The sequence below is a fragment of the Pseudomonas sp. NPDC089408 genome (genome assembly GCF_044749445.1).
Lineage (GTDB): Bacteria > Pseudomonadota > Gammaproteobacteria > Pseudomonadales > Pseudomonadaceae > Aquipseudomonas.
This window is the reverse complement of the sequence record NZ_JBIVHY010000003.1, coordinates 169,200-283,563: the sequence shown is the minus strand read 5'-3', so window position 1 is coordinate 283,563 and position 114,364 is coordinate 169,200. Positions and strand designations below refer to the sequence as shown.

The 114,364-nt window shown below is 61.3% G+C and carries 105 protein-coding genes, 1 other RNA gene and 2 pseudogenes (2 of these 108 only partly in view); 32 read left to right on the top strand and 76 right to left on the bottom strand.

Annotated features, from left to right (window positions below):
- The 3 genes from ACIP02_RS07125 to ACIP02_RS07115 all read right to left on the bottom strand — a co-directional run.
- A protein-coding gene (locus ACIP02_RS07125) for an ATPase (RefSeq protein WP_400614616.1) crosses the window boundary here: on the bottom strand, positions 1-629 show its 5' portion. It extends 196 nt beyond the left edge of the window; only the first 629 of its 825 coding nucleotides appear in the window; it begins with the start codon at positions 627-629; its stop codon lies beyond the left edge, outside the window.
- An 87-nt stretch (positions 630-716) separates the two neighbouring features.
- Positions 717-1,712 (bottom strand): NAD-dependent epimerase/dehydratase family protein, encoded by a 996-nt coding sequence (locus tag ACIP02_RS07120; RefSeq protein WP_400614613.1) that lies wholly within the window; start codon positions 1,710-1,712, stop codon positions 717-719.
- Positions 1,713-1,761: 49 nt separating this feature from the next.
- The gene (locus tag ACIP02_RS07115) at positions 1,762-2,652 is read right to left on the bottom strand and encodes a LysR family transcriptional regulator ArgP (RefSeq protein ID WP_400614610.1); all 891 of its coding nucleotides are present in this window, start codon (positions 2,650-2,652) and stop codon (positions 1,762-1,764) included.
- A 101-nt stretch (positions 2,653-2,753) separates the two neighbouring features.
- On the opposite strand from ACIP02_RS07115, the gene ACIP02_RS07110 reads away from it, so the two are divergent.
- The 10 genes from ACIP02_RS07110 to ACIP02_RS07065 all read left to right on the top strand — a co-directional run bounded on the left by ACIP02_RS07110 (position 2,754) and on the right by ACIP02_RS07065 (position 18,731).
- On the top strand, positions 2,754-3,353 hold the full coding sequence (locus ACIP02_RS07110) for a LysE/ArgO family amino acid transporter (protein ID WP_400614608.1): 600 nt from the start codon (positions 2,754-2,756) through the stop codon (positions 3,351-3,353).
- Between the two features lie 503 nt (positions 3,354-3,856).
- Positions 3,857-4,453, top strand: coding sequence for a superoxide dismutase (locus tag ACIP02_RS07105; protein WP_201202652.1), 597 nt, complete (start codon positions 3,857-3,859; stop codon positions 4,451-4,453).
- Positions 4,454-4,712: 259 nt separating this feature from the next.
- Positions 4,713-6,764, top strand: a complete 2,052-nt coding sequence (locus ACIP02_RS07100) for a putative bifunctional diguanylate cyclase/phosphodiesterase (RefSeq protein WP_400614605.1) — start codon at positions 4,713-4,715, stop codon at positions 6,762-6,764.
- Between the two features lie 157 nt (positions 6,765-6,921).
- Positions 6,922-8,259, top strand: a complete 1,338-nt coding sequence (locus ACIP02_RS07095; RefSeq protein ID WP_400614603.1) for an imelysin family protein — start codon at positions 6,922-6,924, stop codon at positions 8,257-8,259.
- 278 nt (positions 8,260-8,537) lie between these two features.
- A complete protein-coding gene (locus tag ACIP02_RS07090) occupies positions 8,538-9,965 on the top strand; it encodes a di-heme oxidoredictase family protein (RefSeq protein WP_400614600.1) in 1,428 nt (475 codons plus the stop codon).
- Positions 9,966-9,985: 20 nt separating this feature from the next.
- Positions 9,986-11,050 (top strand): imelysin family protein, encoded by a 1,065-nt coding sequence (locus tag ACIP02_RS07085; RefSeq protein ID WP_400614598.1) that lies wholly within the window; start codon positions 9,986-9,988, stop codon positions 11,048-11,050.
- Between the two features lie 2 nt (positions 11,051-11,052).
- Positions 11,053-12,150, top strand: a complete 1,098-nt coding sequence (locus ACIP02_RS07080) for a DUF1513 domain-containing protein (protein WP_400614595.1) — start codon at positions 11,053-11,055, stop codon at positions 12,148-12,150.
- A 232-nt stretch (positions 12,151-12,382) separates the two neighbouring features.
- On the top strand, positions 12,383-13,531 hold the full coding sequence (locus ACIP02_RS07075; protein WP_400614592.1) for an efflux RND transporter periplasmic adaptor subunit: 1,149 nt from the start codon (positions 12,383-12,385) through the stop codon (positions 13,529-13,531).
- 12 nt (positions 13,532-13,543) lie between these two features.
- Complete coding sequence (locus ACIP02_RS07070; RefSeq protein ID WP_400614590.1) at positions 13,544-16,588, top strand: multidrug efflux RND transporter permease subunit; 3,045 nt, start codon at positions 13,544-13,546, stop codon at positions 16,586-16,588.
- A gap of 955 nt (positions 16,589-17,543) precedes the next feature.
- Positions 17,544-18,731: a Bcr/CflA family efflux MFS transporter gene (locus tag ACIP02_RS07065; RefSeq protein ID WP_400615054.1), complete on the top strand. Its 1,188-nt coding sequence runs from the start codon at positions 17,544-17,546 to the stop codon at positions 18,729-18,731.
- 87 nt (positions 18,732-18,818) lie between these two features.
- Here ACIP02_RS07065 and ACIP02_RS07060 read toward each other — a convergent pair whose 3' ends face one another.
- The 5 genes from ACIP02_RS07060 to colR form a co-directional block, all read right to left on the bottom strand.
- The gene (locus ACIP02_RS07060; RefSeq protein WP_400614588.1) at positions 18,819-19,052 is read right to left on the bottom strand and encodes a hypothetical protein; all 234 of its coding nucleotides are present in this window, start codon (positions 19,050-19,052) and stop codon (positions 18,819-18,821) included.
- Positions 19,052-19,750, bottom strand: a complete 699-nt coding sequence (locus ACIP02_RS07055; RefSeq protein WP_400614585.1) for a lipopolysaccharide kinase InaA family protein — start codon at positions 19,748-19,750, stop codon at positions 19,052-19,054. Before ACIP02_RS07055 ends, ACIP02_RS07060 begins: the two co-directional genes overlap by 1 nt.
- Before the next feature lie 6 nt (positions 19,751-19,756).
- On the bottom strand, positions 19,757-20,437 hold the full coding sequence (locus ACIP02_RS07050; RefSeq protein ID WP_400614583.1) for a class I SAM-dependent methyltransferase: 681 nt from the start codon (positions 20,435-20,437) through the stop codon (positions 19,757-19,759).
- Between the two features lie 107 nt (positions 20,438-20,544).
- On the bottom strand, positions 20,545-21,855 hold the full coding sequence (locus ACIP02_RS07045) for a sensor histidine kinase (protein WP_400614581.1): 1,311 nt from the start codon (positions 21,853-21,855) through the stop codon (positions 20,545-20,547).
- Positions 21,845-22,528: a two-component system response regulator ColR gene (colR, locus tag ACIP02_RS07040; RefSeq protein WP_003255215.1), complete on the bottom strand. Its 684-nt coding sequence runs from the start codon at positions 22,526-22,528 to the stop codon at positions 21,845-21,847. Before colR ends, ACIP02_RS07045 begins: the two co-directional genes overlap by 11 nt.
- Before the next feature lie 183 nt (positions 22,529-22,711).
- Here colR and ACIP02_RS07035 point away from each other — a divergent pair, with 183 nt between their 5' ends.
- Positions 22,712-23,440 carry a phosphatase PAP2 family protein gene (locus ACIP02_RS07035; protein ID WP_400614578.1) on the top strand — a complete coding sequence of 243 codons (729 nt, stop codon included), beginning with the start codon at positions 22,712-22,714 and terminating at the stop codon, positions 23,438-23,440.
- Positions 23,441-23,624: 184 nt separating this feature from the next.
- Here ACIP02_RS07035 and groL read toward each other — a convergent pair whose 3' ends face one another.
- The 5 genes from groL to ACIP02_RS07010 form a co-directional block, all read right to left on the bottom strand.
- Complete coding sequence (gene groL, locus ACIP02_RS07030; RefSeq protein WP_400614575.1) at positions 23,625-25,268, bottom strand: chaperonin GroEL; 1,644 nt, start codon at positions 25,266-25,268, stop codon at positions 23,625-23,627.
- Between the two features lie 48 nt (positions 25,269-25,316).
- Complete coding sequence (locus tag ACIP02_RS07025) at positions 25,317-25,610, bottom strand: co-chaperone GroES (protein ID WP_009684394.1); 294 nt, start codon at positions 25,608-25,610, stop codon at positions 25,317-25,319.
- Positions 25,611-25,862: 252 nt separating this feature from the next.
- A complete protein-coding gene (locus tag ACIP02_RS07020; protein WP_400614572.1) occupies positions 25,863-26,324 on the bottom strand; it encodes an FxsA family protein in 462 nt (153 codons plus the stop codon).
- Between the two features lie 67 nt (positions 26,325-26,391).
- On the bottom strand, positions 26,392-27,123 hold the full coding sequence (locus ACIP02_RS07015) for a HugZ family protein (protein ID WP_400614569.1): 732 nt from the start codon (positions 27,121-27,123) through the stop codon (positions 26,392-26,394).
- 177 nt (positions 27,124-27,300) lie between these two features.
- Entirely contained in the window at positions 27,301-28,311 is a 1,011-nt protein-coding gene (locus ACIP02_RS07010) for a DUF481 domain-containing protein (protein WP_400614566.1), read from the bottom strand.
- Positions 28,312-28,462: 151 nt separating this feature from the next.
- Between ACIP02_RS07010 and ACIP02_RS07005 the strand changes: the two genes are divergently transcribed.
- Both ACIP02_RS07005 and ACIP02_RS07000 read left to right on the top strand, forming a co-directional pair.
- On the top strand, positions 28,463-28,816 hold the full coding sequence (locus ACIP02_RS07005) for an MGMT family protein (RefSeq protein ID WP_400614564.1): 354 nt from the start codon (positions 28,463-28,465) through the stop codon (positions 28,814-28,816).
- Positions 28,817-28,859: 43 nt separating this feature from the next.
- A complete protein-coding gene (locus tag ACIP02_RS07000) occupies positions 28,860-30,407 on the top strand; it encodes an AmpG family muropeptide MFS transporter (RefSeq protein ID WP_400614562.1) in 1,548 nt (515 codons plus the stop codon).
- Positions 30,408-30,523: 116 nt separating this feature from the next.
- Here ACIP02_RS07000 and ACIP02_RS06995 read toward each other — a convergent pair whose 3' ends face one another.
- From ACIP02_RS06995 to ACIP02_RS06985, 3 genes are all read right to left on the bottom strand, one after another.
- Complete coding sequence (locus ACIP02_RS06995) at positions 30,524-31,768, bottom strand: MFS transporter (protein WP_400614560.1); 1,245 nt, start codon at positions 31,766-31,768, stop codon at positions 30,524-30,526.
- A 196-nt stretch (positions 31,769-31,964) separates the two neighbouring features.
- Positions 31,965-32,807 carry a mechanosensitive ion channel family protein gene (locus tag ACIP02_RS06990; RefSeq protein ID WP_400614557.1) on the bottom strand — a complete coding sequence of 281 codons (843 nt, stop codon included), beginning with the start codon at positions 32,805-32,807 and terminating at the stop codon, positions 31,965-31,967.
- Between the two features lie 109 nt (positions 32,808-32,916).
- Positions 32,917-33,402: a YajQ family cyclic di-GMP-binding protein gene (locus tag ACIP02_RS06985; protein WP_016488946.1), complete on the bottom strand. Its 486-nt coding sequence runs from the start codon at positions 33,400-33,402 to the stop codon at positions 32,917-32,919.
- A 100-nt stretch (positions 33,403-33,502) separates the two neighbouring features.
- Here ACIP02_RS06985 and ACIP02_RS06980 point away from each other — a divergent pair, with 100 nt between their 5' ends.
- From ACIP02_RS06980 to ACIP02_RS06970, 3 genes are read left to right on the top strand one after another with little or no spacing between them, the layout of a single operon-like run.
- Positions 33,503-34,420 (top strand): putative 2-dehydropantoate 2-reductase, encoded by a 918-nt coding sequence (locus ACIP02_RS06980; RefSeq protein WP_400614554.1) that lies wholly within the window; start codon positions 33,503-33,505, stop codon positions 34,418-34,420.
- A 38-nt stretch (positions 34,421-34,458) separates the two neighbouring features.
- Positions 34,459-36,489: an ATP-binding protein gene (locus ACIP02_RS06975; protein ID WP_400614552.1), complete on the top strand. Its 2,031-nt coding sequence runs from the start codon at positions 34,459-34,461 to the stop codon at positions 36,487-36,489.
- A gap of 1 nt (position 36,490) precedes the next feature.
- Entirely contained in the window at positions 36,491-37,057 is a 567-nt protein-coding gene (locus ACIP02_RS06970; protein WP_400614550.1) for a cob(I)yrinic acid a,c-diamide adenosyltransferase, read from the top strand.
- Between the two features lie 140 nt (positions 37,058-37,197).
- Here ACIP02_RS06970 and ACIP02_RS06965 read toward each other — a convergent pair whose 3' ends face one another.
- The 4 genes from ACIP02_RS06965 to secA form a co-directional block, all read right to left on the bottom strand.
- Entirely contained in the window at positions 37,198-38,142 is a 945-nt protein-coding gene (locus tag ACIP02_RS06965; protein ID WP_400614547.1) for a Nudix family hydrolase, read from the bottom strand.
- On the bottom strand, positions 38,139-38,771 hold the full coding sequence (locus ACIP02_RS06960) for a glutathione S-transferase family protein (protein ID WP_400614545.1): 633 nt from the start codon (positions 38,769-38,771) through the stop codon (positions 38,139-38,141). The genes ACIP02_RS06965 and ACIP02_RS06960 overlap by 4 nt, the downstream gene beginning before the upstream one ends.
- 140 nt (positions 38,772-38,911) lie before the next feature.
- Positions 38,912-40,129, bottom strand: coding sequence for a bifunctional glutamate N-acetyltransferase/amino-acid acetyltransferase ArgJ (argJ, locus tag ACIP02_RS06955; protein ID WP_400614542.1), 1,218 nt, complete (start codon positions 40,127-40,129; stop codon positions 38,912-38,914).
- Positions 40,130-40,301: 172 nt separating this feature from the next.
- The gene (gene secA / locus ACIP02_RS06950; protein WP_400614540.1) at positions 40,302-43,037 is read right to left on the bottom strand and encodes a preprotein translocase subunit SecA; all 2,736 of its coding nucleotides are present in this window, start codon (positions 43,035-43,037) and stop codon (positions 40,302-40,304) included.
- 390 nt (positions 43,038-43,427) lie between these two features.
- On the opposite strand from secA, the gene ACIP02_RS06945 reads away from it, so the two are divergent.
- Positions 43,428-43,889, top strand: a complete 462-nt coding sequence (locus ACIP02_RS06945) for a DUF721 domain-containing protein (protein ID WP_400614538.1) — start codon at positions 43,428-43,430, stop codon at positions 43,887-43,889.
- A 452-nt stretch (positions 43,890-44,341) separates the two neighbouring features.
- On the opposite strand, the gene lpxC is transcribed toward ACIP02_RS06945, so the two are convergent.
- From lpxC to rsmI, 18 genes are all read right to left on the bottom strand, one after another.
- Positions 44,342-45,253, bottom strand: a complete 912-nt coding sequence (lpxC, locus tag ACIP02_RS06940) for a UDP-3-O-acyl-N-acetylglucosamine deacetylase (protein ID WP_201202068.1) — start codon at positions 45,251-45,253, stop codon at positions 44,342-44,344.
- A 112-nt stretch (positions 45,254-45,365) separates the two neighbouring features.
- Entirely contained in the window at positions 45,366-46,562 is a 1,197-nt protein-coding gene (ftsZ, locus tag ACIP02_RS06935; protein WP_003260772.1) for a cell division protein FtsZ, read from the bottom strand.
- 55 nt (positions 46,563-46,617) lie between these two features.
- Entirely contained in the window at positions 46,618-47,880 is a 1,263-nt protein-coding gene (ftsA, locus tag ACIP02_RS06930; RefSeq protein ID WP_103449232.1) for a cell division protein FtsA, read from the bottom strand.
- A gap of 14 nt (positions 47,881-47,894) precedes the next feature.
- Entirely contained in the window at positions 47,895-48,764 is an 870-nt protein-coding gene (locus tag ACIP02_RS06925) for a cell division protein FtsQ/DivIB (RefSeq protein ID WP_012274056.1), read from the bottom strand.
- Between the two features lie 5 nt (positions 48,765-48,769).
- Positions 48,770-49,726: a D-alanine--D-alanine ligase gene (locus ACIP02_RS06920; protein WP_400614534.1), complete on the bottom strand. Its 957-nt coding sequence runs from the start codon at positions 49,724-49,726 to the stop codon at positions 48,770-48,772.
- A complete protein-coding gene (murC, locus tag ACIP02_RS06915) occupies positions 49,723-51,171 on the bottom strand; it encodes a UDP-N-acetylmuramate--L-alanine ligase (protein ID WP_010952455.1) in 1,449 nt (482 codons plus the stop codon). Before murC ends, ACIP02_RS06920 begins: the two co-directional genes overlap by 4 nt.
- Positions 51,164-52,243: an undecaprenyldiphospho-muramoylpentapeptide beta-N-acetylglucosaminyltransferase gene (murG, locus tag ACIP02_RS06910; protein WP_400614531.1), complete on the bottom strand. Its 1,080-nt coding sequence runs from the start codon at positions 52,241-52,243 to the stop codon at positions 51,164-51,166. Before murG ends, murC begins: the two co-directional genes overlap by 8 nt.
- Positions 52,233-53,447 (bottom strand): putative lipid II flippase FtsW, encoded by a 1,215-nt coding sequence (gene ftsW / locus ACIP02_RS06905; protein ID WP_400614529.1) that lies wholly within the window; start codon positions 53,445-53,447, stop codon positions 52,233-52,235. Before ftsW ends, murG begins: the two co-directional genes overlap by 11 nt.
- Positions 53,444-54,790: a UDP-N-acetylmuramoyl-L-alanine--D-glutamate ligase gene (murD, locus tag ACIP02_RS06900; protein ID WP_400614527.1), complete on the bottom strand. Its 1,347-nt coding sequence runs from the start codon at positions 54,788-54,790 to the stop codon at positions 53,444-53,446. The genes ftsW and murD overlap by 4 nt, the downstream gene beginning before the upstream one ends.
- Before the next feature lie 6 nt (positions 54,791-54,796).
- A complete protein-coding gene (gene mraY / locus ACIP02_RS06895; RefSeq protein ID WP_016498046.1) occupies positions 54,797-55,879 on the bottom strand; it encodes a phospho-N-acetylmuramoyl-pentapeptide-transferase in 1,083 nt (360 codons plus the stop codon).
- Complete coding sequence (gene murF, locus ACIP02_RS06890) at positions 55,879-57,246, bottom strand: UDP-N-acetylmuramoyl-tripeptide--D-alanyl-D-alanine ligase (RefSeq protein WP_400614524.1); 1,368 nt, start codon at positions 57,244-57,246, stop codon at positions 55,879-55,881. Before murF ends, mraY begins: the two co-directional genes overlap by 1 nt.
- Positions 57,239-58,726, bottom strand: a complete 1,488-nt coding sequence (locus ACIP02_RS06885; protein WP_400614522.1) for a UDP-N-acetylmuramoyl-L-alanyl-D-glutamate--2,6-diaminopimelate ligase — start codon at positions 58,724-58,726, stop codon at positions 57,239-57,241. Before ACIP02_RS06885 ends, murF begins: the two co-directional genes overlap by 8 nt.
- Positions 58,726-60,474, bottom strand: coding sequence for a peptidoglycan D,D-transpeptidase FtsI family protein (locus ACIP02_RS06880; protein WP_400615051.1), 1,749 nt, complete (start codon positions 60,472-60,474; stop codon positions 58,726-58,728). The genes ACIP02_RS06885 and ACIP02_RS06880 overlap by 1 nt, the downstream gene beginning before the upstream one ends.
- Entirely contained in the window at positions 60,474-60,767 is a 294-nt protein-coding gene (gene ftsL / locus ACIP02_RS06875) for a cell division protein FtsL (protein ID WP_400614520.1), read from the bottom strand. The genes ACIP02_RS06880 and ftsL overlap by 1 nt, the downstream gene beginning before the upstream one ends.
- The gene (gene rsmH / locus ACIP02_RS06870) at positions 60,764-61,711 is read right to left on the bottom strand and encodes a 16S rRNA (cytosine(1402)-N(4))-methyltransferase RsmH (RefSeq protein ID WP_400614517.1); all 948 of its coding nucleotides are present in this window, start codon (positions 61,709-61,711) and stop codon (positions 60,764-60,766) included. The genes ftsL and rsmH overlap by 4 nt, the downstream gene beginning before the upstream one ends.
- The gene (gene mraZ, locus ACIP02_RS06865; RefSeq protein WP_004575120.1) at positions 61,708-62,163 is read right to left on the bottom strand and encodes a division/cell wall cluster transcriptional repressor MraZ; all 456 of its coding nucleotides are present in this window, start codon (positions 62,161-62,163) and stop codon (positions 61,708-61,710) included. The genes rsmH and mraZ overlap by 4 nt, the downstream gene beginning before the upstream one ends.
- Positions 62,164-62,471: 308 nt before the next feature.
- An RNA gene (rnpB, locus tag ACIP02_RS06860) (RNase P RNA component class A) lies at positions 62,472-62,844 on the bottom strand.
- Positions 62,845-62,911: 67 nt separating this feature from the next.
- A complete protein-coding gene (gene rsmI, locus ACIP02_RS06855; protein WP_400614514.1) occupies positions 62,912-63,787 on the bottom strand; it encodes a 16S rRNA (cytidine(1402)-2'-O)-methyltransferase in 876 nt (291 codons plus the stop codon).
- 186 nt (positions 63,788-63,973) lie between these two features.
- On the opposite strand from rsmI, the gene ACIP02_RS06850 reads away from it, so the two are divergent.
- From ACIP02_RS06850 to ACIP02_RS06830, 5 genes are all read left to right on the top strand, one after another.
- Positions 63,974-65,791, top strand: a complete 1,818-nt coding sequence (locus ACIP02_RS06850; protein WP_400614512.1) for a penicillin-binding protein activator — start codon at positions 63,974-63,976, stop codon at positions 65,789-65,791.
- Positions 65,791-66,162 carry a YraN family protein gene (locus ACIP02_RS06845; RefSeq protein ID WP_400614510.1) on the top strand — a complete coding sequence of 124 codons (372 nt, stop codon included), beginning with the start codon at positions 65,791-65,793 and terminating at the stop codon, positions 66,160-66,162. The genes ACIP02_RS06850 and ACIP02_RS06845 overlap by 1 nt, the downstream gene beginning before the upstream one ends.
- Positions 66,163-66,248: 86 nt before the next feature.
- Positions 66,249-66,842: a phosphoheptose isomerase gene (locus ACIP02_RS06840; RefSeq protein ID WP_136913061.1), complete on the top strand. Its 594-nt coding sequence runs from the start codon at positions 66,249-66,251 to the stop codon at positions 66,840-66,842.
- Entirely contained in the window at positions 66,839-67,417 is a 579-nt protein-coding gene (locus ACIP02_RS06835) for a BON domain-containing protein (RefSeq protein WP_201202042.1), read from the top strand. The genes ACIP02_RS06840 and ACIP02_RS06835 overlap by 4 nt, the downstream gene beginning before the upstream one ends.
- Before the next feature lie 96 nt (positions 67,418-67,513).
- Positions 67,514-67,732, top strand: a complete 219-nt coding sequence (locus ACIP02_RS06830) for a YgdI/YgdR family lipoprotein (protein ID WP_400614507.1) — start codon at positions 67,514-67,516, stop codon at positions 67,730-67,732.
- A 52-nt stretch (positions 67,733-67,784) separates the two neighbouring features.
- Here the strand turns inward: ACIP02_RS06830 and ACIP02_RS06825 are convergent, their stop codons facing one another.
- The 7 genes from ACIP02_RS06825 to rplM all read right to left on the bottom strand — a co-directional run bounded on the left by ACIP02_RS06825 (position 67,785) and on the right by rplM (position 72,646).
- The gene (locus tag ACIP02_RS06825) at positions 67,785-68,213 is read right to left on the bottom strand and encodes a ClpXP protease specificity-enhancing factor (protein WP_400614505.1); all 429 of its coding nucleotides are present in this window, start codon (positions 68,211-68,213) and stop codon (positions 67,785-67,787) included.
- 10 nt (positions 68,214-68,223) lie between these two features.
- The gene (locus tag ACIP02_RS06820) at positions 68,224-68,847 is read right to left on the bottom strand and encodes a glutathione S-transferase N-terminal domain-containing protein (protein WP_400614503.1); all 624 of its coding nucleotides are present in this window, start codon (positions 68,845-68,847) and stop codon (positions 68,224-68,226) included.
- A gap of 117 nt (positions 68,848-68,964) precedes the next feature.
- A complete protein-coding gene (locus tag ACIP02_RS06815) occupies positions 68,965-69,744 on the bottom strand; it encodes a cytochrome c1 (RefSeq protein ID WP_400614500.1) in 780 nt (259 codons plus the stop codon).
- The gene (locus ACIP02_RS06810; RefSeq protein ID WP_400615048.1) at positions 69,744-70,955 is read right to left on the bottom strand and encodes a cytochrome bc complex cytochrome b subunit; all 1,212 of its coding nucleotides are present in this window, start codon (positions 70,953-70,955) and stop codon (positions 69,744-69,746) included. The genes ACIP02_RS06815 and ACIP02_RS06810 overlap by 1 nt, the downstream gene beginning before the upstream one ends.
- Positions 70,955-71,548: a ubiquinol-cytochrome c reductase iron-sulfur subunit gene (gene petA / locus ACIP02_RS06805; RefSeq protein WP_201202028.1), complete on the bottom strand. Its 594-nt coding sequence runs from the start codon at positions 71,546-71,548 to the stop codon at positions 70,955-70,957. Before petA ends, ACIP02_RS06810 begins: the two co-directional genes overlap by 1 nt.
- A 262-nt stretch (positions 71,549-71,810) precedes the next feature.
- Positions 71,811-72,203 carry a 30S ribosomal protein S9 gene (gene rpsI / locus ACIP02_RS06800; RefSeq protein ID WP_003260797.1) on the bottom strand — a complete coding sequence of 131 codons (393 nt, stop codon included), beginning with the start codon at positions 72,201-72,203 and terminating at the stop codon, positions 71,811-71,813.
- Between the two features lie 14 nt (positions 72,204-72,217).
- Complete coding sequence (gene rplM / locus ACIP02_RS06795; protein ID WP_003251819.1) at positions 72,218-72,646, bottom strand: 50S ribosomal protein L13; 429 nt, start codon at positions 72,644-72,646, stop codon at positions 72,218-72,220.
- Positions 72,647-72,904: 258 nt separating this feature from the next.
- Here rplM and ACIP02_RS06790 point away from each other — a divergent pair, with 258 nt between their 5' ends.
- On the top strand, positions 72,905-73,945 hold the full coding sequence (locus tag ACIP02_RS06790; protein WP_400614496.1) for an NADP(H)-dependent aldo-keto reductase: 1,041 nt from the start codon (positions 72,905-72,907) through the stop codon (positions 73,943-73,945).
- Between the two features lie 236 nt (positions 73,946-74,181).
- Positions 74,182-75,102 carry a GlxA family transcriptional regulator gene (locus ACIP02_RS06785; RefSeq protein WP_201202078.1) on the top strand — a complete coding sequence of 307 codons (921 nt, stop codon included), beginning with the start codon at positions 74,182-74,184 and terminating at the stop codon, positions 75,100-75,102.
- Positions 75,103-75,209: 107 nt separating this feature from the next.
- Here ACIP02_RS06785 and zapE read toward each other — a convergent pair whose 3' ends face one another.
- From zapE to ACIP02_RS06770, 3 genes are all read right to left on the bottom strand, one after another.
- On the bottom strand, positions 75,210-76,304 hold the full coding sequence (gene zapE / locus ACIP02_RS06780; RefSeq protein ID WP_400614493.1) for a cell division protein ZapE: 1,095 nt from the start codon (positions 76,302-76,304) through the stop codon (positions 75,210-75,212).
- Positions 76,305-76,389: 85 nt separating this feature from the next.
- On the bottom strand, positions 76,390-77,739 hold the full coding sequence (locus tag ACIP02_RS06775; protein ID WP_400614491.1) for a tryptophan--tRNA ligase: 1,350 nt from the start codon (positions 77,737-77,739) through the stop codon (positions 76,390-76,392).
- A 25-nt stretch (positions 77,740-77,764) separates the two neighbouring features.
- Positions 77,765-78,400: an alpha/beta hydrolase gene (locus ACIP02_RS06770; protein WP_400614489.1), complete on the bottom strand. Its 636-nt coding sequence runs from the start codon at positions 78,398-78,400 to the stop codon at positions 77,765-77,767.
- Positions 78,401-78,535: 135 nt separating this feature from the next.
- Here ACIP02_RS06770 and ACIP02_RS06765 point away from each other — a divergent pair, with 135 nt between their 5' ends.
- Positions 78,536-78,973 (top strand): ZapG family protein, encoded by a 438-nt coding sequence (locus ACIP02_RS06765; protein ID WP_391127640.1) that lies wholly within the window; start codon positions 78,536-78,538, stop codon positions 78,971-78,973.
- Positions 78,974-79,157: 184 nt separating this feature from the next.
- Here the strand turns inward: ACIP02_RS06765 and ACIP02_RS06760 are convergent, their stop codons facing one another.
- Complete coding sequence (locus ACIP02_RS06760) at positions 79,158-80,351, bottom strand: methionine gamma-lyase (protein WP_400614486.1); 1,194 nt, start codon at positions 80,349-80,351, stop codon at positions 79,158-79,160.
- A gap of 127 nt (positions 80,352-80,478) precedes the next feature.
- Here ACIP02_RS06760 and ACIP02_RS06755 point away from each other — a divergent pair, with 127 nt between their 5' ends.
- On the top strand, positions 80,479-80,958 hold the full coding sequence (locus ACIP02_RS06755) for an Lrp/AsnC family transcriptional regulator (RefSeq protein WP_400614483.1): 480 nt from the start codon (positions 80,479-80,481) through the stop codon (positions 80,956-80,958).
- 52 nt (positions 80,959-81,010) lie between these two features.
- Here the strand turns inward: ACIP02_RS06755 and ACIP02_RS06750 are convergent, their stop codons facing one another.
- The 12 genes from ACIP02_RS06750 to ACIP02_RS06695 form a co-directional block, all read right to left on the bottom strand.
- Positions 81,011-82,315 (bottom strand): FAD-dependent oxidoreductase, encoded by a 1,305-nt coding sequence (locus ACIP02_RS06750; protein ID WP_400614481.1) that lies wholly within the window; start codon positions 82,313-82,315, stop codon positions 81,011-81,013.
- The gene (locus ACIP02_RS06745) at positions 82,306-82,650 is read right to left on the bottom strand and encodes a c-type cytochrome (RefSeq protein WP_400614478.1); all 345 of its coding nucleotides are present in this window, start codon (positions 82,648-82,650) and stop codon (positions 82,306-82,308) included. Before ACIP02_RS06745 ends, ACIP02_RS06750 begins: the two co-directional genes overlap by 10 nt.
- 65 nt (positions 82,651-82,715) lie before the next feature.
- Entirely contained in the window at positions 82,716-83,174 is a 459-nt protein-coding gene (locus ACIP02_RS06740) for a hypothetical protein (protein ID WP_400614475.1), read from the bottom strand.
- A gap of 79 nt (positions 83,175-83,253) precedes the next feature.
- Positions 83,254-83,619, bottom strand: a complete 366-nt coding sequence (locus ACIP02_RS06735; RefSeq protein WP_400614473.1) for a hypothetical protein — start codon at positions 83,617-83,619, stop codon at positions 83,254-83,256.
- Positions 83,619-83,867 (bottom strand): hypothetical protein, encoded by a 249-nt coding sequence (locus ACIP02_RS06730; RefSeq protein WP_400614471.1) that lies wholly within the window; start codon positions 83,865-83,867, stop codon positions 83,619-83,621. Before ACIP02_RS06730 ends, ACIP02_RS06735 begins: the two co-directional genes overlap by 1 nt.
- Positions 83,868-83,928: 61 nt before the next feature.
- The gene (locus tag ACIP02_RS06725; RefSeq protein WP_400614469.1) at positions 83,929-84,489 is read right to left on the bottom strand and encodes a hypothetical protein; all 561 of its coding nucleotides are present in this window, start codon (positions 84,487-84,489) and stop codon (positions 83,929-83,931) included.
- Positions 84,486-85,280: a hypothetical protein gene (locus ACIP02_RS06720; RefSeq protein ID WP_400614467.1), complete on the bottom strand. Its 795-nt coding sequence runs from the start codon at positions 85,278-85,280 to the stop codon at positions 84,486-84,488. The genes ACIP02_RS06725 and ACIP02_RS06720 overlap by 4 nt, the downstream gene beginning before the upstream one ends.
- The gene (locus ACIP02_RS06715; RefSeq protein WP_400614465.1) at positions 85,273-88,110 is read right to left on the bottom strand and encodes a hypothetical protein; all 2,838 of its coding nucleotides are present in this window, start codon (positions 88,108-88,110) and stop codon (positions 85,273-85,275) included. The genes ACIP02_RS06720 and ACIP02_RS06715 overlap by 8 nt, the downstream gene beginning before the upstream one ends.
- Entirely contained in the window at positions 88,107-88,892 is a 786-nt protein-coding gene (locus tag ACIP02_RS06710) for a hypothetical protein (RefSeq protein WP_400614462.1), read from the bottom strand. Before ACIP02_RS06710 ends, ACIP02_RS06715 begins: the two co-directional genes overlap by 4 nt.
- On the bottom strand, positions 88,889-90,280 hold the full coding sequence (locus ACIP02_RS06705; RefSeq protein WP_400614460.1) for an MBL fold metallo-hydrolase: 1,392 nt from the start codon (positions 90,278-90,280) through the stop codon (positions 88,889-88,891). Before ACIP02_RS06705 ends, ACIP02_RS06710 begins: the two co-directional genes overlap by 4 nt.
- Entirely contained in the window at positions 90,277-91,749 is a 1,473-nt protein-coding gene (locus tag ACIP02_RS06700; protein ID WP_400614457.1) for an MBL fold metallo-hydrolase, read from the bottom strand. Before ACIP02_RS06700 ends, ACIP02_RS06705 begins: the two co-directional genes overlap by 4 nt.
- Before the next feature lie 85 nt (positions 91,750-91,834).
- A complete protein-coding gene (locus ACIP02_RS06695) occupies positions 91,835-91,996 on the bottom strand; it encodes a hypothetical protein (protein ID WP_400614455.1) in 162 nt (53 codons plus the stop codon).
- Positions 91,997-92,204: 208 nt separating this feature from the next.
- Between ACIP02_RS06695 and ACIP02_RS06690 the strand changes: the two are divergent.
- Positions 92,205-92,435, top strand: a pseudogene (locus ACIP02_RS06690) (Lrp/AsnC ligand binding domain-containing protein); the annotation flags it as partial.
- A 528-nt stretch (positions 92,436-92,963) separates the two neighbouring features.
- Here ACIP02_RS06690 and ACIP02_RS06685 read toward each other — a convergent pair.
- The 4 genes from ACIP02_RS06685 to ACIP02_RS06670 form a co-directional block, all read right to left on the bottom strand.
- Positions 92,964-93,341: a tail fiber domain-containing protein gene (locus ACIP02_RS06685; RefSeq protein ID WP_400614453.1), complete on the bottom strand. Its 378-nt coding sequence runs from the start codon at positions 93,339-93,341 to the stop codon at positions 92,964-92,966.
- A gap of 206 nt (positions 93,342-93,547) precedes the next feature.
- Positions 93,548-95,449, bottom strand: a complete 1,902-nt coding sequence (gene cysN, locus ACIP02_RS06680) for a sulfate adenylyltransferase subunit CysN (RefSeq protein ID WP_400614451.1) — start codon at positions 95,447-95,449, stop codon at positions 93,548-93,550.
- Between the two features lie 16 nt (positions 95,450-95,465).
- Complete coding sequence (cysD, locus tag ACIP02_RS06675) at positions 95,466-96,383, bottom strand: sulfate adenylyltransferase subunit CysD (protein ID WP_003251799.1); 918 nt, start codon at positions 96,381-96,383, stop codon at positions 95,466-95,468.
- Between the two features lie 246 nt (positions 96,384-96,629).
- A complete protein-coding gene (locus ACIP02_RS06670) occupies positions 96,630-97,388 on the bottom strand; it encodes a Nif3-like dinuclear metal center hexameric protein (RefSeq protein WP_400614449.1) in 759 nt (252 codons plus the stop codon).
- 168 nt (positions 97,389-97,556) lie between these two features.
- On the opposite strand from ACIP02_RS06670, the gene algW reads away from it, so the two are divergent.
- Complete coding sequence (algW, locus tag ACIP02_RS06665; protein ID WP_400614447.1) at positions 97,557-98,717, top strand: Do family serine endopeptidase AlgW; 1,161 nt, start codon at positions 97,557-97,559, stop codon at positions 98,715-98,717.
- Positions 98,718-98,877: 160 nt separating this feature from the next.
- On the opposite strand, the gene ACIP02_RS06660 is transcribed toward algW, so the two are convergent.
- The 4 genes from ACIP02_RS06660 to ACIP02_RS06645 all read right to left on the bottom strand — a co-directional run bounded on the left by ACIP02_RS06660 (position 98,878) and on the right by ACIP02_RS06645 (position 103,035).
- On the bottom strand, positions 98,878-99,642 hold the full coding sequence (locus ACIP02_RS06660) for an amino acid ABC transporter ATP-binding protein (RefSeq protein WP_016498022.1): 765 nt from the start codon (positions 99,640-99,642) through the stop codon (positions 98,878-98,880).
- Between the two features lie 10 nt (positions 99,643-99,652).
- Complete coding sequence (locus tag ACIP02_RS06655; protein ID WP_400614444.1) at positions 99,653-100,750, bottom strand: amino acid ABC transporter permease; 1,098 nt, start codon at positions 100,748-100,750, stop codon at positions 99,653-99,655.
- Positions 100,751-100,760: 10 nt separating this feature from the next.
- The gene (locus tag ACIP02_RS06650) at positions 100,761-101,939 is read right to left on the bottom strand and encodes an amino acid ABC transporter permease (RefSeq protein ID WP_400614441.1); all 1,179 of its coding nucleotides are present in this window, start codon (positions 101,937-101,939) and stop codon (positions 100,761-100,763) included.
- Positions 101,940-102,006: 67 nt separating this feature from the next.
- A complete protein-coding gene (locus tag ACIP02_RS06645) occupies positions 102,007-103,035 on the bottom strand; it encodes an amino acid ABC transporter substrate-binding protein (protein WP_201201991.1) in 1,029 nt (342 codons plus the stop codon).
- Between the two features lie 332 nt (positions 103,036-103,367).
- Between ACIP02_RS06645 and ACIP02_RS06640 the strand changes: the two genes are divergently transcribed.
- Together ACIP02_RS06640 and rhlB are read left to right on the top strand one after the other, a co-directional pair.
- A complete protein-coding gene (locus tag ACIP02_RS06640; protein WP_400614438.1) occupies positions 103,368-104,024 on the top strand; it encodes an alpha/beta hydrolase in 657 nt (218 codons plus the stop codon).
- Positions 104,025-104,125: 101 nt separating this feature from the next.
- Entirely contained in the window at positions 104,126-105,589 is a 1,464-nt protein-coding gene (gene rhlB / locus ACIP02_RS06635) for an ATP-dependent RNA helicase RhlB (protein ID WP_400614436.1), read from the top strand.
- A 174-nt stretch (positions 105,590-105,763) separates the two neighbouring features.
- Here the strand turns inward: rhlB and moaE are convergent, their stop codons facing one another.
- The 3 genes from moaE to moaC are packed head-to-tail and all read right to left on the bottom strand — an operon-like array spanning position 105,764 to position 106,928.
- Positions 105,764-106,210 carry a molybdopterin synthase catalytic subunit MoaE gene (gene moaE, locus ACIP02_RS06630; RefSeq protein WP_400614434.1) on the bottom strand — a complete coding sequence of 149 codons (447 nt, stop codon included), beginning with the start codon at positions 106,208-106,210 and terminating at the stop codon, positions 105,764-105,766.
- A 2-nt stretch (positions 106,211-106,212) separates the two neighbouring features.
- Positions 106,213-106,458, bottom strand: a complete 246-nt coding sequence (gene moaD, locus ACIP02_RS06625) for a molybdopterin converting factor subunit 1 (protein WP_400614432.1) — start codon at positions 106,456-106,458, stop codon at positions 106,213-106,215.
- Positions 106,458-106,928: a cyclic pyranopterin monophosphate synthase MoaC gene (gene moaC, locus ACIP02_RS06620; protein ID WP_400614430.1), complete on the bottom strand. Its 471-nt coding sequence runs from the start codon at positions 106,926-106,928 to the stop codon at positions 106,458-106,460. The genes moaD and moaC overlap by 1 nt, the downstream gene beginning before the upstream one ends.
- Before the next feature lie 608 nt (positions 106,929-107,536).
- Here moaC and ACIP02_RS06615 point away from each other — a divergent pair.
- Positions 107,537-108,741, top strand: a pseudogene (locus tag ACIP02_RS06615) (MFS transporter).
- A 47-nt stretch (positions 108,742-108,788) separates the two neighbouring features.
- Here ACIP02_RS06615 and ACIP02_RS06610 read toward each other — a convergent pair.
- Positions 108,789-110,183, bottom strand: a complete 1,395-nt coding sequence (locus ACIP02_RS06610; RefSeq protein ID WP_012274097.1) for a PhoH family protein — start codon at positions 110,181-110,183, stop codon at positions 108,789-108,791.
- A gap of 281 nt (positions 110,184-110,464) precedes the next feature.
- Complete coding sequence (locus tag ACIP02_RS06605; RefSeq protein WP_400614428.1) at positions 110,465-111,592, bottom strand: polysaccharide deacetylase family protein; 1,128 nt, start codon at positions 111,590-111,592, stop codon at positions 110,465-110,467.
- Between the two features lie 137 nt (positions 111,593-111,729).
- Between ACIP02_RS06605 and yaaA the strand changes: the two genes are divergently transcribed.
- The gene (yaaA, locus tag ACIP02_RS06600; protein WP_400614426.1) at positions 111,730-112,509 is read left to right on the top strand and encodes a peroxide stress protein YaaA; all 780 of its coding nucleotides are present in this window, start codon (positions 111,730-111,732) and stop codon (positions 112,507-112,509) included.
- A 130-nt stretch (positions 112,510-112,639) separates the two neighbouring features.
- Here the strand turns inward: yaaA and ACIP02_RS06595 are convergent, their stop codons facing one another.
- The gene (locus ACIP02_RS06595) at positions 112,640-113,731 is read right to left on the bottom strand and encodes an efflux RND transporter periplasmic adaptor subunit (protein WP_400614423.1); all 1,092 of its coding nucleotides are present in this window, start codon (positions 113,729-113,731) and stop codon (positions 112,640-112,642) included.
- A gap of 124 nt (positions 113,732-113,855) precedes the next feature.
- A protein-coding gene (locus ACIP02_RS06590) for a TolC family protein (protein ID WP_400614421.1) crosses the window boundary here: on the bottom strand, positions 113,856-114,364 show its 3' end. Its footprint extends 835 nt past the window's final position; the window shows 509 of its 1,344 coding nt (coding positions 836-1,344); its start codon lies beyond the right edge, outside the window; its stop codon occupies positions 113,856-113,858.

Below are 114,364 nucleotides of genomic sequence, written 5' to 3'. Positions count from 1 at the left end.
CCACCCTCCTTCTTCAATGCGGCCACCTCGTCACTCAAGTTCTTGAGCTGCCCGTCAAGCTTGCCGCCGTCCACCTGGCCCGACTTCAACGCCGCCAGCTCGGCATTCACGGCCTTCAACTGCGCCTGCAACTGGTCCTGCAGTTCGGTCACGGCCTTCTGCTGCTCACGCGTATCGGCCAGCACCTGCTCCAGGCGCTTGCCCAGGTCGCCCGCCTGGCCGGCGACGCCTTGCTGCAGCTTGCCCTGCTCGGCCAGGCTGGCCTGCAACTGGCGGATCTGCAGCTTGAGCGCTTCGCTGCCGGTGTTGACCGACGACTCGCTGGCCGCAACCTTGCCACTGATAGCCTGCAAGCGCCCGGCCGCGTCCTCGCTGATGCGGGCAAAGCTTTCCTGGGTCGCCACCAGTTGCTGCTCCATCAGCGAAATCTGCTGGAAGCTCCACCAGCCCAACCCTGCCAAGGCAATGAACGAAGCCCCCAGCAGTACCCACAATGCCCCGGTGCTGGCAGGCCTGGCGGCCTTTTGGCGGCTGCGAGACACATGCGCCGGCAACAGCTCGTCATCATCAGGGGTACCGGCCCGCAAGGCAGGCACATCATCGAAATCGTCGTGAGCATCGTTGCGCATGGGTAAGTTCAACCGCGGTAGTAGCAAAGAGACAGGAGTATAAACCGCTCGCGCGGCGCACTGATGACCATCATCGGCGCGCCAGGTTCACTGCCCCAGCGGTTGATGTTTCCACCAGGCGCAGAATTCATCCAGCGCCGTCCACAGGTTGACCTTGGGTTGATAGTCCAGGTACTGCCGGGCACGGCTGATATCCAGGGTGAAATCACGGCTCATGACCTGCATGCCCAAACGTGACAAGGTCGGTTGCGGGCGCCCCGGCCACACCATGCAGGCCGCTTCGTTCAACGCCGCCAGGCTGTAGGCCAGGCCGTAGGAACGGTAGCGGGTCACCTGAGGCAGCTGCATCTGGCGCATCACGTAGTTGACCACGTCCCACAATGGCAGCGGCTGGCCGTTGCTGATGTTGTAGGCCTGGCCCAGCGCCCGCTCATCGGCGAACAGCGCACTGAGCAAAGCCTCGTTGAGGTTGTGCACACTGGTAAAATCGACCTTGTTCAGGCCATTGCCGATGATTGCCACGCGGCCCTTGCGCTGCATCTGCATCAGCCGCGGGAAAATGCTGGCATCACCAGCGCCGGTGACAAAGCGCGGGCGCAGCGCCAGCACTTCAAGGCCGAACTCCTGGGCACCGAACACTTTCTGCTCGGCCAAGTGCTTGGTTTGCCCGTAGTGGTCATGGAAGCGGCGCGGCACCTGGTCTTCGCGGATGTCCAGGCGCGAACGGCCATTGAAGTAGATCGACGGCGACGACAGGTGCACCAGCCGCCGCACGTGCTCTTTCAGGCAGCCCTCGACCACGTTCTCGGTGACCACGACATTGCCTTGGTAGAAATCCTGATAACGCCCCCAGTTACCCACCGCGCCAGCGCAATGCACCACCGCCTCGACGCCTTGGCACAGGCGCCGGGCCAGCTCGGCATCACCGAGGTCGCCGGGGATGAACTGGGCGCCGCGCTTGACCAGGTGCTCGACGCCTTCGGCACGGCGGCCGCTGACCCGCACGTCCAGCCCCTGCTCCAGGGCAACGCGCGCAAAGCGCCCGCCAATGAAGCCACTCGCGCCGGTGACCAGAATTCGCATGTAACACTCCGTCTTGCCAAATTTCAGATGCAACTGACGCCAGCCGTGGCTACAAGGGCACCAGCCATTGCCGTGCGGCGTAGCGCAGGTGGTCGGTCAGTTGCGCGAGCAAGTGCCCGCCATTGCGCCAATGATGCCAGTACAGCGGCACATCGATGGGGGTATCGCTGCAAATTTCCACCAATTGCCCGCCAGCCAGTTGTTCACGGGCCTGCAGTTCGGGCACCAGGCCCCAGCCCAGGCCGGCCTCGGTCATACGCAGAAAGCCTTCCGACGATGGGCACAGGTGATGCAGGAAACCGTCCTCGATGCCCAGCGAAGCCAGATAGCGGTGCTGCAGGAAGTCGTCCGGGCCGTACACGATCGCCGGGGTACGGGCCAGGCGGCTGGCGACAAAGCCCTGGGGAAAATGCCGGGCCATGAACCCTGGGCTGGCCAGCGCCCGGTAGCGCATGGCCCCCAAGGGCAGGCTGCGGGCCCCGGCCACCGGTCGCTCGCTGCCACACAGGCAGGCAGCCACCTCACCGGCGCGCATCCGTTTCAAGCCCACGTCCTGGTCTTCTACGACCAGGTCAGTCAATACATTCTGCTGCGCACAGAAGTCCCCCACTGCGCCCGCCCACCACGTGGCCAGGCTGTCGGCGTTGAGGGCGATGCGCAGGCGTTCCGGCATGCCCTCTTCGTCCAGCGCCGGTACCTGGCGCTGCAGGTCGCGTTCAAGCAAGCGCACCTGCTGTACATGGTTGAGCAACTGCCGGCCGACGTCAGTCGGGCTGGGCGGCGTAGCGCGCACCAGCACCGGCTGGCCGACCCGCGCTTCGAGCAGCTTGATGCGCTGGGAAATAGCCGATTGCGACAAGCCCAGCACTTGCGCGGCACGCTCGAAACCACCCTGTTTGATCACTGCCGCGAGGGCGGCCAGCAGCTTGTAGTCGAACATCGATTTTCCTAATGAGGGATCAGCTTTATTTGTTTTTCTTATACAGCCCCGAACAGCACAATAGCCAGCATCTTTTGTGACCTTTTTCGGAGAGCGTGGCCATGTGGCAAAGCTATCTCAACGGCATGTTGGTGGCCTTCGGCCTGATCATGGCCATCGGCGCCCAGAACGCCTTCGTCCTCGCCCAGAGCCTGCGCCGCGAGCACCATCTGCCGGTGGCGGCACTGTGCATTGTCTGCGACGCCCTGCTGGTGGCCGCCGGGGTATTCGGCCTGGCGACCGTGCTGGCGCACAACCCGACCTTGCTGGCGATCGCCCGCTGGGGCGGCGCGGTGTTCCTCATCTGGTACGGCGCCAAGGCCTTGCGCAGCGCCTGTTCCAAGCAAAGCCTGCAGCACCAGCAAGGCCAAGGCACCCGTTCACGCCGCGCGGTACTGCTCAGTGCCTTGGCGGTGACGTTGCTGAACCCGCATGTATACCTCGACACGGTGTTGCTGATCGGTTCGCTGGGCGCCCAGCAGACCGAGCCTGGGGCTTATGTGGCCGGGGCAGCCAGTGCTTCACTGCTGTGGTTCTCGACCCTTGCGATCGGCGCGGCCTGGCTGGCCCCGTGGCTGGCGCGACCAGCGACCTGGCGCATGCTCGACCTGATGGTGGCGGTGATGATGTTTGCGGTGGCGGCGCAGTTGGTTTTTAGCTGATCTGGGTTCGGCATGGCTTTTTTATCGCCTGTGAGACCGAGCGCCGCCCGCGCGGCGCTTCGCGGGGCAAGCCCGCTCCCACATCTGTTTCGGGCCAGTCACTCCTGTGAGGTCACCGCTGTCCGCCTTGTTTGTTCCCCTCAATATTGAAGGTGTCGCTTGTGCTTTTCTGCAATCTGCAGCCATGCAACCAGGGTGCGAGTGCGGAGGAAGCAGGAATAACTGGCCCGAAACAGATGTGGGAGCGCCTTGTGCCGCGAAGCGCCGCGCGGGCGGCGCTCGATCTCATAGGCGCTGACAATTTTGTGGCAGGCACCACTGGTCGGCACCCGCCACCCGCTCTGGAACCTCTATTCCCTATGTTTGTTGCGTGGTTATGCGCCGGGCCCGGTGCTATGATCCAGCCCTTGCGTCGCAAAGAGTACAAACTCGCCGACGCTTATCGGGCCGCCCGTGATCGGCCTTGCGCAAACCGCAAACAGACCTGAATCAGGAGATCCACCATGGCTTTTGAATTGCCGCCGCTGCCGTACGCCCACGATGCCCTGCAGCCGCACATCTCCAAGGAAACCCTGGAGTATCACCACGACAAGCACCACAACACCTATGTCGTGAACCTGAACAACCTGGTCCCAGGCACCGAATTCGAAGGCAAGACCCTCGAAGAAATCGTCAAGGCCTCTTCGGGCGGCATCTTCAACAACGCCGCTCAAGTCTGGAACCACTCCTTCTACTGGAACTGCCTGGCGCCAAACGCCGGTGGCCAGCCAACCGGTGCCCTGGCTGACGCCATCAACGCCGCTTTCGGTTCCTTCGACAAGTTCAAGGAAGAGTTCACCAAGACTTCGGTTGGCACCTTCGGTTCCGGCTGGGGCTGGCTGGTGAAGAAAGCTGACGGTTCCCTGGCCCTGGCCAGCACCATCGGCGCCGGCTGCCCGCTGACCAGCGGCGACACCCCGCTGCTGACCTGCGATGTCTGGGAACACGCCTACTACATCGACTACCGCAACGTGCGTCCGAAGTACGTCGAGGCGTTCTGGAACCTGGTCAACTGGGCCTTCGTTGCCGAGCAGTTCGAAGGCAAGACCTTCAAGGCCTGAGTGATTCAGCCTTGAACAGAAAACCCGGCCATGTGCCGGGTTTTTTTATGCCTGTGGGTGCGGGCATGCCCGCGAAAAGGCCCGCACGGTTTTGCTTGCTCACCCCGCATTGCACGCTAACATCAAAGCTCTGGAAGATTGATACAGCGCACTCAAGTTGCGGGGTCAGGCAACCGATACACTGCTCATGGTAGGCCGGTAGTGTATCGTCATCGTTGATGGCAAAATGATGCCATGCGCATGGATTAAGGAAACCCCATTGAAGCTGGAATTGCGGAACAGCTTGTCGGTCAAGTTGCTCAGGGTCGTGCTGCTGTCGGCGCTAGCGGTCGGCGTTGTGCTCAGCTGTGCGCAAATCGTTTACGACACCTACAAGACCCGCCAGGCCGTGAACAACGATGCCCAGCGCATCCTCGACATGTTCCGCGACCCGTCCACCCAGGCGGTATACAGCCTCGATCGCGAAATGGGCATGCAGGTGATGGAAGGCCTGTTCCAGGATGAATCAGTGCGCATGGCCTCCATCGGCCACCCTAACGAAACCATGCTGGCGGAAAAATCGCGCCCGCTGCAAGACATGTCGATGCGCTGGCTCACCGACCTGATCCTTGGCCAGGAACGCACCTACACCACCCAGCTGGTCGGCCGTGGCCCCTACAGTGAATACTACGGCGACCTCAGCATCACCCTCGACACCTCGTCCTACGGTGAAGATTTCCTGATCAACGCGGTGATCATCTTCATCTCCGGCGTGCTGCGCGCGTTGGCCATGGGCCTGGTACTGTACCTGGTCTACCACTGGCTGCTGACCAAGCCGCTGTCGAAGATCATCGAACACCTCACCCAGATCAACCCCGACCGCCCCAGCCAGCATCAACTGCCATTGCTCAAGGGCCACGAAAAGAACGAACTGGGCCTGTGGGTCAACACCGCCAACCAGTTGCTGGCCTCGATCGAGCGCAATACCCACCTGCGCCACGAGGCAGAAAACAGCCTGCAACGCATGGCCCAGTACGACTTCCTCACCGGCCTGCCCAACCGCCAGCAGTTGCAGCAGCAGCTGGACAAGATCCTCGTCGACGGCGGCCGCCTGCAACACCGGGTAGCAGTACTGTGCGTGGGCCTGGACGACTTCAAGGGCATCAATGAGCAGTTCAGCTACCAGGTCGGTGACCAGCTACTGCTGGCCCTCGCCGACCGCCTGCGCGCCCACAGCGGCCGCCTGGGCGCGCTGGCACGGCTGGGTGGCGACCAGTTCGCCCTGGTGCAGGCCAATATCGAGCAGCCTTACGAGGCCGCCGAACTGGCGCAAAGCATCCTTGACGACCTGGAAGTACCGTTCGACCTCGACCACCAGCAGATCCGCCTGCGCGCCACCATCGGCATCACCCTGTTCCCCGAAGACGGCGACAGCACCGAGAAGCTGCTGCAGAAAGCCGAACAGACCATGACCCTGGCCAAGGCCCGTTCGCGCAACCGCTACCAGTTCTACATCGCCAGCGTCGACAGCGAAATGCGCCGCCGCCGCGAGCTGGAAAAGGACCTGCGCGAAGCCCTGCCGCGCAACCAGCTGTACTTGGTGTACCAGCCACAGATCAGCTACCGCGACCACCGCGTGGTGGGCGTCGAGGCGTTGTTGCGCTGGCAGCACCCGGAACTGGGCATGGTGCCGCCCGACCAGTTCATCCCACTGGCCGAACAGAACGGCAGCATCATCAGCATTGGCGAATGGGTGCTCGACCAGGCCTGCCGGCAATTGCGCGAATGGCACGACCTGGGCTTCAGCGACCTGCGCATGGCCGTCAACCTGTCTACCGTACAGCTGCACCACAGCGAACTGCCGCGGGTGGTCAACAACCTGTTGCAGGCCTACCGCCTGCCGCCACGCAGCCTGGAACTGGAAGTCACCGAGACCGGCCTGATGGAAGACATCAGCACCGCTGCCCAGCATCTACTGAGCCTGCGCCGCTCCGGGGCGCTGATCGCCATCGACGACTTCGGCACCGGCTACTCCTCGCTCAGCTACCTGAAGTCGCTGCCGCTGGACAAGATCAAGATCGACAAAAGCTTCGTCCAGGACCTGCTCGACGACGATGACGACGCCACCATCGTTCGCGCCATCATCCAGCTGGGCAAGAGCCTGGGCATGCAGGTAATCGCCGAGGGCGTGGAAACCGCCGAGCAGGAAACCTACATCGTTGCCCAAGGCTGCCACGAGGGCCAGGGCTACCACTACAGCAAGCCGCTGTCGGCCCGCGAGCTGACCCACTATCTCAAGCAGGCACAGCGCAATCAGGTTTCGATGTTCTGACCCACCTGCCCGGTTACAGGCCGTGACCTGGATTTACATGAATTGCACGCCCGCCCCTTTACAGCAAATGCAAATCTTTCGCATGATGTTGCGGTTTCGCGTGCCCCGGCGCACGGTCCACCCCTTGGTCCAACCACACGACGCAGGAAAACCAATAATGATTCGAATGCCTCTGGCCTCCGCCAGTCTGCTGGCCATTGCCATCGCCCTCGCCGGTTGCGGTGAAGGCAAGGACGAAAAAGCCGCCGCGCCGCAAGCCCAGGCACCTGCTGCCGCCAGCACCAGCGCTGCGGCGCCAGGGGCTGTCGACGAAGCCGCTGGCAAGGCTGTGGTCAAGCATTACACCGATATGGTCTACGCCGTGTACAGCGACTCGCTGAGCACCGCCAAATCCCTGCAGGCCGCAGTTGACGCGTTTCTCGCCAAGCCCAGCGAAGAAACCCTGAAAGCCGCCAAGGAAGCCTGGTTCGCCGCGCGCGTACCTTACCTGCAGAGCGAAGCCTTCCGCTTCGGCAACACCATCATCGACGATTGGGAAGGCCAGGTGAACGCCTGGCCGCTGGACGAAGGCCTGATCGACTACGTCGACAAGAGCTACGAGCACGCCCTGGGCAACCCGGCGGCCAGCGCCAACATCATCGCCAACACCGAGATCCAGGTCGGCGAAGAGAAGGTCGACGTCAAGGACATCACCCCAGAGAAGCTGGCCAGCCTGAACGAACTGGCAGGTTCCGAAGCCAACGTCGCCACTGGCTACCACGCCATCGAATTCCTGCTCTGGGGCCAGGACTTGAACGGCACCGGCCCAGGCGCTGGCGCCCGTCCGGTTTCCGACTACCTGGAAGGCCAGGGCGCCACTGGCGGCCACAACGACCGCCGCCGCGCCTACCTGAAAGCGGTCACCGACCTGCTGGTCAGCGACCTCGAAGAAATGGTCGGCAACTGGGCACCGAACGTCGCCGACAACTATCGCGCCAAGCTGGAAGCGGAGCCGGTCAACGACGGCCTGCGCAAGATGCTGTTCGGCATGGGCAGCCTGTCGCTGGGTGAACTGGCGGGTGAGCGCATGAAGGTTTCGCTGGAAGCCAACTCGCCGGAAGACGAGCAGGATTGCTTCAGCGACAACACCCACTACTCGCACTTCTACGACGCCAAGGGCATCCGCAACGTCTACCTGGGCGAGTATACCCGTGTCGATGGCACCAAAATGACCGGCCCAAGCCTGTCCTCGCTGGTGGCCAAGGCCGACCCGGCTGCCGACGCCACCCTCAAGGCCGACCTGGAAGCCACCGAAGCCAAGATTCAGGTGATGGTCGACCACGCCCTGAAAGGCGAGCACTACGACCAGCTGATCGCCGCCGACAACGCTGCCGGCAACCAGATCGTGCGTGACGCCATTGCCTCGCTGGTCAAGCAGACCGGCTCGATCGAGCAGGCAGCAGGCAAGCTGGGCATTGCCAACCTGAACCCGGACACCGCAGATCACGAATTCTGATCCTGCTGTAGCGGTTGTTTTGAAAGAGGCGGCCTTCGGGTCGCCTTTTTTGCTTCTGGCCTCTTCGCGGGTGAACCCGCTCCCACAGGGACCACACAAGGTCGGAACCAGTGGAGATCCTGTGGGAGCGGGTTCATCCGCGAAGAGGCCGGCACTGCACATGAAAATACTGGCCTTTCACAACCTTTTCACCCAGGCAATTGCAAATTGCTCTTATTCAAACAGGACTGGCCTGCTAAGCTTGCACGCCGGTTTTTCGTCCACGCCCAGGATTTTGCATGTCCTCGTCGCTGTCCCGACTTCCCCTTCTGCTGCTGACCCTGGCCCTTGCCGCCTGTGATGACGCCCCGCGTTTCACCCAGGCCGAGCCTGGCGAAGCGTTGTCGGCCGGCAAGGCGACCGTGCAGCGCAGCGACCGCAGCGCCTATTCCCTGCCCTCGGCCAACCTCTCGCCCGAGCGGCGCCTGGACTTTGCCGTAGGCAACAGCTTTTTCCGCAACCCTTGGGTAATCGCCCCCTCTACCACCACTGCACGTGACGGTCTGGGGCCGCTGTTCAACACCAATGCCTGCCAGAACTGCCACGTACGCGATGGCCGCGGTCACCCGCCAGCGCCGGGTGACAGCAACGCCGTAGGCATGCTGGTACGCCTGTCGATCCCCGACCAGCCCTACCTGGCCAAGGTCATCGAACGCCTTGGCGTGGTGCCGGAGCCGGTGTACGGCACCCAACTGCAAGACATGGCCATCCCCGGCGTGGCCCCGGAAGGCAAGGTGCGGGTGAGCTACAGCAGCGAAACGGTCACCTTCAAGGACGGCCACCAGGTCGAGCTGCGCAAGCCAAGCCTGCAGATTACTCAGCTCGGCTACGGCGTGATGCACCCCGACACACGCTTTTCGGCACGCATTGCACCGCCGATGATCGGCCTGGGCCTGCTCGAAGCCATCCCCGACGCCGACCTGCTGGCCAACGAAGACCCGGACGACCGCAACCGCAACGGCATCCGCGGGCGGGCCAACCGGGTGTGGGACGACGCCCAGGGCAAGACCGTGATCGGCCGCTTCGGCTGGAAAGCCGGGCAACCCAACGTCAACCAGCAGAACGTGCACGCCTTTGCCGGCGACATGGGCCTGACCAGCACCCTGCTGCCCAACGACGACTGCACCCCGGCGCAAACCGATTGCCTGGCTGCACCCAATGGCGACGGTGCCGATGGCGAAAAGGAAGTCAGCGACAACATCCTGCGCCTGGTGACCTTCTACACGCGTAACCTGGGCGTGCCGGCACGCCGCGATGTCGGTTCGCCGCAGGTACTGGCCGGCAAGAACCTGTTCTACCAGGCCGGCTGCCAGGGTTGCCACACACCGCAGTTCACCACCGCCGCCGATGCTAACGAACCCGAACTGGCCAATCAGGTCATTCGCCCCTACAGCGACTTGCTGTTGCACGACATGGGCCCGGGCCTGGCCGACGAGCGCACCGAATTTGCCGCCAACGGCCAGGACTGGCGAACCGCACCACTGTGGGGCATCGGCCTGAGCGAAACGGTCAGCGGCCACAGCCAGTTCCTGCACGACGGCCGCGCCCGCAACCTGCTTGAAGCCGTGCTCTGGCATGGTGGCGAGGCCGAGGCGGCACGCAATTTCGTACTCACATTCAATGCCGAGCAGCGCACCGCGCTACTGGCGTTCCTGAACTCACTTTAAAACGCGCTAAGGAGCCGGGCATGTTCCGACCCAAACTGTTGTTCACCAGCCTCGCCGCACTCGCCCTCGGTGCCTGCTCGCCGCAGGACCCGCAAGCCGTGACCTCTGCCGCCATTGCCAAGCAGGTGATCCTGCCCACCTATAGCCGCTGGGTCGAAGCCGACCGCACCCTGGCCGCCAGCGCCCTGGCCTACTGCGAAGGCAAGGAAGACCTGGAAAAGGCCCGCGCCGACTTCCTCAACGCGCAAAAAGCCTGGGCCGAGCTGCAACCGCTGCTGGTCGGTCCGCTGGCCGAAGGCAACCGCGCCTGGCAGGTGCAGTTCTGGCCCGACAAGAAAAACCTGGTCGGTCGCCAGGTCGAACAACTGGTCAACGGCGACAAGCCGGTCGATGCCGCCGCCCTGGGCAAGTCCAGCGTCGTGGTACGTGGCCTGTCGGCCTACGAATACATCCTGTTCGACAGCAAGCCGGACATCGCCACAGCCGAGCAGAAAGCCCGTTACTGCCCACTGCTGGTCGCCATTGGTGAGCATCAGAAGGTCCTCGCCGAGGACATCCTCAAGAGCTGGAACAGCACTGACGGCATGCTGTCGCAGATGACCAAGTTCCCCAACCAGCGCTACGCCGATTCCCATGAGGCCATCGCCGACCTGCTGCGTTCCCAGGTCACCGCCCTGGATACACTGAAGAAGAAGCTGGGTGCGCCCATGGGCCGCCAGAGCAAGGGCATCCCGCAGCCGCTGCAGGCCGAAGCCTGGCGCAGCCACAACTCGCTGAACAGCCTGGAAGCCACCCTCAAGGCGGCCGAAACCGTCTGGGTCGGGGTCGACAACCAAGGTTTGCGCGGCCTGCTGCCCAGCGATCAGAAAGCGCTGGCGGACAAGATCGACGCCGCCTACGCTACCTCGCTCAAACTGCTGGCCGACAACCAGAAGACCCTCGGCGAGCTGCTGGCCGACGACGCTGGCCAGCAAACCCTCAACCAGATCTACGACAGCCTCAACGCCGTCCACCGCCTGCACGAGGGCGAGCTGGCCAAGGCGCTGAACATCCAGCTGGGCTTCAATGCCAACGACGGTGACTGATCATGCTGCGACGCCAGGCCATCAAACTCGGTAGCGTATTGCTCAGCGCCCTGACCCTGGGCGGCTGGAGCCTGTTCCGCAACAAAGGCAGCGAACCCCTGCTGCTCTCGGCGCGTGACGACGGCGACGGCAAGCACTATGCCGTCGGATTCCGCCTGGACGGCAGCCAGGTGTTCAGCACCCAGGTTGCCCAGCGTTGCCATGCCATCATCCACCACCCCGAGCGGCCAATCGCCCTGTTCGTCGCCCGCCGCCCAGGTACCGAAAGCTACCTGGTCGACTTGCGTGACGGGCGGCTGCTGCAAACGGTGGTTTCGCAACCGAACCGGCATTTCTACGGCCACGCCGTGGTGCACAAAGGTGGCGAATGGCTGTACGCCACCGAGAACGACACCACCGACCCAGGCCGCGGTGTACTGGGCGTTTACCGTTTCGAAGGTGAACGCCTGGTGCACACCGGCGAGATACCGACCCATGGCATCGGCCCGCACGAGGTGGCCTGGCTGCCCGACGGCGAAACGCTGATCGTGGCCAACGGCGGCATCCGTACCGAGGCCGAAAGCCGGGTCGAGATGAACCTCAATGCCATGCAGCCGAGCCTGGTGCTGATGCAGCGCGACGGTACCCTGCTGAGCAAGGAAACCCTGGCCCAGCAGATGAACAGCGTGCGCCACCTGGCGGTGGGCAGCGATGGCACCATCGCCGCCTGCCAGCAGTTCATGGGTGATGCCGATGAAACGGCCGAGTTGCTGGCAATCAAGCGCCCGGGCGAGCCATTCAAGGCCTTCCCGGTGCCGGCGCGGCAGCTGCAGGCCATGGCCCAGTACACTGCCAGCGTTGCCATCCACAGCGAGCTGCGCCTGGTGGCACTGACGGCGCCACGGGCCAACCGCCTGTTCGTCTGGGACCTGGACAGCGGTGCGGTGCGGCTGGATGCGCCAATGCCCGATTGTGCGGGGGTTGGCGCGGTGAAGGACGGCTTTGTTGTTACATCCGGGCAGGGCCGTTGCCGGTTCTATGATTGCACCAAGGCAGAACTGGTCGGGCAACCGATGAACCTGCCGTCCGGTTTCTGGGACAACCACCTGCATCTGGTCTGATTTTTCTGTTGCCTGTACCGGCCCTTTCGCGGCTAAAGCCGCTCCTACAACGACCGCGCAATCCCATGACTGCGCGGTCGTTGTAGGAGCGGCTTTAGCCGCGAAAGGGCCCTCACAGGCATTTCACTCCCCGTCCCCCAAAAAACAGTCAATACTTCCCCCATCCATACGTGGGCAGGATCGCCCGTTGTCGTGTCAAGCCAATAACAACCGAATCCAAGGAACCGGACCTATGCTGCGCCGCCGCATGCTCATCATGTTGGCCGTGGTTCTGCTGATCGTGCTGGCCCTGGGGGGCTACAAGGCCTTCTCGATCTACCAGCAGATCCAGATGTTCACTGCCCCCAAGCCGCCCATCACCGTGGCGGCCGCCTTGGCCGAACAGCGCCAGTGGCAACAGCGCCTGCCTGCCGTTGGCAGCCTAAAGGCGCTGCAAGGCGTTGAGCTGAGCCTGGAAGTTGAAGGTATCGTCAAATCCCTGCACTTCGACTCGGGCCAGCAGGTGAAGGCCGGGCAATTGCTGCTGCAACTCAACGACGACCAGGAAACCGCCCTGCTCGGCACTGCCCAGGCCGACCTGGGCCTGGCCAAGGTCGACTTCGGCCGTGGCAGCCAGCTGGTCGGCGATTCCGCCATTTCCCGTGGCGAGTACGACCGCCTTACCGCCCAGTACCGGCGCAATCAGGCCGTGGTCGACCAACTCAAGGCGTCGAAGACCAAGAAGAGCATCAGCGCCCCGTTCAGCGGCACCATCGGCATCCGCCAGGTGGACGTCGGCGACTACCTGGCCGCCGGCACGGTGATCGCCACCCTGCAGGACACCTCCAGCCTGTACGTCGACTTCAACGTACCGGAACAGGCCCTGCCACAGCTGAGCCTGGGCCAGCAGGTACGGGTGCAGGTGGCCGCTTACCCCGGCCAGACCTTCCCCGCCAGCCTCAGCGCCATCAACCCCAAGGTCGAAGAAACCACGCGCAACCTGCGGGTGCGGGCAACCATGGCCAACCCGGACGGCAAACTGCTTCCGGGCATGTTCGCCAGCCTGCTGATCCTGCTGCCCAACCCACAGCCACAGGTGGTCGTTCCGGAAAGTGCCATTACCTACACCCTGTATGGCAACTCGGTGTATGTCGCCACGCCGAAAAAGGACAAGGACGGCAAGCCGGAGAACGACGACAAAGGCAAACCGCAGCTGGTCGCCGAACAACGCACGGTGCAGACCGGCGAGCGCCGCGACGGTGTTGTGGTGGTCAGCAAAGGCCTACAGGTCGGCGAACAGGTGGTCACCGCCGGGCAATTGAAGCTCGTCCCAGGCGCCGCGATCCGGATCGGCCAGGACCAGGCCCTTAAGCCCGAACCGGGCGCAGCGGCCAAGGACTGACAGGAGGCCGGCATGGCGTTCACCGACCCGTTCATCCGCCGCCCGGTGCTGGCCAGCGTGGTCAGCCTGCTGATCCTGCTGCTGGGTTTCCAAGCTTGGAACAAGCTACAGATCCGCCAGTACCCACGCATGGAAAACGCCCTGATCACGGTGACCACCGCCTACCCGGGGGCTAATGCCGAAACCATCCAGGGCTACATCACCCAGCCGTTGCAGCAAAGCCTGGCCAGCGCCGAAGGCATCGATTACATGACCTCGGTGAGCCGGCAGAATTTCTCGATCATTTCCATCTACGCGCGCATCGGCGCCGACAGCGACCGGCTGTTCACCGAGCTGCTGGCCAAGGCCAACGAAGTGCGCAACAAACTGCCGCAGGACTCGGAAGACCCGGTGCTGAGCAAAGAGGCCGCCGATGCCTCGGCGCTGATGTACATCAGCTTCTACAGCAAGGAAATGAGCAACCCGCAGATCACCGACTACCTGTCGCGGGTAATCCAGCCCAAGTTGGCCACCTTGCCGGGCATGGCCGAGGCGGAGATCCTCGGCAACCAGGTGTTTGCCATGCGCCTGTGGCTGGACCCGGTAAAACTGGCCGGCTTCGGCCTGTCGGCCACGGACGTGACCAATGCCGTGCGCCGTTACAACTTCCTGTCCGCCGCCGGTGAGGTAAAGGGCGAGTACGTGGTCACCAGCATCAACGCCAGCACCGAGCTGAAGTCGGCCGAAGCGTTCGCCGCCCTGCCGGTCAAGACCAGCGGCGACAGCCGCGTGCTGCTGGGCGATGTGGCGCGGGTCGAGATGGGCGCAGAGAACTACGACACGGTCAGCTCGTTCGACGGCACGCCGTCGGTGTACATCGGCATCAAGGCCACCCCCGCCGCCAACCCGCTGGACGTGATCAAGGAAGTGCGGCGGATCATGCCCGAGCTGGAAAGCCAGCTGCCCTCGGCGCTGAAAGTGTCAATTGCCTACGACGCCACGCTGTTCATCCAGGCCTCCATCGACGAAGTGATCAAGACCCTTGGCGAAGCGGTGCTGATCGTGATCGTGGTGGTGTTCCTGTTCCTCGGCGCCCTGCGTTCGGTACTGATCCCGGTGGTGACCATTCCACTGTCGATGATCGGCGTGCTGTTCTTCATGCAGATGATGGGCTACTCGCTCAACCTGCTGACCCTGCTGGCCATGGTGCTGGCCATCGGCCTGGTGGTGGACGATGCCATCGTTGTGGTGGAGAACATCCACCGCCACATGGAAGAAGGCAAGTCGCCATTCGACGCAGCCCTGGAAGGCGCGCGCGAGATCGCCATGCCAGTGGTGTCGATGACTATCACCCTGGCTGCCGTGTATGCGCCGATCGGCTTCCTGACCGGGCTTACCGGGGCGCTGTTCAAGGAGTTCGCCCTGACCCTGGCCGGCGCGGTGATCATCTCCGGCATCGTCGCCCTGACCCTGTCACCCATGATGTGCGCCCTGCTGCTGCGCCACGAGCAGAACCCCAGCGGCCTGGCCCACCGCCTCGACCAACTGTTCGAACGGCTGAAGGTGCGCTACCAGCGCCTGCTGCACGCCACCCTCGACAGCCGGCCGGTGGTGCTGGTGTTTGCGGTGATCATCCTGTGCCTGATCCCCGTGCTGCTCAAGTTCACCCAGAACGAACTGGCGCCCAACGAGGACCAGGGTGTGATCTTCATGATGAGCAGCTCGCCGCAGCCGGCCAACCTCGACTACCTCAACGCCTACACCGACCAGTTCACGCCACTGTTCAAGGCCTTTCCCGAGTACTACTCGTCGTTCCAGATCAACGGCTTCAATGGTGTGCAGACCGGCATCGGGGGCTTCCTGCTCAAACCCTGGAACGAGCGCGAGCGCACGCAAATGGAGCTGCTGCCGCTGGTACAGGCCAAGCTTGAAGAAATCGCCGGCCTGCAGATCTTCGGCTTCAACCTGCCGTCACTGCCGGGCACCGGCGAGGGCCTGCCGTTCCAGTTCGTGATCAATACCGCGGGCGATTACCCGGGTTTGCTGGAGGTGGCCCAGCGCATCAAGGCCCGCGCCCAGGATTCGGGCAAGTTCGCCTTCCTCGATGTCGACCTGGCCTTCGACAAGCCCGAGGTGGTGGTGGACATCGACCGGGCCAAGGCGGCGCAGATGGGCGTGTCGATGGACACCCTCGGCAGCACCCTGGCAACCTTGCTGGGCGAGGCAGAAATCAACCGTTTCACCCTTGAAGGGCGCAGCTACAAGGTGATTGCCCAGGTCGAGCGGCCCTACCGCGACAACCCGGGCTGGCTGAACAATTACTACGTGAAGAACGACCAGGGCAAGCTGCTGCCGCTATCGACCCTGATCACCCTCACCGACCGCGCTCGCCCGCGCCAGCTCAACCAGTTCCAGCAGCTCAACTCAGCCATCATCCAGGGCGTGCCGATGGTCAGCCTGGGCGAAGCGCTGAAGACCGTGCAGGACATTGCCCGTGAAGAGGCGCCGGAAGGTTTCGCCTTCGACTACGCCGGCGTGGCCCGCCAATACGTGCAGGAAGGCAGCGCATTGTGGGTCACCTTTGGCCTGGCGCTGGCGATCATCTTTCTGGTGCTGGCGGCGCAGTTCGAAAGTTTCCGTGACCCGTTGGTGATCCTGGTGACGGTGCCGTTGTCGATTTGTGGTGCGTTGCTGCCCCTGTTCCTCGGCATATCGAGTATGAACATCTACACCCAGGTCGGGTTGGTGACCCTGATCGGGCTGATCAGCAAGCACGGCATCCTGATCGTCGAGTTTGCCAACCAGTTGCGTGAGGCGCGTGGCTTGAGCGCGCGCGAGGCGATTGAAGAAGCCGCGGCGATTCGCCTGCGCCCGGTGCTGATGACCACAGCGGCAATGGTGTTCGGCATGGTGCCGCTGATCCTCGCGACCGGGGCCGGGGCGGTCAGCCGGTTTGACATCGGTACGGTGATTGCGACCGGGATGTCGATTGGTACGCTGTTTACCCTGTTTGTGCTGCCTTGTATCTACACCTTGTTGGCGCACAAGACGGTGGCCAAAGAGACTGCGGTGGCCTGATCCGGCCTCTTCGCGGGTAAACCCGCTCCCACAAGTACTGCACCGCATCTGAGCTCACCACTCCCCTGTGGGAGCGGGTTTACCCGCGAAGAGGCCGGTGAGGCAGACACAAAAACGCCAGAGGCCCCGCAATTTCGGGGCCTCTGGCATTTCTAGCTCACACCGGGTTCAACCGAACGGTCGCTCCCCCTGCTTCAAGTCTGATTTTGTTGCTTGGGGGAGACGGAGCAATTCTTCCACGTAATTCGCACCACAAAAACCATAGCAAAACTGCTAGGGCACCCGCGCCCTATACGCCCTACTTCAAAATTCAACCACTCTTGAAAAATGAACTTGGTAAAAATTCCTACAACTTAATCAGAATTTTCGCCACCCTCTTCAGCTTGTACATCTGGGGTTTATCGCTATCATCAAAGACGTCGCAATGACGCGACTCACAAACGGATGACTCAATATGAAAATCATCAAGATGGAATGCACTAAATTGGCGAATATGGCGCATTTGGTCAAAAAAACCAAATTAGCCTTAACCCGTAAACACTGAAGAGCAGTGCCGGCCTGCCCTTCAGTCCGAGGGGGAGCAATGACAAGCAAAGATTGCTTCTTTATCGCCATGGATAACACCCTGGTCTGCCAGGATTTTAAAAACCACAAACAGTACGAGTTATCAAGGGACCACGATTACCGACTAATCGACCTCATCACAGAAAATTTAATGACCAATTTACTGACGACTTAAAACGCTCAAAGCCTTCTGCCAACCCGACGAACATTTTTTACAATCTATTTTCAAAAAACACCAAGCCATTTGCAAGGTCGTTATCAATCACGTAAAAAATAGTTGGACTCCTCGAATGCCCGCATTATCAAAAATGACGATTCTGGCAATCAAACGCACCGACTTATTGAAAGACGAACGCTATATGACAGAGTTCAAGACGGCGGGCCTCATCTTATGATTTTGGCCGAAACTTTTAAAAACACTGTTCTTAGCCCAGTACTCTTGATCCTGTTATGCCTGTTAGGCGTCTTCCCTCTGGACGTCATCCTTCCTTCGTTCCCTGCACTTGCAGAAGCCTTTCTAGTAGATCCAAAGCTAATAGCTTATTCTGTAAGCCTGTTCGCGTTTGGCGTAGCTGTAGCGCAAATGGTTATTGGCCCGCTATCTGATCGAGTTGGGCGCAAGAGACTGTTACTCGGCGGGTTGGGGATATCCATTGCTGGGGCAATTGGCTGCCTGCTTTCAACCGACTATGAAATGTTTCTGGCTTTTCGGTTACTGCAAGCCGTCGGCTGTGGCAGCCTGGTTCTGAGCCAAGCACTAGTACAGGACCTGTATAGTGGAAAACAGCGTAACACCATGCGCATTCTATTGACGAGTGCAAGTGGCGTGTTCATATCAATCTCGCCCGTCGCTGGAGCAGTTCTCCAACAATCAATGGGTTGGACAGGCAGCTTTACGGTATTTATTGCAATTGCTGTTTTCGTCATCTTGCTTGCAGGAGTGATACTGCACGAAACACCTGTTTCAGCCGTGCGTAGCTCAGGAGTACAAAGTTATCTTACCATGTTGCGCGACGCATCCTATGTAAGCTTTTCTCTACAAGCAACTTTAGCGTTCGCCTGCCACTTTTCCTTCATTGTCGTTGCTCCGCTGCTACTCATGGAACAGCTGAGCCTGACGCCGTATGAGTTTTCTATTGCATTCATTTTCTACGGGCTCGCTTATGTGGTCGGTGGCGCAATCGCGACTTACTTGAACAATCGAGTCAGCGCACACGCTCAGATAGGCATGGGGTTTATGCTGATAGCCACTGCGGGAGCCGCTCTGTTGATTTGGCATTGGGTAGCAGGGCTGACAATAACAGGCCTCATGATACCGATGATCTTTTGTACAACAGGAACGACGCTGGTACGTCCAGCTGCTGCCACGCAAGCATTAGCCCGCTATCCGCAGCAGGCGGGTGCAGCAGCATCGCTTAACACAACATTGCTATTTGCCGGGGGGGGGTTAGCTGGCACTTTGATTGCGACCACTGAACACCTGCTGCCGATGAGCTTGGGAGTTCTATTCCTAAGCAGCGCCCTTGGCGGCTTCCTGCTGCTCATGTGCCTCAAAGGCAATAGAATGCAGCACTGCTAATTTCTGCAGAAAGCCAGTGGGGCAAACGCATAAATGCCAGAGGCCCCGCAGTTGCGGGGCCTCTGGCATTTCTAGCTCACACCGGGTTCAACCAGCCGGCCGCAACCCCTGACGCATGCCAAACAGGAACAGCAACAGGTCCTGGTCCGGCTCGGCCTTGGCATGCTGCTGCGGTTTCAAATTCCGCGGCAGCGCACACTGGTCGGCCATTTCAGCCTTGCTGAACACGGTCGGCTTTGGCTCTTCCCAGGCAGCAACCGCCACGGTGGTCACCGCCAGGCCTGCAATCAGGAACAAAGCTCGAGCTATTTCTAGTTTCATTACCCTAACCCTTTGACAGCGCTGCCAAACGCCATCTTGTAAAAGTAGAGCAGCGTTTGCCATTCCGCGTCATTGAGCGACGAATGGCGACGCAGCTGGCGCAGGTCGTTACCTGCCGCGCGCTGGCAACTGATGCGCCGCCGGCACTTTTCCAGGTCGAGCAAGGCCACTTCGACGCGGGCCTGCTCGCCTTCGCCGATCACCTTGATGAATACGTGCTTGCCGTACAGGCAGCCGTGCTGCCAATGGCCCAGGTGCATGCGCGCCAGGTTGTCCGCCAGGTCCTTGAGCATGCGCTCATGCACCACCTGCGGGAAACGCTCGCGGGCACCTTCGGCATGCCAGTTATCGAGCTCGACAAAGCCGTCCAGCGCTTCGCTGACCAGCAGCGCACGCCACTGGTGGTCGGGATCGCGCTCGGCGCCACAGAAGACGATACGCGGAACGCGTACGCCCAGTTGCTCGAAGCTGGTCAGCGCATCGAGCTCACGCAACACAGTCGGCCGGCCGAAGGGGTGCAGAAGGCTGCGGTAGATGTGCCCGACCTGGCGCTTGGCATACAGCAGCTTGCCATTGGCATCGCTGAGACGTTGCACGCCACTCTCGCCGCCGCGGCGCTGGTTAGGCTCCTCGACCCACTCGCCTTGCTGGCGCCAGTAAAAATCGAACCGCGACTCCCCTTTCTGGGCTACAGCCATCAAACACTACCCCTTACGCAATACATAGACCCGCCACATGGCATAGAACGGCAGGAAGTCGAGGCGCTCCTGGATTCTGAAGCCGGCGGCCCTGAATTCTTCTTCAACCGTTTCGGCCGGTAACACAAAACGGTTCTGGAAATTGTCCTGCTCGGCCCTGGCGCTGCGGCGCCGCTCCAGGTTTTTCCGCCGCCAGGCCTTGAAGTTGCCATCAACCCACAGCGACAGGATTACACTATCACGGCTAACCCTTTGAAATTCCGAAAGAATTTTCTTTCTGTGTGCCGACTCGCCAATGTGGTGGAACAAGCGCATGCAGAAAATGCTGTCCACAGCGTTGTCCGGCAAGTCGATGTCGAATGCCGATGTCTGCAAAGGCCGTACCCGTGACACCACCTCTGGCGGTTGCGCGGCACAGGCAGTCTCGATCATCGCCTCGGAATTGTCGGCGCCAATGATCACCCGGTTGGGCTTTTCTGCCAGCAGCGGCCAGAAGCGACCGGCGCCACACGGCAGGTCCAGTACCAGGCCAGGCTCGCCGGCCAATGCCAAGGCGCGACGCGCCAGTTGCTCATCGCGCTTGTGGGACAGCCGTCGTGCCAAGCCGTCCTGATGCTTGAGAAAGTACTCGCGGGCATGGTCTTTGTCGTACTTCTCGGAAAATTCAAGCTTGATGGGGCTACGCATTGGGCATCTCCAGACTCCATTGCGCCCACATTAGGCAGGCAAGCGTCGGAATCAGGTCATGCCGATGTGAAAAATATGTTGAGCGCCGTTACAGCTGTAACAACACTTTACTCAACCAGGACGTCCGGGTCCCCCTTGACCACTGTGTTGCTCAGGTCCACGTGGAAACGGCAGCCGTGTGGCACGGCCGAGGTCAAGGTGACCCGCCAGCCTTGGTCGTCGCAGATCCGCTGTACCAGCGACAAGCCCAGGCCCAGGCCTTCGCCGCGTCGCTCGTCACCGCGCACGAATGGCTTGAACATCGCTTCTCGCTGTTCTTCAGGGATGCCCACACCGCTGTCTTCCACGCTGAAGCCGTTGCTTTCCAGACTCAGGCGGATATAACCACCATCGGTGTAGTGCGCTGCGTTACGCAGCAAGTTTCCCATCACCGACTGCAGGAAAGTAGCGTTGTACAGCACTGCGCTGGCACTCACATGGCCATCGAAATACAGGGCCAGGCCCTTTTGCTCGATCGTGTCGCGCCACACCCCGACCAACTCGTCGGCCACCTCGCGCAGGGTTGCCCGCGATGCTACCGCGCCCTCGTCACGCTGGGCCCTGGCCAACATCAGGAAGGTCTTGACCAGTTCGCGCATTTCTTCGGTGGCGCGCGCCACGCGCTCCACCTGGCTGCGTGCGCGGGTGTCGAGGTTGGGGTTTTCCAGCAGCAGTTCGCAGGAAGTGGCCAGCACCATCAAGGGTGTGCGCAGCTCGTGGCTGACGTCGCTAGTAAACAGCCGCTCACGGTTCAGCGCGTCGCGCAGCCGGCCCAAGGTGTCATCAAAGGCCACAGCCAACTGGCCGACTTCGTCCGCGGCATAGTCCGGCGCCAGCGGCGGGGCCAGGCCCAGCAACTGGTCGCGGTGGCGCACCTGGCGCGCCAGGCGGATAACCGGTGCCATCACCCGGCGCGCGACCAGCCAGCCGAGGATCACCGCCAGCACCAGGCTCAGCACAAAGCCCACCACCACCACGGCGAACAGCACGCGCTCGCGCTCTTCGAAGTCGCTCTGGTCCTGCAGCAGCACGTAGCGCCGGCCATCGACGATCTCGACCATGGCGTGGTACGACAGCTGGTCACGGAACACCTCGTGGAAACCGCGGTCCAGGTGGCGCAGATCCTTGGGCATCTCGAAGTCGTCGCGCCCGCCACTGAAGTAGAACAGCTGGTCGGGACGAGGGCGGTGGCTCCAGTCGCTGACGCTGTCCATGCGCAGCAGACGCTGCAGGTCGCCACCGAGTACCGAGGAAATCAGCCGCTCTTCAACCAGGTGCACGGTGGCGACGATGCCGAAGGCGAAGGCCCCGGCCACCAGCGCGCTCATCAGGGCAAAAGCAATGATGATGCGCTGGGCAAGGCTTTGCTTAAACTCCATCGCGGCCCTCGGCGAGGCGATAGCCGACGCCATGGACGGTATGCAGCAGCGGTTTTTCAAACGGTTTGTCGATCACCTGGCGCAGCTGGTGCACATGGCTGCGCAGGCTGTCGCTGTCTGGGCAGTCATCGCCCCACAAGGCTTCTTCCAGCACTTCGCGGCGCAGTACGTGCGGGCTCTTCTGCATCAGTACCGCCAGTAGCTTGAGGCCGACCGGGTTGAGCTTGAGCAGGCGGCCCTGGCGGGTCACTTCGAGGGTGTCGAGGTCGTAGCTGAGGTCGGCCACCTGCAAGGTGCGGCGCCCACCGCCCTGGGCACGGCGCAGCACGGCTTCGATGCGCGCGGCCAGTTCGGACAAGGCGAACGGCTTGAGCAGGTAGTCGTCTGCGCCGGAACGGAAGCCTTGCAGGCGGTCGTCGAGTTGATCGCGGGCGGTGAGCATGATCACCGGCGTGTCGCGGCGAGCGTCTTCGCGCAGGCGCTTGCACAAGGTGTAGCCATCGATGCCGGGCAGCATGATGTCGAGCACGATCAGGTCATAGTGCTCGGTGGCAGCCAGGTGCAGGCCGGACAGGCCATCCTGGGCGCAGTCGACGGTGTAGCCCTTCATGCCCAGGTAATCGGCCAGGTTGGCCAGGATATCGCGGTTGTCTTCAACCAAAAGAATGCGCATCGGTTTCTCCTGTGCGGCGCTTCTCGCTATGGTGCGCGGCAGGCGCAGCTTAAGGCCTATGCCTGCACGGTGCCAGCCCCCGGGAAAATTCACCGCGCTTGACGGTTTTTTCACTGATCCTTCACGGACACAGGATAGCGGGAAGCCGACAATGCCCGATCTTTTTCGTGCCCTGGAGCCGCCATGCAGCAACGCACCCGCCCTCGCCCGATCAATTACTGGCTGTACCTGGGGATCCCCCTGGCGACCGCGCTGGCTTTGATCCTGTTGGAACTGACTTCAGTCGACATGGACGTCGCCAACCTATTCTTCGACCCGGCTGCCGGGCAGTTCATTGGCCGCCACAGCTATTGGCTGGAGAACATCCTGCATGACCGGGTAAAGCAAGTGGTGATTTTGCTGGGCGTGCTGTCATTGCTGACCTTCGCCGCCAGCTTCTTCGTCAAGCGACTGTTTGGCTGGCGTCGCGAACTGGGTTGCCTGGTGCTGGCGCTGGGCTTGTCCACGGCGTTTGTCACGCCGCTGAAGAAGGTGACCCAGGTGCAGTGCCCGTGGAGCCTGACCCAGTTTGGCGGCAGCGAAACCTACAGCAAGTTGCTGGAGCCGCGCCCAGCCACCAACAAGCCAGGGCTGTGCTGGCCGGGTGGGCATGCCGCGACCGGGTTCTGCCTGTTCGGGCTGTTCTTCATGCTGCGTGATCGCAAGCCGCGCCTGGCGCGGGTGGCGTTTGTCGTAGCCTTGGTGGCCGGCTCGGTACTTGGCGTAGGGCGGATGATGCAGGGGGCACACTTCTTGTCACATAACGTGTGGACGGCGGTGTTCTGCTGGTTGATCGGGTTGGGGTCGTATTACCTGATCCTGTATCGCCGGGGCATGGTAGAAGTGCCAACCGCCGAGCGCAGCGTCGCCTGACAGAGGGGCCGCTTTGCGGCCCGATCGCGACACAAGGCCGCTCCTACAGATTACGCGCTCCCCTGTAGGAGCGGCCTTGCGTCGCGATGGGCTGCGAAGCAGCCCCAATGGCCCTCACAGGCACACAAAAAAGCCCCGGTTCTCGCGAACCGGGGCTTTTTATGGTGCAGGGGGTAAGGCTGGCTTACATCATGCCGCCCATGCCACCCATGCCGCCCATGTCTGGCATGCCGCCGCCAGCTGGGGCTTCGCTTGGCGCGTCAGCAATCATGGCTTCGGTGGTGATCATCAGACCGCCGATCGAAGCAGCAGCTTGCAGCGCCGAACGGGTGACCTTGGCTGGGTCCAGGATGCCCATCTCGATCATGTCGCCGTATTCGCCGGTAGCAGCGTTGTAACCGAAGTTACCCGAACCTTGCTTGACCTTGTCTGCAACAACGCTTGGCTCGTCGCCGGCGTTGGCAGTGATCTGGCGCAGCGGGGCTTCAACAGCGCGGCGCAGCAGGGCGATACCAACGTTCTGGTCTTCGTTGTCGCCTTTCAGGTCAACGATGGCCGACAGAGCGCGAACCAGAGCAACACCACCGCCAGGTACCACGCCTTCTTCAACGGCTGCACGGGTAGCGTGCAGGGCGTCTTCAACGCGCGCTTTCTTCTCTTTCATTTCAACTTCGGTGCCGGCACCGACCTTGATCACGGCAACACCGCCAGCCAGCTTGGCCAGACGCTCTTGCAGCTTCTCACGGTCGTAGTCCGAGGAAGTTTCTTCGATCTGGGCACGGATCTGCTTAACGCGAGCTTCGATCTCGGTGTCAGTACCTGCACCATCGATGATGGTGGTGTTTTCCTTGGACAGGATCACGCGCTTGGCGTTACCCAGGTGCTCCAGGGTAGCGGTTTCCAGGGACAGGCCGATTTCTTCGGAGATGACCTGGCCGCCAGTCAGGACGGCGATGTCCTGCAGCATGGCCTTGCGGCGGTCGCCGAAGCCCGGTGCCTTGACCGCAGCAACCTTGACGATGCCGCGCATGTTGTTGACGACCAGGGTAGCCAGCGCTTCGCCTTCAACGTCTTCAGCAACGATCAACAGTGGGCGACCGGCCTTGGCAACGGCTTCCAGCACTGGCAGCAGCTCACGGATGTTGGAGATTTTCTTGTCAACCAGCAGCAGCAGCGGGCCTTCCAGCTCGGCAACCATGGTGTCAGGCTTGTTGACGAAGTATGGCGACAGGTAGCCACGGTCGAACTGCATGCCTTCTACGACGGACAGTTCGTTTTCCAGGCCCGAGCCTTCTTCAACGGTGATCACGCCTTCTTTACCGACTTTTTCCATGGCTTCGGCGATGATTTCACCGATGGAGTTGTCGGAGTTGGCAGAGATGGTACCTACCTGGGCGATGGCCTTGGAGTCGGCGCATGGCTTGGACAGGTTCTTCAGCTCGGCAACAACGGCAGCAGTGGCCTTGTCGATACCGCGCTTCAGGTCCATCGGGTTCATGCCGGCAGCGACGGCTTTCAGGCCTTCGTTGACGATGGCCTGAGCCAGAACGGTAGCGGTGGTGGTGCCGTCACCGGCAGCGTCGTTGGCCTTGGAAGCAACTTCCTTGACCAGCTGGGCGCCCATGTTTTCGAACGCGTCTTTCAGCTCGATTTCTTTGGCGACGGAAACGCCGTCCTTGGTGATGGTCGGCGCGCCGAAGCTCTTGGCCAGCACCACGTTACGACCTTTCGGGCCGAGGGTCGCTTTTACCGCGTCAGCCAGAACGTTGACACCAACCAGCATTTTCTTACGAGCGGAATCGCCGAATTTTACGTCTTTAGCAGCCATGATCGTTTAATCCTTGGAAATCTTTGGAGTAACGGGAAGTCGGGGAAATCAGCCTTCGATAACGGCGAGGATTTCGTTCTCGGCCATGACCAGCAGGTCTTCGCCATCGACTTTCACGGTGTTGCTGCCCGAGTAAGGGCCGAAAACCACTTTGTCACCGACTTTAACAGCCAGCGCACGTACTTCGCCGTTTTCCAGAACGCGACCGGTGCCAACAGCAACGACTTCGCCGCGGTTTGGTTTTTCAGCGGCCGAACCCGGCAGGACGATACCGCCAGCGGTTTTCGATTCTTCTTCGCTGCGACGGATGACTACGCGGTCATGCAGAGGACGAAGCTTCATTGTCGATCTCTCCCAAATTGTGGTTTTCATCGGCCGGTATCGAAACCGGCGGGTTGATGCTGTCCGGCGTTGCCGGGAGGCTGCTCGCATGGGGCGAACTGCCTGAGTTATGTCTGGTGTTTCCACCAGAAACCTTGCGGTGACCACATACATGAGGCCGCCATATTCAATTACAAGGCTTCATATGCAAAATTTTTCAGTTGGCTGAAAAAGCCCGGGGCCGCATGCGCGGCCCCGGGGTTACAACGGTGTTTATTTGTCGCGGCGCTCGTACTCGCCTTCGATCACATTCGGGCGATGGCCACCATCGCGCGGCTGCGCCTGGAACGGGTCATCCTGGAACGCCCGCTGGCGCATGGCCTGGGCCTCGGCACGTTCACGCATCTTGCGCGCAGCCAGGCGACGGGTGAACGGCAGCAGGCACAGCACACCGAGTACGTCGCTGATGAAGCCCGGCAACAGCAGCAAGCCGCCACCCACGGCCATCATCAAACCCTGAAACATGTCCTCGGCGGGCAGTTCGCCACGCTGCAGGCTTTCGCGGGCACGCAGGGCGGTGGCCAGGCCGGCCACGCGCATGACCAGCACACCCAGGGCGGAGCCGGCGATGATCAGCAGCAGCGCCGGGAAGAACCCGATGGCCGCGCTGACCTTTACGAAGACGAACAGCTCCAGCACCGGAAACAGCAGAAGCAACAGTAGAAAAGCACGCATCAAAGCATTCCTCGTCGGAAGAGAACCTTCCTGTAAGACCTACAGGTGGATGCGAATGCCCGATTTTTCAACCCTCAACCTCTGTCGTAGCCGGCCACTGGTCGGCGTGCGCCAGCAAAACCAAGGCTTCGCGTACTTGTGTCGGCGTGTTGCAAATGCTCGGGAAAGGCAACCAGTGCACCGCCTGGCCGATGCGCAGGTGCATGCCTTCGCTGTCTACCCCGACCATCTGCGCTGGCGCATGGCGTGGCAGGTCGGTCAGTTCCACATAATGGGCGATGGCATTGGCGTGGTCGCTGTTCATGTGCTCGACCATGCTCGCCTCGGCCTTGCCGGCGAACGGGTTGGGCAGGGTCACCTGGTCGAGCCAGTGGATCGCGCCGAAGCCGCCGATGTAGCGGTGGCGTACCGGCTGCAAGACCCAGAAGTCGAAGTCGTGGGCCTTGTGGTAGTTGGCGGCATCCGGGAAATAGCGGTAGTAGCGCTCGGCAGCGGCCTCGATGGCGGCTTCGTCGACCAGCTTGAGCGCCTCGGCCATCACCGTCAGGCGCCCTACGGCCTGCACATCCTCGGCTTCGCGCTCCCCGACCAGCAGCGAGCACTTGGGGTCTTGCTGCAGGTTGTGGGTGTGCTGCGCGATGCGGCTGATGAGAATCAGCGGTTTGCCCTCGGCATCCAGGCAGTAGGGTACGACCGAACCGAACGGGAAGCCGGGCATCGACTTGGAATGGGTCGAGAGTACGCCGCGGTATTCCTTGAGCAGCAGTTCCCGGGCGGGGCGGATGGCGTTGGTACTCACTTGGGGGCGGCTCCTGGCGGCGGACTGGGTAGATGACAAGATAAGCATTATCACATCCAGTGCCAATGGGGCTGCTTTGCAGCCCTATCGCGACGCAAGGCCGCTCCTACAGGGGATCGCGTACTCCTGTAGGAGCGGCCTTGCGTCGCGAAAGGGCCGCAAAGCGGCCCCAGGGATTTACCAGGTAACGCCGAACCCAGCGGTATAGCGCGTCTTCTCCAGATCACTGTCACGCGTTCCGCTGATGATGTCGCGCTCGGCCTTGAGGTTGAGCGAAGCCCACTCGGTCACCTTGTAACGCAACCCGACCTCGGCATCCAGGGAGTAGTCGGCCACGCCACCCAGCGGCTTGGCGAGCTCGCCATTGGTGAACAACTGCACGTTCTTGCCAATCAGGTAGCGGGTGTAGTCCCACTTCACCGCGGCAGAATAGAAGTTGTCCTTGCTGCCGTCCTGGTATTCGAAGTCGGTGCGGTTGATCAGCGAACCCAGCGAGAACGCGCCCAGTTCGTCGTCCCAGAACTGGTAACCCGGGCCAGTACCCACGGTACGCTGGCGGGCCAGGTCTTCGATGCGATCACGCTTGTATTCCGCCCGCCCCTGCCAGAACCACTTCTCGGTGATGAAGCGGTCCAGGGCATACTCGGCACTCCAGTTGTCAGTGGTCGTGACGTCGTCCTTGGTCTCGCGGTTGTACTCGCCTTCGGCGTTATGCCGCCAGCGGCCGTGACGGGCCGTCGTCTTGAAGCTGACGTCGTAATCGTCGGTATCGTTTTCGGCGCGCTTGTAATCCAGCGCCACGTCGACGTTACCTTTCCAGACCAGGTCCTCGACCAGCGGCTTGGGTTTCATGATCTGCTCGATGCTGGCCAGTTCCACGGTCTTTGGCGCGTCGCCATTGGCCAATGTCACCTTGCCTGCTTCCGCAGCCTTCAGCGACTTCGCCTTTTCACCACTGTAGGCGTCCTGCTTGACCAGCATCTCCTGGTCGCTTTCCAGGGTCTGAACTTGTTTCCAGTCCAAGGCAATGGACCCGCCATACGGGGTTTCCAGCAGCAGCTTGCCGCCATCGAAGACTTTGATCTTGCCGCTTAGCCGGTCACCGTTCTTCATCCACACGGTATCGGCAAATACCGGTGAGGCGCACAGGGAGGCAGCTAGCAGGCACAACAAGGATCTAGAATACATAAACGGACTACGGTTCGATTTGACGAAAAAAGCCGGGCATTATCCAGATACCGACAACCAGAGCAAGGACAGACCGGGAGCCTGCCGTTGAGTTCAACTCTCATTTGCCCGACCACCGGTCCGGTTTCATCTACAGCCCAAGGGGGGCGTGATGTCTGAAGCCTATGAGCACGCCCTCGACTGCGCCGAAGGCCGACGAACGGCGTTGTATTCGGTGCTCGGCCAAGTACCGGCAGGCAAGGTGGTGAGCTATGGCCAACTGGCCGAACTGGCGGGGCTTGGCCGCGCCGCACGCTGGGTCGGGCGCACGCTTGGGCAGTTGCCCGCAGAAACCCGCCTGCCCTGGCATCGGGTGCTCGGCGCGGGGGGCCGGCTGAGCCTGGCACTGGGTACCCCGTCGGGGGATGAACAACGGGCGCGACTGCGCGCGGAGGGTGTGAATGTAACCAACAATCGTGTGGATATGACGCGCCATGGCTGGCGCCCAATGGAGCACAGCGGTTAGAGTGCGCGCTTTGTTTTCGAATACTTGAGGCAGATGTTGGCCCATGCCCCGTAAAACCTGGCGCGCTGCGCTTGCTGCCTATGCCAGCCCGTCAACCTTGGTACTTTTGCTGCTCGGTTTCGCCGCCGGCTTGCCGTACATGTTGGTGTTCTCGACCCTGTCGGTGTGGTTGCGCGAGGCCGGTGTGGCCCGCGAGACCATTGGTTACGCCAGCCTGATCGGCCTGGCCTACGCCTTCAAGTGGGTGTGGTCGCCGCTGCTCGACCAATGGCGCCTGCCGCTGCTTGGCGGCCTGGGCCGGCGGCGCTCGTGGCTGCTGCTATCGCAGTCACTGGTGGTCATCGGCCTGGTCGGTATGAGCCTGTGTGACCCGCAGCAACATCTGTCGTGGCTGATCGCCATGGCCGTACTGGTAGCCTTTGCCTCGGCCACCCAAGACATCGCAGTCGATGCCTACCGCCTGGAAATCGCCGACGACCAGCGCCAGGCCGCGCTGGCTGCCAGTTACATGGCCGGCTATCGGGTCGCTGCACTGCTCGCCACGGCTGGCGCCCTGTTCTTTGCCGAGTGGTTCGGTTCCACCGGTTTCAGCTACCTGCACAAAGCCTGGGCCGGCACTTACGTGATGTTCGGGGTCATGATGCTGCCCGCACTGTTCACCACCCTGATCATGCGCGAACCCCCCGTGCCACTGCGCACCCAGCTGTCTGCAGCACGCTACGGGCTGGTGCACCAGATGGCCTCGGTGTTCGTGCTGATCATCCTGCTGGTGTCGGTACCGGCCAGCTTCACCCAGATGTTCAATACCGGCTGGTCCACGGTCATATCCGGTGATGCCACGCCGCTCGACCTGCTGCTGGAAGACCGCGCCTTCCTACGCCTGATCCTTTACGTGCTGCTGAGCTGGGCGTGCCTGTCGAGCCTGGGCCGCCGCGGCCTGGCCCCGGTGCTGACACCGGTCAACGACTTCATCGCCCGCTACCGTTGGCAGGCCCTGCTGCTGCTGGGCCTGATCGCCACCTACCGCATGTCGGACACGGTGATGGGCGTGATGGCCAACGTGTTCTACATCGACATGGGCTTCACCAAGGACCAGATTGCCAGCGTCAGCAAGATCTTCGGCCTCATCATGACCCTGGTCGGTGCTGGCGTCGGCGGCCTGCTGATCGTGCGCTTCGGCATCATGCCGATCCTGTTCATTGGCGGCGTGGCCTCGGCGGGTACCAACATCCTGTTCCTGATGCTGGCCGACATGGGCCCGAACCTGGAAATGCTGGTGGTCACCATCTCACTGGACAACTTCAGCTCCGGCATGGCCACCTCGGCCTTCGTCGCCTACCTGTCGAGCCTGACCAACCTGAAGTTCTCGGCCACCCAGTACGCGCTGCTCAGCTCGATCATGCTGCTGCTGCCGCGGTTGATTGGCGGGTATTCGGGGGTGATGGTGGAGAAGTTCGGGTACCACGACTTCTTCCTGATTACCGCACTGCTGGGTGTGCCTACGCTGATCCTGATTGCCCTGCAGTGGCGTCAGGAGGCTGGGCGGGGGACGCCGGTGGCAGAGGAAAGCTCGGCGGTCGAGCGGCCCTGATAGATTTTTATCGCTTGTACTGGCCTATTCGCGGGTGAACCCGCTCCTACACAGGTATCGCACGCCGTTGTAGGAGCGGGTTTACCCGCGAATAGGCCGGTACAGACGATAAGAAATTAATGAGCCACAGCCCCTTCCCCAGGCCGCCCACCCACCACAAACCACAGCGGCCACAGTGCCAGAGCCCCTGCCACCCCCGCCGCCAGGGCAAAGTGCAGCAAGCTGGCACCGGCACCAATCATCGCCAACAGCGCCCCGCCCAGCCCCAGCAGGGCGATGGTGATCATCCCCAGCATCGCCGAGACCAGGCCCTTGCTCTGCTCGCTGGAGAACAGCGTCATGCGGTACAGCACCGCGTTGGCCACGCCCAGGCCCAGCGCGTACAGCGACATGCCTGCCACCACGCTGGTCACGCTCGGCCAGTACCAGGTCGCCAGTACCATCAGGCTCAACCCCGACAGATACGGCCACAGTGCACCACGTACCAGCGCCGGTAGCGGGTAACGGTCGGCAATACGGTTGATGATCAGGTTGCCGAGGATCAGCCCGCCAAACACCGGCAACTGCCACAAGGCGTACGCCATCGTGCTCAACCCCTCGTCATGAATCAGCAGCACTGGCGACAGGCCGATCCAGCCAATCAGTGGCAAGCCCACCAGGCCCAGCGCGGCGCTGCCGGCAACGAAGCGGCGGTTGGCCAGCAGCTGGCCGTAGCCCGCCAGCAGTGGCAGCAGGTGGATTGGCGTGAACGCCAGGCGTGAGCCGTCGCGGCGCTCCACGCCCAGGGTTTCCGGCATCAGCCGGTACAACAGCACCCAGCACAGGACCGCGCCGATGGCGAAGGCCACGAACAGCCAGCGCCAGTCCAGCCACTGCAGCAGCAAGGTGCCTACCAGCGGCCCGAGCAGCGGCGACAGCAAGGCGATGTTGGCCAACAGCGCCATCATGCGCACGGCGTCTGCCTCGCTGAAGGCTTCGTTCAGGGCCGGGTAGCTGACCGTGACCACAAAGCCCAAGCCAATGCCCTGCAGCAGGCGCAGCAGGTTGAACAGGCCGATGTCGTGAACCCAGAACGTGGCCAGGCAAGCCAGGCCAAAGAACGTGCAGCCGACCAGCAGCAGCGGGCGCCGCCCGTAGCGGTCAGCCAGCGGGCCGATCAGCCATTGCAGCACCACGCCACCCAGCAGGTACAGGTTGAGGGCATGGGGGATGTATTCCGGGCTGGCGTTCAGGTCGCCGACCACGACCGGCATGGCCGGCATGACGGCATCACTGGCCAGATAGGTGAGCAGCTCGAACAGGGCCAAGGTCAGGCCGAACAGCAAGGCGCGCAGGGGGGTGATGTACAGCAATGGTTTCATGATGGCGTATCGGGTGTGGCATGTGGGGTCAGGGTATATGCCAGAAATGGCGGGGTTTTGCTGTGAACAAGTGTAAAAACGGGGCCGCTGCGCGCCCCATCGCGACACAAGGCCGCTCCTACAGAGATCGCGTAACCCCTGTAGGAGCGGCCTTGTGTCGCGATGGGGCGCGCAGCGGCCCCGGCTTTCTACAACCTTACTGTGCGGCAGTCTCCTGCACCACACGAATCACCCGCTGCGGAAACGGAATGTCGATCCCTTCAGCCTTCAACCGGTCACGCGCATGCTCGTTGAGCATGAACATCACATCCCAGTAATCAGACGTCTTGGTCCACAAGCGCAGCGACACCGTGATCGAGCTGTCACCCAACGTTGCCACTACGGCCTGCGGCGCCGGGTCGGCCAGTACACGCGGGTCCTTGGCCAATTCAAGCAGCACGTTACGGGCCTTTTGCAGGTCGGCCTCGTAATCCACGCCCACATCGAACACCACCTTGCGCGTCGGCTGGCGGTTGGTGTTGGTGATGATGCCGTTGGACAGGCTGCCGTTAGGCATGATCACAGTCTTGTTGTCACCGGTACGCAGCACGGTGTGGAAGATCTGGATGCTGTCGACGGTGCCGGAAACACCCTGCGCCTCGATCCAGTCACCGATGCGGAACGGGCGAAACAGCAGGATCAACACGCCACCGGCAAAGTTCGCCAGGCTACCTTGCAGGGCCAGGCCGATAGCCAGTGTTGCACCACCGATCGCTGCCACGAACGACGTGGTTTCGATGCCGATCATCGAAGCCACGCTGATCGCCAGCATAATCTTCAGGATGATGTTGGTCAGCGTGCGGATAAACCCTTGCAGGGCAGGGTCCTGAACCCGCAGGCCCACCAGCTTGGCCAGGTGATCGCTGACCTTGTTGGTTATCCACCAGCCGACCGCCAGGGTCAGCAGCGCCAGCAGCACACGGCTGCCGTATTCCATGATCAAGGGGATCCAGGTTTGCGATTGGCGGACCAGCTGATCGACTTCAGCGTTCAAATCCATATTCATCTCCTGATGCCGAGCGGCAAGTACACGGTAGAACAGGCCGCGTATTCACGCAGCCCCGGCCCCCATGGACATCATCTGGCCATCGGGGTTCCGGGCGTGGCGATCAGTCGCGGAAGTTGTTGAACTGCAGCGGCATGTCGAATTCCTTGGTGCGCAACAGGGCAATGGCTTCCTGCAGGTCGTCGCGCTTCTTGCCGGTGACACGCACCTGCTCACCCTGGATGGCGGCCTGCACTTTCAACTTGCCATCCTTGATGGTGGCAACGATCTTCTTGGCCAGGTCCTTGTCGATGCCTTCGCGGAACTTGGCTTCCTGTTTCTTTTCCTTGCCGGACGGATACGGGTCTTTGGTTTCCAGGCATTTCACGTCGATCTTGCGCTTGACCAGCGCCAGGCGCAGGATTTCCAGCATGGCTTCGAGCTGGAACTCCTCCTCGGCGGTGAGCATCACGGTCTGATCCTTGTCCTTGAACTCGAAGGTGCCCTTGCCCTTGAGGTCGTAACGGCGGTCCAGCTCCTTGATGGCGTTGTCGACCGCATTCTGCACTTCGTGCTTGTCCAGTTCCGATACCACGTCGAACGAAGGCATGGTTGTTCTCCCAAAATAAAAGCGCGCTCAGGCTGAAGATGGAGCGCGCTGGGTTTGACGGTTAAAATGCGGGCTCATTATAACGGGTTGCGAAACGCATATGAGCAGCACCTGGCATATTCTCGGCGCCGGCAGCCTGGGCGGCCTGTGGGCCTGCCGCCTGGCACGCGCAGGCAAGGCCGTACGCCTGATCCTGCGTGACGGGCAACGGCTGCAGGCTTATCTACAGGCCGGTGGCCTGACCTTGATCGAACAGGACCAGCCCCGGCACTACGCCATCCCCGCCGAAACCGCGCAGGCGCATGGCCCCATCCACCGCCTTCTGGTGGCCTGCAAGGCATATGACGCCGCCCCGGCAATTGCCGGTATTGCACCGCGGCTGGCCGAAGGCGCCGAAGTGCTGCTGTTGCAGAACGGCTTGGGCAGCCAGGACGAAGTCGCAGACCTGGTGCCGCACGCACGCTGCATCTTTGCCTCCAGCACTGAAGGCGCATTCCGTGAGGGCGACTGGCAAGTGCGCTTTGCCGGCCACGGTTTCAACTGGCTGGGCGACCCGCGCAACCCGGAGCCGCCGGCCTGGTTCGATGACCTGTACCAGGCCGGTATCCCCGCCGAGTGGACGGTGGATATCCTCTCCCGCCTGTGGCGCAAGCTGGCGCTCAATTGCGCGATCAACCCGCTGACCGTGCTGCACGACTGCCAGAACGGCGGGCTGCTGGGGCATCTGCCTGAAGTGGAGGCCCTGTGCGCCGAACTGGCTGGGTTGCTGCGCCGATGCGGCCAGCCACAAGCAGCGGACGGGTTGGACGAAGAGGTGCAGCGGGTGATCCTTGCCACTGCAGCCAACTACTCTTCCATGTACCAGGACGTGCGCGCGGGTCGACGCACCGAGGTGCATTACCTGCTCGGCCATGCCTGCCGCGCGGCCGAACGCCATGGCCTGCACCTGCCGCAACTGGAACACCTGCAGCAGCGCCTGGTCGAAAACCTGCGTGTACGTCACTTGCCCTGCGACTGACGCGGCCCCTTCAACCGGATACGGACATTGCCTAGCCCATGACCTTGCGCCAACGCCTGGAAAACCTCCCGGTCGGGCAGAAACTGCTGGCGGCCCTGCTGGTGCTGTTGGTAACCATTCTGCTGGTGGCCAACCTCACCTTCATCAGCGCCGCCTACTGGATCACCCAGGAAAGCATGGCGCCGCAGGCGTTGCAGACCATCGGCCGGCTGGTGGCCAACCCGCAGCTGGCGGCTCGTGCTGGCGACACCGCGGAAACCGCCAGCGCCCTGCTCAAGGAGCTGGACAGCTACACGCCATTGCGCGCTGCCGCCGTCTACGGTGGCGATGGCCGCATGCTGGCGCAGTTGCAGCATGGCGACCCCATGGCCTTGCCCAAGCGCTTTCGCAACATTGACGGCTGGCGCCTGATGGAGTTTCGCAGCACACAGCTCATACGCATCCCACGCGACGCCAACCCACCGGCGCACCTGCTGCTGGTGGCCAGCAGCGAACTGCCCACGGCGTTCTACACCGGCACGCTCAGCGCCAGCCTGGGTATTTTGGTGTTCAGCATCCTGCTTTGGATTGTCGTTGCCCGGCAGATCAAGCGCCTGATCACCCAGCCGATCAACCAGCTGGAAGAACTCAGCCGCCAGGTCACCCGCGAAGAGAGCTATGCCCTGCGCGCCCGGCGTGGCAACGACGATGAGATCGGCAGCCTGGCCGCGGCCTTCAACACCATGCTGTCGCGTATCGAGGCCCGTGAGCAGCAGCTCAAGCGCGCTCGCGACGAGTTCCAGGACGCCTACGACCAGGCCCAGGGCCTGGCCGAGGAAACCCGCCATACCAACCGCAAGCTGGAACTGGAAGTGCAGGTGCGCAGCAAAATCGAGAAAAAACTCACCGGCTTCCAGAACTACCTCAACAGCATCATCGACTCGATGCCCTCGGCACTGATCGCCCTCGACGAGCAACTCTACGTGACCCAGTGGAACCACGAAGCCACCGTGCTTTCCGGCACACCGCTGGATGAAGCACTGAACCAGCCGGTGTTCATTGCCTTCGAGCCACTCAAGCCGTTCCTGCCGCAACTGAAGGAAACCGTGGAAAAGCACCGGGTGGCGAAGATCGAGCGGGTCACCTGGCCCAAGGGCGACGACCTGCGCCACTACGCCCTCACCTTCTACCCGCTGACCGGTGGCGGCGGCCGAGGGGTAGTTATCCGCATCGACGACATCACCCAGCGCCTGTCGCTGGAAGAGATGATGGTGCAGTCGGAGAAAATGCTTTCGGTCGGAGGCCTGGCCGCCGGCATGGCCCACGAGATCAACAACCCGCTGGGCGCCATCCTGCACAACGTGCAGAACATTCGTCGGCGCCTTTCGCCGGACCTGCCGCGCAACCTGGAACAGGCCCAAGAGCTGGGTGTCGACCTGGCCACGATCAATCGGTACCTGGACAGCCGCGAAGTGCCGCAACTGCTCGATGGCATCCAGCAAGCCGGCGCGCGGGCGGCGAAGATCGTTACCCACATGCTCAGCTTCAGCCGCCGCAGCAACCGCCAGCTGGTGCCATGCGAGCTGCCGGCCCTGATCGACCAGGCGCTGGAAATTGCCGGCAATGACTTTGACCTGACCATCGGTTTCGACTTCAAGGGCCAGGCCATCGTGCGCCAGTTCGACCCCGCGCTGGGGCCGGTGCCATGCACCGCAAACGAGCTGGAACAGGTACTGCTCAACTTGCTGAAGAACGCCGCCCAGGCCATCCACCTGCGCCCACAACCCAGTGAGCCCGGGCGCATCACCCTGCGTACCCGGCTGAACCCGCCGTGGGCGGAAATCCAGGTCGAGGACAACGGCGTCGGCATGCCCGAAGCGGTGCGCAAGCGCACCTTCGAGCCGTTCTTTACCACCAAGGAAATCGGCCAGGGTACCGGGCTGGGCCTGTCGGTTTCGTACTTCATCATCACCAACAACCACAAGGGGCAGATGGAAGTGCAGTCCACGCCCGGCCAGGGCACCTGCTTCACCCTGCGCCTGCCCCTCGGCCAGCCGGCAGCGGTAGCGCCGGCCAAAACGGAGCAATGACATGGGCTACCGCCTTTCGAAGATCTACACCCGTACCGGCGACAAGGGCGAAACCGGCCTGGGCGACGGCCGCCGGGTGCCCAAGGGCCACCCGCGGATCGAAGCGATTGGCGAGGTGGACAGCCTGAACAGCCAGTTGGGCGTACTACTGGCGGGCCTGGCCGAGCACGGCCTGGATGAGGTCGGTACAGTGCTGGCGCCGTGTCAGCACCGTTTGTTCGACCTGGGCGGTGAACTGGCAATGCCCAGCTACCAGGCGTTAAACCAGGCAGAGGTGGAGCGCCTGGAGGCGGCCATCGATGTGTGGAACGAAGAGCTGGGGCCGTTGAAGAACTTCATCTTGCCCAGTGGCTCGATGCTGGTGGCGCAGGCGCATGTATGCCGCAGCCTGGCGCGCAGTGCCGAGCGGCGGTGTCAGGAGTTGAATGCATTGGAGCCGCTGGAGGTGGTTGGGTTGGCGTATATCAACCGGCTGTCTGACCTGCTGTTTGTGGCGGCGCGGATCATTGGGCGGCGGCAGGGGGTGGCTGAGGTGTTGTGGCAGCCTGCTGAAAAGCCTCAGGGCTGATATTTTTGGGGCTGCTGTGCAGCCCATCGCGACGCAAGGCCGCTCCTACAGGGGTACGCGAACTTTTCAGGGTTGTGCGGTCCCTGTAGGAGCGGCCTTGCGTCGCGATGGGCCGCAAAGCGGCCCCAATTACAGGCGACTCAAATCTCAGGCCAGAAGGCGCGTATCCCGGCCACACCCTGCGCCCCTGCTTCCCAGGCCTTTTCCCGCTCACCCGGCCCTACCCCACCCAGCAGGTAAACCGGCTTGCTGAACCCGGCAATCAAGCGTTGCGTTTCTTCCCAACCCAGCGGCACCGCCTCGGGGTGGGTCTGAGTCGCCTGCACCGGCGACAAGGTGACAAAGTCCACGCCCATCTGCTCGGCCAGCGCCAGCTCTTCGGCACTGTGGCAGGACGCCGCCAGCCAGCGCTCCTTGGGGAAAGGCCGCCCTTTGGCAGCGTACTTGCGCAATTGCGCGGCGGTCAGGTGCCAGCCGGCCGACGGGAAGTCACCCAGCCATTCCAACGGCCCCTTGAGCATCAGCTGCGCCTTGCCCCCACACAGCCCGACCGCATCCACTGCCACGTCGCGGTACTTGGGGTCGTACATGTCCGGGGCGCGCAACTGGATCAGGCGAATGCCGCTGGCCACGGCCTTCTGGATGCCCTTGAGCATCTGCGGCACTTCCAGGCCGTCCGGGGTAACCAGGTACTGGTCCGGCAGGCGCGCAGCAGCCACGATCGGCTTGTTGGCCTCGGGGAATTCGTATTGCGGCAAATCACGCGGGGCAACCCACTCCAGCGGCTGGCCCTCGGCACCATGCGGCTCGCCGGTGAACGCCAGGACTTCACGCACATCCAGCAGCACCTGCTTGTCCGGGTAGTCGTGGCTGACCTTGATCAGCGCACGCGAACCGCTCACCTCGATACCCAGCTCTTCACGCAGCTCGCGGGCCAGTGCCGCTTCGACGCTTTCGCCCTCTTCCACCTTGCCGCCGGGGAACTCCCACAGGCCGCCCTGGTGCTGGGTGTCGGCACGCCGCGCGATCAGAATACGGCCATCAGTGCCACGAATGACGGCCGCTACTACATGAATCCGTTTCACACTTCACGCTCCGCCAGGCCAGCACGCTGCCAGGCCTGGAAGGCTGGCCACTGGTAAATGGTCTCGATGTAAGTTGCCGCCTCGGCCGGTACTTCCACGCGGTAAGTACGCAGACGCACGGCCACCGGGGCGAAGAAGGCATCGGCCAGGCTCGGCTTGCCGAACAGGAACGGGCCGCTGTCCTTGGCCACCAGGCGGCATTCGGACCACAGCGCGACGATACGGTCGATGTCGATCTGTACGTCCAACGGCATGTTGTCCAGTGCCTGGTCACGCGACAGGTCGAACGGCATGGCGCCGCGCAGGGCGAAGAAGCCGCTGTGCATCTGCGCGCAGGCCGAACGGGCCTGGGCCCGCGCTGCCACGTCGGCAGGCCACAGTTGAGCCTCGGGATGGCGTTCGTTGAGGTATTCGGCGATTGCCAGCGAATCGGCGATTACACCATGCTCGGTCTTGAGCAACGGTACCTTGCCGGTAGCGGAATAGGCGAGAAGGCGCTGACGGGTGTCAGGCTGGTTGAGCTTGATCAGGGTTTCTTCGTAGGGCACGCCGGCCAGTTCGAGGGCCAGGGCGCCACGCAGCGACCAGGAGGAGTACAGCTTGTCGCCGATGATCAGGTGATAGCTCATGGTTCGGCTCCATCGGTTTGGATTTTTTTTGGGGCTGCTTTGCAGCCCATCGCGACGCAAGGCCGCCCCTACAGGTACAGCGCAAACCATGTAGGAGCGGCCTTGTGTCGCGATCGGGCCGCATAGCGGCCCCGGTTACATCAGGTACGGTACTCGGCGTTGATTTTCACGTACTCGTGGGACAGGTCGGTGGTCCAGATGGTTTCGCTGCACTGGCCACGGCCCAACTCGATACGGATGGTAATCTCTTCCTGGGCCATCACTGCCGAACCCTGCGCTTCGGTATAGCTCGGGCTGCGGCCACCCTGGCTGGCGATGCACACGCTGTCCAGGTACACATCGATCAGGCTTACATCCAGCTTCGGCACACCGGCACGGCCAACGGCGGCGAGGATACGGCCCCAGTTCGGGTCGGAGGCAAACAGTGCGGTCTTGATCAGCGGCGAGTGGGCCACGGCATAGCCGACGTCCAGGCATTCCTGGTGGTTGCCACCACCGTTGACCTGCACGGTGACGAACTTGGTCGCACCTTCGCCATCACGGACGATGGCCTGGGCCACTTCCATGCACACTTCGAACACGGCCTTTTTCAGCGCTTCGAACAGTGCGCCGCTGGCTTCGGTGACTTCCGGCAGGTTGGCTTTGCCGGTGGCGATCAGCATGCAGCAGTCGTTGGTCGAGGTGTCGCCATCGATGGTAATGCGGTTGAACGACTTGTTGGCGCCGTCCAGCATCAGGTCCTTGAGTACCGCCGGGGCAACTTTGGCGTCGGTGGCAATGTAGCCGAGCATGGTGGCCATGTTCGGGCGGATCATGCCGGCGCCCTTGCTGATGCCGGTGACAGTAACGGTCACGCCGTCGTGCTGGAACTGCCGGCTGGCACCCTTGGGCAGGGTGTCGGTGGTCATGATGCCGGTGGCGGCTTCAGCCCAGTGGTTCTCCGACAGGTTGTCGAGGGCGGCTTGCAGTGCGCCTTCGATCTTCTCGACCGGCAGTGGCTCACCGATCACGCCAGTGGAGAACGGCAGTACCGACTCGGCGGGTACGCCGGTCAGTTCGGCCAGCTTGGCGCAGGTGCGCTCGGCAGCGGCCAGGCCTGGCGCGCCGGTACCCGCGTTGGCATTGCCGGTGTTGGTCAGCAGGTAACGCACGGTGCCCTGTACACGCTGCTTGGACAAGATCACCGGCGCCGCGCAGAAGGCGTTGAGGGTGAACACGCCAGCCACGGTGGAGCCTTCGGCACAGCGCATGACCACCACATCCTTGCGCCCCGGGCGCTTGATGCCGGCAGAAGCGATGCCGAGTTCAAAACCCGGAACCGGGTGCAGGGTGGGCAAAGGACCAAGACCAACAGCCATTAGAGCGCTCCTAGAAAATACGGTTGATGTACATAAAGCGGGGCCGCTTCGCGCCCCATCGCGACACAAGGCCGCTCCCACAAGGATTGCGCAGCATTGTGGCTGTGCACTATCCCTGTGGGAGCGGCCTTGTGTCGCGATAGGGCCGCGAAGCGGCCCCATTCAGGTCAGATCACTCGATCTGCCCGTGGCAATGCTTGAACTTCTTGCCCGAACCACACCAGCACGGCTCGTTGCGCCCCAGCTTCTGGTCGTTGCGCACCGGCGCTGCGGCTACCGCCACTTCGGCGCCTTCCTCGCTCAGTTGCTCGCTTTCCAGGCCCGGTGCAGCGGCGTGCTGGAACTGCATGCGGCTGGCCAGTTCCTCGGCCTCGCGGCGCAGGCGGGCTTCTTCTTCGGCCGGGTCTTCGCGGCGAACCTGAACGTGCGACAGCACGCGGATAGTGTCGCGCTTGATCGACTCCAGCAGCTCCTGGAACAGGCTGAACGACTCGCGCTTGTACTCCTGCTTCGGGTTCTTTTGCGCATAACCACGCAGGTGAATACCGTGACGCAGGTGGTCCATGGTCGACAGGTGGTCTTTCCACAGGTCGTCCAGCACGCGCAGCAGGATCTGCTTCTCGAAGGTACGCAGGGCGTCGAGGCCGGCCTGGTCTTCCTTCTCGGTGTAGGCAGTGGTGATTTCGTGCAGCAGCTTCTCGCGCAGGGTCTCTTCGTAGAGGTGATCATCCTCGTCGAGCCACTGCTGGATCGGCAGCTTGATGGCGAAATCGCTGGCCAGCGAAGCTTCCAGGCCGGCCACGTCCCACTGCTCAGGCAGCGACTGCGGCGGGATGTGCTGGCTGATGGTAGCGTCCAGCACTTCCTGGCGGAATTCGACGATGGTGTCGCCAATGTTCTCGGCCGCCAGCAGGCTGTTGCGCATGTGGTAGATCACCTTGCGCTGCTCGTTGGCCACGTCATCGTATTCGAGCAATTGCTTACGGATGTCGAAGTTGCGGCCTTCGACCTTGCGCTGGGCCTTCTCGATGGCGTTGGTGACCATGCGGTGCTCAATGGCCTCGCCCGACTGCATGCCCAGGGCCTTCATGAAGTTCTTCACCCGGTCAGAGGCGAAGATGCGCATCAGGCTGTCTTCCAGCGACAGGTAGAAGCGGCTGGAACCCGGGTCACCCTGACGGCCGGAACGGCCACGCAGCTGGTTGTCGATACGGCGCGATTCGTGGCGCTCGGAAGCGATCACATGCAGGCCGCCGGCCTCGATCACCTGCTGGTGACGCTTCTGCCAGTCGGCCTTGATCTGGGCGATCTGCTCGGCGGTCGGGCTTTCCAGGGCGGCCACTTCGGCTTCCCAGTTGCCGCCCAGGAGGATGTCGGTACCACGGCCGGCCATGTTGGTGGCGATGGTCAGCGCACCCGGGGCACCGGCCTGCGCGATGATCTCGGCTTCCTTCTCGTGGTACTTGGCGTTCAGTACCTTGTGGTCGATACCTTCCTGCTTCAGCAGGTTCGACATGTGTTCGGACGTTTCGATGGTCGCGGTACCCACCAGGATCGGCCGGCCCTGCTTCATGCTTTCCTTGATGTCGGCGATGATCGCGGCGTATTTCTCGTCGGCGGTCAGATACACAAGGTCGTTGAAGTCTTTACGCGCCAGTGGCTTGTTCGGCGGGATGACCATTACGTTCAGCGCGTAGATCGACTGGAACTCGAACGCTTCGGTGTCGGCAGTACCGGTCATGCCGGACAGCTTGGTGTACAGGCGGAAGTAGTTCTGGAAGGTGGTCGAAGCCAGGGTCTGGCTCTCGGCCTGGATGTTCAGGTTTTCTTTTGCCTCGATGGCCTGGTGCAGGCCTTCGGACAGGCGACGACCCGGCATGGTACGGCCGGTGTGTTCGTCGATCAGCAGGACCTGGCCGTCCTGGACGATGTATTCGATGTTACGGTGGAACAGCTTGTGCGCACGCAGGCCGGCGTAAACGTGGGTCAGCAGGCCCAGGTTGTGCGCCGAGTACAGGCTCTCGCCTTCGGCCAGCAGCCCGGCCTGGGTCAGCATCTCTTCGATGAACTGGTGACCGGCTTCGTTCAGCTCGACCTGGCGGCTCTTCTCGTCGATGGTGAAGTGGCCTTCCTGGGTGACCTGGCCTTCGACTTCTTCGATGTGCTGGGTCAGGCGCGGGATCAGGCGGTTGATCTCGATGTACAGCTTGGAACTGTCTTCGGCCTGGCCGGAAATGATCAGCGGGGTACGCGCTTCGTCGATCAGGATGGAGTCGACTTCGTCGATTACGGCAAAGTTCAGTTCACGCTGGAACTTCTCGTCCTGGCTGAACGCCATGTTGTCGCGCAGGTAGTCGAAACCGAATTCGTTGTTGGTGCCGTAGGTGATATCGGACGCATAGGCAGCACGCTTTTCTTCCGGCGGCTGGAACGCCGAGACGATACCGACCGACAGGCCGAGGAATTCGTACAGCGGGCGCATCCAGTTGGCGTCACGGCGAGCCAGGTAGTCGTTGACGGTGACCACGTGCACGCCCTTGCCGGACAGTGCGTTGAGGTACACGGCCAGGGTACCGACCAAGGTCTTGCCTTCACCGGTACGCATTTCTGCGATCATACCCTCGTGCAGGGTCATGCCGCCGATCAGCTGCACGTCGAAGTGGCGCATGCCCATGACACGCTTGCCGGCCTCACGGGCCACGGCGAAGGCTTCAGGCAGCAATTGGTCCAGTGTCTCGCCTTTGGCCAGGCGCTCCTTGAACTCTGCGGTCTTGCCCCGCAGTTGCTCGTCGGAGAGGGCCACCATCTTCTCTTCGAAGGCATTGACGATACTCACCGTCTTGAGCATGCGTTTGACTTCACGCTCGTTCTTGCTTCCAAAAAGTTTTTTTAACAAAGGCGCAAACATATCGGCAGGATCTTCCACACGTAGGGATGGAGGGCGGCCCCATGAGTCGCCCGTGCAGCCCTGAGGCCGCATGCGAACGAGCATTCTACCCGGAAACGATGGTGAGGAAAGTGGTGGATTTCCACGATGCTATTACAGCGTTTTGGCGGGGGCCTGTCTTAGATAGGGGCATTCTCCCTGAGTTCAAGGCTTGGCAACATGAAAGGTATCGAGAACTGGTCTTATCTTGTATAGCCTGTGCCGGCCTCTTCGCGGGTAAACCCGCTCCTACAGGATCACCACAGGTCCGGATCCTGTGAAATACCTGTGGGAGCGGGCAAGCCCGCGAAGAGGCCGGCACAGGCAACAGAGGTGTTAAACTGCAACCCATACAACCCCACACGTGCCCCAATGGCCTACAAACCCTCCCCCGCCCAGCCACCGTCGGCCCTGCTGCGCCAGGTGCGCCCGCTGCGCCTGCTGCTGAACCAGGCCGAACGCCTGGAACACCTGCAGCGCCTGCTGGAAAGTCAGCTGCAACCGGCCGCCCGCGAGCACTGCCACGTGGCCTCATGGCGCGATGGCACCTTGCTGCTGGTGGTCACCGATGGCCACTGGGCAACGCGCCTGCGTTATCAACAGAAGCGCTTACTGGCGGCATTGCAGGCCATGGAAGCCTTCGGCAACCTCAGGCGCATCCTCTACAAGGTGCAGCCGCCGCTGGTGCCGGCCAAGCGCGGCGGGCATGCCGCCGAGCTGTCGAACAGCGCCGCCGAGAGTTTGCTTGATACTGCCGAGGGGATTGCTGATCCGAAGTTGCGGGCGGCGCTGGAGCGGTTGGCGGGTCATGCTCAGGGCAAGGACAAGGGCTGAGAGCGATCGCCTTGCGTTTTGCAGCGGCGCGGAAATCGAGCGCCGCCCGCGCGGCGCTTCGCGGGGCAAGCCCGCTCCCACATCTGTTTCGGGCCAATCTATCCTGCGCCTTTCGCGCGCGCACCTTGGCGCATGGCTTGAGGTGGATTGAGCAGCGGCGCATTCGATATTGAAGGGAACAAACAAGGCGGACAGCGGTGGCCTCACAGAATTGATTGGCCCGAAACAGATGTGGGAGCGGGCTTGCCCCGCGAAGCGCCGCGCGGGCGGCGCTCGATTTCCGCGCCACTACAAAACTCAAACTGAACACCTGTCAGACCCAGCCCAAAACTCAAACTCAACACCTGTCAGCCCCACCCCAAAACTCAAACCGAGCACCCGCCAACACCCAGATCCCGCCCATAAAAAAGGCCACCCGAAGGTGGCCTTAATGAACTAGAGAGTGTTCGAACTTACACGGCCGCAACAGGGCGCATGTACGAGATCGGTGCCGTGCTGGCATCTTCGAAAGTGACCACTTCCCAGGCATCGGTTTCGTCGATCAGCTTGCGCAGCAGCTGGTTGTTCAGCGAGTGGCCGGACTTGTAGCCCTTGAACTCACCGATCAGGCTGTTGCCCAGCAGATAAAGGTCGCCAATGGCGTCGAGGATCTTGTGCTTGACGAATTCGTCATCGGAACGAAGGCCGTCTTCGTTGAGCACACCGGTCTCGTCGACTACGATGGCGTTCTCGACACTGCCACCCAACGCAAGGTTGTGCTTGCGCAGGTATTCGATGTCACGCATGAAGCCGAAGGTACGGGCGCGGCTGACTTCCTTCACGAACGAGGTGCTGGAGAAGTCGACGACCGCACTCTGGGTCTGGCCCTTGAGGACCGGGTGATCGAAGTCGATCTCGAAGCTCACCTTGAAACCGTCGAAAGGCAGGAACGTGGCGCGCTTGTCGCCCTCTTCCACGGTTACCTCACGCAGGATGCGGATGAACTTCTTGGCTGCGTCCTGTTCTTCCAGGCCGGCAGACTGAATCAGGAATACGAAAGGTCCGGCGCTGCCATCCATGATCGGCACTTCCGAGGCGGAGAGCTCGACGTAGGCGTTATCGATGCCCAGGCCCGCCATGGCGGAGAGCAGGTGCTCGACCGTATCGACCTTGACGTCACCGTTGACCAGCGTCGTCGACATGGTTGTCTCGCCGACGTTGGCCGCACGCGCAGCGATTTCGACCACAGGGTCGAGGTCGGCGCGGCGGAAGACGATGCCGGTGTCAACAGGTGCAGGCTTGAGGGTCAGGTAAACCTTCTCCCCGGAGTGCAGACCGACACCTGTGGCACGGATGGTATTCTTCAGGGTGCGTTGTTTAATCATGGCATTGGCCGCTTCAGCGCAAATTGCGAACAGGTATCAACAAAGGCTGGCGATGATAACAGACCCAACCTTTGATGAATACCAATCACCTTTATACCCCTGATAAATTCCATTAATCAGCCTGACGACGCAGGAATGCCGGGATATCGAGGTAGTCCAGGTCATCCTGAGGGTTCAGTTTAGCCGCTGCGGCAGCCCCTGCATGGGCCTGGTTGCGCATGACGGTCGGGCGCTCCAGGTCACGGTAGTTGACCGCTGGCTGCTCCTGGCGAACAGGCGCCGGGTTGGAGGCCTCATACACTTGCTGGGCAGTCTGCAGGGTGTTGTCGACCACTTTCACAGGCTTCTCGATGCGCGCGCCCAGGCCAGTGGCCACCACGGTAACGTGCAACTCGTCACGCATGTCCGGGTCGATCACGGTGCCGACCTTGACCATGGCGTGGTCGGAGGCGAAGGCTTCGATGATGCTACCCACGTCGGAGTATTCACCCAGCGACAGGTCCGGGCCTGCGGTGATGTTGACCAGAATGCCGCGGGCGCCCTGCAGGTTCACGTCTTCCAGCAGCGGGTTGCGGATTGCAGCCTCGGTGGCTTCACGCGCACGGTTCGGGCCGCTGGCGCAACCAGTACCCATCATCGCCATGCCCATTTCACCCATCACGGTGCGCACGTCGGCGAAGTCGACGTTGATCATGCCCGGGCGCTTGATGATGTCGGAAATACCGCGAACGGCACCCGCCAGCACATCGTCAGCCTTGGCGAAGGCGGACAGCAGGCTGGCGTCCTTGCCCAGGATGGTCAGCAGCTTCTCGTTGGGGATGGTGATCAACGAGTCGACGCTTTCAGCCAGCATGCGGATGCCTTCATCGGCGATCTGCATGCGCTTGCGGCCTTCGAACGGGAACGGACGAGTTACCACGGCTACGGTGAGAATACCCATTTCCTTGGCCACTTCGGCAATGATCGGCGCTGCACCGGTACCGGTGCCGCCGCCCATGCCAGTGGTGATGAACACCATGTTGGTGCCCTGCAGCACTTCAGCGATGCGCTCACGGTCTTCCAGCGCGGCCTGACGACCGACTTCCGGATTGGCACCGGCACCCAGGCCCTTGGTCACACCCGTACCCAATTGCAGGATGGTGCGCGCGCCGATGTTTTTCAGCGCCTGGGCATCGGTGTTGGCGCAGATGAATTCCACACCTTCGATGCTGCTTTTGACCATGTGATTGACGGCGTTGCCGCCACCACCACCAACGCCGATCACTTTGATGACCGGACTTTGCGGGACGTTGTCTACGAGCTCGAACATTTTCCCTCTCCTTACAGTTCTCTAGTTGTTGCGCCTACCACTACTGCTTTGAAACTTAGAAGTTGCCCTGGACCCACTTCTTGAAGCGCTCAAGCACTGGGGCCTTCGGTTCATCGCCATAGCTGTTGTTGCTGCTGTTGGTGTTACCGGTCAGGACCAGGTCCTCGGACTGCTTGAGCAGGCCGTAGGTGAGCAAGCCCACGCCGGTGGAATAGATCGGGTTGCGCACCACGTCGCTCAGCCCCCGAACGCTGTGCGGTACGCCCAGGCGTACCGGCATGTGGAAGATTTCCTCGGCCAGTTCCACGGCGCCTTCCATCTTCGCGGTGCCGCCGGTGAGGACGATGCCGGCTGGCACCAGGTCCTCGTATCCGCTGCGGCGTAGTTCGGCCTGGATCAGGGTGAAGAGCTCGTCGTAACGCGGCTCCACCACCTCGGCCAGGGCCTGGCGCGACAGCTCGCGCGGTGGGCGGTCGCCCACGCTTGGCACCTTGATGGTCTCGCCAGCGCCGGCCAGCTTGGCCAGGGCGCAGGCGTAGCGGATCTTGATTTCTTCGGCGTACTGGGTCGGCGTACGCAGGGCCATGGCGATGTCGTTGGTCACCTGGTCGCCGGCAATCGGGATGACCGCGGTATGACGGATCGCGCCCTCGGTGAAAATGGCGATGTCGGTGGTGCCGCCACCGATGTCCACCAGGCACACACCCAGCTCTTTTTCATCGTCGGTCAGCACCGAGTAGGCCGAGGCCAGCTGCTCGAGAATGATGTCGTCGATTTCCAGGCCGCAGCGGCGCACGCACTTTTCGATGTTCTGTGCAGCATTCACCGCGCAGGTGACCACGTGAACCTTGGCTTCCAGGCGCACGCCCGACATGCCCAGCGGTTCGCGCACGCCTTCCTGGTTGTCGATCACGTAGTCCTGCGGCAGGGTGTGCAGCACGCGCTGGTCAGCCGGGATCGCCACGGCCTGGGCCGCGTCGAGCACCCGCTCCAGGTCAGCCACACTGACCTCGCGGTCGCGGATGGCGACAATCCCGTGGGAGTTCAGGCTGCGGATGTGGTTACCGGCCACGCCAACGAACGCCGAGTGAATACGGCAGCCGGCCATCAGCTGCGCTTCTTCGACAGCGCGCTGGATCGACTGCACGGTGGACTCGATGTTCACCACCACGCCTTTTTTCAGGCCGCGGGACGGATGGGTGCCGATGCCGACAATTTCCAGCGTGCCGTCTTCGCCCACTTCGCCGACCAGCGCCACCACCTTGGAGGTGCCAATGTCCAGCCCGACGATCATTTTGCCGCTATGCGCGTTTGCCATGGTCCTGCCTCTCTCTAATTCTTCGCAACGGCGGGTTGGGCCGTCGTCGGTGCAATCGGTTCCCGCCAACCAACGGCAAGTCCGTTGGAATAACGCAGATCAATGCGGGCGATAGTGGTGATCTGGTCTTTGAGTGTCTTGTCGTAAATGGCAATGAAACGGCGCATCTTCTCCACCAGATGGTCGCGCCCCAACAGCAGCTCGATGCCTGGCCCGGCACTGCTCGCGCCCGTGGTCAGGAACCAGCTGCCTCGCTCGCGCAGCTCCAGGCGAGCGATGGAAAAGCCCAGGGGGCGCAGCATCTGGCTCAATACCTGATACTGCTGCATGACTTGTTGCTGGGCACGCTGCGGCCCGGCCAGCTGCGGCAGGTGCTCGTAGTTGGCCAGTTCACGCGGGGTGAACGCCTGGCCCTGGTTGTTGAGCAAGGCTTCGTCACCCCAGCGTGCCACCGGCAGCTGCTCTTCGAGGCGGATCACCACCTCGTCGGGCCACACCCGGCGCACTTCGGCATGGGCGATCCAGGGCATCTGCTCAAGCTCTGCACGCATCGCCGGCAGGTCGACGCTGAAGAAGCTCGCCGCCACGTAAGGCGCGATACGCTGCTGCACCGACTGCTGGCTGATGTAGCTGAGGTCACCTTGCACGTCGATCTTGGTGATCGGCCGGTCGGCGTACGGCATCAGGCGAATGGCACCCTCGTAGGCACCAAAACCTGCCGCCACCAGCAGCACTGGCCACAGCAGGCGCTTGAGGCCGCCCAGGCTTGGCCGCGGCAGGCGCGCCGATACGGGCTCGTCGGCCACCAGCCGGCTGGCACCACGCGGCACCGGCTTGCTACGGCCGGTGACGGGTTGCTGCTGACGTATCATTGCGCCTTGCATGATGATTAACCTCGCGTCGCCACGCTTTCAGCCAGGATTGCCAGCACCAGTTGCTGGAAGTCCAGGCCAGCCGCGCGGGCCGCCATGGGCACCAGGCTATGATCAGTCATGCCGGGTGCGGTGTTGACTTCGAGCAGCCAGAACCGGCCCTGCTCGTCCTGCATCACGTCCAGCCGCCCCCAGCCTTCGATGCCAATGGCATCACAGGCGCGGGCGGTCAGGTCGATCAGTTCCTGTTCCTTGGCGCTATCCAGCCCGCACGGGATGCGGTACTGGGTATCGTTGGCGATGTACTTGGCGTCGTAGTCGTAGAACACGTGCGGTGTACCCAGGGCGATCGGCGGCAGCACCTGGCCGCGCAGTACCGCGATGGTGAACTCCGGGCCGTGGATCCACTGTTCCACCAGTACCTGGGAATCGTATTGGGCGGCGTCCTTCCAGGCGGCGACCAGTTCCTGGGCGCTGTTCACCTTGGCCATGCCGATGCTAGAGCCTTCATGGGCGGGTTTGACGATAAGCGGGAAGCCCAGTTCCGTACTGGCCTGCAAACAATCGTTTTCGCTCGCCAATACCGCGTGGCGCGGGGTCGGAATACCCAGGCTCTGCCACACCTGCTTGGTGCGCAGCTTGTCCATGGCCAACGCCGAGGCAAGGATGCCGCTGCCGGTATAGGGGATGCCCAGGCACTCCAGCAAACCTTGCATGCTGCCGTCTTCACCGCCACGACCGTGGAGGATGATGAAGGCGCGGTCGATCTTCTCGCTTTGCAGGCGATCGAGCAGGTCGTCACCGACGTCGATGGCGACCACGTCGACACCGGCAGTGGTCAACGCATCGATCACGGCGGCGCCGGACTTCAGCGACACTTCGCGTTCGGCACTCTTGCCGCCGTACAGCACGGCAACGCGGCCGAACGCTTTCACATCCAGGGTCGAGTGCAGTTTTTCGTAGGCGCTGGTCATTTCGACTTCTCCTGCTTGGCGCCAGCGAACAGCGGGCTTTTCATCAGTTGCGGGGCCAGCCCGCCAACGTCACCGGCACCCTGGCAGAGCAGGATGTCGCCAGCACGCAGCAGTGGCTTGACCAGCGGTGCCAGTTCGGCGCCACGTTCGATGTAGATCGGGTCCAGCTTGCCGCGCTGGCGGATGCTGTGGCACAGCTGACGGCTGTCGGCACCCGGGATCGGCTCTTCGCCAGCCGGGTAGACCTCCATCAGCAGCAGCACGTTGGCATCGCCCAGCACCTGGACGAAATCGTCATACAGGTCGCGGGTACGGCTATAGCGGTGCGGCTGGTAGACGATCACCAGACGGCGGCTTGGCCAGCCACCGCGCACAGCCTTGATCACTGCAGCCACTTCGGTCGGGTGGTGACCGTAGTCGTCGACCAGCATCACGCTGCCGCCTTCAACCGGCAGCTCGCCGTATACCTGGAAGCGGCGGCCGACGCCCTGGAAGCCGGACAGGCCCTGGACGATGGCTTCGTCAGTGATGCCTTCGTCAGTGGCGATGGCAATGGTGGCCAGGGCATTGAGCACGTTGTGGTTGCCTGGCATGTTCACCGACACTTCCAACGGCTCGCGATCACGGCGCAGCACGGTGAAGTGGGTTTGCATGCCCTGCTGGCGCACGTTGATGGCGCGGATGTCGGCCTCTTCGCTGAAGCCATAGGTTACGGTCGGGCGCTTCACCTGCGGCAGGATCTCGCGCACGACCGGGTCGTCCAGGCACATCACGGCCAAGCCGTAGAACGGCAGGTTGTGCAGGAACTCGACGAAGGTTTTCTTCAGTTTGTTGAAGTCACCTTCGTAGGTCGCCATGTGGTCGGCGTCGATGTTGGTGACCACGGCCACCATCGGCTGCAGGTGCAGGAAGCTGGCATCGCTTTCGTCTGCTTCGGCGATCAGGTAACGGCTGGTGCCCAGCTGGGCATTGGTGCCGGCAGCGGTCAGGCGGCCACCGATGACGAACGTCGGGTCCAGGCCACCGGCGGCAAATACCGAAGCCAGCAGGCTGGTGGTGGTGGTCTTGCCGTGGGTACCGGCAACGGCCACACCGTGGCGGTAGCGCATCAGCTCGGCGAGCATCTCGGCACGCGGCACCACCGGAATGCGCCGCTCCAGGGCGGTGGCCACTTCCGGGTTGGCCGGGTTGATGGCGCTGGATACCACCAGCACATCGGCGGTGGCAGCGTTCTCGGCGCGGTGGCCGACGAAGATTTCGGCGCCGAACGATTCCAGGCGCTCGGTAACCGGCGAGGCTTTCAGATCGGAACCGGACACTTCATAGCCCAGGTTCAGCAACACTTCGGCAATACCGCACATGCCTACACCGCCAATACCGACGAAGTGAATACGGCGAATACGGCCCATCTTCGGCTGGGGCATGGCTTTCTGGCTTTCAACCATGGGCCACCTCCAGGCAGATATCGACCACGGTGCTGGTTGCTGCGGGTTTGGCCAGGCGCCGTGCGGTGCCTGCCATGACGTTGAGTTTCTCGGGTTGCATCAGCACCTCGTTCAGGCGTTCAGCGAGCTGCGCTGCGCCAGTTGTCGCTTGTGGCATCAGGAAGGCAGCGCCTTCGCGGGCCAGATATTGGGCGTTGTGGGTCTGGTGGTCGTCGATCGCATGGGGCAACGGCACCAGCATCGAAGGCAGGCCTGCTGCCGCCAGTTCGCTGACGGTCAGGGCACCGGCCCGGCATACCACGATGTCGGCCCAGCCATAGGCTTGGGCCATGTCCTTGATGAAGGGCTCTACCTGGGCCGCGACACCCGCCTCGTGATACCGCTCGGCGGTGATCGGCGCGTGTTGTTTGCCGGCCTGGTGGAACACCTCTGGCCGCAGCGCGGCAGGCACCTCGGACAGGGCCTTAGGCAACAATTTGTTCAAGGGTTCCGCACCCAGGCTGCCACCTAGCACCAACAGGCGTGCGCGGCGTGCGGCCAGGGGCGCGCGCTGCGCGTCCATGAACAGCTCCGGGCGCACCGGGTTGCCGGTGGTGCGACGCTTGTCGCTGGCCTCGAAGGTGTTCGGGAACGCTTCGCAGACCCGCGCAGACAGGGGCACCAACAACCGATTGGCGGTGCCGGCCCGGGCGTTCTGCTCGTGGATCACCAGCGGCACGCCGCACAGCCGCGCAGCCACACCACCAGGGCCGGTCACGTAGCCGCCAAAGCCCAGCACGCAAACGGGCTTGAGCTGGCGAATGATGCGCCGCGCCTGCAGCACAGCCTTGACCAGGGTGAACGGCGCCTTGAGCAGCGACAGCTTGCCTTTGCCGCGCAGGCCGCTGACCTGGATCAGGTGCAGCGGCAGGCCGGCCTGTGGCACCAGCTCGTTCTCGATGCCACGCGGGGTGCCCAGCCAGTGCACGCTGTAACCACGCGCCTGGAACTCACGGGCGCAGGCCAGGGCCGGGAACACGTGGCCCCCGGTGCCGCCGGCCATGATCAATACGTTTTTGCCGTCAGCGGCCATGACTGGTCTCCTCGGCAAAATCGCTTTCGCTGAATTCATGTTCCTCACTGCCCAGGTGCGTGCGGCTTTCCCACTCGATGCGCAGCAACAAGCCCACGCAGGCGCAGCAGATCACCAACGAGCTGCCCCCGTAGCTGAGGAATGGCAAGGTCAGGCCCTTGGTCGGCAGCAGGCCGACGTTCACGCCGATGTTGATCAGGAACTGGCCGATCCACAGGAAGGCCAGGCCGAACGCAACATAAGCGGCAAAGAACTGCTTGGCTTTTTCCGCCCACAGGCCGATGTACAGGGCACGCACCGTCACGAACACGAACAGCGCGATAGTCAGCAGCGAGCCGACCACGCCGAGTTCTTCGGCCAGTACCGAGAACACGAAGTCGGTGTGCGCTTCCGGCAGGTAGAACTGCTTCTGCACGCTGTTGCCAAGGCCCACGCCCAACCATTCGCCGCGGCCGAAGGCAATCAGCGCCTGGGTCAGCTGGTAGCCCGAGCCGAACTGGTCGGACCACGGGTCGGTAAAGGTGATCAGACGCGCCATGCGGTACGGCTGTGCCTGCACCAGGACGAACACCGCCACCACCGCCAGCACCACCATGAGGCTGAAACGGAACAGCCCCACCCCGCCGAGGAACAGCATGGCCGCCGCCGCGCCCATCATGACCACGGTGGCGCCGAAGTCAGGTTCCATCAGCAGCAGGGCAGCCATGGGCAGCAGCACGATGAACGGCTTGAAGAAGCCCATCCAGGTCTCGCGTACCTCGGTCTGCCGGCGTACCAGGTAACCGGCCAGGTAGACGACCACGAACACCTTGGCGATTTCCGAAGGCTGCACGTTAAAGAAACTGAAGCCGATCCAGCGCATGGAGCCGTTGACCTCACGGCCGATACCCGGCACCAGCACCAGCACCAGCAGACCGAAGGCGCCCAGCAGCATCAGGAAGCCCATGCGCTGCCAGGTGGCGATCGGCACCAGCATGGTCGTACCGCAGGCCACCAGGCCGAGGAACACGTACACCAGGTGGCGATACATGTGGTAAAGCGGGTTGCCCGACTGCACCGCAGCCACTTCCGAGGAGGCCGAGGTGATCATCACCAGGCCCAGGCCAAGCAAGGCCAGGCAGCCGGCCAGCATCGGGAAGTCCAGGTCGATGCCACGGCCGCTGATCAGCGGCGAAGGATAGGGCTTGAGGATACCGAAGATCATGCAAGGCCTCCCGCTGCCTGGGCGAACAGGCGCCCGCGTTCTTCGAAGTTCTTGAACATGTCGAGGCTGGCGCACGCCGGCGACAGCAGCACAGCATCGCCGGCCTGGGCCAGTTCGGCGCATTGCTGTACGGCATCGTCGAGGGTCTTGACCCGCACCAGCGGTACGTCATTACCCAGGGCCTCGGCCAGGCGCTCGGCATCACGGCCCAGCAACACCACGGCGCGGCAGAAACGCTTGACCGGCTCGCGCAATGCGCTGAACTCGGCGCCTTTGCCATCACCACCGGCAATCAGCACCAGCTTGCCTTCGATGTCGGCACCCAGGCCTTCGATGGCGGCCAGGGCCGCACCCACGTTGGTGGCCTTGGAATCGTCGTACCAGTTCACGCCGTTACGCTCGCGTACCCACTGGCAACGGTGGGCCAGGCCACCGAATTCGCGCAGGGCTTCGAGCATCGGTTCAAATGGCAAGCCGGCAGCATGGCCCAGGGCCAGCGCTGCCAGGGCATTGCTCTGGTTGTGTGCGCCACGGATCTTGAGTTCGCGCACCGGCATCAGCGTCTGGAATTCGAATGCCAGGTATTTCTCGCCCTCTACTTCGCGCAGGCCAAAGGCCTTGAAGTCGGGCTGGTTGAGGCCGAAGGTCCAGCAGGGGCGACCTTCCACCGGCAGCGGCCGGCTCAGGGCGTCCTGGCGGTTGACCACCACCTGTTTGGCACCACGGAAGATCCGGTGCTTGGCCAGGTGGTAGGCCGGCAGGCCGCTGTAGCGGTCCATGTGGTCTTCGCTGATGTTCAGCACGGTGGCCACTTCGGCGTTGAGCTGGTCGGTGGTTTCCAGCTGGAAGCTGGACAGCTCCAGTACGTACAGCTCGACGTCATCAGCCAGCAGGTCCAGCGCAGGGGTACCGAGGTTGCCGCCCACGGCCACGCGCTTGCCGGCCTTGGCGGCCATTTCGCCAACCAGGGTGGTGACGGTGCTCTTGGCATTGGACCCGCTAATGGCAATGATTGGCGCCTTGGCGTAGCGAGCGAACAGCTCGATGTCACCGGAAAGCTGCACGCCACGCGCCGCCGCCTGCTGCAGGGCCGGTGTAGCCAGGGCGAGGCCCGGGCTCACATACAGCTCGTTGGCGCGGCACAGGAAGTCCACGTCCAGTTCACCACAGCGCACTTCCACCTGCGGGTAATCACGGCGCAGGGTGTCCAGTTCCGGCGGTTGCTCGCGGGTGTCGGCGACCGCAAAGGCAATGCCCCGGTTCGCCAGGAAGCGAACCAGGGACATGCCGCTCTTGCCGAGGCCGACAACGATGCGGAATTGGTCGGAAGCGATCAAAGACACGCTCATCTACCTCAGTTTCAGGGTTGCAAGGCCAATCAGTACCAGGATTACGGTGATGATCCAGAAGCGGACGATCACCCGAGGCTCTGGCCAGCCCTTGAGTTCAAAGTGGTGGTGAATCGGCGCCATGCGGAACACGCGCTTGCCGGTCAGCTTGAAGGAAGCGACCTGGATCACCACCGACAGGGTTTCCACCACGAAAATGCCGCCCATGATGAACAGGACGATTTCCTGGCGCACGATCACTGCGATGGTGCCCAGCGCGGCGCCCAGGGCCAGCGCACCGACGTCCCCCATGAACACTTGCGCCGGGTAGGTGTTGAACCACAAAAAGCCCAGGCCGGCACCGATCAGCGCACCGCAGAACACGATCAGCTCGCCCGAACCGGGTACGTACGGGATCAGCAGGTATTCGGCGAACTTCACGTTGCCCGACAGGTAGCAGAAGATACCCAGCGCACCGCCAACCATCACCGTTGGCATGATTGCCAGGCCGTCGAGGCCGTCTGTGAGGTTGACTGCGTTGCTGGAGCCGACGATGACGAAGTAGGTCAGCACCACGAAGCCGACACCCAGCGGAATGGTGACGTCCTTGATGAACGGCAAAATCAGCGTGGTCTCGACGCTGGTCGGCGCGGTCTTGTAAAGGAACACCGCCGCAGCCAGGCCGAACACCGACTGCCAGAAGTACTTCCAGCGGCTTGGCAGGCCACGCGAGTTCTTTTCGATCACCTTGCGGTAGTCGTCGACCCAGCCGATGGCGCCGAACGCCAGGGTAACGATCAGTACCACCCAGACATAGCGGTTGCTCAGGTCGGCCCACAGCAAGGTGCTGATGGCGATGGCCGACAGGATCAGTGCGCCACCCATGGTCGGGGTGCCGGACTTGGAAAGGTGCGATTGCGGGCCGTCGTTACGCACGGCCTGGCCGATCTGGCGGATTTGCAGGGTACGGATCATCCACGGCCCCAGCCACAGCGCCAGGGACAACGCGGTCAGTACACCAAGAATCCCGCGCAGGGACAGGTACTGGAAGACCGCGAAGCCTTTGTGGAACTGTTGCAGATACTCGGCCAACAGCAGCAGCATTAATGTTTCTCCCCGCTGGCACCGCACAATGCCGCCACGACGTTTTCCATCGCAGCGCTGCGCGAGCCCTTGATCAAGATAGTGGTGTCGCTGGCATTTTCGGCGCTAACCGCGTCGATCAGCTCAGCTTGAGTAGCGAAATGACGGCCATCGGCGCCGAACGCTTCGACCGCATGTTTCATGTTGGAACCCACTGCGTACAGGGCGTTGACCTTGCCACGCGCGTAGTCGCCCACCTGACGGTGGCCCTCTTCCGCCCATTGCCCCAATTCGCCGATATCCCCAAGCACCAGGACGGTGCGTCCGGAAAAGCCGGCGAGTATATCAATGGCCGCGCACATGGAGGTGGGATTTGCGTTGTAACTGTCGTCGATCACCCGCACACCGTTTGGCGCGATTTGCGCCACGGTACGGCCCTTGACCGGTTGCACTGCAGCCAGGCCGGCGGCGATGCCGCTCAGGCTCAGACCAACGGCATGCGCAGCGGCGGCAGCGGCCAGGGCGTTGCTGACATTGTGCTCACCCAGCACATTGAGCTGCACGTCTACCGCTTCACCGGCGCCATGCAGCTTGAACGATGGGCAGCCACGGGCATCGCGACCGATGTCCGTGGCATGGAAATCGGCCTTGTCGTTGCTGCGCGCGAAACTGATGACCTTGTGGGCACCGGCACGGGCCTTCCAGACGGCGAAGGCTTTGTCGTCAAGGTTGAGGATGGCGATACCGCCCTCACCCAGGCCTTCAAGAATTTCGCCCTTGGCCTCGACGATCTTCTCCGGGCCGCCGAACTCACCCACGTGGGCGGTACCGGCGTTATTGATGATCACCACCTGCGGTTGGGTCAGGCCGACGGTGTAGCGGATTTCGCCAATGCGCGAAGCGCCCAGTTCGATCACTGCGGCGCTGTGCTCCGGGGCGATTTCCAGCAAGGTCAGTGGCGCGCCGAGGTCGTTGTTCAGGTTGCCGCGGGTGGCGTGCACCAGGCCTCGGGTACGCAAGATGCTGGCAAGCATTTCCTTGACCGTGGTCTTGCCGCTGGAACCGGTAATGGCCACCACCGGCTTGTCATAGGCGGCGCGGTTCAGGGCGCCGAGCTGGCCCAGGGCCAGACGGCAATCGGCAACCAGCAACTGCGGCAGGTCGACATCAGCGACCTCACGCTCAACCAAGGCAGCGACTGCGCCCTTGGCTTGTACATCAGCCAGGTAGTCATGGCCATCGAAACGCGGGCCGGTCAGGGCGACGAACAGTTGCCCGGCGCTGACGCTGCGGCTGTCTATGCTGACGCCGGTAAAGGTGGCATCGGCGCCGATTTGTTGACCACTCAGTGCTGTGGTCAGCTGGCTGAGTGACAGCGGCTTAAGCATGTGGCGCCTCCCAGGCTGCAAGTGCCTTTTTGGCTTCAATCAAGTCGGAGAAGTCATGGCGCTCGCCATTGATCTCCTGGTAGTCCTCGTGCCCCTTGCCGGCCAGCACGATCACGTCATTGGCGGCAGCGGTGGCAATCAGGTGCGCGATGGCCTCGCCGCGGCCGGCGACGAACTCGACCCCGGCCGGCTTGGCGAAACCAGGGCGGATGTCATCGAAGATACGCAGCGGGTCTTCGGTCCGCGGGTTGTCGTCAGTGACCAGTACGCGGTCAGCCAGGCGCTCGGCTACTTCGGCCATCAGCGGCCGCTTGCCACGGTCACGGTCGCCGCCGCAGCCAAACAGGCACAGCAGCTTGCCGTGGGCATGCGGGCGCAGGGCTTCGAGTACCTTTTCCAGGGCGTCAGGTGTGTGTGCGTAGTCGACCACCACCAGCGGCTTGTCGCCACCACCCAGGCGCTGCATGCGGCCGACAGGGCCTTGCAGTTTCGGTGTGACCTTGAGGATTTCATCCAGCGAATAATCCAGCGCCAGCAGGGTCGCGACAGCGGCAAGCATATTGCTCAGGTTGAAGCGCCCCAACAACTGACTGCGCAGCGTGCGCTCACCTTGGGCGGTGACCAACGTGGCGCCAACGCCATCGTCATCGAACCTGGCCTCAGGGCAGAACAGCGACGCGTCCGGGTTTTCCAGGCTATAGCTGAGCAGCCGGGTCTCGATACGATCGGTAAACGGTTTGCGGGCGAAATCGTCAGCCAGGCGACGACCGAAATCATCATCCAGGTTGACCACCTGGCAACGCAGGCTCGGCCAGGCGAACAGCTTGGCCTTGGCCGCCTCGTAGGCCTGCATGCTGCCGTGGTAGTCGAGGTGATCGCGGGACAGGTTGGTCATGACCGCGATGTCGAATTCCAGCGCGGCGACGCGGCCTTGCTCCAGAGCATGGGAGGAAACCTCCATGGCCACGGCCTTCGCGCCGCTTTTCTTCAGGTCGTTCAGCGTCGCCTGCACGGCAATCGGGTCCGGCGTGGTCAGGCGACCGCTCTGCAGCTCGCCGTAGAAACCGGTGCCCAGGGTGCCGATCAGGCCACAACGCTGGCCAAGCAGATCGAGCGCCTGCGCTACCAGCTGGGTGACGCTGGTCTTGCCGTTGGTGCCGGTCACGCCGACCAGGTTCAGTTGGCGGCTAGGCTCGCCATAGAAGCGCCCGGCAATGTCCGACAGCTGGGCAATCAGACCCTTGACCGGAATCAGCGGCACATCGGTCAGCGGCAGCACGTTGGCGCCCTGCTCTTCATAGGCCACGGCGGCAGCACCACGGGCCAAGGCATCGGCAATGTGCTCGCGGCCATCGACCTTGGCCCCCGGCACGGCCAGGAACAGGTCGCCTGGGCGCACATGGCGGCTGTCCAGCGTCAGTTCACGGATCAGCGGGTCGCGGCTGGCGTGGGCGAACAGCTTGCTTAACGGCATTGTCATTATCCACGCCCTCCCTTGGCGGCTGCTGCGTTGACTTGCGGTTGACCGGCAGGTGCCGGTGCTGCGGGTGGCGGCAGGTTGTCTGGCGGCACGTTCATCAGGCGCAGGGTGCCCGACATGACCTTGCTGAATACCGGCGCCGAAACCAGGCCGCCGAAGTAACCGCCTTTGCCCGGTTCATCGATCACCACGACGATGGCATAGCGTGGGTCGCTCATCGGCCCGAAACCGGCAAACAGCGAGCGGTAGGCGTTTTCGGTGTAGCCCTTGGAACCGACGGTGGCCTTACGCGCGGTACCGGACTTGCCGGCCACGTGGTAGAACGGCACCTGGGCACGGAACACGCCGCGCGGCGCTTCGATCACCTGCTGCAGCATGCCCTGGACGGTCTCGGCGGTTTCCTTCGGAATGGCCTGCACGGCTTCCGGCGCCTTGTCGACCTTGAGGATCGACAGCGGCACCATCTTGCCGTCGTTGGCCAGCGCCGCGTAGGCATGCACCAGTTGCAACGCGGTCACCGACACGCCGTAGCCATAGGACAGGGTCGCGGTCTCGGCCTTGCGCCACTCGCGGTGGTTAGGCAGGTTGCCGACGCGCTCACCCGGGAAGCCAAGGCCGGTGTACTGGCCCAGGCCGACCTGGGACATGACCCGGTAAATGGCTTCGCCGCCGATGTCGAAGGCGATCTTGCTCATACCGACGTTACTGGAGTTGATCAGGATGCCGGTCAGGTCGAGAATTGGGCCCTCGCTGCGCGACACGTCCTTGATGGTGTAGCGGCCGATCTGCAGGCTGCCCGGGTACACTTCGACCTTGTCGCTGGGTTTCCAGCGGCCGCTTTGCAGCGCCGCGCTCATGGAGATCGGCTTGACCGTGGAACCTGGCTCGAACACGTCGATGATGGCCCGGTTACGCATGGCCGCCGGGAACATGCTGCGGCGGTTGTTGGGGTTGTAGGTCGGTTGGTTGACCATGGCCAGGACTTCACCGGTCTTGACGTCCATGATCACCAGGCTGCCGGCCTTGGCGTTCTGTTCGGCAATGGCGTTGCGCAGCTCGCGGGTCGCCAGGTATTGCAGGCGCAGGTCTATCGACAACGCCAAGGTCTTCCCGGCCTTGGCGTTCTTGGTAACCTGAATGTCCTTGATCAGCCGGCCACGCCGGTCCTTGATCACCTGGCGTTTGCCGGGCACGCCGGCCAGCCACTCGTCATAGGCCAGCTCGACCCCTTCGCGACCGTGGTCGTCAAGGTCGGTGAAGCCGACCATGTGCGCAGTGACATCACCGGCCGGGTAGAACCGGCGGAACTCTTCCAGGCCATACACACCGGGCACTTTCAGGTCGAGCACGTGCTGGCCCTGCTCCGGGGTCAGGCCACGGACCAGGTAGATGAACTCTTTGTTGGCCTGCTGGGTCAGGCGTTCGATCAACTGCTGTGGGTTTTGCCCCAAGGCTGCGGCCAGTTGCGGCCAGCGCTCCCTGGACGCCTGCATTTCCTTGGGGTTGGCCCACAGGGTGGTGACCGGGGTACTCACGGCCAAAGGCTCACCATTGCGGTCAGTGATCAGACCACGGTGTGCAGGAATAGGGATATGACGCAGGCTGCGCGCATCGCCCTGGCCCTTGAGGAAGTCACGATCAACCACCTGCAGGTCGATGATGCGCCAGCAAATGGCACCCACCATGATTGCCAGCAAACCGATCACCACGCGGAAGCGCCACGGGTACAGTGCGCCTTCGAGCTTCATCATGGTGCCACCATCCGTACTTCGTCAGCCGAAGGTACGCGCATATTCAGCTGTTCGGAGGCGAGATTTTCGATACGGCTGGCGGCGGTCCAGGTGCTTTGCTCGAGGATCAGCCGGCCCCACTCGGCCTGGGCCTTGTCGCGCTCGCTCAATTCACCGTACAGGGTGTTGAGCAGCTGACGGTTCCAGTGCGCGCTGTAGGACACCGCAATGGCCGAAACCAGCACGCCAACAAACAGCAGAAGCATCACGAAGCTTCCGCCTGGCAGGGGCTTGGCAAACAGCCTGCTCACCGCAGCTTCTCCGCCACACGCATCACGGCGCTGCGCGACCGTGGGTTGGCCTTGAGCTCGGCTTCAGAGGCGAACTGCGCTTTGCCGATGAGTTTGATCTTCGGCTCGAAGACCTTGTGCTGAACCGGCAGGTTGCGCGGCAGGTTGTCCGCCTCACCTTTCACCAGCTTGCGCATGAACAGTTTGACGATACGGTCTTCCAGCGAGTGGAAGCTGATGACCGCCAGGCGACCGCCGACTTCGAGCGCATCCAGTGCAGCCTCAAGACCGGTTTCAAGGTCACCCAGCTCATTGTTGACGTGGATACGCAGGCCCTGGAAGGCGCGCGTGGCCGGGTTCTTGCCCTTTTCCCAGGCGGGGTTGGCCACCTTGAGCACTTCTGCCAGGTCGGCAGTACGAGTGAACGGCTGCTTTTCGCGGCGCTCGACCACGGCACGCGCCATGCGCCCGGCAAAACGCTCTTCGCCGTATTCCTTGAACACGCGGGCAATTTCTTCCACCGGTGCCGTGGCGATGAACTCGGCGGCACTAATGCCCTGGTCCGGGTTCATGCGCATATCCAGCGGGCCGTCATTGAGGAAGCTGAAACCACGCTCGGGGTCATCCAGCTGCGGCGAGGACACGCCCAGGTCCAGCAGCACGCCGCTGACCTTGCCATGCAGGCCACGCTCGGCCACTTCCGCGCCCAGCTCGGCAAAGCTGCGCTGCACAATGACAAAGCGGCCGTCTTCGGCCGCCAGCGATTGCCCGGTGGCAATCGCTTGTGGATCTTTGTCGAAGCCCAGCAGCCGCCCTTGCGGCCCAAGCTTGCTGAGAATAAGCCGGCTGTGTCCGCCACGGCCGAAAGTGCCGTCCAGATAGCAACCGTCGGCGCGCAGGGCCAATGCCTCGACAGCTTCGTCGAGCAGGACGGTAATGTGGTTGAAGCCGCTATCTATGGTCACAGGATCAGGTCACGCAATTCGTCGGGCATGGCGCCCGGTTGTTGAATAGCTGCAAGGTCGGCTGCCGAAACCGCGTTCCAGGCATCTTCATCCCACAGCTGGAATTTGTTCAGTTGCCCCACCAGCATCGCCTTCTTGTCGAGCTTGGCGTACTCACGCAGGCGGGGCGGCACCAGGAAACGCCCACTGCCATCGAGCTCCAGGTCAACCGCATTACCAATCAGCAAGCGCTGCAGGCGGCGGTTTTCCTCACGCAACGATGGCAAGGCACGCAACTTGGCTTCTATCTGTTCCCACTCATCGAGGGGATAAACACACAAGCAGGGGTCCACAGCGTCGATGGTCACGATCAGCTGACCATTGCAACGCGAATCGAGCTCGTCACGGTACCGGCTCGGCATGGCGAGACGGCCCTTGGCATCGAGGCTGACGGCATTGGCTCCGCGGAACACGGCTGCGATTCCCCACAATGTTATCTTTTTTGTGCCAGAAAACCCACTTCATCCCACTTTCTGCCACTTGCGCACACTATAGGAATCCGCCCGCAGCACCGTCAAGGCACGTTCGGAAGGAAAAGCCTTACAGGACCGAGATTTAGCGTCACAAAAGAATGTGGAAGGACTACCACAGAGAAAAAAACACGAGAAAAATCAAACCCACGCAAGCGAATGGAGTTCGAAGTTAAAGTGATTTATTAAGAGTAAGATTTTTTCGGTATTACCAGTGGGGATCTGCTATCGAATCAAGCAGGAATAGAAAGGTGGAGAGTCGATCTGTAAGCCGGGTTTTGTCGAGGACAGTCATTCCTCTACGACGGCCATCACTGGACGCCTCTAGCAACCTACCCGGTTCCGACGCGGGCCACGCCTGATGGAACCCTATTTGGTCTTGCTCCGAGTGGGGTTTACCTAGCCACGAACTGTTGCCAGCCGTGCGGTGCGCTCTTACCGCACCTTTTCACCCTTACCGGCACCGAAGTGCTTAGGCGGTTATTTTCTGTGGCACTTTCCGTAGGCTCACGCCTCCCAGGCGTTACCTGGCACTCTGCCCTATGGAGCCCGGACTTTCCTCCCCCCGCTTTTGTTCTACAAGGTAGCGGAACAAAAACAGGCAGCGACTGTCCGATCGACTCTCCGCCGACAAGATTAACGGCACACGAGCCCAAGAACAAGCGCTACCGGCATTTATATCAAACTGCCACTATTCGGCTTTCTGCTTTTCCAGGGCAAGTTGATACAAAAGGTTCTTGCGCACCCCGGTAATTTCAGCAGCCAGCGCCGCCGCCCGCTTCAGTGGCAACTCGGCCAGCAGCAGGTCGAGCACCCGCTGGGCCTCGGTACTGATGGCCTGCTCGCCTTCCGGCGCAGTCCAGCCGCCCACCAGCACCACACACTCACCGCGCTGCTGGTTGCTGTCACCTGTCACAAATGCCCGCAACTCAGCCAGCGGCAGGCCCTTGAGGGTTTCGAAGGTCTTGGTCAGCTCACGCGCCAGCAACGCCGGGCGCTCGCCACCGAAAACCGCTTCCATGTCCTCAAGGCATTCAAGGATACGGTGCGGCGCCTCATAGAATATCAGTGTGCGCGGCTCTTCCTTCACCTGCTCCAGGCGCGCCCGACGCCCGGCCTGCTTGGCCGGCAGGAAACCTTCGAATATGAAGCGGTCCGACGGCAGCCCGGCCGCCGACAGCGCGGCGATCAAGGCGCAGGCGCCGGGCACAGGCACCACACTCACACCGGCTGCCCGCGCCTGTCGCACCAGGTGGTAGCCCGGGTCGGAAATCAGCGGCGTGCCGGCGTCGGAGACCAGCGCCACGTTTTCGCCGGCCAGCAGCTTGGTGAGAAAGCGCCCGCCTTCGTCACGCTCGTTGTGCTCGTGACAGGCCGCCAGTGGCGTATCGATACCAAAGTGTTGCAACAGGCGGATCGAATGGCGGGTATCTTCGGCGGCGATCAGCGCCACATTTGCCAGCACCTTCAGCGCCCGGGCGCTCATGTCGTCGAGGTTGCCGATGGGGGTTGCCACCACATACAGCGTCCCCACCGTGGATTTCGAAGCCCCTGCCACATCAGTCACTGCGCACACCTGTCATTCGGATCAAAGCCGCCATTGTAGCCCGAGCGCCTGCAACAGGGCGCAAAGAACTTCATCGTCGACCTGCGGCAAGCCACCTATAGTGAAGGATCGACACGGCAACATCGCGCCCCGGCCAGTGCTTGGGTACAATTGCCGGCCAACTTGATCGAGTAACAGGACCTTTACATGATCGCTTGCCTGCGGCTGCTCACAGCCCTCTGCCTCGCTGCCCTGCTGGCAGCCTGCGCCAGCTCGCCCTCATCCAGCCTGGGCGAACTGCCACGCACGCCGGACGCCAGCATCGAGCAACTGCTCGAAAAGGCTGCATCCAGCAAGTCTGCGGAAGACGCCGCCCTGCTGCGCCTGAGCGCGGCCGACCTGGCCTACAAGCAGAAGGACTTCCCCCGCGCCGCACGCATTCTCGAGCAGGTCCCGCTGGACACCCTCAAGCCGGCCCAGCAAGTGTTCGCCAGCACCCTCGCTGCCGAACTGGCCATGAGCCGCAACCAGCCAAAGGCCGCCCTCGCTGCCTTGGCCCACCCTAGCCTGCAGCGCGTTGCCGAGCTGCCCCAAGAGCAGCAAGCACGCACCTACAACGTGCACGCCGCTGCCCTGGAGGCCGACGGCCAGGCCCTGGCTGCTGCACAACAGCGCGTACTGCTGGCCCCATTGCTCAGCGGCCAGGCCGCCAGCGCCAACAACGACGCCACCTGGGCCCTGGTCGCCTCATTGCCGGCAGAGCAGCTGCAGCAGCCTGGCAACGACCAGACCCTGAACGGCTGGGCCAGCCTGGCCCTCGCCGTGAAAGGCGCCGGCACCCTGGAGCAGCAGCAAGCCGCCATTGAGGCCTGGGTCAAACAGCACCCGGACCACCCGGCCGCCCAACAACTGCCATTGGCGCTGACCAAGCTCAAGGAGCTGGCCAGCCAACCGCTGACAAAGATCGCCCTGCTCCTGCCTCAGGAAGGCCCGCTGGCCGGCGTTGCCCGCGCCCTGCGTGATGGCTTCATGGCCGCGCATTTCCAGGCCCAGCAAGCCGGCCAGCCGGCACCTGCCGTGCAAGTGTTCGACAGCTCGCGCATCGGTTCGCTCGACGATTTCTATCGCCAGGCCCAGGCCGCCGGCGTGCAACTGGTGATCGGCCCGCTGGAAAAACCACTGGTCAAGCAACTGGCCAGCAAACCGCAACTGCCAATTACCACCCTGGCCTTGAACTACGCCGATGCCGGCCAGGTAGCCCCACCGCAACTGTTCCAGTTCGGCCTGGCTGCCGAAGACGAAGCCCGCGAAGTCGCCCGCCGTGCCCGCGCCGACGGCATGGTCCGTGCCGTGGCGCTGGTGCCAAGCGGCGAGTGGGGTGACCGCGTGCTGGCCGCCTTCCGTCAGGACTGGGAAGGCAATGGCGGCACCGTACTCGCCGCCCAGCGCATCGCTCAGCCCGTTGCCCTGGCCCAACAGATCGCCGACCTGTTCCAGCTGCGCCAGAGCGAAGGCCGCGCCAAGAGCCTGCAAAGCACCGTAGGCGGCAGCATCGCCGCACAACCGTCGCGCCGCCAGGACATCGACTTCATCTTCCTCGCCTCCACCCCACAACAGGCGCAGCAGATCAAGCCGACGCTGAACTTCCAGTACGCCGGCGACGTACCGGTCTACGCCACCTCCAACCTGTACAGCGCCAGCGGTGACGTCAACCAGTACAACGACATGAACGGCATCCGCTTCTGCGAAACGCCGTGGCTGCTCGACACCAGCAACAGCCTGCGCCAGCAGGTGGTACAGCAGTGGCCACAAGCTGCCGGCAGCCTGGGCCGCCTGTATGCCATGGGCGTAGATGCCTACAGCCTGGCGCCACGCCTGGGCCAGCTGAAAGCACTGCCGGACAACCGCGTCCAGGGCCTTTCCGGCAGCCTTAGCATCAATGCCAACCAGCGCGTCGAACGCCAGCTGCCATGGGCCGAATTTGCCGGCGGCCAGGTCAAGCGCCTGCCTGACACTCCGCGCTGATGGCCGCAGCATCACCAACCAGCGCCGGCCAGGCCGCAGAATCCCAAGCCCTTGAGTACCTTCAAGGGCAGGGCCTGCAGCTGCTGGCGCGTAACTGGCGATGCAAAGGCGGTGAGCTTGATCTGGTCATGCTCGACGCCGATACAGTAGTATTCGTCGAAGTCCGCTACCGGCTGCACGCGGCCTTTGGTGGCGCCCTCGACAGTATCGACGGGCGCAAGCAGAAACGGCTGGTGCTTGCCGCCAGCCTGTTCCTGCAAAAGGAGCCCCATTGGGGCAACCACCCCTGCCGCTTCGACGTTGTCGCCCTGCAGGGCAGCCACCATGCAGGCAGACCGCTTCAATGGCTGAAAAACGCCTTCGAATGCTGAACCCTCTTCGTATTTTTTGCTCTATGTATCGCGGGCTGGTCGTTGTTGCGCGTTGCAAAGGCCACCGCCCCACTTAAGGTCACCAGATGGACATGCAATCCCGAATTCGCCGGCTGTTCCAGGCCAGCATCGATACCAAGCAACAGGCGATGGACATCCTGGCACCGCACATCGAGCAGGCCAGCCTGGTCATGGTCAATGCGCTACTCAACGAGGGCAAGATGCTCGCCTGTGGCAACGGCGGCTCGGCCGGCGATGCCCAGCACTTTTCCTCCGAGCTGCTCAACCGCTTCGAGCGCGAACGCCCGAGCCTGCCGGCCATTGCCCTGACCACCGACAGCTCGACCCTGACCTCGATCGCCAACGACTACAGCTACAACGAAGTGTTTTCCAAGCAGATCCGCGCCCTGGGCCAGCCCGGCGATGTTCTGCTGGCGATCTCCACCAGCGGCAACTCGGCCAACGTGATCCAGGCGATCCAGGCCGCACATGACCGCGAAATGATTGTCGTAGCAATGACGGGGCGCGACGGCGGCGGCATGGCTTCGCTGCTGCTGCCCGAAGACGTGGAAATCCGCGTACCTTCGACGGTTACCGCGCGCATCCAGGAAGTCCACCTGCTGGCGATCCACTGCCTGTGCGATCTGATCGACAGCCAACTGTTCGGGAGTGAAGAATGACCCCTATGCGCCTCGGCCTGCTGGCCCTGACCCTGTGCCTGAGCGTCACCGGCTGCAGCTCGGTACTCACCTCTGCGCGCAATTCGCCGATTGAAGACGATCGCGGCACGCGCACCATCGGCAGCAAGATCGACGACTCGCTGATCGAAACCAAGGCCGCCGTGAACATCTCCAAGGCCAACCCGGACCTGGACAAGGGTTCGCACATCGTTGTCAGCAGCTACAACGGCATCGTCCTGCTGGCCGGCCAGACCCCGCGCGCCGACCTCAAGAGCCTTGCCGAGCAGACTGCCGGCCAGGTTCAACGCGTCAAGAAGGTGCACAACGAGCTGCAGGTCATGCAGCCCTCCTCGATCCTGGCGCGCAACAACGACGCCTGGCTGACCACCAAGATCAAGACCCAGATGCTGACCGACAATGCCGTGCCCAGCTCGCGCATCAAGGTGATTACCGAGAACGGCATCGTTTACCTGCTCGGCCTGGTGACCCAGCAAGAGGCCAACTCGGCCACTGCTGTGGTGCAGGGCGTGTCGGGTGTGCAGAAGATCGTCAAACTGTTCGAGTACATCGACTGATTAATTGCCTGTGCCGGCCCTTTCGCGGGTAAACCCGCGAAAGGGCCGGCACAGGCAAAAGATGCTCCACGCTTTCAGAAACCCAGGAAACACCGCATGAAAAAGCTTCTGCTGCCCGCCTTGCTGATCAGCACCTTCGTTACCCTGGCCGGCTGCTCCACCCCAAGCCTGATCACCCTCAACGATGGCCGGGAATTCCAGGCTGTCGACGCGCCAAAGTTCGACCGTAACGCTGGCTTCTACGAGTTCCAGCAACTCGATGGCAAGCGCACCCGCATCAACAAGGACCAGGTACGCACCATCAGCGACCTGTAATCCACGGTTTGGCGGCAAAGAAAAAGGCGACCCGGTTGGGTCGCCTTTTTTGTTACTTGACCACTTTGAGGCTTGGCCGACCCGTCGGACGCGGCGGCTGGCCACCACCTTCTGGCGGGCCATCGTCATCCGGCTGCACATCATCGTCTTCTTCCAGGTCTTCGCCCTCCGGCGAATCCAGCTCAAAGACCATGCCCTGGCCGTTTTCCCGGGCATAAATACCCAGGATGGCACCCACCGGCACGAACAGCGAATGGGCAACGCCACCGAAGCGGCCTTCGAAGCTGACCGCGTCGTTGTCCATGTGCAAGCTGCGCACGGCACTTGGCGAGATATTCAGGACAATCTGGCCATCACTGGCGAAACCATCCGGCACCTGAACTTTCGGGAATTCGGCATTGACCAGCATATGGGGCGTGCAATCGTTGTCGACGATCCACTCGTACAGTGCTCGAACCAGATAGGGGCGACTGGAGTTCATCAACGGCTCCTTAAAGCTTGCGCATTTCACGTTCTACGGAGGACAGGCTCGCCTGGAAAGGCTCGCGGGCGAACTGGCGCTCCATGTAATCCAGCAGCGGCTTGGCTTGCCGCGGCAATTCGATACCCAACACCGGCAAACGCCAGAGTATTGGAAGTAGACAACAATCGACCAGGCTTTGCTCATCGCTCATGAAGCAAGCGAATTCATTGAACAACGGCGAAACGCCGGTCAGGCTTTCGCGCAGTGCCTTGCGCGCTTCGGTACGGGCAGCCTCGCTGCTGCGCGAATCGAGCACGGTATCGGCCAGGGCGCACCAGTCGCGCTGGATGCGGTGCATCAGCAAACGGCTATTGCCGCGTGCAACCGGGTAAACCGGCATCAGCGGCGGGTGCGGGTAACGCTCCTCGAGGTATTCCATCACCACGGTCGATTCATACAACGCCAGGTCACGGTCGACCAGGGTCGGCACGCTGCCGTAAGGGTTGACCTCGGCCAGCTTGGGTGGCAAACGCGCAGGGTCGACATCGATGACCTGCACACTGACGCCCTTCTCGGCCAGCACCAGGCGTACCCGATGAGAATAGTGATCAGCGGGATCGGAATAGCAGGCTAACCTGTTGGTTGCGCCCATGTAGCGGCTCCTCGCACGGGATGCTTGTGCAACTGTAAATGAAAACGCGCCCGGGGCCCCCTGGCATTACTACCAGGGCGCCCCGGGCGCGTTCAACAACCAGAAACTACTGCGTGATCAGTGCACGTCCTTCCAGTATTCACGCTTGAGCAAGTAGGCGAATACGAAGAAGAAAGCCAGGTACAGCAACACGTAGGTACCGATGCGCTGGCTTTCCAGTTTGACCGGGTTGGCCGAATAGGCCAGGAAGGTCACCAGGTTCTTGACCTTCTCGTCGAACTGCTCGGTGGTCAGGGTACCGGATTTCGGCGTGATGGTCAGCTGGTCACAGGCTTCGTGGGTAATCGGGCTACCGGTCAATGGGTCGAATTGCTTCTTGCCATCGGTCACCGTCTGCACCTGCTTGCAACCGATCACCTGGTTACCCTGCAGGCCGACCAGCACGTTAGGCATGCCGACGTTCGGGAACACTTTGTTGTTCACCCCGTAAGGCCGCGATGGGTCCTCGTAGAAGCTGCGCAGGTAGGTGTACAGCCAGTCGGTACCGCGCACCCGGGCAACCAGAGTGAGGTCGGGCGGCGCGGCGCCAAACCAGGTCTTGGCATCGCTTGGCTGCATGCCGATCTGCATGTGGTCACCGATCTTGGCGCCGGTGAACACCAGCTTCTCGAGCATCAGCTCGTGCGGGATACCAAGGTCATCGGCGACCCGCTCGTAACGCTGGAACTTGGCACTGTGGCAACCCATGCAATAGTTGGCAAAGGTACGCGCACCGTCCTGCATGGCGGCCTTGTCGGTCAGGTCGATATCGGCCTTGTCCAGTTCCAGGCCGTGTTCGGCAGCGAAGGAAAAGGCAGGCATCACTGCCAGCAAAAATACTGCAATCAACTTTTTCATCAGCCAGTCACCCTTTCCGGAACCGGTTTGGTCTTCTCGAGCCTTGTGTAGAACGGCATCAGCAGGAAGTAGGCGAAGTACAGCACCGTGCACACCTGCGACAGCAAGGTACGCCCGGGTGTCGGTGCCAGTACGCCGAGCACGCCGAGGATGACGAAGGCCACGCAGAACACCAGCAGGAAGGCCTTGCTGATCCAGCCTTTGTAACGCATGGAACGCACCGGGCTGCGGTCGAGCCAGGGCAGTACGAACAGCACGGCGATGGCCGCACCCATGGCAATCACGCCCATCAGCTTGTCAGGCACCGCACGCAAGATCGCGTAGAACGGTGTGAAGTACCATACCGGTGCGATGTGCTCAGGTGTCTTGAAGGCATTGGCCTGCTCGAAGTTCGGTTTCTCCAAGAAGTAACCGCCCATTTCCGGGAAGAAGAACACCACGGCGCAGAACACGAACAGGAACACCACCACGCCGACAATGTCTTTCACGGTGTAGTAAGGGTGGAATGGGATGCCGTCCAGCGGGATACCGTTTTCATCCTTTTTCTTCTTGATGTCGACGCCATCGGGGTTGTTCGAACCCACTTCATGCAGGGCGAGGATATGCAGCACCACCAGGCCAAGGATCACGATAGGCAGGGCCACCACGTGCAACGCAAAGAAGCGGTTCAGGGTGATGCCCGAGATCAGGTAGTCACCGCGGATCCATTGCGTGAGGTCGTCACCGATCACCGGGATGGCACCGAACAGCGAGATGATCACCTGGGCACCCCAGTACGACATCTGGCCCCACGGCAGCAGGTAACCCATGAAGGCCTCGGCCATCAACGCCAGGTAGATCAGCATGCCGAACAGCCAGACCAGCTCGCGTGGCTTCTGGTAGGAGCCGTAGAGCAGGCCACGGAACATGTGCAGGTAGACCACGATGAAGAACGCAGACGCGCCGGTAGCGTGCAGATAGCGCAGGATCCAGCCGTATTCCACGTCACGCATGATGTACTCGACCGAGGCGAAGGCCTCTTCCGCCGAGGGCGTGAAGCTCATGGTCAGCCATACTCCAGTGACGATCTGGTTGACCAGTACCAGCAATGCCAGGGAGCCGAAGAAGTACAGGAAGTTGAAGTTCTTGGGCGCGTAATACTTGCTCAGGTGGTCTTCCCACATCTTGGTAGCGGGGAAGCGAGCATCAATCCAGTCCATGAACTTGCTCATCATGCGTTCTCCTGGTCGACGCCGATGACGACAATCTCGTCCGACTCGTATGAGTGCGGTGGCACAGGCAGGTTAAGGGGCGCCGGCTGCGACTTGTAGACACGGCCAGCGAGGTCGTAGTGGGAGCCATGGCACGGGCAGAAATAGCCGCCCACCCACTTCGGCCCCAGGTCGGCGGGTGCGACTTCCGGGCGGAAGGTGGGCGAACAACCCAGGTGCGTGCACAGGCCGACGAGGATGAGCACTTCCGGCTTGATCGAACGCACCTCAGGGTCGACGTAGGTCGGCTGCACTGAAGCCTTCGACTCTGGATCAGAGAGTTCGCCGGTAATTTTTTTGAGGTTGCCAAGGATTTCCGGCGTTCGCCGCACGATGAATACAGGTTGGCCACGCCACTCTGCAACCATCTGCTGCCCAGGCTCGACCTTGGCGATATTGACCTTCACCGGTGCACCTGCGGCTTTCGCCTTGGCACTGGGAAACCATGACCCCACGAACGGTACCGCAGCCCCCACTGCTCCCGCTGCCCCGACCACGGATGTCGCGGCTACGAGGAAGCGGCGCCGGCCTGCGTTGACGCCGTCATTGCTCATTCAGTCCTCTCCCATCAGCTTGCTTGGCCTGTTGAACCAGGCTTGTACTTAGGTTGTGTCAGTGGCACTAAAAATTGGCCGTCATGGTAAGAAACAAATCCACACACTGACAAGGGATTACCCTGGCAAGGGGCAACAACCCGCGCTTTGCTTGATCTGCGTCTATTCGACAAGCGGCTACTGACATGCTGACAGGTTAGTTCAAGCCAAAAAAAAAGCCCGGTTCCAAGGAACCGGGCTTTTTTCGACTGCCGAAGCGGTATTAACGCTTGGAGTACTGAGGACGCTTACGCGCTTTACGCAGACCCACTTTCTTACGCTCGACTTCACGAGCGTCGCGGGTGACGTAGCCAGCACGACGCAGGGCGCCACGCAGGGTTTCGTCGTATTCCATCAGTGCGCGGGTGATACCGTGACGGATCGCACCGGCCTGACCGCTGACACCACCACCGGAAACGGTGACGTAGATGTCGAACTTCTCAACGGTTTCGGTCAGCTCGAGTGGCTGGCGAACAACCATGCGAGCGGTTTCGCGACCGAAGAACACGTCCAGAGAACGGTTGTTGATGGAAATGTTACCAGTACCCGGACGCAGGAATACGCGAGCGGTTGCGGTCTTGCGACGGCCAGTGCCGTAATTTTGAGTCGCCGACATAATGAACTATCCCGTTAGATCTTCAGTTCTTGAGGCTGCTGAGCAGTGTGTGGGTGAGCAGCACCCGCGTACACTTTCAGCTTGCGGTACATGTCGCGACCCAGCGGGTTCTTAGGCAGCATGCCTTTGACCGCGGTTTCGATAACACGCTCAGGGGCCTTGGCGATCAACTTCTCGAAGTTGATTTCCTTGATACCGCCCGGGAAGCCGGAGTGGGAGTAGTACATTTTGTCGGAAGACTTGGCACCAGTCACACGAACCTGCTCGGCGTTGATAACGACGATGTAGTCGCCGGTGTCAACGTGAGGGGTGTATTCTGGTTTGTGTTTGCCACGCAGACGGGTAGCGATTTCGGTAGCCAGACGACCCAGGGTCTGGCCAGCGGCGTCGACTACGAACCACTCGCGCTTTACTGTTTCCGGTTTAGCAGTAAAAGTTTTCATTCTCTAAAGCCTCAGAGGCCGCCCAGCGAAAAATAGACGGCGAATCTTACTGGATAGTGCACATCTTGCCAAGGGCAAGCGCGCAGCCGAACACAGACGCTTTTGGGGGCTCGGGTCGGGCACGCCAATGTTCGACGGGGTTCTTCCTGCGTGATGGTGCATCACTTCCGCCACGCGGAGAGGGGCTGAATTATCCAGATTGCGCGAAAAATTTCAACCTGCTTTGATGAGCTTCTATTGCCAAGGAGTGTTTACCCGATGGAATACCGCCAGCTCGGCCGAACCGACCTCAATGTCAGCGCCCTGTGCCTGGGCACCATGACCTGGGGCGAGCAGAACGTCCAGGCCGAGGCCTTTGCACAGATTGCCCGGGCCAAGGCCGCCGGGATCAACTTCATCGACACCGCCGAGATGTACCCGGTGCCGCCGCGCCCGGAAACCTACGCCGCCACCGAACGCATCATCGGCAACTGGTTCCGCGAGCAAGGTGACCGCGATGACTGGGTACTGGCCAGCAAGGTCGCCGGCCCCGGCAACGGCATCAGCCACATCCGCGACGGCCAGCTCAAGCACAACCGCCAGCACATCGTCGCGGCGCTGGACGAAAGCCTCAAGCGCCTGCAGACCGACCGTATCGACCTGTACCAGTTGCACTGGCCAGAGCGCAGCACCAACTTCTTCGGCAAGCTGGGCTACCAGCACCTGCCGCAGGACCACTTTACCCCGCTGGAAGAAACCCTCGAAGTGCTCGACGAGCAGGTGCGCGCGGGCAAGATCCGCCACATCGGCCTGTCCAACGAAACGCCGTGGGGCACCATGAAGTTCCTGCAACTGGCCGAAAGCCGTGGCTGGCCGCGGGCGGTGTCAATCCAGAACCCGTACAACCTGCTAAACCGCAGCTTCGAGGTGGGCCTGGCGGAAGTGGCCATCCGCGAACAGTGCGGTTTGCTGGCCTATTCGCCGTTGGCATTCGGCATGCTTTCAGGCAAGTACGAGAACGGTGCACGGCCAGAGAATGCGCGCCTGACCCTGTTCAGCCGCTTTGCCCGCTACGCCAACCCGCAAACGGTGGCGGCTTGCAGCCGTTATGTGCAGTTGGCCCGCGATCACGGCCTGGACCCGGCACAGATGGCTTTGGCGTTCGTCACGCGGCAGCCGTTCGTGACCAGCAACATCATTGGTGCGACCAGCCTGGAGCAGCTGGACAGTAACCTGGCCAGCCTTGAGCTGAACCTGAGCGACGAGCTGCTGGCGGCGATCGAGGTGATTCACCAGGAGCAGCCGAACCCGGCGCCTTGATCAAAGCTACAAGCTACAAGCTTCAAGCCACAAGACAGAGCAGCCCGAGCACTGGCCGCTCTTTTCTTGCAGCTTGACGCTTGAAGCTTGCAGCTCGACCAAAAAAATAAGACGATCCAGCCGGTGATTGACCACTCTACCCTATAAGAACAATGACAATGATGTTTACCCAACCCTCCGCGTCGCTGCGGCGCGTCAGCATCCTGGCCATTGACAAGGTGTTCGCTTCTACCTTGATGCAGGCCAAGGACTTTTTTCACCTCGCCAGCCTGCGCTACAGCAAGCAGCTGGGCCTGGGCTTGCAGCCCATGTTCGAGATCCGCCTGGTGAGCCCCGATGGCCAGCCCGTGGACAGCTTCAGCAATGTGCAGCTGCCGGTCGACGGCGGCCTGGACGACGCTGATGTGATCATCCTGCCGGCCTACTGGGACGACTTCGACAACCTGTTGCAACGTTACCCACAGGTGCTGCCGTGGCTGCGTGACCAGCATGCCCGTGGCGCCGTGCTGTGCGCCGAGGCCAGTGGCGTGTTCTGGCTGGCCGAGTCCGGCCTGCTCGACGGCAAGGAGGCGACCACTTACTGGCGCTTCTTCAGCAGCTTTGCCGAACGGTTCCCGAATATCCGCCTGAACCAGGACAAGCACCTGACCGATGCCGACAATATCTATTGTGCTGGCGGCGCCACGTCGGCCTGCGACCTGTACATCTACCTGATCGAGCGCTTCTGCGGCGCCAACGTGGCCAGGGCGGTGTCGCGCGACATCCTCTACGAAGTGCAGCGCAACTACACCCCGGGGCGCATGGGTTTTGGCGGGCAGAAGCTGCACCAGGACCTGATCATCCTGCAGATCCAGCACTGGCTGGAAGAGCACTTCGCCGACAAGTTCCGCTTTGAAGATGTGGCGCGCAACCACGGCATGAGCATTCGCAACTTCATGCGCCGCTTCCAGGGCGCGACGGGTGACAAACCGCTGCACTACCTGCAACGGCTACGCATCGAGACGGCCAAGGGGTTGTTGTCGAGCACGCGCAAGAGCATCAAGACCATCAGTTATGAGGTCGGTTACGACGATGCCAGTTTCTTTGCGCGGTTGTTCCGCCAGCATACCGAGCTATCGCCGAACCAGTACCGGCAGCAGTTCATGCAAGAGGCTTGAGGGCCTCCTGCAGCTGCAAGCCTCTAGCTGCAAGCCACAAGAAAAAGCCAGAGCAGTACGCGATCTGCTCTGGCATTTTTCTTGTGGCTTGAAGCTTGCAGCTGCCGTTAAGGCTTGTGCGCCCGCGACAGGAACTCGTGCGACTGCATCTCCAGCAACCGGCTCAGGGTACGCTGGAACTCGAAGGCCAGGCGCCCACCGGTATACAGGTCCTTCAGCTCCACCTCGGCCGAGATGATCAGCTTGACGTTGCGGTCGTAGAACTCGTCGACCATGTTGATGAAGCGGCGGGCGATGTCGTCGGTGGTGACGCTCATCTGCTCCACATTGCTCAGCAGCACAGCATGGAAGATCTTGCCCAGCTCGATGTAGTCGTTCTGGCTGCGCGGCCCGTCGCACAGGGCGCGGAAGTCGAACCAGGCGACGTCGTCGCACGTACGCAGGGCAGTGATCGGGCGGTTCTCGATCATCAGCACGTCGTTTTCGACCGCCTGGGTGCACTCAGGGGTCAGCGCCTTGAAGCTGGCACGCATGCTCTGGTGCGCCGCGTCATTGAGCGGGTAATGGAACAGTTCGGCCTGCTCCAGGTGACGCAGGCGGTAGTCGACCCCGCTGTCAACGTTCACCACGTCGGTGTACTGCTTGATCATGGCGATGGCCGGCAGGAAGCGCGCACGCTGCAGGCCGTCCTTGTACAGGCCGTCCGGGACGATGTTGGAGGTGGCCACCAGCGATACGCCGTTCTTGAACAGCTCTTCCATCAGGGTGCCGAGGATCATCGCGTCGGTAATGTCCGAAACGAAGAATTCGTCAAAGCAGATCACCTTGGCTTCTTCGCTGAAACGCTTGGCGATGATGGTCAGCGGGTTCTTCTCGCCTTTGAGGGTGCGCATTTCCTCATGCACACGCTTCATGAAGCGGTGGAAGTGCGTGCGCATCTTCTGCTTGAACGGCAGCGCCTCGTAGAAGGTGTCGACCAGGTAAGTCTTGCCTCGCCCTACTCCACCCCAGAAATACAGCCCCTTGACCGGGGTCTGCTCCTTCTTGCCGAACAACTTGCCGAACACGCCCGGCTTGTTGTTCTGCGCCTGCACCAGGTCGTCGTAGAGGCGCTGCAGGTGACGCACCGCAGTTTCCTGCGCCGCGTCATGGAAGAAGTCGGGACGTTTCAGATCTGCTTGATATCGTTCTAGGGGCGTCATGATTTCGTTAGCGAGGCAACAAAAAACGGGCCGTCACTGTAGCGACAGGCCCGCCTTATGGCAATCAGACTTGCGGCGAAATGCCTCAGTCTGGTTGTGGCGCAAGCGCTGCACGCAGGCTTTCGATGGCCGCATCACGGGCCTCGGCGCTGTCGAACTGCGGCCCGTCGGCAACCTGCTCGCCGTTCAGCCACAGGCCGAAGCCCAGGCCTTCGATACGCACATCGGCCTCGCCACCCTGCTGCAGCTGCTTGCTCACAGCACCGGCGCTCTTGCCGTCGGCGAAGCTGCGCGACAGCAGCAGTTGCTCACCGTCGGCGGCCAGCAGGCGGAAGCGGAAGCTGCCGTCCTCATCTCGGAAGCTGACGAAACGCGCGCTCTTGGCAGCCTTTTTCTTCACTTCGGTGCCGGCCTGCACGCTGGTGCGGAACGAACGCAGGCCAACGGCTTCGCGCAGTTGCTCGAGGAATGGCGTGGCGGTCTTGCGGGCCTTGGCGGCGCCAGCCAGCAGGATGTCTTCGAGGTCCGCCGGGCGGGCGATCAACTGGTGGTAGTACTCACGCTTCTCGGCCAACTGGCCGTCCAGCAACTGGAACAGGCGCTGCTTGGCGTCGCCCCAGCCCAGGCCCTGCAACAGTTCTTCGCGGAATTCGCTGCACTGCTGCGGCGTCGCGAAGGCCTGATACAAAGTGAACAGGTGCGAGTTGTCCGGGTCTTTCGCTTCGCCTGGCGCACGCGAGTCGGTGACGATGCGCGAGATGGCGTCTTTCATGTCCTTGGCGCTGGTGAACAACGGGATGGTGTTGTCGTAGCTCTTGGACATCTTGCGCCCGTCCAGGCCCGGCAGGGTCGCCACGCTCTCTTCGATCACCGCCTCTGGCAGGGCGAAGAAATCCTTGCCCTGGCCGAACAGGTGGTTGAAGCGCTGGCCGATGTCGCGGGCCATTTCCACGTGCTGGATCTGGTCGCGGCCGACCGGCACCTTGTTGGCATTGAACATCAGGATGTCCGCAGCCATCAGCACCGGGTAGCTGAACAGGCCCATGGTCACGCCGGCATCCGGGTCTTCGCCGGCTTCCAGGTTCTTGTCTACCGAAGCCTTGTAGGCGTGCGCACGGTTGAGCAGGCCCTTGGCTGCAACGCAGGTCAGCAACCAGGTCAGCTCGGGGATTTCCGGGATGTCGGACTGGCGGTAGAAGGTCACCTTGTCCGGGTCCAGGCCACCGGCCAGCCAGGTGGCGGCGATTTCCAGGCGCGAACGCTGGATGCGCAGCGGGTCGTCGCACTTGATCAGGGCGTGGTAGTCGGCCAGGAAGTAGAACGAGTCGACACCGGGCTGCTGGCTGGCACGGATCGCCGGGCGGATGGCGCCGGCGTAGTTGCCCAGGTGCGGAGTGCCGGTGGTGGTGATACCGGTAAGAATGCGCGTGGTCATGGGTGTTCGCTTATTCAGGCTTGGCTCAGTTCGAAAGGCGCGGCAGCAGCAGATCCTTCAGATCGGTCAGCTTGCCATGGAAGAAGTGTCCGCATTCTGCCACTTTCAGCAGCTCATGGGGGCGCATCAGGCTGTCAGACCATTCGTAAACCAGCTGCGGCGCGACCACTTCGTCGGCATCCGGCTGCACCACGGTGATCGGGCACTGCTGCGGCAGCGGGAATTCATCGGTCAGGCGCATCACCGCCGGGGCGATCATGAACAAGTGCTGCAGGCCCACCCCGGCGGCCTCCAGGCGGCCAGCCAGGCTGGTGGCGACAAAACCGCCGAACGAGAAGCCCATCAGTACCAGCGGCAGTTCGGCATGCTTGCCACGCAGCCAGGCCGCTGCAGCCTCGGCATCGGCCACTTCGCCAGCGCCCATGTCATGGCTGCCGGCACTCTGGCCAACGCCACGGTAGTTGAAGCGCAGGGTCACATAGCCGGCATCACGGGCGGTGCGCTGCAGGGTCGAGACCACCTTGTTGAGCATGGTACCGCCCTGGACCGGGTTGGGGTGGCAAATCAGCACCGCGCCGCGGGCGTCGGCCACGTCCAGGTACAAGGCTTCCAGCGGGCCGCAGGGGCCATCGATGAACAAGGGGGTTTCGCGGACAAGCAAGGCACTACTCCGTGACCTCAGGGAGGGTCGATTCGTCTAGGTGAGGAATTCTGTTCTGATTTGCGATCGCTCGCGGTATACAGCGCAGGTCTGAGCCGTTAACGTAAAGCAAAGCCGTTTATAGAGGAAGGACTCGTGGAACTCTCGCTCCTTGTTTGGTTGTTGCCGACCTTGGCCCTGGTCATTGGTGTGGTAGTTGGTTTCGTCGTGGCCCGCCTGCTGCCCAATGCCGCGCCGAGCAGCACCCAGCGTCAGCTGGATGAAATGCAGAAGCGCTTCGACAGCTACCAGAACGAAGTGGTGACCCACTTCAACAGCACTGCGGTACTGGTGAAGAAGCTGACCCAGAGCTACCAGGATGTCCAGGACCACCTGGCCGACGGTGCCAACACCCTGGCACTGGACGAACTGACCCGCCAGCGCCTGCTGGCCGCGCTGCATTCCGAAGGCAGCCAAGGCCCGCGTGACCGCCTGACGCCGCCAAAGGACACTGCCGAAGTACCCCGCGACTACGCGCCAAAAGCGCCAAACTCGCCGGGTATGCTCGACGAGAGCTACGGGCTCAAGCGTTGATCCGCTGAACATGAAAAAGGCCTCGCGAGAGGCCTTTTTTGTGGGCGCCGGCCAAAGCCTGTACACGATCCCCTGTAGGAGCGGCCTTGCGTCGCGAAAGGGCTGCACCGCAGCCCCGACAGTATTGCAGGATGGCTGAAATCCTGGGGCCGCTACGCGCCCCTTTCGCGACACAAGGCCGCTCCTACAGGTGCCCCAATGCCTGTTGGATATCAGCCAGCAAGTCCTCCACATCCTCCAGCCCCACCGACAGGCGCACCAGCCCCTCCGAGATCCCGTGATGCGCCCGCTCCTGCGGCGTATAGCTGGAATGGGTCATGCTCGCCGGGTGCTGCGCCAGCGACTCGGCATCCCCCAGGCTCACCGCCCGGGCAAACAGTTGCAGTGCGTTCATGAACCTGCGCCCGGCCTCGATACCGCCCTTGAGCTCAAAGGCAATCATCCCACCCGGCAAACGCATCTGCCGCTGCGCCAGCGCGTACTGGGCGAACGACGGCAACCCCGGGTAGTGAATCAGCTCCACCTGCGGCTGCCGCTCCAGGAACTCGGCCACCTGCCGGGCGTTGGCGCAATGCCGGTCCATGCGCAGGACCAGGGTCTTGATGCCGCGCATCAGCAATGCCGCATCATGCGGCGACAGCACCGCCCCGGTCATGTCTTTCAACCCTTCCAGGCGAATACGGTCGACCAGCGCTTTGCGCCCGACCACCAGGCCGGCTGTGATATCACCGTGACCGCTGAGGTACTTGGTCGCCGAATGCACCACCAGGTCCGCCCCCAGCTCCAGCGGCCGCTGCAGGTAGGGCGTGCAATAGGTGTTGTCGACCACTACATGCACATCATGCCCACGCACCGCCTCGGCCACCGCGGCGATATCCACCAGTTGCATGTTGGGGTTGGCCGGCGTTTCAAAGTAGATCATCCGCGTTTTGCCGTTGATCGCCGCTTTCAGGGCCTTGGCATCGTTCAGGTCGACATGGCGGATCTTCACTCCGAACTCGCCAATGCCGTGGTGCAGGAAGGCAAAGGTGCAGCCGTACAGTGTGCGCCCGACAATCATCTCATCGCCGGGCCGCAGCAAGGTCCAGATGGTCGAGGTAATCGCGCCCATCCCCGACGCCAGCGCCAACCCCGCCTCACCACCCTCCAGCGAAGCCATGCGCTGTTCCAGCAGGGCCAGGGTAGGGTTGGAGATACGGCTGTAGAAATGCCCCGGTTCTTCTCCGGCGAAGCATGCAGCGCCATATTCCACAGTCGGGAAGGCGTAGGTGGCGGTCTGGTAAACCGGCGGCACCAGCGCGCCACCGTGGGACAGCGGGTCGTAGCCATGGTGAATGGCCCGCGTGGAAAAACCGGTGTTGTTATGGGAGTCGCGCATGGCAACAGCCTCTTGTGGTTTGTTATAAGCTTATGCCACCGAGCTGCCAGATTTTTTCCAAAATAGCCCACGCATCCGCGGGCGTGCTGGAACAAAAACAATAATTACCGGACCAGGAGGGCAAAACATGCCTTCAAGCCTCGACCGCACCGACCGCGCCCTGCTCGCCGCCCTGCAGGACAACGGCCGCCTCACCGTTGCCGAACTGGCCGACCAGGTGGCACTGACCACCTCGCCCTGCTGGCGGCGGGTCAAGCTGCTGGAAGACAACGGCTACATCACCGGCTACCAGGCCGTGCTCTCGCCCAAATCGCTGGGGTTTGGTGTTACAGCGTTCGTCAGCATCATGATGGACTCGCACACCAAGGACACGGCGCTGGCATTCGAGCAGCGGCTGATGGAAATTCCCGAGATCGTGGCCTGCCACAACATTTCCGGGCGCTATGACTTCTTGCTGGAGATCCTGGCGCGGGACCTGGAGTCGTTCGGCGAATTCACCCGCGAAGTGCTGCAGCGGTTGCCGGGGGTGAAGGAGATCTATTCGAGTTTTTCGTACAAGGCGGTGAAGGAGCGGCGGGTGATACCGGTGTCGCAAAAACATATTTAAGACAGATTCCGAGCGATAAAAAAGCCCGCAGCCCTTGTTGGCACCTGCCGTCCTAGCCAAACGCCTCTTTGACAAGGCTGTCGAACATGCTGTAGGCCGACATCGCTTCACGACGATGATCCTCGTCGCTGGCATCCAGAGGCGTGACCAGCAAGGTCACGATCTCGATGACATTGCTAGTGGCGTCATGCTGATAGAGCAGCACCACCGAGAGGCCGTAGTTGTCGCCACACAGGCTGTAGCAGACATTCATGTATTCGGGCTTGAGAAGTGCCAAGCCTTGGAACTGGCTATGGATGGCCAAGGCACAGACCCTGGCTTGGCATGCCGCGGCAAAGGCCGACTTGGGGAGTTTTTCAGCATAGGCTGCGTCACCGATCACATGCACATGCGGTACGAGCAGAGATTCCAGGGTCTGGGTGTTGACCGGACACCAGCCATGCTCCGCGGCCAGGCCGTTGTGTCGGGAAAAGTCATCAGCCTGCTGCGGCGCAATAATATTGATGACTTGACCGCTGATTGCCCCTCCCTCTGTCAGCAACTGGCCCTTAGCTTCGTCGAAACCTTGCACGGTTCCCCCCTGCAAGGCACCGATCCACTGAATGTAGGCCTTTTCGGTGCCGTAGCCATAGAAACGCGTCCAAGCCTGCTCGAATTGCGCCTGCTTGGCGAACCGCGGTTTGGCATCCAGGATAATCACTCGCGAATCAGGCTTGTTAGCCTTGAGATAATCGGCAATCAGGCTGGCACGTTCATACGGCCCGGGCGGGCAGCGGTAGTCGTCCTCAGGAACAGAGATCAACACATTTCCGCCGTTGGGCATGGTCTCCAACTGTTGCCGGAGCAGGCGCAGTTGCTCGCCGCCGCCCCAGGCATGAGGCACACGGCTGGCTACCGCTTCGCTATAACCGGCAATGCTGTCGTACTTGTAGCCGATGCCTGTCGCTACCACACAGCGGTCGTAGTCAAGCAATGATCCATCGGCTAGCCGGACCTGTTTGCGCTTGGCATCTATCGAGTGCGCCTTGTGATGAATAACCTCGATACCTTCTGCGCGTAACTGCTCGTAACCAAAGACCAAGGTCTCTTCGTCCCGCTTGTTCACCAGGTACTCTACCCCCAAGGGGCAACAGTGATACTGCTGGCTGGGCTCGATTAGAGTGATCTTTACGTTGGTATCCAGGCGCCTGAGAGTCCGGGCGAAAGTCGCGCCGGCAAAACCACCGCCGATCACCACCACGGCATAAGAGCGGGTCGCCATGGGCACCATTGGCCTGGCCAAGGTCTGGATCGACGCAGCTCCGATACCAGTGGCCAGCCACTTGAGCAGCAGCCTCCGTTTTCGGTTTATCGACATGGTGCATCCTTGCAATCTGAGCCCAGTGATCCGCTGGGCAAGCGGCTGTAATAGTGGGCGAGCTGCCTGAGCGTCTGATCGTCATACTCTCGCATTATCCGATTCATGATGGAGCCTTCAAGGGTGCCGTTGCGATAAGCCGTCAAGGTCTTGTACAGATAGGCCTCGGGCTGGCCGGCCGGAGAAGGAATCACCCCCGACGGGCGCTGCCCCTCGAACCCGTGGCAATTGATACAACCGTTGGTCAACATGAGGGGCTCACCTTGATTGCCGCCTTGTACACCGGCAGTCACCAACAATAGGCCGACCATTAACGACTCAATAACCACACGCATAACCTGAACTCTCTTTGTGCCTTGGGTCGGCCGTGACAACCACAACGACCGAGTTCTCTGATCGCTTACTCAGTGAGTACGTTGCTCATGTATACCTTTGTGTGACGCAAGTACTCTTTAGGAATGTGGTAACCGCCGTAGGCTTTGACATGGCCGTCGATGTAACTGCTCATGGCCTCGCGCGAAGCAAATATCTGCTTGGCCCGCTCAAAGGTGGCCGAATCGCGGTAGATCATCAGGTGGATTAGCGGCTCGCCCAATTCGGTAGGAATCAGGTTGATTACATTGACCCCCTCCTTCGACTTGCCAGCGTCAGTCTGCATATACGAAGCCTGCGAGGTAACGAAGGTATTTAGAAACGCCTCCTCCTGCCCCTTTGGCGGTTCAAAAATGATGGTCATGGCCTTGCTGGCAGAAGTCGCTGCCGGGGTCAATGCTTTCGGGGCCTGGGTCTGAGCCCATGAATGGCTGCCAAAAAACCACAGAAGGCCGACCAAGCCAATACTCGCTGTAAAGTTGCTCATCACTATCACCTTTATTGTTGTTCCCCTGCCAACCAGCCAGGTCCGGAAAATAGGCCGGAATGGCGCAATGGTGGTTTTATTATTTGTGCAAGACGACTGAAATCATTCGACCGTCAGAGCCCAGCGTCGGATTGGCGGTATCCCTGGGAGCAACCTGCACCGAACTGATTTCCACCCGCCGATAGTGTTCGAACATCACACGCTGATACTCCAGCGGCAGCACGGGCCGTATACAGAAAAGAGCCAGACGCCCGTCATCACCGAGCAGGGATTGCGCGGCGAACTTGAGAAACCTGAGGTTCTCATCGTCAACCGCCTTCATGTCATCGGCGAACGGATCAAAAAAGATCGCCGAGTAACGCTGAGCCCTGGTGTCGAGCTGCTGCCAATAGCCGGGGTGCAACTGAATGTTTGCGCGCCCGCTCTTCCAGCGTTCGGCCTGCATCAATACATGGGGTGAGGCTCAACAATGGTATGGGAAGCCGGCCCGAACTCTTGCAGGATGCTGGCCGAGATGCCCATACCGAAACCGATTTCCAGCAGGCGGTCGTCAGGCGTGAGCTTGAGATCCTCTACCATCCTGCGGATCAGCGGCCTCTCCCATTCGTGCATGACGAACTCGTCGCCGATTCGCAGCGAATCGCCGTTGTAAATAGCTTCTGTCGCCAGATAGTCCGTGCGTTGCGGGTCCATGAGCACTCCTTGTCTCGTTATTCAGGATAAGTTCGCAGATAACGCCATCAGCGTTGGGGCGTCACCTCACCAGTCTTAATTCGGGCTTGCCGACGAACGCTTGGGCCGGCGTTACATTTGATTTCAGCAACAGCGTATGGAACCCACTCTTTAGCGAAACCCGGGCGAGGATCGCTATACTCAATTCTTCGAGATACAGCGAAAAGCAATGGAGCATCTGTAGGGGCTGACTGGCTAGCACCGCATAAGCAATTTCCAGAAGCAACTGGTCGAGATAGATCACCAGAGTTCTTTCGCTGTACCGGCAGATAATCGCTTCCAGTTCTATGGCAAACCTGTGATAGAGAGTGTTAAGGCTCTGGCTGCCACAGCGACCGGCATAGGGATCGAACAGCCAATCCATCTTTCGGACCCCATGAATCTGCTGCGGATCGTATAACTCCTGCTCGAAGACCAGTGTCTGGATATTCAAGCTGCTGGCCAGCGCCAAGACTTGGGCATAGCACGCTGAGCGGCCAGACAACACCAGCAGGTCGCCATGGGCACGCTGTAATATCTGAAGGTGGTTATGCAATAACGCCTCGTCGAACTGCCGCGCACTACGCATTAGAATCACGTTCATCTCGTCAATCTCCTTAAGCCAGCTTCACAGGCCGCAAGTGCTTCGATATGCCGCGCACGGGTAGCGCCGACAATACAAGCGTCGACCTGCCGATGATGAAAGGCGTAGTGCAGCGCAGGCCTCAGAGGAATATCGCCGCCCGCAAGGCAATGCACGGCATAGAGGCGAGAGCGGTTCTTGATCTGGGACAAGTACGCGGCATAGCTCGTGCATTGCATGTTCAGCAAGTTGACCGGCACTGCAGCTCCGCCGAATGATCGTTCCCTCAGTACCTGCAAGAAGGCGGGGCTGGAGTGGAACCCTAGGAGAACCCGCGAGGCCACTGGAATGACAGCCTCCATCTGGCGCAGTATCGCGTCAAGCAAAACGTATTGCTGCTGCGCAAGCAGAATGTCCAGCCAGTCCCCCCCCACGGTCACCAGGCCGGGCTGGCAGCAACGGATGATTTCGAGGTCTTCAGCTATCTGTTGCTTATCAGCTGCAAAGGTATACCCAGGGGCGGTGTAATAGTGCGCCGGGTTGGCCTGAATCTGACGGACACTGACGCCTTGCCCCGTGGCCTGTTCGGTCACCCGCATCAGAAACCGTGAATGATAGATATGCCGCCTTCGTGGGCCACCAGCCAAAGCATTGCTGACTGCCTTGGCCGTGGGCCAGTCGCCGCTGGCCAGGCCCAAGCCTGAACTGGCCAGGACGCTGCGCGCGATCCGCTCGACCTGTTGCTCCGAATAGGGGCTTGCGTAACGTTTGAGAAACCCACGATCGCCCAGGTACACAATCGGCTCATTCATGAGTAGCTCCTTGCACGGCGCAATCGCCGATTGCCAACTCGCCGAGCTCAATGTCATGTTCCAGCCGGCAACGATGATCCACCAGCACCATTGTGTTGCCACTAAGCTCGACGTAATGACGCAACGCTTGCACACGCTCGGCCAGTTGCTCGGCGGAAAGCATCCTGAATGGTTCATCCAGCAACAACAGATGATGGCAGCCCTCTGGCAAGTCGCTCAGCCAGGTATTCAGCCAGCTGATTGCACCAGGTTCACTGCCGAGCAGCGCAGAAGTGTTGCTATCTACGTAGTAACAGTTTGACGTCTCGGCGTGAGCCACAGCCGCTTCTTCGGTGACAACGTCGGTGATTCCGGCCACGCCCTTGAGGTAGTCGCTTTTGCCGGAGCCGGAGTGCCCCGATAGCGAATACAATCGGCCCCGTTCTAGGCTCAGGGCACGATAGGCACGTTGAGCAACAAAGGGCGCGATGCTCAGGCTCTGCCCAGCTACCCTCACGGCCACCGAGCTTTTGGGGCGGGCAAAATGCTGTAGGCGCTCCAACGACACAGATTGCGACTTGAAGCCTGTGATGGCCAGAAACACATTGGCCAGGTCGGAGCGCACCAGCAGCAAGGCCGTGACCGCGAGCACAAAAGCCGAGTCGCTCGTCCTGTAGAGGCTGCCCATCAGGACCACCAGCACAATCACCAGATCGCTGAGCAAGGAGCAACTGGCCGCGGTGATGGTGCGGGTGATCACACTGCGCATGCGAGTGGTGTAGAAATACCTGAGCCCCTCGGCAATCGCACCCTGCTGAGTAAGCGCCAGCCAGTTTCCCAAACGCTCGAACGCCACACCACCCACCTGGGAAATCGAATACGCCACATGGGCCGAGCGCAACAGGGAGTCGAATCCCTTGACGCTCTCTACTCGAGTCCCATACAGCTCACTGATCGAAAGCCGATACAACAACGCCAGCAAGCCGCTGAACAACAGTGCCACAGCGACACCGAACAGGCCGAACCCTATCCACAAGGCCACGCCATTGCACAGCAACAGCGCGATGATCCAGGCAATGTCGTGGGAATACCAGGCGATGCGCTCGAATGCCGTGGTGACATCACGAGAAACTACCTGCATCGCGTCGGTTAGATCGGTGGCACGAATGTCTCGCAGTCCATCAATGAACAACTGGGTAAAGCGGCTGCGCAGCAGATTCTCGATAAACAACCCGGCAGCAACCCCAGCGACCACCCCAACCACCCCATACAACAGAACCTGCCCGGATGAGAAAGCTGCCGCTGGCAGCGTCAGATTAACTGCGTAGCTCATCATCAGCGCCGGGACCAGTAAGATCAGCACACCCCAGCAGCAATACCTGAACAGGTTACGCATACCATAACGCCTCAGCGCTGGCTCAACGGCCCGAAACGTCGGAACCGTCCGTTCACCGACTTGCGTCAAGGCCTCGCGCTGCACTATTGCGCTTGCGGCCACAGGGCTGAAACTGACCCAGGGCAGCCGCTCCAAGGCATCTTTCACTGCCAGCGCGGCAGCGGCGTCCAACGCCGATAAATCGTTATCGATACTTAGCTTCCCTCCCTGGGTGCTGGCAAGGAAGACGCCGCGCAGTAATTGCAAACGCAGGCGCTGTCCGGCAGAGAGGTTGCCCCCGTCCAGCTCGATACGCATTTGCAACACCTGTTGTGGGTTCTGCCCCAGTTCGGGCACCAGCCGGAAAGCACTCAGCAGCATGTGCAGAGATTCGCGTTGGCTCTCCAACGGTCCGGGAATCAGTTCGACGAGGACCGCCGGCCAGATCGGCAAGTCGGCATCGAACTCAATCACCCCACCCGACTGATCAGCGGTAGCAGGTCGTAACAAAGGATGCCTGGAGGAATTCAGATACAAGCTACCGAGGGCTTCCAATGATCGGCCGACGGCCTTGTAACTCACATAGGAGCGAGGCAACGCTAACACCGCCGCCAGCAATGGAATGCTGAGCCAGAAAATCGCCCCGTCCCAGACCGTGGCTGATTCCGAGGTACCCAGAAGCCCCAGCATGACAAATGGAATCAAGCGACCGAAACCGATGATGTAGCTGTCGGCGCCGCGTAGCAGCGTATCCAGGTTGCGTAATGAGCCTTCGTCCGCCAGCGTCCGCTCGATGCTCCGTAAGGCGGCCCGGTCAGCGAACTGCTTGAGCCACGGTCCCTTGCGCAACCATGCCGAACACTGTTCGATACGCTGAGCAGTCAGACTCATGATCTTTTGGTAGTTGCGGTCCGAAAGCCTGGAGAGCAGATAGGAGAGTGGCAGGAAAACCCCGATCACCGCTATCGCCCAGAACCCCGCCGCCCCGAACACCAGCGGCGCCAGCAGAATTGAAAACGTCAGGAAAAGCGGTATAGCCAGCAGGTTAACGCTAGCTCCGAAGCCATCGAGGACGACGTTAAAATCCCGCGAAACCAACCGTTCCAGCGCCGACATCTCTACCCCAGGCTGCATCTTGCGCGCCAGAAGGCGCTCGAACTCGCGGCATAGTTTCAAGGATATGTGGCGTTCAAGATTGAGCTCAACCACCACCAGCAGAAATCCACTGATCGCGAGGAGCGCCAGAGGTGCGATTTCTGCCAGCAAGACATCGGCATTGCCTTGAAGGGTGCTCAGCTTGTAGATGAACAATAGCGCCACACTGTATTGCAACAAAGACACCAGTGCATAAGCGCCAACCGCCAAAGGCGCAAGGCTGAAAGCCAAGCTGAAATATCCATCAGCGAAGGCTCGCCCTTCGGTCCGAGCAACCCTCCGATAGCGTAATGCCGGGGTAAAGCAATACATCCATTTCACGGCAAGGCCTCCTCGGAGTACACCCGACCAGGCACCAAGGCCTGTACACGCTGCAGGCACTCTCGGATTTTCTGCAAATCGTAATAGTGAGAGGGGATTTCGCGGCATGCGCAGTAACGGGCCACCCATTCGTCCAGACTCCACGAAGCTGCCGGGCCCGCACCAAGGAAGCGGCTCAAGGACAAGACGTCGAACCACACACTGCGCTGCAGGGAATGTGTCTCCAGGTCGAGGATGCGCACGCTATCCCCGGTCACGACCAGATGTTCGGACTTACAGTCGCCCACGCTGATACCCTGGAGGTCGAACGGCGGGAAGCGGCAACGTGACGACCGGCAGGGATCAAGAAAGTCAGGAGTATTGCGGCGTCCCACTGCACGCTGGATATTCGCCAGAGCTGTGGCATGCATCGCTGCGTAGGCCGCAATGACCTCAGGCAAGTCGGCCGGAACCGGCAAACGGCCCTGGATAAACTCCAACACCAATACCTGATGTTGCGGATCCAGATAATGCATGCCTGCGATCGGCCCCGAGCGGAACAGCAAGTAACCGTTGACTTCGGCGGCATAAGCCGCCTCGTCAAAGTAACGCTTGATCACCACCTGCTCGCCGGAGGCCATGCACAGGCCCGCGCAGACCAGTGACTTCACCGACTGACCGAGTATCCGCAGAACCTGATAACGCTCAGCTAACAGATCGGCGAGCGCCTGCCGCTGCAGCTTTACCTGCGCTGCGCCGAGAAGCGCCAGAGACACATGTTCAAAGGCGCTTTGCCCGCTCATGGCGCAGTCACCAGCGATAATTCATAACTGCGCAACGCGCGCTCATAGTCCACTTGCTCGCTGTAATATTCGAGCCAGAAGGCCAACGGGCTGTCATATCGATCGCAGACATACCACTGCGATGCAGATAGGTTGAGCAACTCCCATATCTGCAACTCGCCCAGAAGGAGTTGGCAGAAATCGTCATGGTCGACACGGATGCCGTAGGGATAGCGCTTGATGGCCTCCGCGCCTTCGGCCGGCACCTCGACGAACTCGACCCTGGACACGTCCAGCATCCATTGTTGGTAGATACCCTCGTCCTGCGTCAGTTGCAGCACCAGTCGGCACGGGCCAACCGGCCGCCCCAAGTAGCTGGACTGAGTCATCAGAACCTGGCCATAGCGGGTAATTAGCCAGGTCCTGGCCATTTCATCGAGATGGGCCTTGATCCGCTGAGTGTCGAACGAGACCGCGGGGCGTTGCCCTTTCGCCGGACGGAGCCCTGCCTGTTCCTCGGGTGCACAAATCCAGTCTGCCGGTTCGCCAGGCCGTGCCAGCATCACATCGAAGCATTCGCCGGGTGCCAGTGAATGCACTGTCCGCAACAACGACAGCTCGCTGCAGATCTGCGCCAGTTCGAGGTTCGTCCAAGGATGATGTATCTTTCCAAGAGGGTCGCTATAACCATTACCTGCGAGGATTAGGGTCGGCACCCGATCAAGTCGGCGCATCGGCTTGTGTACGATTTCATCCACCAACCGCAAGCCGGACACCCGGGCGTAGCGCGGGTCGGGCACCGGCAACAGGTTGTCGAGGCCGATGGGCCCTTGCGCGCCACTGCCCTGGAAATTATTGGTCATCACCATGACTTGGGGCCAAGCAACAGTTCCACTATTCACATCTGCAAAGTAGGCGTCGTCAATACGGGTATCGGACTGTATGAACACTGCCTCGCGGCCCTGATCCTCGACATGCAGCGACGCTACCCGGCTGTCCCAGAACAGTACCTCGGTGCGTGGCATGTAGAAGCGCAGGCTTAGCGAGCCGATGACGAACTCGACCTGAGTATCCACCCGTCGCAGCTCGTAACCGCAGGTGCGGACAATCGCCTCGGCCGCGCCGGGAAACAGCTCTGGGACATAGATCACTTTTTGCTTGAGCAAATGTCCATGATCAGACGACAAGCGGCACAGGGAAGCTGGGTGAAAATGCTGCAGGTGCTCGGTGGTCAACACAATGCCATCCACCGCAGGCATGCGCTGCAGATCGATGTTGCGCTGCGGGACTATCGTGAACTGCCGGTCGGCATCGGAACCGAATCCAGGCCCCAGCACCGGGTCGATCAATATATGGCTATTACCAGCCTGCAGCGACCAGCTTTCGTGCCCGATCATAGTCAGCTTCATGGGCACACCTCTAGGTTCCGCATGCTGCGGTCGATGATTTTCGCCAACAGCTCAGGGCTGCCGTTCTCGCCGTAGTAGCTGTAGAAGAACGGAATCAGGCCGTCGAAGATGCCGCTCTCGAACCAGGACTGGACCGAAACGCCCACGATGTCCCAGATCTGTAGATCCCCTTCGACCATGCCAATGAAATCCACCAGCGGCAAACACACGCCAAAGGGATATCGCGCTACCAGCGATACGAACGGTTTGTGCGTCTCAACCTCAAACTGGCCGCTGATCAGATTCAGCGCATAGCTGTCCTGACGTCCCAGGGCATGCGAGATAAAACTGAAAACAATTCTTTTCGGCCCGAGCTTGCGCCCCTTGTAGTGAGACATCGCCAACACTCTACGCCCGGTGATAAACAGCATCAGACTTTTCGCCAAGCGCTGCAGCTCGGCTTCCGCGCGTCGCAGCAGCTCTTCATATGCCTCGGCATCTTGTACGTCCGGACGAACCGAAGTGACCACCTCAACGGCCTTGCGCGCCCCGATGAAATGGTCCAGCTCCTCGATCAGCAAGTTATGCTGCACCTTGTCCATCTGGACCCAGTCGATACCCGCCTGCGGCCTAGAATCAGAGGCCAGGGCAAAGGCTTCGCCTGGCAGCAGGCCGACAATATTGGTGTCGAGGCTGAGCCGATTGGCTAATCGGCTCAATGTCGGCTGATCGGAAAACGGGAAAACGGCAAAACTGCCCAGCCGCTTGATGAACCCGCCGCCACAAAGGGCAATGTTCTCGGGCTGCACCGGGAAATCATCCATGTAGCTAGTCAGCACGGCGCTCAGCACACCGATCCCCAAGGGGCCGACCTTACGGTTACTTTCGCTGGCGTTCTTGCCCCAGTTCTCCAAGGACTGAAAGGCCCCCGGCGGCGATACCCTGGAATTGTTCGAGACGATCACCAGCTTGGGCGGTGCCAGTCGTCCTTCGACGATATCGGTCTTGAACACCTCGGACACCAACGCGTCCACGGCAATGAAGATCCCACTGTTCGGCTGCTCGGCCTCTTCGATATGCACTTGGGTTACCCGGCTTTCCCAGAAGGCAGTCTTTGGATCGGCCGGGTAGAAGCGCAGGTTCAAGTTACCCACCCGCATCGGCTTACTGTCGTTGACTTGTGTAAGGGTGAACCCGAGGTCGCGGATGCATTGTTTGACCGGTTCGACAATGGTCGCTCCCACAACGAACCGGGCGGAACGTGGCAACAAGTTCAAAGACTGGATATCGAAGTGATCGGAATGCTCGTGACTGAGAAAAATCAGATCTACATCGGACAGGGCGGCAGCATCGACAGTACGTGGCGGATAGATCTCGATCCGATGTTCATCGACCAAACCGAAATCTTTACATAACAGCGGATCTATCAGGATTTTAGTGCTTTCATGTTCTACAAGCCACGTTTGATGGCCGATAAAAATAGCTCTCATGTCCACCTCCCTGGAAGACAACTGAAACTCAATGTCCGAAAAAGGAAAAAGCAAGAAAGGACTTTCTTGCTTTTTCAGGGCTTGCTCAGCGGTGGTAGGCGCAACTTGCCGCTTTGGTTTCAGAAACACGTGTCTTGGACTTATTGATAGCATCGCTTAAAGCCTGCAACTCTTCTTGGGTGAAGAGCACTTTATCTGCGTCCTTACTATTAAGGGACGTCATATTTTGCCGGTTCTTCTGTTCCATGACTCGCTCCTTGTATAAGGGTGACAGATACACCCCAAAAATGGCAGTTCTTCTAACGAACATTCACTGATATTCAGCGACAGCCCCAGACTAGTTCGCCAATAACGCACGCGCAACGGAGAGCAGGCGAAAAAGTAATTTTTCAGAAATTTCCTACAAGAAGGCAGAAAAAATTGATTCCCAAAGCAACTGACAGCATGCATGCCTCGTAGGGTTTGAGCAGCGTCTGATGAAAATTCCCGAGATTGTCGCCTGCCACAACATTTCCGGGCGCTATGACTTCTTGCTGGAGATCCTGGCGCGGGACCTGGAGTCGTTCGGCGAATTCACCCGCGAAGTGCTGCAGCGGTTGCCGGGGGTGAAGGAGATCTATTCGAGTTTTTCGTACAAGGCGGTGAAGGAGAAACGGGTGATACCGGTGTCGGAAAAACATATCTGACAGAGATCTTTCCGAGTAACGCGAAGCTTCCCTACCGATTGACAGGCTGCAACTGACATACCGCGAATTCGATAGACGCTTTGATTTAGCGGGCATCAGTTAAGCAGTATGGGCGTTTCACATTCTTCGCGGGCTCGCCCGCTCCCACAGGGTGCGTGGTCACTCGATAGAAAAAGGCCTCGAAAGAGGCCTTTTTTGATACTTCTGAGTCGTCCAGGGGACCCGCGGCAGCGCGGCTCCCCTTTTCAGCTCACGGCTTACGCCAGGAATGCCCACCTTCATCGTCGTCACCGCCGCTGCGGCAAATGAACAGGTCGATGTATTTCGGGAACACGCTCATGGTAATACGCCTCTTGAATGCACTGGCCAATTCACCAGCTCATCCAGAGTGCCGTGTCCTGGTTTTTTCGGGCATAGGGCAAAAATTCCCGTTCCGCTAGTTCATGCGCATACTTAAGCGCTTGCTCAACATCAGCCCGTGGACCCTCCATACCCCCAGCCCCACCGGAATGGTGAATCTTTTAACCGCTACTGGTGCGCGTCGCCGGCCTTTTCCAAAGTCTTTACACGCTGATCCAGCTCACGGACGGCCTCGATCAAAGGCGCAACCAGCTTTTCGTAGTCCACCGTCAGCAGGCCATCCTTCTCATGCACCAGCTCCGGATAGACCTTCTGCAGGTCCTGTGCGATCACCCCGATGTCATTGCGACCGGACGCTATCCATTTCATCCGTACACCTTGAATCTGCTGCAAGGTGTCCGTGGAGTTCAGCAAAACCTCAATATCGGTCTTCAGTCTTTCATCACTGAAAGGGCAGCATTTGGCGCCCAGATCTGCATGTGCCATACCCGATAACCCAGCAGCCGATACCAACGTCAAGCCTGCGAAAAGAGGGGAAAACTTCATCGCTATGCCTCCTTATGCTCAGAAGCACACAGAGTGAGCGAACGGTTTCCTACTCAATAGTCGGACGCTTCTCCCATAGCTGTAGGAAAAGGCGACGTGACTTGTAGTACGAAATAGAAAGGGGTGGACATTACACGCAGCAAAAGAAACACTTTACGCGTGACAAAAAAACCCGCCGAAGCGGGTTTTTTCTCGCAGCCCAGCGCTTAGATCGCGCCCCGCTGACGCAGCACGTCCAGCACCAGTTTCACGCCTTCGTCGACGCTGATCGACTGGGTATCGATCACCAGGTCGGCGTCCAGCGGCACATCGAACGGGAAGCTTTCGCCCGGGATGTTGTCGCCGCCGGCGGCATACAGGCCTTGCGGGTCACGCTCGCGGCAGGCCAGTGGCGAAGCCTGCACGTAAACGGTCACCAGGCGTTCCTTGCCGATGAGTGCCTTGGCCTGTTCGCGGCCTTCGGCGTCCGGGGCAACGAACGCAGCCAGGGTCAGCATGCCGGCTTCGTTGAACTGGCGCGCCACATGGGCGGCGCGGCGCCAGTTTTCGGTGCGGCCGGCGCGGTCCTGTGGCAGGCCCTTGTTCAGGTCGTGGCGCAGGTTCTGGCCGTCGAGCACGTACACCGCACGGCCCATGTCGAACAGCTTGCGCTCTACGGCATAGGCCAAGGTGCTCTTGCCAGCGCCGGACAGGCCGCTGAACAGCACGGTGGCCGGCTGCTGACCAAAGCGCAGGGCGCGCTCTTCGGTGGACACGTGGGCCAGTTTGCCATGCTGGCCGGTGCTGCCATGCGGCAGGACTGGCTGGGCGATGATCATGCCGGCGCCGACGGTGCCGTTGGTCAGGCGGTCGATGACGATGAACGCACCGGTGGTGCGGTTGCTGTCGTAACCGTCCAGGGCAATGGCGCTGTCCAGGGACACCTTGACGCGGCCAATCTCGTTCAACTGCAGGGCGCTGGCAGCGTCCTTCTCGAGGGTGTTCACATCAACCTTGTGGGTGATGCTGGCAATCGAGCCCGGCACGTAGCTGGTGGCGCGCTTGATGTCGTACTTCTTACCCGGGAGCATCGGCTCTTCGGCCATCCACACCAGCATGGCATCGAACTGGTCGGTTACCGGTGGAACGTTGTCGGCGTGTACCAGCAGGTCACCACGGGAGATGTCGATCTCGTCTTCCATGGTCAGGGTCACGGCCTGGCCGGGACCTGCGTTTTCCAGTTCACCTTCGTAGGTGACGATGGACTTGACCCGGCTGCTCTTGCCCGACGGCAGCACGACGATTTCGTCGCCCTTGTGCACCACGCCGCTGGCGAGGGTGCCGGCAAAGCCGCGGAAGTTCAGGTTTGGGCGGTTGACGTACTGCACCGGGAAACGCAGGTCGGTGAAGTTGCGATCAGCCGAAACCTCGACGGTTTCGAGGATTTCCATCAGCGTCGGGCCGCTGTACCACGGCGACTGCTCGCTGTGGTTGACCACGTTGTCACCCTTGAGCGCCGACATCGGCACGAAGTGCAGGCTGCTCGGGGTCAGGTTGATGGCTTCGGCAAACTTCAGGTAGTCGGCCTTGATCGACTCGAACACGCCTTCATCGAAGCCTTTCAGGTCCATCTTGTTGACCGCGACCACGATGTGCTTGATGCCCAGCAACGAGGCAATGTAGCTGTGGCGGCGGGTCTGCGTCTGCACGCCGTAGCGGGCATCGACCAGGATGATCGCCAGGTCGCAGGTGGACGCACCGGTGGCCATGTTGCGGGTGTACTGCTCGTGGCCCGGGGTGTCGGCGATGATGAACTTGCGCTTGGCGGTGGAGAAGTAGCGGTAGGCGACATCGATGGTGATGCCCTGCTCACGCTCGGCCTGCAGGCCGTCTACCAACAGCGCCAGGTCGACTTCTTCGCCGGTAGTGCCGGACTTTTTCGAGTCACGGGTGATGGCCTCGAGGTGGTCCTCGTAGATCATCTTGGAGTCGTGCAGCAGGCGCCCGATCAGGGTGCTCTTGCCGTCATCCACGTTGCCGCAGGTGAGGAAACGCAGCAGTTCTTTACGCTCGTGCTGAGCCAGATAAGCGAGGATGTCTTCGCTGATCAAATCGGATTGGTGCGACATGGAGTAACCCTGAAAATTAGAAGTAGCCCTGACGTTTCTTGTCTTCCATGGAACCGGCGCCATCGTGGTCGATGACCCGGCCCTGGCGCTCGGAAGTGCGCGTCAGGAGCATTTCCTGAATGATGTCGGTGAGCGTTTCGGCTTCCGACTCGACAGCGCCCGTGAGCGGGTAGCAGCCGAGGGTACGGAAACGCACCTTCTTCTTGACGATGCGGGCTTTCTCTTCCTCGGAGAGGTGCTCGAGAATGCGCTCGTCGTCGATCATGATCAGGGTGCCGTTCTTCTCGATGACTTCACGCTCGGCGGCGAAGTACAGCGGCACGATCGGGATGCCTTCAAGGTAGATGTACTGCCAGATGTCCAGCTCGGTCCAGTTCGACAGCGGGAAGACACGGATCGACTCGCCCTTGTTGACCTTGCCGTTGTACACGTTCCACAGCTCGGGGCGCTGGTTCTTCGGGTCCCAGCGGTGCTTGCTGTCACGGAACGAGTACACACGCTCCTTGGCCCGCGACTTCTCTTCGTCGCGGCGCGCGCCACCGAAGGCGGCATCGAAACCATGCTTGTCCAGCGCCTGCTTCAGGCCCTGGGTTTTCATGATGTCGGTGTGCTTGGAGCTGCCATGGGTGAACGGGTTGATGCCCTGCGCCACACCCTCAGGGTTGACGTGGGTGATCAGCTCCAGGCCCATTTCCTCGACCATCTTGTCGCGGAAGCTGTACATCTCCTGGAATTTCCACTGGGTGTCGACGTGCATCACCGGGAACGGCAGCTTGCCCGGGAAGAAGGCCTTGCGCGCCAGGTGCAGCATCACGGCGGAATCCTTGCCGATCGAGTACAGCATTACCGGGTTGTCGAACTCGGCCGCCACCTCGCGGATGATGTGGATGCTTTCCGCCTCCAGCTGTTTCAAGTGCGTCAGTTTGTCGACCATGGCTACTCACGAAAAACGATCTTATGGACGGCCTGCGGGCCGTGTTCGAGCGAGCCACTTTATCACAGCGGCTGCTTCTATTTAGGAGGCTGGCTAGATCGAAAAGGTCTAACGATATGACTGGGGGTTTGGCTGGCAGGGCCGGCCTCTTCGCGGGTAAACCCGCTCCCACAGGGACTGCACTGGCTCAGGCTTGATGCTATCCCTGTGGGAGCGGGTTCACCCGCGAAGAGAGCGACGCCGATGTCAGATAGGATTCGGGCAATCGATGAACAGGTGCTCCACGGCAAACCGCCGCGCCAGGTATTCACCCAGCGCCTGCACCCCATAGCGCTCGGTGGCATGGTGCCCGGCAGCAATGAAGCTGACGCCATTCTCGCGGGCACTGTGATAGGTCTGCTCCGACGCCTCGCCGGTCAGGTACAAATCGACCCCGGCAGCAATCGCCGTGTCGATGTAGCCCTGCCCGCCCCCGGTGCACCAGCCAACCCGGCGAATCATCTGGTCGCCTTCGACCAGCAACGGCTCACGCCCCAGCACTTCCTGCACCCGCCGGGCAAAGTCGCGCGCGGTCATCGGCTCGGCCAGCGAGCCGACCAGCCCGACCACCTTGAGGTTCTCCGGGTCCAGCGGCCCTTCGACGGTGATGTCCAGTTGCCGCGCCAGTTGCACGTTGTTGCCCACCTCCGGGTGTACATCCAGCGGCAAGTGGAACGCCAGCAGGCTGATGTCGTTGTTCAGCAAGGTCTTCAACCGGCGCTGGCGGATGCCGGTGATACAAGGATTTTCGCCCTTCCAGAAGTAGCCATGGTGTACCAACACCAGGTCGGCCTCGGCTTCGACTGCCGCATCCAGCAGCGCCTGGCTGGCGGTAACGCCACTGACGATGCGGCTGACCTGCGGCCGGCCTTCTACCTGTAACCCGTTGGGGCAATAATCCTGGATCTTCGCGCTGCCCAGGTAACGCTCGGCTTCCTCGACCAGGGTGTTAAGAGCGACGGCCATGAAAATCTCCTCGAAAACTGCGCTTTTCCCGGGCACAACGCAGAGGGAACGCCCGTATAATGCCGGCCATTATGGGCCGTCGCCGGCACTGGGGGAACCGGTGTATGATCGCGCGCGCTCATGCCCCACCGCGCGGCCGCTGGCCCCCGCTCTTTCCAGGATCCGTTCATGTTCAAGGCGTTGCGTTACTTTGGCTGGCCCCTGCTTACCGGCGTACTGATCGCCATGCTGATCATCCAGCGTTACCCGGAGTGGGTCGGCCTGCCCAGCCAGGACGTCAACCTGCAGCAGGCCCCGCAGACCACGCGGATCATGCAGGGCCCTGTGTCGTACGCCGACGCCGTGACCCTCGCCGCCCCGGCGGTGGTCAACCTGTACACCACTAAAGTGGTGAACAAAAGCGCCCACCCACTGTTCGAAGACCCGCAGTTCCGCCGCTTCTTCGGCGACAACTTGCCCAAGCAGCGCCGCTGGGAGTCGAGCCTGGGTTCGGCGGTGATCATGAGCCCCGAAGGCTACCTGCTGACCAACAACCACGTCACCAGCGGCGCCGACCAGATCGTCGTGGCCCTGAAAGATGGCCGCGAAACCCTGGCCCGGGTGATCGGCAGCGACCCGGAAACCGACCTGGCGGTGCTGAAGATCGACCTGAAGAACCTGCCCGCCATTACCATCGGCCGTTCCGACACCATTCACATCGGCGACGTGACGCTGGCTATCGGCAACCCGTTCGGCGTCGGCCAGACCGTGACCATGGGCATCATCAGCGCCACTGGCCGTAACCAGTTGGGCCTGAACAACTACGAAGACTTCATCCAGACCGATGCGGCGATCAACCCGGGCAACTCCGGGGGGGCGCTGGTGGATGCCAACGGCAATCTGGTCGGCATCAACACTGCAATCTTCTCCAAGTCTGGCGGTTCGCAAGGCATCGGCTTTGCCATCCCGGTGAAACTGGCGCTGGAAGTGATGAAGTCGATCGTCGAGCATGGCCAGGTGATTCGTGGCTGGCTGGGCATCGAAGTGCAGCCGCTGAGCCAGGAGCTTGCCGAATCGTTTGGCATGAAGGACCGCCCGGGCATCGTGGTGGCGGGCATCTTCCGCGAAGGGCCGGCAGCCAAGGCCGGGCTGCAACTGGGTGACGTGATCCTGAGCATCAACGGCGAACCGGCCGGTGACGGGCGTAAGTCGATGAACCAGGTGGCGCGGATCAAGCCCAACGAGAAGATCACCATCGAGGTGATGCGTAATGGGCAGCAGCTGAAACTGGTGGCCGAGGTGGGGCTGCGACCGCCACCGGCGCCGGCTGCTGCACAAGAAGAGAAGTAAGGCTCAGTACGCGCCCCGTGTAGGAGCGGCCTTGTGTCGCGATGGGGCGCGTAGCGGCCCCAGGGATAAATGCTGCGAAGCTGGAATCCTGGGGCCGCTACGCGCCCCATCGCGACACAAGGCCGCTCCTACAGGGACCGCGTTAGCAGCCCCAACAGCATCAATGCAGGATTTGGCTAAGGAACAACCGGGTCCGGTCACTGCGCGGCCGGTCGAAGAAGTCATCCGGTGCCGCTTGCTCCACAATCTCCCCTTTGTCCATGAAGATCACCCGGTTCGCCACGGTACGGGCGAAGCCCATTTCGTGGGTGACACAGAGCATGGTCATGCCATCCTCGGCCAGGCCGACCATGGTATCGAGCACTTCCTTGACCATTTCCGGGTCCAGTGCCGAGGTCGGTTCGTCGAACAGCATGATCTTCGGCTTCATGCACAACGCCCGGGCAATTGCCACCCGCTGCTGCTGGCCACCGGACAACTGCCCCGGGTACTTGTGCGCCTGCTCAGGGATACGCACCCGCTCCAGGTAATGCATGGCAATTTCCTCGGCCTTGCGCCGGGGCATCTTGCGCACCCACATTGGCGCCAGGGTGCAGTTCTCCAGGATGCTCAGGTGCGGGAACAGGTTGAAGTGCTGGAACACCATGCCCACCTCGCGGCGGATGGCCTCGATCTGCTTGAGGTCGTTGGTCAGCTCCACGCCATCGACCACAATGCGCCCTTGCTGGTGCTCTTCCAGGCGGTTGAGGCAACGGATGGTGGTGGACTTGCCCGAACCGGACGGCCCGCACAGCACGATACGCTCGCCCTGGCGCACGTTCAGGTTGATGTCCTTGAGCACATGGAACTGGCCGTACCACTTGTTCACACCCTGCATCTGGATGATGCCTTCGGGGCCGGCAGGCTGCTTGATCGCTTCACTCATTTCGAAACTCCTAACGCTTGTGGCCAGTGTCCAGCTTGCGCTCCAGGTGCATGGAGTAGCGGGACATACCGAAACAGAAAATCCAGAAGACCAGGGCGGCGAACACATAGCCCTCGGTGGCCATGCCCAGCCAGGCCGGGTCGGCGGCGGCTTGCTTGACGCTGTTCAGCAGGTCGAACAGGCCGATGATGATCACCAGGCTGGTGTCCTTGAACAGGGCAATGAAGGTGTTGACGATGCCGGGGATCACCAGCTTGAGCGCCTGCGGCAAAATCACCAGGCCCATCGCCCGCCAGTAGCCCAGGCCCATGGCCGCGGCAGCTTCGTACTGGCCCTTGGGAATGGCCTGCAGGCCACCGCGCACCACCTCGGCGATGTACGCCGACTGGAACAGGATCACACCGATCATCGCCCGCAGCAGCTTGTCGAAGCTCATGCCCTCGGGCAGGAACAACGGCAGCATCACCGAGGACATGAACAGCACGGTGATCAGCGGCACGCCGCGCCAGAACTCGATGAAGGTCACGCACACCACCTTCACCGCCGGCATCTTCGAGCGCCGCCCCAGGGCCAGCAATATGCCCAGCGGCAAGGCGCCGACGATACCCACCGTGGCAATCACCAGGGTCAGCATCAGCCCACCCCACTGGCTGGTCGGTACGCTTTCCAGGCCCAGCACACCGCCATGCAGCAAGGTGTAGGCCAGCACCGGGTACAGCACCAGGAAGCCCAAGCCGTAGAAGGCCTTGCGCGGGAAGCGCTTGATGAACAGCGGTGCGGCACCGAGCACGGCAAGCCACACGGTCAGGTCCACACGCCAGCGCAACTCGGCCGGGTAGTAGCCGTACATGAACTGGCCGAAGCGCTGCTGCACGAACACCCAGCAGGCGCCCTCCTTAGTGCAGTCGGCACGGGTGGTGCCGACCCAGTTGGCGTCGATCAATGCCCACTGCAGCAACGGCGGCACGATCAGCCACACCAGGTAGATGGCAAACAGGGTCAACAAGGTGTTGAGCCAGCTCGAGAACAGGTTGGCACGCATCCATGCGAGTACGCCGACGGTTTTCACCGGTGGCGGCATATCGGGTTTGAAAACATGGGCATTCACGGGCGTATCCTCACCGCTCGATCAGCGCGATGCGCTTGTTGTACCAGTTCATCAGCAGCGAAATGCTGATGCTGATGGCGAGATAGACACTCATGGTGATGGCAATCACCTCGATGGCCTGGCCGGTCTGGTTGAGTACGGTACCGGCGAACAGCGAGACCATCTCCGGGTAGCCGATACCGGCCGCCAGCGACGAGTTCTTCGCCAGGTTCAGGTACTGGCTGGTCAGCGGCGGAATGATCACCCGCAGTGCCTGGGGGATGATCACCTTGCGCAGGGTCGGGCCCTCGCGCAGGCCGAGCGAGCGCGCGGCTTCGGTCTGGCCATGGCTGACCGAACGGATACCGGAGCGCACGATTTCGGCGATGAAGGCAGCCGTATAAATAGTCAGTGCCAGGGTCAACGCAAGCAGCTCGGGGATCAGCACCCAGCCACCGACAAAGTTGAAGCCCTTGAGCTGCGGTACTTCCCAGCTGACCGGGCTGCCGAACAGCAGCACGCTCAGGCCTGGAATGACGATGAACAAGGCCAGCCCGACCCAGAACTTGTGAAACGGCACGCCGGTTTCGTCGAAGCGCTTGTTGGCGAAGCGCACCATCAGCACGATCGCGACAATCGCCACCGCCAGGGCCACGGCGAACGGCCAGAAGCCTTCGGCCATGGACGCGCCAGGCATGTTCAGGCCGCGGTTGCTGATGAAGAACATGTCGTCGATGTTGATGCTGCCCCGCGGTCCCGGCAGGGTCAGGAACACGGCGAAGTACCAGAACAGGATCTGCAGCAGCGGCGGAATGTTGCGGAAGGTTTCCACATACACGGTCGCCAGCTTGTTGATCATCCAGTTCGGTGACAACCGCGCCACCCCAATGACGAACCCCAGGATGGTCGCCAGGATGACGCCAATGAAGGTTACCAGCAGGGTATTGAGCAGGCCGATGACAAACACCCGCGCATAACTGTCGGATTCCACATAGGGGATCAGATGCTGGGCGATGCCGAAGCCGGCGCTACGGTCGAGGAAGTCGAAACCCGAGGTGATACCCCGGTGCTGCAGGTTGGTCTGGGTGTTGTGGAACAGGTACCAGCCCAGGCCCACCACCAAGACGATCGTGAGTATCTGGAACAGCCAGGCACGCACACGCGGGTCGTTCAGGGACAGGCCCTTGGGTGCGCCAATTTGATTTTGCATGAAGTGCCCCGAAAAATAGGGATTCGAACAACCTGCGGCGGCCGGATGCCGCCGCAGGGTGCAACCATCAGCGCACGGGTGGCGCGTACTGGATGCCGCCGTTGTTCCACAGGGCGTTCATGCCACGGTCGATCTTCAGGTCGGTGCTCTGGCCCAGGTTCTTCTCGAACACTTCGCCGTAGTTGCCGACTTGCTTGACGATCTGCACTACCCAGTCTTTGGGCAGCTTGAGGTCCTTGCCGTACTCACCGTCGCCACCCAGCAGGCGGGCAACGTCCGGGTTCTTGGTGGCTTTGGCTTCAGCCTCGACGTTCTTCGACGTGATGCCTGCCTCTTCGGCGTTGAGCATGGCGAACAGGGTCCACTTGACGATGCTGAACCACTCTTCGTCGCCTTTACGCACCACCGGGCCCAGCGGCTCCTTGGAGATGGTTTCCGGCAATACGACGTAGTCGGTCGGCGCCGCCAGCTTGGAACGCTGGGCGAACAGCTGCGACTTGTCCGAAGTCAGCACGTCGCAACGGCCGGACTCCAGCGACTTGGCGCTTTCGTCAGAGGTATCGAAGGTGATCGGGGTGTACTTCAGGCCATTGGCACGGAAGAAGTCCGACACGTTCAGCTCAGTGGTAGTACCTGCCTGGATACAGATGGTCGCGCCATCGAGTTCCTTGGCGCTGGAAACGCCGAGCTTCTTGTTGACCAGGAAGCCGACACCGTCATAGTAGGTAACACCGGCGAACACCAGGCCCATGCCGGCATCGCGCGAGCTGGTCCAGGTGGTGTTGCGCGACAGCACATCGACTTCGCCCGACTGCAGCGCAGTGAAGCGTTCCTTAGCGTTGAGCTGACTGAACTTGACCTTGGTCGCGTCGCCGAACACGGCGGCGGCCACGGCGCGGCACACATCGGCGTCGATGCCGACGATCTTGCCCTGCGCATCAGGTACCGAGAAGCCTGGAAGACCGTCGCTCACGCCACACTGGACGAAGCCCTTCTTCTTTACCGCATCCAGGGTGGCGCCGGCCTGGGCAGTGCTCACGGCGCCCAGCGCGGCGGCAGCGGTGAGGACTGCCAGGGTGGTTTTCAACACGTTCATTCACTACCTCCAAATCGCTCTTGTTGTATCGAGCCGGAATTGCACCGCACCCTTTTGAGGCATGTCCGACCCGTATTGGCTTGTTATTGGGTCAATTGGCGCAATGGACTGTTCTGTGACAGCCTTCGCTTACAAAGGGTGTTACCGTCACGGCCTGCCCTTTGCATCACAGGTTGAATTGCAAAGCGCGTACCAAATTTTCTGGCTGTAGCGTTTAAGCGCTCGTCAAGTAGGGAAAGTTGTATCGTTGCGACATTCTTTTTCCGACAATCATTTCCAGCGCCTTCTTTTCACGCACGCCATAACAAGACCCGCACACTTTCGGAGCAGTCATGACCAACCCGCTGATTCTCGAGCCACAGAAAACCGCTGACGCCTGTGTGATCTGGTTGCACGGTCTGGGTGCCGACCGTTACGACTTCCTACCTGTGGCCGAATTCATGCAGGAGCGCCTGCCCAGCACACGCTTCATCATGCCCCAGGCACCGACCCGCCCGGTGACCATCAACGGCGGCTACGCCATGCCCAGCTGGTATGACATCAAGGCCATGACCCCCGCCCGCGCCATCGACGAAGCGCAGCTGGAAGAATCTGCCGACCAGGTGGTTGCCCTTATCAAGGCCGAGCAGGCCAAAGGCGTCAGCCTGTCGCGGATTTTCCTCGCCGGTTTCTCCCAGGGCGGCGCCGTGGTACTGCACACTGCTTATATAAAGTGGCAAGAAGCACTCGGCGGGGTAATCGCCCTGTCCACCTACGCCCCCACTTTCAACGACCAGCACCAGCTCAGTGCCTGCCAGCAGCGCACCCCGGCCCTGTGCCTGCATGGCGTGCACGACCCGGTGGTAATCCCGTCGATGGGCCGCACGGCCTTCGAGTACCTGAACACCTGGGGCGTGGCCGCTCGCTGGCACGAATACCCGATGGAACACGAAGTGGTGGTCGAAGAGCTGAACGACATCTACCAATGGCTGGCCGAGCAACTGCAATAAGCGCCTACCGCTTGTAGCTGTAGGGCTATTCCACTACGCCGCGCCCGAATCTTGCATTACACTGCCCGGCGTACATTCCTTAACCAGTTGATGAGACGATCGTGCTCAAGGCACTCAAGAAAATATTCGGCAAGGGAGACGCCGCGCCACAGGCCGTCGCTCCTGCTGCCAGCGTGACGCCACCGGCGCCCGCGCCCGCCAGCGAGGCCCGGCCCGTCGCCAAACCGGCCGCCCCGCCCGCCAACCCTACCCCCACGGCTGAACAGCCTGCCGCCGTTACGCCAGCTGCCGAGAAACCGGCCAAGGACAAACCGCGTCGCGAGCGCAAGCCCAAGCCGCAGGCCAGCCTGTGGAAGCCGGAAGACTTCGTGGTCGAGCCGCAGGAAGGCAAGACCCGCTTCCACGACTTCAAGCTGTCCAACGAGTTGATGCACGCCATCCATGACCTGGGTTTCCCGTACTGCACGCCGATCCAGGCGCAAGTGCTGGGCTATACCCTGCGTGGCCAGGACGCCATTGGCCGGGCCCAGACCGGTACCGGCAAAACGGCCGCGTTCCTGATCTCGATCATTTCCCAGCTGCAGCAAACGCCACCGCCCAAGGAACGCTACATGGGCGAGCCGCGTGCGCTGATCATCGCGCCAACCCGCGAGTTGGTGGTGCAGATCGCCAAGGACGCCGCGGCCCTGACCAAGTACACCGGCCTGAACGTGATGAGCTTCGTCGGCGGCATGGACTTCGACAAACAGCTCAAGGCCCTGGAAGCGCGCCACTGCGACATCCTGGTGGCCACCCCGGGCCGCCTGCTGGACTTCAACCAGCGCGGCGAGGTGCACCTGGACATGGTCGAGGTGATGGTGCTGGACGAAGCCGACCGCATGCTCGACATGGGCTTCATCCCGCAAGTGCGCCAGATCATTCGCCAGACGCCGCCGAAAAGCGAACGCCAGACCCTGCTGTTCTCCGCCACCTTCACCGACGACGTGATGAACCTGGCCAAGCAGTGGACCACCAACCCGGCCATCGTCGAGATCGAGCCGGAGAACGTGGCCAGCGAAACGGTCGAACAGCATGTGTACGCCGTGGCAGGCAGCGACAAGTACAAGCTGCTGTACAACCTGGTGACCCAGAACAAGTGGGAACGGGTGATGGTGTTTGCCAACCGCAAGGACGAAGTGCGGCGCATCGAGGAAAAACTGGTGCGCGACGGCATCAATGCCGCCCAGCTGTCGGGCGATGTGCCGCAGCACAAGCGCATCCGTACCCTGGAGAGCTTCCGCGAAGGGCGTATCACCGTGCTGGTGGCAACCGACGTCGCCGGGCGTGGTATTCACATTGATGGCATCAGCCACGTGATCAACTTCACCCTGCCGGAAGACCCGGACGACTACGTGCACCGCATTGGCCGTACCGGCCGTGCCGGTACCAGTGGTGTGTCGATCAGCTTTGCCGGCGAAGATGATTCGTATCAGCTGCCGGCGATCGAAGAACTGCTGGGGCGCAAGATCAAGTGCGAGATGCCGCCGGATGAGCTGCTAAAGCCGGTGCCGCGCAAGCATCACTGACCTTCAGCGGGCTACATATCCCCTGTAGGAGCGGCCTTGTGTCGCGATAGGGCCGCGCAGCGGCCCCAGCAATTGATGCATTAATGCTGAAATCCTGGGGCCGCTTTGCGGCCCTTTCCGACCGGTCCGGCGTCCCGGCAAGGCCGCTCCTACTGGAATTCGGCGCAGCCTTGACTACCAGCGCCCAGCAGCATCCTGGTCACTCTGCTTCCCTTCCACCCACCTCGCCCCTTCCTGGGTATTTTCCTTCTTCCAGAACGGCGCCCGGGTCTTGAGGTAGTCCATGATGAAATTGCAGGCATCGAACGCTGCCTGCCGATGGGCACTGGCCACGCCGACGAACACGATCGGTTCACCCGGCTCCAGCGCACCAATGCGGTGCAGCACCTCTACCTTCAACAACGGCCAGCGCTGCTCGGCCTCGACCACGATCTTGGCCAGGGCCTTTTCAGTCATGCCCGGGTAGTGCTCGAGGAACATCCCCGCCACTTCGCGGCCATCATTGAAGTCCCGCACATAGCCGACAAAGCCGACCACTGCGCCCACCCCCACGTTGGCCGCATGCATGGCATTGGTTTCGGCCCCCGGGTCGAACGCGCTTTCCTGCACTCGCACTGCCATGTTCAGCCTCCTGTCACCGGCGGGAAGAACGCCACCTCGTCGCCGTCTTCCAGCGGCTCATCAAGCTTGCACAGCTCTTCGTTGCGCGCGCACATCAGGTTCTGCTCGGCCAGCAATTCATACTGCCCGCCCTTGCCCAACAATGCCCGGCGCACATCGTCGACAACCTTGAACTCACCCTCCACCCGCTCGGCATCCACGCCCAGCAGCTCGCGGTAACGGGCGAAGTACATCACTTTGATCTTCATCACGCCTGCACCTTGTAGTGGCCACTCTTACCGCCAACTTTCTCCAGCAGGCGCACCTGTTCGATGACCATGCCTTTATCCACAGCCTTGCACATGTCATAGATCGTCAGCGCCGCAACGCTGGCGGCCGTCAATGCCTCCATCTCCACACCGGTCTGCCCGGCCAGCTTGCAGCGGGCGACGATACGCACCGCGTCCGCACCATCGGCGCTGAGTTCGACCTTGACGCTGGTCAGCATCAGCGGGTGGCACAGCGGGATCAGGTCGCTGGTCTTCTTCGCCGCCTGGATCCCGGCAATGCGCGCCACGGCGAACACATCGCCTTTGGGGTGTTCACCGTCGACGATCATCTGCAGGGTCTGCGGCAACATGCGCACCCGCGCCTCGGCGGTAGCCTCGCGCTCGGTCACGGCCTTTTCAGTGACGTCGACCATGTTGGCCCGCCCCTGGGAATCAAGATGTGTCAGCACTGCTCTGCTCCTGTGAAGGGAAGCTGAAGTTTAAACCTGTGGGTCAGGTTTTGGCAGAAAAAATTGTTCCTTCGAGGAACTCTCATATTTTTCGAGAAAAGATTTTGTCTTCCTGAACATCATGAATCATGAGTAAAGCATTTAACCTCTTGATATCAGGGCATTTAATTACGACGAAATATCCTACATACCGCATAGAACTATCCTACTTTCATACCCTGTTGACTTTTTCCACGCGGAAAATACTCTTACCTCCGAAGTCACAACGACTTCAACAACCACACCGAGGAAATAAGAATGAAAAAAATCAACTTGCAGAATCACCTGAGCGCATTGTCCAACAACGCCTACCACATCCTTGTAGCGCGCGTTGATCAGACAAAAGCATTGGTAGATTAACTCTACATCCTGGGCAGTGCGCGCCTGCCCAGGACTATTAAAAAAATTCGAGATCAACATGAATAATTATAAACTTAACGAAGATATTGTATTCACCGTCAAAAAAGGCTCATCAATAATCGATCTGACGTGGAAAAGTTTTGCACTGAGAACGAGATCTCAACATTTGTGATTGATGACACCATGTACACCAGAATGAGGTAACGGGAATGGAAATCATAAAACCCAGACAGTACGGTTACCTGTATGGATTACGACTTTGCAGCTCCGCGACAGTTTGGCTTGACTTTATTCTTATTTTTTCAACGCTAACTTTCGTCTTTCATGCGCAGGCCGAAACGTTAGCGCTTGCGGCGGCAGTTTATGGTATACCTTCATTAATATTAGGCCCCTACATTGGATCATTACCTGATCGCTATTCGCCACATGCAATTATAGCAGTCAGCTTTGGGATTAGAGCCGTGAGCGCAATCTGTCTCTTTCAAGCTTCTAGCATAGAATTTTTTTTGGCATTTATTGCCTTGAAAGGAATAGCAAATCTCGGATCCACTCCAGCTGAAATCGTACTTACTACCAGGCTCCTTCCACCTGAAAAGATAATAAAAAATACATCCTTAGTAAGTATTACTGATCAAACCATAAAAATAATAGCCCCCTTGCAGCTGGACTATCAATCTCATTGAGCAATAGCACCTACGGATTTCTAGTTTCCGGATTAATAAGCATCAACGGCCTAGCATTTATATGCCTATTGAAGCCAAACTTAGCTCATACTGAAAAAAGTCATAAGACCATACAAAAATCCAGTCTGCGCGAGGTGCTTGATTTTTTTGTGTCACATACGACCGCTCAAGCGTTTCTCTTATGTATGTTAATTCAGTCAGCCGCTCTGGGGACCTATGACTCGCTTTTGAGTCTGTTCATGAGAGAACTGAGCCTTAGCTCTTCATCGTTTGGCCTAGCTGTTAGCGCGACGGCGCTAGGCGGAATAATATCTGGGTTCGCTTTCCCTAACTTATATCGCCGACACATTCTATTTTGCGCAACTGTCGCCTCTTCTATTTTTGGAGTTTGCTTATTAGCTGTAGCCACTACCGGCCTTAACCATGAGTTATTTGGAACCTATTCGTTTCCAGCTTTCTTCCTGATTGCTGGCTTTGCTTATGGACTCACCTCCCAAGGTTTCACTTCGACTCTACAGCTTACATGCCCCAGTAATATTTTAGGTGCGGCATTTTCCACTGCAAGAAGCTGTTCAATTTCCTTATTCATTATCCTTCCGGCTGCGGGTGCATGGTTAGCAGGCGTAATGGGTATCGCCTACGTCATTATGGTAACCGGGTTAATAACGCTCATCAGCGCTGTATTTTTGCATATGTATTACCTACAGCATGAGGCATCGGATGGTTCGTAAAAGTTGCAAGCCTGTTAGAAACAGACTTGCAACTTACAGCGCCGATATTACAGATGCGACTCAGCGTACTCGGCCAGCACCGAACGGGGCACGCCCTGCAGGGTAATGTGCACGCCATGCGGGAAGTCCTTGAAGCGCTCGGTCAGGTAGGTCAGGCCCGAGCTGGTCGCGGACAGGTAGGGGGTGTCGATCTGCGCCAGGTTACCCAGGCAGACCACCTTGGACCCGGAGCCAGCACGGGTGATGATCGTTTTCATCTGGTGCGGCGTCAGGTTCTGGCACTCGTCGATCAGGATCAGGCTCTGCTGGAAGCTGCGGCCACGGATGTAGTTCAGCGACTTGAACTGCAGCGGCACACGCTCAAGGATGTATTCGACGCTGCCATGGGTGCTTTCGTCATCCATGTGCAAGGCTTCGAGGTTGTCGGTAATGGCGCCCAGCCAAGGCTCCATTTTCTCTGCTTCGGTACCCGGCAGGAAGCCGATCTCCTGGTCCAGCCCCTGCACGCTGCGGGTGGCGATGATGCGCCGGTAGCGCTTGCTGACCATGGTCTGCTCGATAGCGGCAGCCAGGGCCAGGATGGTTTTACCGGAGCCGGCAGCACCGGTCAGGTTGACCAGGTGAATGTCCGGGTCGAGCAGGGCGAACAGCGCCAGGCTCTGGTGAATGTCGCGCGGTTTCAGGCCCCAGGCTTCCTGGTGCAGCAACGGCTCCTGGTGCAGGTCGAGCAGCAATAGTTCATCGTTGCGGATGCCTTTGATCCAGCCGACAAAGCCCTGCTCGTCGATGATGAACTCGTTGATATGCACCGCCGGCAGGTTGTCGATCATCTGCACGCGGTGCCAGGTACGGCCACGCTCCTGGCGGGTGTCGACCTTGCTGACCCTATCCCAGAACGAGCCGGTGACTGAATGGTACCCCTTGGACAGCAAGGACACGTCATCGACCAACTGGTCGGTGCTGTAGTCCTCGGCCGCGATGCCACAAGCGCGCGCCTTCAGGCGCATGTTGATGTCTTTGGTGACCAGCACAACGTCCAGGTCGGTGCGCCGGCTGCGCACGTCGAGCAGGGTGTTGATGATGATGTTGTCGTTGAGGTTTTCCGGCAGCAACTTGCTGGGCTCGTTGCGCGGGCTCATGAGGATGGACAGGAAGCCCTTGGGCCCACTCTTGTTACGCTGGATCGGCACGCCCTGTTCGACATCACTGGGCGAAGCGTCACCGAGGGTCTGGTCGATCAGGCGGATGGCCTGCCGGCATTCGGCGGCGATGGTCTGTTTACCGGTCTTGAGCTTGTCGAGTTCCTCCAGCACCGTCATCGGAATGGCGACATGGTGCTCCTCGAAGTTGAGTAATGCGTTGGGGTCGTGAATCAGGACGTTGGTATCGAGCACATAGAGGATTGGCTTGCTGGAGGAAGGGTTGCGTCCTTGGTCATCCATACTCGGTCACCTTATGTCGAAGCCACACGGCGCGGTCTGCTGCGCCGCAAAGTGACTGCCGTGCTCCCCGTATCCGCGTTGCTACGGGCGGGAAGTGAACCTGGCAAGGTGGGCCTGGATGACGCCACCTGTGCTGCAGGAATCGGCTGTCTGGTTTCTTCATACCGCAAAAACCATGACCGGAAAAAGCATTTTTACGCGTTTTTGAAGTTTATTTTTCAGAATGACGAAGGGCCCTTGGCGGCAAAGCAAGACAGGACTACGCTCAGAAGTCATACCCTTTATCCGCTATATCCATATTCCCGGCAATCTTCCCAGCCAATGCCGCTCTGGGCGGTGTTTTGCAGCAACCATTGCACCGCCGGCTGGGCTTTGGGCAGGCTGTCATGGAACTGGATCACACCTTTGCGCCATAGCAGCATCAAGGTGAGTACGCGCTGCGCCGAGGCCTCTGCACTGAGCGCACCGTCATCCTCGGCATCGATATCCCACAACGACACCCGCAACTGTTGGCTGGCCATGAACGCCTCGCCATCGGCCCGGCGCTGCCCATAGGGTGGCCGGAACAGCGGCACGTATTGCTCCGGCAGGTCGGCCTGGACCCGCGCCTGGCTGCGCCGCAGTGAGTCCTGCCAACCGGTCCACTGTGCGTGGGAGCGGTACTCCCAACCGTGGATGCCCACGCACTGGCCGCCGTAGAGCTTGCGCAACGCGTCTGCCGCCCCGGCATCACGGCGTTGCTGCAGGCGGTTACCGAGCACGAAGAAGGTGCCTTGCAGCCTTTGCCTTCGCAGGTACTCGGCAAGCAGATCGGTACTGCCGCCCGCCGGCCCGGGGCCGCCGACGAACGTCAGCAGGAACATGCGATCGTTCAGATGCTCACCATTGCGCTCGCGCGCAGACAACCGCTCCACCTCGCTGCTGGTCTGCGGCAGCAACGCAGCCTTGCGCAGTTGCTCATTGAGGTAGCGCACATGGAACTGATGGCTGGGCTCTACCCAGGCCGTATAGAACGTGCCGACATCGGCCGCGAACGTCGCCGCCTGGGTGCGCAAACCCGCCATGGAGTCAACCGGGTAGCAGAACGACGCATCCTGCTCACAACTGCGCTGCGCCTGCTGATACCCCTCCCACAACCGCTGCCACAGGCGCGCCCGCACTTGGCGCACCTTCTGCAGGTTGATCTGCCGCAGGCCCAGCCGCGCTGCCAGCGCCGCATCATCCAGCAGCTCGCTTTCGTGCAGCACTTGGGCGAACGAAAGGATTTCTGCACGCGAAGCCACATCGAACAACGCCGGGCTGTTCAATGGCTCGGGCCACAGGCTGCGGTCGAGGCTGACCGGGGGTAGAGGGGCGGCTTGCACGGCCAGGCTCGACAGAGCGGCCAGCAAGGCAAAGGCAATGCGCACGGTGGAGAGCTCCGCAACAGCAAAACGCGAACTATAGCGCCTGCACCGGCCATGGTCTGTGACTATCGTCACCATAGTTTGGACTTGTGCCGCCCAGCCCGTAGAATCCCCGACCAACGATGCCAGGAGCCGACCCGATGCTGACGGTGATTTCCCCCGCCAAGACCCTCGACTACGATACCCCGCCCGTGACCGAGCGTTTCACTCTGCCCCAGTACCTGGACGACTCCCAGGCACTGATCCAGCAGCTGCGGGAGCTGTCGCCAGCGCAAATCAGCGAGCTGATGCACCTGTCCGACAAGCTCGCCGGCCTGAATGCCGCGCGCTTCGGCAGCTGGACGCCGGACTTCACCCCGGCTAATGCCAAGCAGGCGCTGCTGGCGTTCAAGGGTGACGTGTACACCGGCCTCGACGCCGAGAGCCTGGGTGAGGACGACTTCAGCTACGCGCAAGACCACCTGCGCATGCTTTCGGGCCTGTACGGCCTGCTGCGCCCGCTCGACCTGATGCAGCCCTACCGCCTGGAGATGGGTACCAAACTGGCCAACGCCCGCGGCAAGGACCTGTATGCCTTCTGGGGCACGCACATCAGCGAATGGCTGAACCAGGCCCTGGTCGAACAGGGTGATGACGTGCTGCTGAACCTGGCCAGCAATGAGTACTTCAGCGCGGTGAAACGCAGCGCTCTCAAGGCACGGGTGATCAACGTCGACTTCAAGGACTGGAAGAACGGCCAGTACAAGATCATCAGCTTCTACGCCAAGAAAGCCCGCGGCATGATGAGCCGCTTCGTCATCCAGCAGCGCATCAGCGACCCGCAGCAGCTCAAGCAGTTCGATGTGCAGGGGTACTACTACAGTGCCGAGCAGTCGAAGGCGGATCACCTGGTATTTCTGCGCGATCATCCGGGCGAGTGAGCCTGTCAGGCCCTCTTCGCGGCTAAAGGCGCTCCTACACCGGGACCGCCCAGGTTTCGGGTTCACGCGGTAGTTGTAGGAGCGGCGTTTGCCGCGAACACCGGCAGCGCCGGTGCCACCGCGAGCGACATCAGGGTATCTGTACATACCCTTTTTCCAGACCGATCGCTTCCACCCCTTGGGGGAGGGCAACCCCAAGCCTGATCGATACCTTCCTCGACGGCTGATCGTCTTCGCCGCGCCATAACACATAGTGCGCCCCTGCCTCATCCTCCTGCAGGGCTTCGGCAGGCACCACCAAAGCATTTTCCTTGCCGTATACCAGCACCCTCAGTTGCGCGCTCATGCCCAGACGCAAGCCCGATCGCGCTGACGCTGCAGGCAGATCAAGATCTGCAATCACGTCATACCAGGCACCTCGGCCACCTTCCGGTCTGGGCTGCTGACCTATATGGGCCAACTGCCCGGAAAACGACTGGCCAGCGACGGAAACCTGCACCTGCTGCCCCTCACGAAGGGTGGCCAGATCCTGCTCTTCCACTGCTGCCACCACCTGCAGCTGGTCGAGGTCTATCAGCTCCAGCAGTGGCGTGCCGCGAACGACCTGCTGGCCTGGCTGCAGCGGTGTCACCGCAGCATCGCCAGGCGCCGTTACCCGCACGGCCACCGCACTGAACGGTGCCTTGATCACGCGCTGTTGGCGCAGGCTTAGCAGTGCGCGTTTTCGCGCCTCGGCGTTGCTCAGCTCCATCCGCGCGATTTGCAGGCTATCGCCCTGGCCGCGTACCAGGGTCTGTTGCAGCTCCTGCTCGGCATCGAGCACGGTTTGACGCTGCGCTTCGACCTGTTGCGCCAGACCCTGCACTTCCAACCGGGCGACAATGCCTCGCTCGTACAGCCGCTGGGTGTCGTCCAGGGTTGCCCGGCTAGCCGACAGCGCGCTTCGCGCATTGGCCAACATGCGCCGCGCCCTGATCACCTCAGGGCCGTTGGCCCATGCCTCAAGTGCCATGGCATTGCTGCGAGCCCTCAACCAGTCCGCCTCGGCCTGTCGCAATTGGATAGCCAGCTGTTCAGTGTCCAGCGTAAGCAGCACCTGCCCTGCCTGAACGCGTTGCCCATGACTGACAGCGACTGCGGCCAGAACGCCGTCGAACGGCGCCGCCACGGTGACCTGGCGTGTTGCCTGTAGCTGGCCGGCCAGGCCCAGATGTTGCTGCAAACGCTGGGGCTCGATCCGCACCCAACGCACGCTGTCGGGTTGCGACTCTGCAGGCCAGGCGTACCAGAGCCAGAAGCCAAACAGACCAGACAGGCCAGGCCATATCCATAAGCCCCTACGCCACCTAGTCATACACATCCACACCCCAGCTTTGCAGCGTCGAACCCTGAATCCGGTCAAGCGCTGCCTGGCCATTGAGGTAAGCAATGGCAGCATCCAGATGGGCGTTCTGAGCGTGGCGCAGGTCACTCTCGAAACTCAGTACCTCAAAGTTGCTGGAGCGCCCGAGGGCCAGTTTTTCCTGTTCGACGTCAAGCTTGCGTTGCGACAGGGACAACGCCCGCTGGGCAATTTCCAACTGCCGCCAACGTACCTGGATATCCCGCACGGCGTCGGTCACATCGCGCTGCAACTGCTGGTACGCCTCGGCCTTGGTCAGTTGATGACGTTGCAGTGCGGCCTCGGCATGCACCTCAGCTTGTCGCTGACTCAGGTCACCCAGTGGTACTTCCAGCTCCAGCCCCACATAACGCTGCCAGCTCGACTGGCTGCCAGGGCGCTCACGCGCCTGGCTGGCCCCGGCCACCAACGACAGGTCCCACCATTGCTGGTCACGCGCCACCAGCAGTTCAA

Bases quoted from the DNA above. Each gene is read 5' to 3' on its own strand.
- ACIP02_RS07120 (WP_400614613.1), bottom strand. From the start codon at position 1,712: ATGCGAATTCTGGTCACCGGCGCGAGTGGCTTCATTGGCGGGCGCTTT.
- ACIP02_RS07115 (WP_400614610.1), bottom strand. From the start codon at position 2,652: ATGTTCGACTACAAGCTGCTGGCCGCCCTCGCGGCAGTGATCAAACAG.
- ACIP02_RS07110 (WP_400614608.1), top strand. From the start codon at position 2,754: ATGTGGCAAAGCTATCTCAACGGCATGTTGGTGGCCTTCGGCCTGATC.
- ACIP02_RS07105 (WP_201202652.1), top strand. From the start codon at position 3,857: ATGGCTTTTGAATTGCCGCCGCTGCCGTACGCCCACGATGCCCTGCAG.
- ACIP02_RS07095 (WP_400614603.1), top strand. From the start codon at position 6,922: ATGATTCGAATGCCTCTGGCCTCCGCCAGTCTGCTGGCCATTGCCATC.
- ACIP02_RS07090 (WP_400614600.1), top strand. From the start codon at position 8,538: ATGTCCTCGTCGCTGTCCCGACTTCCCCTTCTGCTGCTGACCCTGGCC.
- ACIP02_RS07085 (WP_400614598.1), top strand. From the start codon at position 9,986: ATGTTCCGACCCAAACTGTTGTTCACCAGCCTCGCCGCACTCGCCCTC.
- ACIP02_RS07080 (WP_400614595.1), top strand. From the start codon at position 11,053: ATGCTGCGACGCCAGGCCATCAAACTCGGTAGCGTATTGCTCAGCGCC.
- ACIP02_RS07075 (WP_400614592.1), top strand. From the start codon at position 12,383: ATGCTGCGCCGCCGCATGCTCATCATGTTGGCCGTGGTTCTGCTGATC.
- ACIP02_RS07070 (WP_400614590.1), top strand. From the start codon at position 13,544: ATGGCGTTCACCGACCCGTTCATCCGCCGCCCGGTGCTGGCCAGCGTG.
- ACIP02_RS07065 (WP_400615054.1), top strand. From the start codon at position 17,544: ATGATTTTGGCCGAAACTTTTAAAAACACTGTTCTTAGCCCAGTACTC.
- ACIP02_RS07060 (WP_400614588.1), bottom strand. From the start codon at position 19,052: ATGAAACTAGAAATAGCTCGAGCTTTGTTCCTGATTGCAGGCCTGGCG.
- ACIP02_RS07055 (WP_400614585.1), bottom strand. From the start codon at position 19,750: ATGGCTGTAGCCCAGAAAGGGGAGTCGCGGTTCGATTTTTACTGGCGC.
- ACIP02_RS07050 (WP_400614583.1), bottom strand. From the start codon at position 20,437: ATGCGTAGCCCCATCAAGCTTGAATTTTCCGAGAAGTACGACAAAGAC.
- ACIP02_RS07045 (WP_400614581.1), bottom strand. From the start codon at position 21,855: ATGGAGTTTAAGCAAAGCCTTGCCCAGCGCATCATCATTGCTTTTGCC.
- colR (WP_003255215.1), bottom strand. From the start codon at position 22,528: ATGCGCATTCTTTTGGTTGAAGACAACCGCGATATCCTGGCCAACCTG.
- ACIP02_RS07035 (WP_400614578.1), top strand. From the start codon at position 22,712: ATGCAGCAACGCACCCGCCCTCGCCCGATCAATTACTGGCTGTACCTG.
- groL (WP_400614575.1), bottom strand. From the start codon at position 25,268: ATGGCTGCTAAAGACGTAAAATTCGGCGATTCCGCTCGTAAGAAAATG.
- ACIP02_RS07025 (WP_009684394.1), bottom strand. From the start codon at position 25,610: ATGAAGCTTCGTCCTCTGCATGACCGCGTAGTCATCCGTCGCAGCGAA.
- ACIP02_RS07020 (WP_400614572.1), bottom strand. From the start codon at position 26,324: ATGCGTGCTTTTCTACTGTTGCTTCTGCTGTTTCCGGTGCTGGAGCTG.
- ACIP02_RS07010 (WP_400614566.1), bottom strand. From the start codon at position 28,311: ATGTATTCTAGATCCTTGTTGTGCCTGCTAGCTGCCTCCCTGTGCGCC.
- ACIP02_RS07005 (WP_400614564.1), top strand. From the start codon at position 28,463: ATGTCTGAAGCCTATGAGCACGCCCTCGACTGCGCCGAAGGCCGACGA.
- ACIP02_RS07000 (WP_400614562.1), top strand. From the start codon at position 28,860: ATGCCCCGTAAAACCTGGCGCGCTGCGCTTGCTGCCTATGCCAGCCCG.
- ACIP02_RS06995 (WP_400614560.1), bottom strand. From the start codon at position 31,768: ATGAAACCATTGCTGTACATCACCCCCCTGCGCGCCTTGCTGTTCGGC.
- ACIP02_RS06990 (WP_400614557.1), bottom strand. From the start codon at position 32,807: ATGGATTTGAACGCTGAAGTCGATCAGCTGGTCCGCCAATCGCAAACC.
- ACIP02_RS06985 (WP_016488946.1), bottom strand. From the start codon at position 33,402: ATGCCTTCGTTCGACGTGGTATCGGAACTGGACAAGCACGAAGTGCAG.
- ACIP02_RS06980 (WP_400614554.1), top strand. From the start codon at position 33,503: ATGAGCAGCACCTGGCATATTCTCGGCGCCGGCAGCCTGGGCGGCCTG.
- ACIP02_RS06975 (WP_400614552.1), top strand. From the start codon at position 34,459: ATGACCTTGCGCCAACGCCTGGAAAACCTCCCGGTCGGGCAGAAACTG.
- ACIP02_RS06970 (WP_400614550.1), top strand. From the start codon at position 36,491: ATGGGCTACCGCCTTTCGAAGATCTACACCCGTACCGGCGACAAGGGC.
- ACIP02_RS06960 (WP_400614545.1), bottom strand. From the start codon at position 38,771: ATGAGCTATCACCTGATCATCGGCGACAAGCTGTACTCCTCCTGGTCG.
- argJ (WP_400614542.1), bottom strand. From the start codon at position 40,129: ATGGCTGTTGGTCTTGGTCCTTTGCCCACCCTGCACCCGGTTCCGGGT.
- secA (WP_400614540.1), bottom strand. From the start codon at position 43,037: ATGTTTGCGCCTTTGTTAAAAAAACTTTTTGGAAGCAAGAACGAGCGT.
- ACIP02_RS06945 (WP_400614538.1), top strand. From the start codon at position 43,428: ATGGCCTACAAACCCTCCCCCGCCCAGCCACCGTCGGCCCTGCTGCGC.
- lpxC (WP_201202068.1), bottom strand. From the start codon at position 45,253: ATGATTAAACAACGCACCCTGAAGAATACCATCCGTGCCACAGGTGTC.
- ftsZ (WP_003260772.1), bottom strand. From the start codon at position 46,562: ATGTTCGAGCTCGTAGACAACGTCCCGCAAAGTCCGGTCATCAAAGTG.
- ftsA (WP_103449232.1), bottom strand. From the start codon at position 47,880: ATGGCAAACGCGCATAGCGGCAAAATGATCGTCGGGCTGGACATTGGC.
- ACIP02_RS06925 (WP_012274056.1), bottom strand. From the start codon at position 48,764: ATGCAAGGCGCAATGATACGTCAGCAGCAACCCGTCACCGGCCGTAGC.
- ACIP02_RS06920 (WP_400614534.1), bottom strand. From the start codon at position 49,726: ATGACCAGCGCCTACGAAAAACTGCACTCGACCCTGGATGTGAAAGCG.
- murC (WP_010952455.1), bottom strand. From the start codon at position 51,171: ATGGTTGAAAGCCAGAAAGCCATGCCCCAGCCGAAGATGGGCCGTATT.
- murG (WP_400614531.1), bottom strand. From the start codon at position 52,243: ATGGCCGCTGACGGCAAAAACGTATTGATCATGGCCGGCGGCACCGGG.
- ftsW (WP_400614529.1), bottom strand. From the start codon at position 53,447: ATGATCTTCGGTATCCTCAAGCCCTATCCTTCGCCGCTGATCAGCGGC.
- mraY (WP_016498046.1), bottom strand. From the start codon at position 55,879: ATGCTGCTGCTGTTGGCCGAGTATCTGCAACAGTTCCACAAAGGCTTC.
- murF (WP_400614524.1), bottom strand. From the start codon at position 57,246: ATGCTTAAGCCGCTGTCACTCAGCCAGCTGACCACAGCACTGAGTGGT.
- ACIP02_RS06885 (WP_400614522.1), bottom strand. From the start codon at position 58,726: ATGACAATGCCGTTAAGCAAGCTGTTCGCCCACGCCAGCCGCGACCCG.
- ACIP02_RS06880 (WP_400615051.1), bottom strand. From the start codon at position 60,474: ATGAAGCTCGAAGGCGCACTGTACCCGTGGCGCTTCCGCGTGGTGATC.
- ACIP02_RS06850 (WP_400614512.1), top strand. From the start codon at position 63,974: ATGATCGCTTGCCTGCGGCTGCTCACAGCCCTCTGCCTCGCTGCCCTG.
- ACIP02_RS06845 (WP_400614510.1), top strand. From the start codon at position 65,791: ATGGCCGCAGCATCACCAACCAGCGCCGGCCAGGCCGCAGAATCCCAA.
- ACIP02_RS06840 (WP_136913061.1), top strand. From the start codon at position 66,249: ATGGACATGCAATCCCGAATTCGCCGGCTGTTCCAGGCCAGCATCGAT.
- ACIP02_RS06835 (WP_201202042.1), top strand. From the start codon at position 66,839: ATGACCCCTATGCGCCTCGGCCTGCTGGCCCTGACCCTGTGCCTGAGC.
- ACIP02_RS06830 (WP_400614507.1), top strand. From the start codon at position 67,514: ATGAAAAAGCTTCTGCTGCCCGCCTTGCTGATCAGCACCTTCGTTACC.
- ACIP02_RS06825 (WP_400614505.1), bottom strand. From the start codon at position 68,213: ATGAACTCCAGTCGCCCCTATCTGGTTCGAGCACTGTACGAGTGGATC.
- ACIP02_RS06820 (WP_400614503.1), bottom strand. From the start codon at position 68,847: ATGGGCGCAACCAACAGGTTAGCCTGCTATTCCGATCCCGCTGATCAC.
- ACIP02_RS06815 (WP_400614500.1), bottom strand. From the start codon at position 69,744: ATGAAAAAGTTGATTGCAGTATTTTTGCTGGCAGTGATGCCTGCCTTT.
- ACIP02_RS06810 (WP_400615048.1), bottom strand. From the start codon at position 70,955: ATGAGCAAGTTCATGGACTGGATTGATGCTCGCTTCCCCGCTACCAAG.
- petA (WP_201202028.1), bottom strand. From the start codon at position 71,548: ATGAGCAATGACGGCGTCAACGCAGGCCGGCGCCGCTTCCTCGTAGCC.
- rpsI (WP_003260797.1), bottom strand. From the start codon at position 72,203: ATGTCGGCGACTCAAAATTACGGCACTGGCCGTCGCAAGACCGCAACC.
- rplM (WP_003251819.1), bottom strand. From the start codon at position 72,646: ATGAAAACTTTTACTGCTAAACCGGAAACAGTAAAGCGCGAGTGGTTC.
- ACIP02_RS06790 (WP_400614496.1), top strand. From the start codon at position 72,905: ATGGAATACCGCCAGCTCGGCCGAACCGACCTCAATGTCAGCGCCCTG.
- ACIP02_RS06785 (WP_201202078.1), top strand. From the start codon at position 74,182: ATGCAGGCCAAGGACTTTTTTCACCTCGCCAGCCTGCGCTACAGCAAG.
- zapE (WP_400614493.1), bottom strand. From the start codon at position 76,304: ATGACGCCCCTAGAACGATATCAAGCAGATCTGAAACGTCCCGACTTC.
- ACIP02_RS06775 (WP_400614491.1), bottom strand. From the start codon at position 77,739: ATGACCACGCGCATTCTTACCGGTATCACCACCACCGGCACTCCGCAC.
- ACIP02_RS06760 (WP_400614486.1), bottom strand. From the start codon at position 80,351: ATGCGCGACTCCCATAACAACACCGGTTTTTCCACGCGGGCCATTCAC.
- ACIP02_RS06755 (WP_400614483.1), top strand. From the start codon at position 80,479: ATGCCTTCAAGCCTCGACCGCACCGACCGCGCCCTGCTCGCCGCCCTG.
- ACIP02_RS06750 (WP_400614481.1), bottom strand. From the start codon at position 82,315: ATGTCGATAAACCGAAAACGGAGGCTGCTGCTCAAGTGGCTGGCCACT.
- ACIP02_RS06745 (WP_400614478.1), bottom strand. From the start codon at position 82,650: ATGCGTGTGGTTATTGAGTCGTTAATGGTCGGCCTATTGTTGGTGACT.
- ACIP02_RS06740 (WP_400614475.1), bottom strand. From the start codon at position 83,174: ATGAGCAACTTTACAGCGAGTATTGGCTTGGTCGGCCTTCTGTGGTTT.
- ACIP02_RS06735 (WP_400614473.1), bottom strand. From the start codon at position 83,619: ATGCAGGCCGAACGCTGGAAGAGCGGGCGCGCAAACATTCAGTTGCAC.
- ACIP02_RS06730 (WP_400614471.1), bottom strand. From the start codon at position 83,867: ATGGACCCGCAACGCACGGACTATCTGGCGACAGAAGCTATTTACAAC.
- ACIP02_RS06725 (WP_400614469.1), bottom strand. From the start codon at position 84,489: ATGAACGTGATTCTAATGCGTAGTGCGCGGCAGTTCGACGAGGCGTTA.
- ACIP02_RS06720 (WP_400614467.1), bottom strand. From the start codon at position 85,280: ATGAATGAGCCGATTGTGTACCTGGGCGATCGTGGGTTTCTCAAACGT.
- ACIP02_RS06710 (WP_400614462.1), bottom strand. From the start codon at position 88,892: ATGAGCGGGCAAAGCGCCTTTGAACATGTGTCTCTGGCGCTTCTCGGC.
- ACIP02_RS06705 (WP_400614460.1), bottom strand. From the start codon at position 90,280: ATGAAGCTGACTATGATCGGGCACGAAAGCTGGTCGCTGCAGGCTGGT.
- ACIP02_RS06700 (WP_400614457.1), bottom strand. From the start codon at position 91,749: ATGAGAGCTATTTTTATCGGCCATCAAACGTGGCTTGTAGAACATGAA.
- ACIP02_RS06695 (WP_400614455.1), bottom strand. From the start codon at position 91,996: ATGGAACAGAAGAACCGGCAAAATATGACGTCCCTTAATAGTAAGGAC.
- ACIP02_RS06685 (WP_400614453.1), bottom strand. From the start codon at position 93,341: ATGAAGTTTTCCCCTCTTTTCGCAGGCTTGACGTTGGTATCGGCTGCT.
- cysN (WP_400614451.1), bottom strand. From the start codon at position 95,449: ATGTCGCACCAATCCGATTTGATCAGCGAAGACATCCTCGCTTATCTG.
- cysD (WP_003251799.1), bottom strand. From the start codon at position 96,383: ATGGTCGACAAACTGACGCACTTGAAACAGCTGGAGGCGGAAAGCATC.
- ACIP02_RS06670 (WP_400614449.1), bottom strand. From the start codon at position 97,388: ATGGCCGTCGCTCTTAACACCCTGGTCGAGGAAGCCGAGCGTTACCTG.
- algW (WP_400614447.1), top strand. From the start codon at position 97,557: ATGTTCAAGGCGTTGCGTTACTTTGGCTGGCCCCTGCTTACCGGCGTA.
- ACIP02_RS06660 (WP_016498022.1), bottom strand. From the start codon at position 99,642: ATGAGTGAAGCGATCAAGCAGCCTGCCGGCCCCGAAGGCATCATCCAG.
- ACIP02_RS06650 (WP_400614441.1), bottom strand. From the start codon at position 101,939: ATGCAAAATCAAATTGGCGCACCCAAGGGCCTGTCCCTGAACGACCCG.
- ACIP02_RS06645 (WP_201201991.1), bottom strand. From the start codon at position 103,035: ATGAACGTGTTGAAAACCACCCTGGCAGTCCTCACCGCTGCCGCCGCG.
- ACIP02_RS06640 (WP_400614438.1), top strand. From the start codon at position 103,368: ATGACCAACCCGCTGATTCTCGAGCCACAGAAAACCGCTGACGCCTGT.
- moaE (WP_400614434.1), bottom strand. From the start codon at position 106,210: ATGGCAGTGCGAGTGCAGGAAAGCGCGTTCGACCCGGGGGCCGAAACC.
- moaD (WP_400614432.1), bottom strand. From the start codon at position 106,458: ATGAAGATCAAAGTGATGTACTTCGCCCGTTACCGCGAGCTGCTGGGC.
- ACIP02_RS06610 (WP_012274097.1), bottom strand. From the start codon at position 110,183: ATGGATGACCAAGGACGCAACCCTTCCTCCAGCAAGCCAATCCTCTAT.
- yaaA (WP_400614426.1), top strand. From the start codon at position 111,730: ATGCTGACGGTGATTTCCCCCGCCAAGACCCTCGACTACGATACCCCG.